At 53.0% G+C, this 88,807-nt stretch carries 62 protein-coding genes and 1 pseudogene (1 of these 63 only partly in view); 9 read left to right on the top strand and 54 right to left on the bottom strand.

Annotated features, from left to right (window positions below):
• Positions 1–636: pseudogene (locus D3P08_RS18530) on the bottom strand (hypothetical protein); the annotation flags it as partial.
• 136 nt (positions 637–772) lie between these two features.
• On the bottom strand, positions 773–1,225 hold the full coding sequence (locus D3P08_RS18525) for a hypothetical protein (protein ID WP_119601248.1): 453 nt from the start codon (positions 1,223–1,225) through the stop codon (positions 773–775).
• Between the two features lie 399 nt (positions 1,226–1,624).
• Here D3P08_RS18525 and D3P08_RS18520 point away from each other — a divergent pair, with 399 nt between their 5' ends.
• The gene (locus D3P08_RS18520) at positions 1,625–3,145 is read left to right on the top strand and encodes an LPXTG cell wall anchor domain-containing protein (RefSeq protein WP_119601246.1); all 1,521 of its coding nucleotides are present in this window, start codon (positions 1,625–1,627) and stop codon (positions 3,143–3,145) included.
• Positions 3,146–3,302: 157 nt separating this feature from the next.
• A complete protein-coding gene (locus D3P08_RS18515) occupies positions 3,303–4,460 on the top strand; it encodes a stalk domain-containing protein (protein WP_119601244.1) in 1,158 nt (385 codons plus the stop codon).
• A gap of 383 nt (positions 4,461–4,843) precedes the next feature.
• Here the strand turns inward: D3P08_RS18515 and D3P08_RS18510 are convergent, their stop codons facing one another.
• The 3 genes from D3P08_RS18510 to D3P08_RS18500 form a co-directional block, all read right to left on the bottom strand.
• The gene (locus D3P08_RS18510; protein ID WP_119601242.1) at positions 4,844–5,572 is read right to left on the bottom strand and encodes a response regulator; all 729 of its coding nucleotides are present in this window, start codon (positions 5,570–5,572) and stop codon (positions 4,844–4,846) included.
• Positions 5,553–6,740, bottom strand: a complete 1,188-nt coding sequence (locus D3P08_RS18505) for a sensor histidine kinase (protein WP_276311168.1) — start codon at positions 6,738–6,740, stop codon at positions 5,553–5,555. Before D3P08_RS18505 ends, D3P08_RS18510 begins: the two co-directional genes overlap by 20 nt.
• Positions 6,741–6,812: 72 nt before the next feature.
• Positions 6,813–9,521, bottom strand: coding sequence for a stalk domain-containing protein (locus tag D3P08_RS18500; RefSeq protein ID WP_119601238.1), 2,709 nt, complete (start codon positions 9,519–9,521; stop codon positions 6,813–6,815).
• A 217-nt stretch (positions 9,522–9,738) separates the two neighbouring features.
• Between D3P08_RS18500 and D3P08_RS18495 the strand changes: the two genes are divergently transcribed.
• Positions 9,739–10,743, top strand: coding sequence for an HD-GYP domain-containing protein (locus D3P08_RS18495; RefSeq protein ID WP_119601236.1), 1,005 nt, complete (start codon positions 9,739–9,741; stop codon positions 10,741–10,743).
• A gap of 71 nt (positions 10,744–10,814) precedes the next feature.
• Here D3P08_RS18495 and D3P08_RS18490 read toward each other — a convergent pair whose 3' ends face one another.
• The 15 genes from D3P08_RS18490 to D3P08_RS18420 form a co-directional block, all read right to left on the bottom strand.
• Complete coding sequence (locus D3P08_RS18490; protein ID WP_119601234.1) at positions 10,815–11,195, bottom strand: YciI family protein; 381 nt, start codon at positions 11,193–11,195, stop codon at positions 10,815–10,817.
• Positions 11,196–11,352: 157 nt separating this feature from the next.
• The gene (locus D3P08_RS18485; protein WP_119601232.1) at positions 11,353–15,789 is read right to left on the bottom strand and encodes an Ig-like domain-containing protein; all 4,437 of its coding nucleotides are present in this window, start codon (positions 15,787–15,789) and stop codon (positions 11,353–11,355) included.
• A 189-nt stretch (positions 15,790–15,978) separates the two neighbouring features.
• Positions 15,979–17,181, bottom strand: coding sequence for a methionine adenosyltransferase (gene metK / locus D3P08_RS18480; RefSeq protein WP_119601230.1), 1,203 nt, complete (start codon positions 17,179–17,181; stop codon positions 15,979–15,981).
• Positions 17,182–17,340: 159 nt separating this feature from the next.
• Positions 17,341–17,622: an alpha/beta-type small acid-soluble spore protein gene (locus tag D3P08_RS18475; protein WP_119601228.1), complete on the bottom strand. Its 282-nt coding sequence runs from the start codon at positions 17,620–17,622 to the stop codon at positions 17,341–17,343.
• A 188-nt stretch (positions 17,623–17,810) separates the two neighbouring features.
• Positions 17,811–18,302, bottom strand: coding sequence for a hypothetical protein (locus D3P08_RS18470; RefSeq protein WP_240647642.1), 492 nt, complete (start codon positions 18,300–18,302; stop codon positions 17,811–17,813).
• 71 nt (positions 18,303–18,373) lie between these two features.
• Positions 18,374–20,851, bottom strand: a complete 2,478-nt coding sequence (locus D3P08_RS18465; protein WP_119601226.1) for a hypothetical protein — start codon at positions 20,849–20,851, stop codon at positions 18,374–18,376.
• A 144-nt stretch (positions 20,852–20,995) separates the two neighbouring features.
• Positions 20,996–23,692: an S-layer homology domain-containing protein gene (locus D3P08_RS18460; RefSeq protein ID WP_119601224.1), complete on the bottom strand. Its 2,697-nt coding sequence runs from the start codon at positions 23,690–23,692 to the stop codon at positions 20,996–20,998.
• 478 nt (positions 23,693–24,170) lie between these two features.
• Positions 24,171–28,394 (bottom strand): S-layer homology domain-containing protein, encoded by a 4,224-nt coding sequence (locus D3P08_RS18455; protein ID WP_119601222.1) that lies wholly within the window; start codon positions 28,392–28,394, stop codon positions 24,171–24,173.
• Positions 28,395–28,793: 399 nt separating this feature from the next.
• Positions 28,794–29,939: a glycosyltransferase family 4 protein gene (locus tag D3P08_RS18450; protein WP_119601285.1), complete on the bottom strand. Its 1,146-nt coding sequence runs from the start codon at positions 29,937–29,939 to the stop codon at positions 28,794–28,796.
• Between the two features lie 215 nt (positions 29,940–30,154).
• The gene (locus D3P08_RS18445; RefSeq protein ID WP_119601220.1) at positions 30,155–30,913 is read right to left on the bottom strand and encodes a WecB/TagA/CpsF family glycosyltransferase; all 759 of its coding nucleotides are present in this window, start codon (positions 30,911–30,913) and stop codon (positions 30,155–30,157) included.
• A gap of 7 nt (positions 30,914–30,920) precedes the next feature.
• The gene (gene csaB / locus D3P08_RS18440; protein ID WP_119601283.1) at positions 30,921–32,069 is read right to left on the bottom strand and encodes a polysaccharide pyruvyl transferase CsaB; all 1,149 of its coding nucleotides are present in this window, start codon (positions 32,067–32,069) and stop codon (positions 30,921–30,923) included.
• Positions 32,027–34,159 carry a DUF5693 family protein gene (locus D3P08_RS18435; protein ID WP_240647641.1) on the bottom strand — a complete coding sequence of 711 codons (2,133 nt, stop codon included), beginning with the start codon at positions 34,157–34,159 and terminating at the stop codon, positions 32,027–32,029. The genes csaB and D3P08_RS18435 overlap by 43 nt, the downstream gene beginning before the upstream one ends.
• Before the next feature lie 24 nt (positions 34,160–34,183).
• On the bottom strand, positions 34,184–35,905 hold the full coding sequence (locus D3P08_RS18430) for a phospho-sugar mutase (protein WP_119601216.1): 1,722 nt from the start codon (positions 35,903–35,905) through the stop codon (positions 34,184–34,186).
• Positions 35,906–35,971: 66 nt separating this feature from the next.
• Positions 35,972–36,403 (bottom strand): 3-hydroxyacyl-ACP dehydratase FabZ, encoded by a 432-nt coding sequence (gene fabZ / locus D3P08_RS18425; RefSeq protein WP_119601214.1) that lies wholly within the window; start codon positions 36,401–36,403, stop codon positions 35,972–35,974.
• Between the two features lie 199 nt (positions 36,404–36,602).
• Entirely contained in the window at positions 36,603–37,151 is a 549-nt protein-coding gene (locus tag D3P08_RS18420; RefSeq protein ID WP_119601212.1) for a CDP-alcohol phosphatidyltransferase family protein, read from the bottom strand.
• A gap of 191 nt (positions 37,152–37,342) precedes the next feature.
• Between D3P08_RS18420 and D3P08_RS18415 the strand changes: the two genes are divergently transcribed.
• Entirely contained in the window at positions 37,343–37,987 is a 645-nt protein-coding gene (locus tag D3P08_RS18415) for a TetR/AcrR family transcriptional regulator (RefSeq protein WP_119601210.1), read from the top strand.
• Positions 37,984–39,453: an MDR family MFS transporter gene (locus D3P08_RS18410; protein ID WP_119601208.1), complete on the top strand. Its 1,470-nt coding sequence runs from the start codon at positions 37,984–37,986 to the stop codon at positions 39,451–39,453. The genes D3P08_RS18415 and D3P08_RS18410 overlap by 4 nt, the downstream gene beginning before the upstream one ends.
• Before the next feature lie 884 nt (positions 39,454–40,337).
• Here D3P08_RS18410 and D3P08_RS18405 read toward each other — a convergent pair.
• The 10 genes from D3P08_RS18405 to D3P08_RS18360 all read right to left on the bottom strand — a co-directional run bounded on the left by D3P08_RS18405 (position 40,338) and on the right by D3P08_RS18360 (position 50,250).
• The gene (locus D3P08_RS18405) at positions 40,338–40,763 is read right to left on the bottom strand and encodes a DNA-directed RNA polymerase subunit beta (protein ID WP_119601207.1); all 426 of its coding nucleotides are present in this window, start codon (positions 40,761–40,763) and stop codon (positions 40,338–40,340) included.
• A 22-nt stretch (positions 40,764–40,785) separates the two neighbouring features.
• Positions 40,786–41,625, bottom strand: a complete 840-nt coding sequence (locus tag D3P08_RS18400) for a flagellar hook-basal body protein (protein WP_119601205.1) — start codon at positions 41,623–41,625, stop codon at positions 40,786–40,788.
• A gap of 51 nt (positions 41,626–41,676) precedes the next feature.
• A complete protein-coding gene (locus D3P08_RS18395) occupies positions 41,677–42,540 on the bottom strand; it encodes a flagellar hook-basal body protein (protein ID WP_119601281.1) in 864 nt (287 codons plus the stop codon).
• A gap of 299 nt (positions 42,541–42,839) precedes the next feature.
• Positions 42,840–43,829, bottom strand: a complete 990-nt coding sequence (mreB, locus tag D3P08_RS18390; protein ID WP_119601203.1) for a rod shape-determining protein MreB — start codon at positions 43,827–43,829, stop codon at positions 42,840–42,842.
• A gap of 160 nt (positions 43,830–43,989) precedes the next feature.
• The gene (gene spoIIID, locus D3P08_RS18385; RefSeq protein WP_119601201.1) at positions 43,990–44,277 is read right to left on the bottom strand and encodes a sporulation transcriptional regulator SpoIIID; all 288 of its coding nucleotides are present in this window, start codon (positions 44,275–44,277) and stop codon (positions 43,990–43,992) included.
• Between the two features lie 232 nt (positions 44,278–44,509).
• Positions 44,510–45,259 (bottom strand): M23 family metallopeptidase, encoded by a 750-nt coding sequence (locus tag D3P08_RS18380; protein WP_119601199.1) that lies wholly within the window; start codon positions 45,257–45,259, stop codon positions 44,510–44,512.
• Positions 45,260–45,323: 64 nt separating this feature from the next.
• Positions 45,324–46,409, bottom strand: coding sequence for a stage II sporulation protein D (spoIID, locus tag D3P08_RS18375; protein ID WP_240647640.1), 1,086 nt, complete (start codon positions 46,407–46,409; stop codon positions 45,324–45,326).
• Between the two features lie 382 nt (positions 46,410–46,791).
• Entirely contained in the window at positions 46,792–47,964 is a 1,173-nt protein-coding gene (locus D3P08_RS18370; RefSeq protein WP_119601197.1) for an ABC transporter permease, read from the bottom strand.
• Entirely contained in the window at positions 47,906–48,664 is a 759-nt protein-coding gene (locus D3P08_RS18365; protein ID WP_119601196.1) for an ABC transporter ATP-binding protein, read from the bottom strand. The genes D3P08_RS18370 and D3P08_RS18365 overlap by 59 nt, the downstream gene beginning before the upstream one ends.
• Positions 48,661–50,250: an efflux RND transporter periplasmic adaptor subunit gene (locus D3P08_RS18360; RefSeq protein ID WP_119601194.1), complete on the bottom strand. Its 1,590-nt coding sequence runs from the start codon at positions 50,248–50,250 to the stop codon at positions 48,661–48,663. The genes D3P08_RS18365 and D3P08_RS18360 overlap by 4 nt, the downstream gene beginning before the upstream one ends.
• Before the next feature lie 187 nt (positions 50,251–50,437).
• Between D3P08_RS18360 and D3P08_RS18355 the strand changes: the two genes are divergently transcribed.
• The 4 genes from D3P08_RS18355 (at position 50,438) to D3P08_RS18340 (ending at position 55,857) form a co-directional block, all read left to right on the top strand.
• Positions 50,438–51,112, top strand: coding sequence for a response regulator transcription factor (locus D3P08_RS18355; RefSeq protein WP_119601192.1), 675 nt, complete (start codon positions 50,438–50,440; stop codon positions 51,110–51,112).
• Positions 51,109–52,503 (top strand): sensor histidine kinase, encoded by a 1,395-nt coding sequence (locus D3P08_RS18350; RefSeq protein WP_119601191.1) that lies wholly within the window; start codon positions 51,109–51,111, stop codon positions 52,501–52,503. Before D3P08_RS18355 ends, D3P08_RS18350 begins: the two co-directional genes overlap by 4 nt.
• A gap of 592 nt (positions 52,504–53,095) precedes the next feature.
• Complete coding sequence (locus D3P08_RS18345; RefSeq protein ID WP_119601277.1) at positions 53,096–54,634, top strand: spore germination protein; 1,539 nt, start codon at positions 53,096–53,098, stop codon at positions 54,632–54,634.
• Positions 54,631–55,857 (top strand): Ger(x)C family spore germination protein, encoded by a 1,227-nt coding sequence (locus tag D3P08_RS18340; RefSeq protein WP_119601189.1) that lies wholly within the window; start codon positions 54,631–54,633, stop codon positions 55,855–55,857. The genes D3P08_RS18345 and D3P08_RS18340 overlap by 4 nt, the downstream gene beginning before the upstream one ends.
• Positions 55,858–55,861: 4 nt before the next feature.
• On the opposite strand, the gene D3P08_RS18335 is transcribed toward D3P08_RS18340, so the two are convergent.
• From D3P08_RS18335 to D3P08_RS18205, 24 genes are all read right to left on the bottom strand, one after another.
• Positions 55,862–56,947, bottom strand: coding sequence for a GerAB/ArcD/ProY family transporter (locus D3P08_RS18335; RefSeq protein WP_162848526.1), 1,086 nt, complete (start codon positions 56,945–56,947; stop codon positions 55,862–55,864).
• 1,785 nt (positions 56,948–58,732) lie between these two features.
• Positions 58,733–60,133: an alpha-amylase family glycosyl hydrolase gene (locus tag D3P08_RS18320; protein WP_206098976.1), complete on the bottom strand. Its 1,401-nt coding sequence runs from the start codon at positions 60,131–60,133 to the stop codon at positions 58,733–58,735.
• A gap of 26 nt (positions 60,134–60,159) precedes the next feature.
• Positions 60,160–62,589 (bottom strand): glycoside hydrolase family 31 protein, encoded by a 2,430-nt coding sequence (locus tag D3P08_RS18315; protein ID WP_119601179.1) that lies wholly within the window; start codon positions 62,587–62,589, stop codon positions 60,160–60,162.
• 25 nt (positions 62,590–62,614) lie between these two features.
• On the bottom strand, positions 62,615–63,499 hold the full coding sequence (locus tag D3P08_RS18310) for a carbohydrate ABC transporter permease (RefSeq protein WP_119601177.1): 885 nt from the start codon (positions 63,497–63,499) through the stop codon (positions 62,615–62,617).
• A gap of 24 nt (positions 63,500–63,523) precedes the next feature.
• A complete protein-coding gene (locus tag D3P08_RS18305; RefSeq protein ID WP_420819045.1) occupies positions 63,524–64,378 on the bottom strand; it encodes an ABC transporter permease in 855 nt (284 codons plus the stop codon).
• A 141-nt stretch (positions 64,379–64,519) separates the two neighbouring features.
• Entirely contained in the window at positions 64,520–66,223 is a 1,704-nt protein-coding gene (locus tag D3P08_RS18300) for an extracellular solute-binding protein (RefSeq protein WP_119601173.1), read from the bottom strand.
• A 201-nt stretch (positions 66,224–66,424) separates the two neighbouring features.
• Positions 66,425–67,780 (bottom strand): response regulator, encoded by a 1,356-nt coding sequence (locus D3P08_RS18295; protein ID WP_119601171.1) that lies wholly within the window; start codon positions 67,778–67,780, stop codon positions 66,425–66,427.
• Entirely contained in the window at positions 67,777–69,537 is a 1,761-nt protein-coding gene (locus tag D3P08_RS18290) for a cache domain-containing sensor histidine kinase (protein WP_119601169.1), read from the bottom strand. Before D3P08_RS18290 ends, D3P08_RS18295 begins: the two co-directional genes overlap by 4 nt.
• 129 nt (positions 69,538–69,666) lie before the next feature.
• The gene (locus D3P08_RS18285) at positions 69,667–70,257 is read right to left on the bottom strand and encodes a GNAT family N-acetyltransferase (RefSeq protein ID WP_119601167.1); all 591 of its coding nucleotides are present in this window, start codon (positions 70,255–70,257) and stop codon (positions 69,667–69,669) included.
• Positions 70,258–70,507: 250 nt separating this feature from the next.
• Positions 70,508–71,887, bottom strand: a complete 1,380-nt coding sequence (gene murA, locus D3P08_RS18280; protein ID WP_119601165.1) for a UDP-N-acetylglucosamine 1-carboxyvinyltransferase — start codon at positions 71,885–71,887, stop codon at positions 70,508–70,510.
• 278 nt (positions 71,888–72,165) lie between these two features.
• Positions 72,166–72,429: a DUF1146 domain-containing protein gene (locus D3P08_RS18275; RefSeq protein ID WP_240647639.1), complete on the bottom strand. Its 264-nt coding sequence runs from the start codon at positions 72,427–72,429 to the stop codon at positions 72,166–72,168.
• A gap of 31 nt (positions 72,430–72,460) precedes the next feature.
• Positions 72,461–75,622, bottom strand: coding sequence for a S8 family serine peptidase (locus D3P08_RS18270; RefSeq protein ID WP_119601163.1), 3,162 nt, complete (start codon positions 75,620–75,622; stop codon positions 72,461–72,463).
• A 1,255-nt stretch (positions 75,623–76,877) separates the two neighbouring features.
• Entirely contained in the window at positions 76,878–78,506 is a 1,629-nt protein-coding gene (locus D3P08_RS18260; RefSeq protein ID WP_119601159.1) for an NADH-quinone oxidoreductase subunit N, read from the bottom strand.
• A gap of 3 nt (positions 78,507–78,509) precedes the next feature.
• Positions 78,510–80,147, bottom strand: a complete 1,638-nt coding sequence (locus tag D3P08_RS18255; RefSeq protein WP_119601157.1) for a complex I subunit 4 family protein — start codon at positions 80,145–80,147, stop codon at positions 78,510–78,512.
• Positions 80,144–82,027 (bottom strand): NADH-quinone oxidoreductase subunit L, encoded by a 1,884-nt coding sequence (nuoL, locus tag D3P08_RS18250; RefSeq protein ID WP_119601155.1) that lies wholly within the window; start codon positions 82,025–82,027, stop codon positions 80,144–80,146. Before nuoL ends, D3P08_RS18255 begins: the two co-directional genes overlap by 4 nt.
• 3 nt (positions 82,028–82,030) lie before the next feature.
• On the bottom strand, positions 82,031–82,333 hold the full coding sequence (nuoK, locus tag D3P08_RS18245; protein WP_119601153.1) for an NADH-quinone oxidoreductase subunit NuoK: 303 nt from the start codon (positions 82,331–82,333) through the stop codon (positions 82,031–82,033).
• Positions 82,334–82,846: an NADH-quinone oxidoreductase subunit J gene (locus D3P08_RS18240; RefSeq protein ID WP_119601151.1), complete on the bottom strand. Its 513-nt coding sequence runs from the start codon at positions 82,844–82,846 to the stop codon at positions 82,334–82,336.
• Positions 82,847–83,296, bottom strand: a complete 450-nt coding sequence (gene nuoI / locus D3P08_RS18235) for an NADH-quinone oxidoreductase subunit NuoI (protein ID WP_119601149.1) — start codon at positions 83,294–83,296, stop codon at positions 82,847–82,849.
• A 22-nt stretch (positions 83,297–83,318) separates the two neighbouring features.
• Positions 83,319–84,332, bottom strand: coding sequence for an NADH-quinone oxidoreductase subunit NuoH (nuoH, locus tag D3P08_RS18230; RefSeq protein WP_119601147.1), 1,014 nt, complete (start codon positions 84,330–84,332; stop codon positions 83,319–83,321).
• Positions 84,332–85,432 carry an NADH-quinone oxidoreductase subunit D gene (locus tag D3P08_RS18225; RefSeq protein ID WP_119601145.1) on the bottom strand — a complete coding sequence of 367 codons (1,101 nt, stop codon included), beginning with the start codon at positions 85,430–85,432 and terminating at the stop codon, positions 84,332–84,334. Before D3P08_RS18225 ends, nuoH begins: the two co-directional genes overlap by 1 nt.
• A 7-nt stretch (positions 85,433–85,439) precedes the next feature.
• Positions 85,440–86,138 carry an NADH-quinone oxidoreductase subunit C gene (locus D3P08_RS18220; RefSeq protein WP_119601143.1) on the bottom strand — a complete coding sequence of 233 codons (699 nt, stop codon included), beginning with the start codon at positions 86,136–86,138 and terminating at the stop codon, positions 85,440–85,442.
• Positions 86,135–86,653, bottom strand: coding sequence for a NuoB/complex I 20 kDa subunit family protein (locus D3P08_RS18215; RefSeq protein WP_119601141.1), 519 nt, complete (start codon positions 86,651–86,653; stop codon positions 86,135–86,137). Before D3P08_RS18215 ends, D3P08_RS18220 begins: the two co-directional genes overlap by 4 nt.
• A complete protein-coding gene (locus D3P08_RS18210; protein ID WP_119601139.1) occupies positions 86,644–87,009 on the bottom strand; it encodes an NADH-quinone oxidoreductase subunit A in 366 nt (121 codons plus the stop codon). The genes D3P08_RS18215 and D3P08_RS18210 overlap by 10 nt, the downstream gene beginning before the upstream one ends.
• A gap of 289 nt (positions 87,010–87,298) precedes the next feature.
• A protein-coding gene (locus tag D3P08_RS18205) for a methyl-accepting chemotaxis protein (protein WP_119601138.1) crosses the window boundary here: on the bottom strand, positions 87,299–88,807 show its 3' portion. It continues 717 nt past the right edge of the window; only the last 1,509 of its 2,226 coding nucleotides appear in the window; its start codon lies off the right edge, out of view; the stop codon is at positions 87,299–87,301.

The raw sequence follows: 88,807 nt of genomic DNA, 5'->3' as shown, positions 1-88,807 counted from the left end.
CCCATGGGCGGCGACCGCTCCGCCGAGGCGCACGCGCCCGAGCAGCGCCGCAAGCTGGACCGCTTCGCGCCAGCTTGCGGCGGCGCCGGGGCCGCCGGCGCCTGCAAGCAGGTCGCGCGCTTCGCCGCTTAGCAGGGCGCGCCCCTGCAGGAGCTCCGCGGCGCGCTCAGCCGCTGCCGCCGCGGCCGCTTCGATGCCCGCATCGCCATGCTCGCGGGCATGCCACAGCTCCGCGCGCGCAAGCAGCGCGCGCGCGTCCCCCGCTTCCGTCCGGCCTGCTCCCGGACGGAGCGCCCCCAGCCACCGGCGCCGCGGCGGGCGCGCGGCGCCGTCACATACGACCCGTACCGCCCGCTCCAGCTCCATTAGGCCATCTACATAGGCGGAATAGGATAAGGCATGCGAAAGGTTTTGAGATCTGTCCCCTTTTCGATCGCGCGCCGCCTTCTCGCCCCACCTCTCCGCCACCTGACAAGCCAACCCAAGCGGCAGCGCCTCCTTCCACAGCCACGCCGCCTCCGCGCTTCTAGAGGCCTGTCCCCCGCCGAACCAGAACGCAAGGTCAACCTTCGGCTCAATCGTCATCCTCGCTTTCCATACGCCGTCGCTCCTAAGCGCATACACATAAGCCTTCATTCGTACGCCCCTCCATTACATCTTGATCCTCCCCGCACCAAAAAAATGACGAAAAAAAAGCACACCCCTTCGCGTCTCAGCGAATCGAGTGTGCTTCACTTCTTGTTATTATGCGGATCTATGATTGCATTATAGGTCAAAACGGCATCTTCGACAAGTCGGAGGGATTCTGCAGATCCACAAGCACGGCGTGCTCCGATTCCGACACAATGCCTTCCGCCTGCAGCATCCACATCATCTGGGCGGCTTTCCGGCCGCCATCCAAGTTCTTGCCGTCATCAGCTCCGTTGTCCGGCAGCTGCGCATGCACGCGGACTTCCTTCCCGCCGCGCCGCCAGCGCTCCACGATCGCCATCGTCTCCTCCGAGGCGCCGCGGTCCACGACCGTCAGGCGAACGTCCTTGCCCATCCAACGGGAGAAGGCGTGCAGCATTCTCAGGTACCATTCCATATTGTTTTGACCGCTGTCTGTAATCAGCACATAATGTTTACTCCTCTGCACACGCCCGCGTCCAAGCCAATGAGCCAGATGCACGAGCAATGCGGCTAGGACATAACAACCGACGACGAGAAGCAACAGCATTAGCATGTCGGCAGCACCTCCAGTTTTTCGTAAGAAAAACAACTCGTAAGTATAAGCTTCGTTCTCCGCAGGAAAACACTTCATAAGCATCAACATGGTTTAGTGAAGCCGAACGCACGGAAACTCGCCCGCTTCGTTCGCTCGGCTTAACGCCTTCGCAATCTTCCTTATGCCACAGTATATGCCAATCCCCGCCCATCGGTTACGGGCATTCGGACAAGTAAAAGCCCTTTCAGTACAGCACAAGAAACAGAAGCTTTTCCACATGCCAAAAATTTCAATCATCGGAATGCGGCGCTGCACATATATACATTTATGATGGCTATTTCCAATGAGAAAGGGTGAGTCGCCTTAAACACTCGTTTAGGGGCAAATAATCATGCAATAGAATAAGGAGAGTGAAGGATGAGAAAACAAACCAAAAAGCCATTCTCTATCGTCATGGCTTTGCTGTTAACCCTAACCCTTACGATGAGCTCCTTCGTCTACGCAGAGGGGCTCGGGGACGAAGAAAAAAAGACCGTCGGACTTCAAGGAGAGCCCGCCGGAGCTTCATTGGCCGGAGAGGCACATGCCGCATCCGATGAGCAGACGGAAGCCTCCTGCACAACGTATTACGGCTTCGCGGATAAGCTGGCCCAGCAGGATCCAACGGTACCGTATATTACGATCAACGGCGACGGCACGGCCACTACCAAATTCAAGACAACCCAGGACTGCGTCCAAGCCAGTTTCTCGGTATACACCTATGGCGAATCGCCTACTCCTTATGAGAATCAGGTGTATTACAGCGGCGAAACGGCTCAGTACGATAAAGCCGGCAACTACGAATTAACGATCAGCATTCCGGTATGCGGGAACAGCCAGATCGATTTGTATGGCGGCCCGATCCAGACCACGCTTGGCCCCGGAGGGCATAAACCGGGTACGTATAGAAGCTACCTCTATATCATAAAAAGCCCATGTCCGACACCTACACCGACTGATCCGCCAACGGAAACGCCTACGACCACTCCTACGGATCCGCCTACCGAAACACCAACGACTACCCCAACTGACCCGCCAACCGAAACACCTACGACAACACCGACTGATCCGCCTACCGAAACGCCTACGACTACGCCTACAGATCCGCCAACAGAAACACCTACAACTACGCCGTCTGATCCGCCAACCGAAACGCCTACGACTACACCAACTGATCCGCCTACCGAAACGCCTACGACTACACCGACTGATCCGCCTACCGAAACGCCTACAACTACGCCGTCTGACCCGCCGACGGAGACACCTACAACTACGCCGACTGACCCGCCAACCGAAACGCCTACAACTACACCGACTGATCCGCCTACCGAAACGCCTACGACTACACCGTCTGACCCGCCGACGGAGACACCTACTACTACACCGTCTGACCCGCCGACGGAGACACCTACTACTACACCGTCTGACCCGCCGACGGAGACGCCTACTACTACGCCTACGCAAACACCTACGTCTACACCGACGCAGACACCGACATCTACACCATCATGGACGCCTACTCCGCCGCCGACTTGGACTTGGACGCCAACTCCTACACCTACACCGACAACCACACCAACGGCAACACCGACATCAACGCCGACGGCTACGCCAACATCAACGCCAACCGATCCGCCGACGGAATCTCCAACTCCAACGCCTACAGACACGCCTACGGAAGCGCCGTCGCCTACTCCAACCGCAACGACAATTATCACTGAAGAGACGCCCCCAGATGACGGCGGAACAGGCGGTGAGACAGATGGCGACGAAGGCAGCATCCCGATCGACAGCCTTCCGCAGACCGGTGACAGCAGTCCGATGCCTTATTATTTGCTCGGCACTTTCATCGCCGTCTCCGGCATCGTGGCGCTAAGGAAACGCCGCCGTCAGCCATAACCATTAACTTAACCGACCGAAACTTGATCACGGGCTTACCGCAGCGTCTGCGTAAGCCCGTTCTTATTTTTGAGAGTAAATTGATATTGTTTGTGAGAGTCATCTTCCTCTACATTAAGACTGCTAAATATATGAAGAAGAGAGGTTAACAGCGCAAATGATCGAAAACAAAAAAGCTCCAATCAAACGTTGGCTGACGGCGCTTAGCATCTTCGCTCTCCTGTTCGGCCTCGTTCCGCTGACGGTCCATTCCGCTGACAAGAAGGTGAACGTGTACTTCAATGATGAACGGATCGCTTTCGATGCCGCGAAGCCCGTCGTAAAGAACGGCCGGACGCTTGTCCCCTTCCGCAAACTGTTCGAAACGCTCGGCTTCACCGTGAAGTGGGAGGAAGCAACACGGAAAGCCATCGGAACAAAAGCCGGCCTAACGATCGAGCTTACGATTAACAGCACCACCGCTAAGGTCAATGGGAAGAGCGTCAAGCTGGACGTCCCCGCCCAAATCTTAAGCAAAAGCACCATGGTTCCTTTGCGTTTCGTATCGGAGAACAGCGGGTATGTCGTTTCCTACAATGACGAAGGAGGCGTTCTGGACATTTGGGTGGACGAAGACGCGGGGCAAGGAGAGCGGCCGCCGGCAAACGCAAATAAAGTCGAGCCTTACGTTGTCAAAGGACGGGTAGTCGACTCGAAGGGCAATCCGGTTGCGGGCGCAGAAGTATTTGCCGACGATCAGCTGCTGTATGACAGCAACTTGGTTACGTACACCGATGCGAATGGCTATTATCGGATCGAACTGACGGACTTCGCCACTACCTGGAATATGGGCGGATCTTACGATTTCGAGGTCGAAGGCGATACGTTCACCGTTCATTTGACTCCTGAAGTCAATCAGCCTTTCGCCGGCAACACAGGAGCCATCCGTAATATGATTGCAGATACGGATTCCGTGACAGGAGAACTCTTTTATTATCTTTGGGTAGACGAATACGATAAAATATATCTGGAAAACAACATCCAACTTACGCTCAAGCCTCTGAACGGAGGCGAAACCATCACTCGGTTCGGCTATAACTTTCCTGGCGGATTCGGATTAAATGACCTGCCGGTTGGCAGCTACGAGGTCTCCGGCCAATATGTAGAAGCTGGCGAGGAGCCAATCCCTCTTTATGTCCGCTTGAGACATACCAAGGAGTACAAGGAATCCACCATATTCAAATTCGAGCCTCTCGTGCCGGGAATCTATCGGGCCGAGCTGGAATTTTGGCTCGACAACTTAAACCCTGGACCTGAACCTGTCCGACCATTTTAACACACGCCTTCACATTGAACATGGTTTCCGCCTTCACGAAACGAACCGGGCAATAAGGACAAAAGCGCACTTATTTTTTGCGGATGAAGCCTTTTGTCCTGAATAGCGCCATATGTGCACTTATTTCTTCATCAAAGCCTGAAAAACCAAGATTAGAAGCAGAATACGTGCACTTTTGTCGCTATTTCATGCCGTGAGGCCAGTTGCGCTCGATATAGGTGTAGTTTTGACCTTATTTCAGACCATACAGCTGGTATGCCAATTGCCCACACCCAGAAACAACACGAACAAAGCCCTTGGAGCAAGCGCAGCTTGCCTCAAGGGCTTTGTTCCCATTAGGAATCAATGGAGATAGGATTGCAAAAACTTCAATACATATTGTTCTACAGCGTAACCCAGCCGAATTTGATGGAGTTAATAACCGCTTGCGTACGGTCGTCCACTTCCATCTTCTGCAGGATGCTGCTGACGTGGTTTTTAACGGTTTTTTCACTGATGAACAAATATTCGCCGATCATCTTGTTGCTCTTGCCTTCCGCCATCAGACGAAGCACCTCCGCCTCGCGGCGCGTGAGCGGGCTTTCTTCCGTCGCAATATATTTAACGCCGGGCTCCTTCGTTGCGGCCGCTCCGGAAGCGACACCCATTTCATCCAGATACGTCATGCGGCGAAGCTGGTTAATGAGCTTGCCCGTCACTTTTGGATGAATGTAGGAATGACCTTGATGAACGGAACGGATGGCGTTAATAAGCGACTCCGCTTCCATATCCTTAAGCAGATATCCCGTTGCGCCTTTGCGCAGCGTCTCGAATACATAGCTTTCGTCGTCGTGGATGGATAGGATAATGACCTTCACATCCGGGAACATCCCTCTCAGTCTTTCGGTCGTCACCACACCGGTCTCGATCGGCATGTTAATGTCCATCAGCACGATTTCAGGCAGCGTGTGATTACAGAACTCAAGCACTTGGATGCCGTCACCGCATTCCCCGATGACCTCAATGTCGCTTTCCATATTCAGAATGCGCTTCAAACCTTCGCGGAACAGCTGGTGATCGTCGGCAAGCAATATTTTGATCTTATTGGATTGGTTAGCCGTTATCTGGTTCATTAGTCTCATTCTCCTTTCTTTGATCGGCACTCATTGGTATTTCTATTACAATTTTCGTACCCTGCCCGGGTTTTGAGTCTATAATCATCCTTCCTTCAATTAGCTCCACGCGCTCTTTCATCCCAACTAGCCCGAAATGGGAATTTCGGCTTGATGGCTGCTCTGCCGCTTCCACCAAAAAGCCTACTCCATTGTCCTGGATCGTTAGTGTAATAAGCTGCGGGGTATAATGAATGTCCAGCGAAACGTGGGAAGCGTTCGCATGTTTGTGCACGTTCGAGAAAGCCTCTTGCACCATACGGTAGATCGCCGCCTCCATCGCGGAAGGCAAGCGAATCTCCCTGCCGGTCATCTCGAACGAGGTGTGCACCTTGGACTTTTCTTCGAAATCTTGCGTAAACTTGCGCAGCGCAGGCACAAGTCCAAGATCATCAAGCGCCATTGGGCGCAGATTGAATATAATTTTTCGAATTTCCTCTAGTCCGCTTCGAACCTGTCCTTTCAAATCGATCAGCTCGTCTTGAACCAATTCGAATTGCTGCTTCATCAGCATCCGTTCCGCAATTTCGGTGCGAAGCACGATGTTGGCTAAGGACTGTGCGGGACCGTCGTGAATTTCTCTTGCAATACGTTTGCGCTCTTCTTCCTGTGCCAAAATAATTTTGAGCCCCAGCAGCTGGCGCGTCTTCGCGGATTCGATAATCCGCGTAACCTGATTCAAGTCCCCCGATAAATATTCCAGCACGACATTAATTTGCGAGCCGACCATCTCCGCGCGCTCGATCGATTTCTCGACATTTCGAACCCGCTTCTGCAGATCGTCCCGGCGAGATTTCAAATACGTTTCCTTCTCGCGGTACATCATGAGGTCGAGCTGAATTTGGGTCGCTTTCTCGTACGCCTGCTTAATGTCCTCTTCCTTATAGCGCACGAAATCGCGGCTGACTTCCGTTAGGCGAACCCGGGCGCGCCGGTAATCCTGCTCCAATTGATCCACCTTATCAATCGTCCGGACCGTCTCTTCAATCACCTGCTCAAGCTCCAGCTCAAGCGATTCAAGCTCCGTACGCGCCGATTCGCATATTTCATAGATTTGATACTTGCTGTCTTCCATGGCATGTATGGCATTCGAGATAACCCGATTTATATCGACTGTCAGGTGGTCCACTACAGTTCGGCACTCCCATCGAAGTAGGATATTCCCTACTATCATACCATACTCTAGCCATGATCCGTCTAGCTATTCTATGGTAATCTTTCTTAATTTGTCCTCATAATTAACAGTGAAGCCGAGCTTCTCCGAGAACAAACGGACCGGAATAAGCGTGCGGCTGTTCTTCGTAAACGGCGCGACATCGGAGGTGTACCGGACGCCGTTCAGCATATAGTCCTTCTGTCCGATCGTCATTTCGAGCATTGTGCCGCCTCGAAGCACCGTAATTCTTCTCGTCTTGTCATCGTACAGCACCTCTGCGCCCATCGACTCCGTCACGAACCGGAGCGGCACGTACGTAGAACCCTTTTGAATAAGCGGCGCCGCCTCGAGCGTAACGGATTTGCCGTTCACCGTCGCTTTCGTCTTATCCGCCGTCATCACGATTTTTGCTCGCGCAGGCTCTTCAACCTTCGCAGCCGTATGCAGCTTAATATTGTCGATTGCGATCGCTCCTGCAGCCGTTTTGTTTTCGCTGCCCGCGTCAACCGTCACTACGTAAACTTTTTTCAGCTTGGCCGGATAAGCGATGCCTGCGGAAGCCAAATCGATTTTCACGTTTTTCCATCCGCTCCAATTCAGCTCTTTGGCGATATCAAGCAGATGCGCTTTGCCGTTCGCGTCCAATACTTCCGCGCGCACCCAGTTCTTGCTGTTGTCGCTGTACAGATCCATTGATAGCGATGTCGGCGAGCCGGACAACGTCAATCCGCTGCTGCCAAATACCGCATAAGACGCTCTCGTACCTGTCCCGCCCGAGAAGTCATACGAAATTTGCAGGCCGCGGCTCGTCTGCTCCGGCAAATCGCCGATTAATTTTACCGTCCCCTTCGTTACATCCGGCGGCGTCACCTGCGAGGTGATCGCATAACGGGACACTTCGAAGTCCTCGATCATCACATCCTGCGTTCCTTCTACAAAAGGAAGCACGGCGCCGTAGCCGTCATAGCGGGCAATCGCGTACCCGACCTTCGTCTTTTTGTCTATGCTTTTCACCGTTACCGCGCCGTTCGCATATTCGCCTTCAAATCCGACAAATTCCCATTTCAAAGCGTCTCCGCTTATCGAGTAGGACTTGCCGTCCTTCAGCTTCACTGTAAGCGGCACGCTCGTAACGGAGCCTTTGGCGAGCATGCCGACTCCGCTATTTATTTTCAACGATGCGATCTGGTCTTGTCCGACAACCTCTACATCGTATTGCGCTTCGACCTCGCCCGATTTGACGGTCAGCTTGGTCTTGCCGATCTTGCTGGCTGTAAACACGTTGCCTTCGAACGTGCCAACCGCTGCCGGAGCAGACCACTTCGTCGTCGCCGCATCAACGGGGATCGGATTGTAATACGTGTCATATCCATTTGCGGTATAAGTTGCTTGTTGGCCGAGCAGGATAACATTAGGTCCGGCTGGAACCAGGCCCTTAAGCGTTCCTTGCGGCGCCGTAGTGAAAACGCCGATGCCGTTTGCGACGGCGCGCTGCGAGCTTTCCTGTGTCGGATGCGCCAGCATCACATAGGATTGACCGAGCGGGCGCTCCGTCATCGTCGTGGAACCGCCGCCGTCCAGGTTCACGCCTTTATAAACGCCAAGCTGCACCATGACCTGCTGCAGCTCCTTCAAGCTGAGCCCCGTGTTGCTGCCTGACTTCTCGGCTGTGATCATATAGACCTTCGTGCCGTCCTTGGAATAGCCGACGCCGGAACGGGACGTATAGGACGATCCGCTGACGCCCGTCACGTCTCTTGAGAACGCGGAAGCCGCGCCGTTATCGACAAGCAGCGTATGGCCCCCGACAAGCATTTGGAAGGATGCCGCGTCTACCGGCTGCTTCGTCGTCTGGGAGACGAGCGAATAATCCGCCGTGACCGCTTGTCCGATCTGCAGGTTTTCCTTAATGAAGGTTGCCGCTTTGCCGTGCGCCCGCAAAATATACCCGTCCTCAGGCACCGCGCCTGGAATCGCCGCATTAACGGAAATTTGCTCAATGATGCCGCCCCGCACGAGCACCTCGGTCGGCTTCGTTGCGGAATTAACCGGCCGCTCCGCCCCGCCCCAAGCGCTCGTATAGATGAACAGATTATCGACATGACTGTAAGGGGAAGCCCCGCCTTCCGGCGAATAGGAGGATTGATTCATCCCTTCGATCGGGAACGTGCTGCCATTCTCCGCCGTTACAGTGCCGGTGAATGTATAGGCGTCAATGACAGGCTTGCGGTCTGCCGTTACCGCAAACGCATACATTCCTTTCAGCTTTGACGGAGTCACCATAAGCGTTCCGTTCGTAATTTGGGCGCCAAGCGGCGCGCCTTCGTTCGACATAACGAAAACATCGGCGTTGATGGCGGCTACCGCCCCGTTTTCTTTGGTCATGTTCAGAATGGTGTTGCGCTGGCCGACGCTGTTATTTTTACCGCTAATCGCGCCCAGGGAGACGTTCGGATTGCTCAGATCGATCTCGATCACATGAACGTCGGTCTGTACGGATTTGTTGTTCCTTGTCGTTTGCCATACATAATCCAGACGCTTCGCGCCGGAAGTAACAATCGAAGACTCCTTCAGCTTCAGAATCGGCGCGGCAGCTGTGGCCGCTTCCGCTTGAGTCGCTCCAATGAATTGCCAGTTGCCCGGCAGAACCAAAGACATCGGCTGCGCCAATAGCGCGCCGCTAATCGCAATCACTACAACTTTTCTACGAATGCCACTCCTCTGCCGTCCTGTGCTGTTCTTTCTCCTGCTCATCTCTCAAGCAACTCTCCCATCTCTATGTAACTACTAACTTAGACTACAAGAGTGCAAGAAAAGTTACGATCATAAAAGACTGCTATCGGTTTTTTTTATCTGAAAAAAAATTCATATAGGTAATCTTGCGAAGATCTGCTGTAGTTTTGTCTAGTACTTTCAATTTGGAAGTTATGGTAGAATATAAAAAGCCTATTAGCATCAGGGGGTATCACTAATGGATGCACTAATTGGAAAAAAAGTGAAGAAAGATATCATTAACCATTATGGCATCACGATTGTACCTGCCCAGACGATTATTAACCATGACGTTGTCCGTTTGCTCATCAACCATCGGATCGAGAAGCAATCGATCAGCACCTACGCCGAAACGCCAGATAAAGTGCGCACAAGCCAATTGATGCGGCAGACGGTTGCCAGGTCAAAGGAGCTTTTCGAATCCATTACAAGCTCTAAAAAGGTTCCCGTCATGGAGCTTCGTAAAGAGGTCCTTCCCGTTATTCAAGAGATTACGAACCATCCCAATGTCTTTGAGATGATTGATATTATTAAAGCCAAGGATGAATATACCTATCAGCACAACATCGGGGTTGGGATCCTATCCACGCTTATTGGTAAATGGATGAATCTATCGGAGACCGAACTGACGATTCTTTCTTTAGCCGCGACCTTGCATGATGTGGGCAAGGTAAACGTCCCGACCGAAATCCTCAACAAGCCGGGCAAGCTAACGAAGGAAGAATATGAAATCATGAAAAAACATACTGTCTACGGGTATGAGCTGCTGAAGGAGGCCATCGGCTTACATCCCAAAGTCGCGCGTGTCGCGCTCCAGCACCATGAACGCGAGGATGGCGGCGGTTATCCTTATGGAATCAAGAAGGATCAAATTGACCTCATGAGCTCCATTGTAGCGGTTGCGGATGTATTCCATGCGATGTCCTCTGAGCGGCCTTATCATTCGCAGCTGCCTTTCCATGAGGTCATGCAGCAGATGGAACGCGGCAAATTCGGCGAATTAAATCCGCAGATCGTATCCCTGTTTATGGAGAACATGATCAAACGCACGCTCGGCAAACAAGTCGTCCTAACGGACGGACGGCTGGGAGAAGTCGTTCTGTTAAATCCGCACCGAATGGAAGCGCCTCTCATCAAAATTGAGGATGACTTCGTGGATTTAAGTCATGTTGAAGGCTTGCGTATTCAAGAAATTGTTGTTTAGTCCATACATAGAAACAAAACCTCGCCGCCGCATTGATCGCGGGAGCGAGGTTTTGCTTTTGGAAGAGCAGCCTATTTCGGTTTCTTCATCTCAAAATAATGGATCGGACGAATTTCAATTCCCCATTCAAATTCTGATCCGGCATCTACTTGCACTGCGGGATGAAGCGAGGCGATTTGGACGGCTTCCTCTAAATGCTCAGCTTCGATAAGAAACGCGCTGCCAATCATCTCTTTTGTTTCCGTGAATGGTCCATCGACAACTCGCACTTTCCCCTCTTCCCGTCTTATTGACTTGAATTCCGATTCAAGACCAGCGTCAAGAAGCACGCGGCCGGTTTTGTACAGCTCCTCGAGATACGGCCGGCACTCGCTCATCACTTTATCAATTTCCTCCTTAGGGCGGGCATCCATCTTCGCCGCATTTAAATAGCCTAAACATAAGAACTTCATCGTCGTAACCTCCTCAAGAATCGGGCTTACGGCCTCTATACCTCCAGCCGCTATATATACAACGAACGGAACGCCTTCATTCTCGACAGCCTTACAAAAAAAGACCCCACTTCCGCGATTCCGCTTGGTGAGGTCTTGCCGCTTCTGCTTTATGTTGTTATTGCGTCAATAATTCCGCCTTCTCCAGAAGTCGCATGATCATAACCGCTCCTTCTGCCCGGGACGCATTCGTCGTCGGACTTAGCGTTGTAGCCGTCTTGCCGTTGATGATGCCGAGATAAATGGCCTGCGCCATATTCGTCTTAGCATACGAGCCTATCTTGCCGCGATCCGTGTATTTGCTCAGGTAGGAGTCAGCCGAGCTAGGGAGGGTGACCGTCTTATCGGCCGCCAGCCATGCCCGCATCATCATCGTTGCCATTTCCTGTCTTGTAATATAGCTGTTCGGCTTGAAGCTGCTGCTGTCCACGCCGTTCACGATTCCCGATGCCGCCGCTGCGCCGATATAGGCGCCCATTGCGGTATTCGCGTTCACGTCCTTGAACTTCGCCGCTGCCGCGCGGTCCCCTGAGAGCCCGAGACCTTTCGCGATGTAGGTCGCGAACTCGCCGCGTGTAATCGGCTTATCCGGCTCATACTTCGTCGTTGTACGGCCCTCAACAATAAACTTCCGAGCCATCATCTGAACTGTATCCGTCGCCCAGTGGCTGCCCATGTCGCTAAAGCTCGATGTGTTCTTCACGAGCGCGTACGCGCTGTTCCCTTTGCGCTTGAATGTGGCGCGGGTTACGCCGTTCGTCGTTGTGAAGGTAGTCGGCACGTATGACAGAGTATTAGTGACCGGATCAAGCCATACGACTGCCGATTGGCTTTCGTTTACACTGGAGGTCGTTTTTAGTGTGCGTGAAATATAGCCCTCGAAATCGTTCAGTTCTTGCTTGGCGTTTCCGTTTACAACCATTACCTCGTAGTTGACCGGTCCAGTAATGACAGTCGCTTTGGAGCTCCTGAGCGCTGTCGTTAAGGACGACGTCTTCGAGGAGCTACCTTGGTCAATTGCAATAAGCACTTGATTGGATAGGCCATTCCCACCGACTGCGCTTGCGAGCTCCGCGAATTTCAGCTCGCGTAGCGGCAGCTCATACGTTGCGTCGCCATGTTGAACAGAGAAAGTGACGTTGCCGCCCTGCTTATACGCCATCTCCAGAGTAATAACGGAAACGGCAACAATAGCCGCTTTCTCATGGTCTGGCACTTTAAAAACGATATGCGGATTTGTCAACCCTGCATTGCGTGAAGTCGTAACGGCAGTAATGAGCTTGTCATTATTTAACGTGTAACGGTTGGCTGACACCCCTGCTGGAGATATATCGGAGGAAACGGTTGCGCCGGAGCTTTTAATAACGACACCATTGCCATCCTCCGTCGCCTCATAATCTCCTGTTAGCGTATCCAGCAGCGTAGTTTGATTCGCGACGTTCACATTCGAGAAATTGTTAACCGCTTGTCCTGTAATCGATTTAAGACCGTTTGTGTTTGTAAAATACGTAATTTGTGCCGCTTCCCCGACATTTGCCGGAGATGCCAGCGTTAAGACGACTGTGCTGCCGCTGATCTGCACGCTGGATACGACTCTAACCATATCCTTCACGCGAACAACAAAGCTGCTTGTAGAAGGAATCGAGTTTGGATCCAGCGCTACGTTAAAGTTCAAGGTCAACCGGGAGCCTTTTAGGATCGCGCCTTGCATCGTAGCTTGACCGCCCGTTCCCGTTCCTGTCCCTGAACCGACCGACATATTGGTGAAGGAAGCGGCTGCGTTGCCATTCAGGTCCGTAACGGTCGTACTTGTTCCGATATAAGAAACGGTCGCCGTCTCTCCCGTCGAAATGGCAGTACCCAGTGTCAAGTATACGGAATCCCCAGCCATGACGACATTGCTGACCGGTCTAACCTGCCCGTTCGCCAATACGCTGTATTGATACGTGCCAGGGACGCTCGATGAGTTTAAGAGTTCATTATATTTGATCGTCACGACCGCGCCTGACGCCGTTATACTTTGTACAACCGGGGCATAACTATCGCTTGCGCTTCCCCCGCTGCCTGTCAAGCTATAGCTGTTAATCGCAGCCACAGTATTGCCAGACGTTCCATAAAGCGGATAGCTGCCCGGTGTGTAAGATACTCTGACGGCTTGTCCGCTCGCGATTGCACTGCTTAATGTCAGTTGTAGAACATTTCCGCTATGCCATATCGAGGTTGGGCTGTAGTTAACACCCCCAACATTAACGGTAAACTGCGTATAAGCGTAGGCGCTTGGTGTCATTAAAGCTTCACTAAAGTTCAGAACTACAGTATTCCCATAAGCCGATCCGCTAGAAATGACAGGATTCGTGCTTGTGAACCCGTTCGAGATCTCCAATTTGGAGAAGCTGGCTGCTTGATTGCCCGAAATATCCTGCACCAGACCGACTGAAGGCTTTGTGTAAGAAAGTTCGACTTTTTGGTTATACAGGACAGCGCTGGACAATGTAAGCAGCACCATGTTGCCTTCAACCTTCACACTTGTAATACTGCGCGGTGCTCCAGCCACGGATACGTAGTAGCTTGCGGCCGATGGCTTTAAGTCTGCGTTCAATGGCTCGTTATAAATCAGCCGAATGACAGCCCCGCTAACTTCCGACTTGGATACCGTAGGCGCCGTTGTGTCACCGCCTCTGGTCAGAAATGTCCATTGGTATTGGTTCAATATCCCGGCGAATGAGTTGCCGACCAAATCCGTGATCGCGCCTTCTTCAATGTTGATGTAATAATTCGTATTTGCATCAAGTGAGGTCGGGAGGTTTGTAGACGTCCTTGGTTCAATGACGACCCGTTTATTATCGGTTGGATCTACATAGAAATTCGCCTGATAGGATGAGCTTCCAGTAGCCGTTGGAATGAACGAAATGGTATTGCTTGTATTAACCGCTACCGGTTTATTAAAGCTCGCATAAAATTTCGAGTCCACCGCTACAGCTGTCGAGCCATTCGCAGGAGAAAGGGTGTTAAGCAGCGGTCTTTCTCCATCTTGCGTGATTGTAAAGGTCCAGCCTGTCGTTCCAGTGATACCTGCAAAATATTTGCCTGCGCCATTCCGAATGGCGTAGCTGTCTATCGTCACGTAGTATCGCGTATTGTTTAAAAAGGCCTTTGCTGCGCCTGCGTTCGTAATAGCGCTTGTCGCATCAATAACCAATTGATTCGTGCCGCCGCCCTTTACGCGCGCCGACGTAATCGGAATGGATCGGAACAATGTATTCCCGACACTTTGTCTAATCTCAATATTCCCGCTATCAGGATATACAGGTTCATTGAATGTCAATATCAAATTGGTATTTGTACCGGCAGCGGTACCATTTGGAGCAGGTGAATAGGTCTGTACAACAGGCGCGCTTGGATTCGAGCCATACCCCGTTGTGAAGTTCCAAGTCGTCGCGCCGGAAATTCCATAAAACAACTCGCTCGGATTACCGGCACTCGAAAATGCGCCCGGTTCGATCCAGACATAATAGGAGGTTGTTGGCGACAATCTCCCCGCCGTATCGATCGTCACTTCAGAACCGCTAACGTTCGCAGCTGTTGCGGCAATACTATGTACAACTCCGTTATCGCTAACTTTACGAATTTCAATCCGTTTGCCCGTAACGGCTTGGACCGGTACATTAAAATCAACAACTAAATCCAAATGAGTCGATGCGCCTGTCGTATCGTATAGCGGTACTAACGTGGCATTATCCGCCGGATAGAAGCTAACGGTTTTAACAAGAGCCGGATTCGTAGTGAACGACCAGTTCGCTCCATTGAACGGATTGCCCGACGCATCTTCGAAGCTGTTGGGTTCAATCGTCAACGTATATTGCGTGCCAGGTAATAATGGTTCATATGTCTTGATCGTAATTTCTGTTGAACCACTGCCGGTAACACTAGACGAAGTAACGGCTATATTTCTTGTGTCCATTGCGGAAACAAGCTTTATATTCCCGCCCGAAGCATATACCGTCTCGTTAAAATTGACTTTGATGATGCTTATAAATGAGCTTTGATCATACGTAAATGGATTAAGAGTAATCAGTCCCGGCCTAGTCGTATCTAGGGTAGTACTGGTTGTCGTGCGGAAATTCCATCTTGTTGCGCTTTGAATACCGGCATAAGGAGCATTGTTAGAAGCATTCAGGAAGAAGCCTCCATCAATTAGGACATGATACTCCGTATTCACGTCGAACCCTGCGGCAGGATCGATAACAGCTTCCCTAGGGCTGGTGAAAGTTACCTTGGGATCATTTGCGTTAATGGTTTCAACTGCTTCATTATTGGACGAACGGTAAATCGTAAAGGTCGTCGTATTAGAGCCTCGTTTGACATCCTCATCGAATACAATGCGTAGATTTGCGCCAAGCGGCACGTTCGACAAATTATCAGCAGGGTAAAAACTCATGGCGACAGGCCCAGCAGGCGCGGCCTCAACAGCCTCAGGAGCAGACCAACCTGGCAAGCCGATCTGCAGGATCATTAGGATTGCGAGAACGACGGACAGCTTGCGGGTACGATTCATTTCATTTCACTCCTCAAAAATAAACACTCGTACCTTATTTTTCGGCTCAAGCGTATGAAAAATTTAGTGCAACAACCCTTTTTGTACCGTTTGACCTATCGGAAACAAAAAAACGCCGCTTCACTCATCAAGATACTTGACGGGTAAAACGACGTTTGTGTTGCGCCATGGGCACTATTATAGGTGATATTACAGTCCAGCGCCAGCTCTTAATACCTCAGCCTTGTCTACGCGCTCCCAAGGAAGGTCGATGTCGGTACGGCCGAAGTGACCGTAAGCGGCAGTTTTGGCGTAGATCGGACGACGAAGGTCGAGCATTTTGATGATGCCGGCAGGACGAAGATCGAAGTTGCTTGTGATCAGCTCAACGAGCTTCTCTTCCGAAACTTTGCCAGTGCCGTAAGTGTCAACGTTAATGGAAACCGGCTTCGCTACGCCGATCGCGTAGGCAAGCTGAATTTCGCACTTGTCTGCCAGACCAGCGGCAACGATGTTTTTCGCAACGTAGCGCGCCGCGTATGCTGCGGAACGGTCGACCTTTGTCGGATCTTTGCCAGAGAATGCGCCGCCGCCATGACGAGCGTAGCCGCCGTATGTGTCGACGATAATTTTACGGCCCGTAAGACCCGCGTCACCTTGCGGTCCGCCGATTACGAAACGGCCAGTCGGGTTGATGAAATATTTCGTTTGCTCATCCAGCCACTCAACAGGAACAACAGGCTTAATGACATACTCCATAATATCATGCTGGATTTGCTCAAGCGTCACTTCTTCCGCATGCTGCGTCGAAACAACGATTGTGTCTACACGTACCGGCTTGCCATCCACGTATTCAATCGTAACCTGCGTTTTACCGTCCGGACGGAGGTAACCAAGCGTATCGTTTTTACGAACCTCGGACAGTCGGCGTGCGATGCGGTGCGACAATGCGATTGGCAGAGGCATAAGCTCAGGCGTCTCGTTCGTCGCGAAGCCGAACATCAAGCCTTGGTCGCCTGCGCCGATGTCTTCGTTCTCTTGCTTCATGTCCTTGCCTTCACGGGACTCGAGCGCTGCGTTAACGCCTTGGGCGATATCTGCGGATTGCTCGTTCAGCGATGTCAGAACTGCGCAAGTGCTATAGTCAAAACCGTACTTCGCGCGCGTGTAACCGATCTCTTTGATCGTACGGCGAGCAATGGAGGAAATATCAATAAAATCCGCGCGGCTGCTGATTTCGCCAATAACAAGCACAAGGCCTGTTGCTACCGAAACTTCACACGCTACACGTGCATTTGGGTCTGCTTCCAAAAATGCATCCAGAACAGCGTCCGAGATCTGGTCACAGATCTTATCCGGGTGTCCTTCCGTTACTGATTCCGATGTGAATAAGTGGCGTCCTTTTACCGACATCCGTATCAACCTCCTACAACCTTAGTATTGAATAATTGCGTCTGTTCTACACAAAAAATGAACCTTTTCCGCGAAGGAAAAGGTTGTCACACAACTCTTCTTCTAAAAAGTTATAATACCTAAAATGTCGCATAGTGTCAATGGACGCCGAATTACGACTTAGAGGGTGAAACCATTGCCCAAGACCGACTCCGCTTGAGCAATCAATCGTTTCGTAATGTTGCCTCCAATATAACCAGCTTGACGCGTCTGTATTTCTGACCAATACACGTGACCTCCGCCACCACTGCCAACAGCGCCCAGCTCACCTGCAAATTCCGTATCCGCACCTGCTGCAGAACCGCCTGTCATCAATCCCAGCTCCGCTGCAAGCTCATACTTCATTTGATTAAGCGCTGCTTTACACTCAGGCACTACAACTTTATTTGAACGACGACTCATGATGAGACACCTCCGAAAGTTATTGAATACAGCTATAGTGTGCATTCTTGTTCACGGCCTCAAGCGTATAATCTTATGTCACTGCGAGCAAAATGTAGCATCCCATCCATTGTTCAACAAGAGTTCTTTTACATGGATAAAAATAAAAGCTGATCCAGCCTTTGAGCCGAATCAGCGTGCTAACATTGTTATTTGATGGTATAACTGCCTTTCACTAATACAGTAAGCGGGACAATTTCATCGGGGTGCCCTTTAATGCCGCGGCCGTCGCGCGGGAACCAAATCAAATGGTTCGTCGGCACATCCTTCCCGCTTTTTATATCGATGCCGCCCGTCAGATCGGAAATACCGTTCGTATCGGAGCTGTATGCGACGGCCTTGCCGACCCGCACAACTACCTCGCCGCCTGCTGATACCATCAGCGTCTTGCCAATCGGTACTTCCACAACTTCCAGACCGGCAGCTTCAGCTGCTCCGTCTGTACTGCCTCCCGTTGTCCCGCCGCCGCTTATTTTGGCAATTTGCTCATCGACGTAGCTTTTTGTGACAACTGGATCCTCGATCGTGCCCGGCGTTACAGCCGAGTCCGCCTCAAGCGGCTTCGCCATCACCATTCCGACCCATACTCCCGCTGTAATCATGACAGCCGCGCCTGCTATTCTCAATGCTTTCCGTTTCACTCTAGCAGTCTCCTCCCCATCTAGTATCCTATTGAATAGGATACTAGATTTGAGAGAGATAGGCTACCCTCTTATGGCTGGGTTACGAAATAGAACAGATCTTTGGAAGCAAGCATCACTTTTTGTTCTTGGACCTGCTTATAAATGTTAACCGTCAGACCTTTGAACTCAAATTTGTTCGCGAAGCTTGGATCTTCAAATCGAACGTATTTCGTTAATTGCGTCCCTTCCACGAGTTCAGCATCGCCATTTGTATTGTCTGTTGTCAATTTGTATTGATATTTCTTCTTGCCGGCGCTATGGTCTACGACTTCAATATACAGATCCTGCGCATCCGCATAGTTGGCGTTATCCGATGTCTTCGTCAGCGAGTATTGGAACGACAAGCTAATACCGCCAGTTACATACGAATCGTTCACAAACAAATCCGCTCTTAAGTACGAAAGATCTAGCGTATAGTTTTTATAGACGATTCCTTTCAAGTCATCGATTTTGCTGCCTGATGCCAGCGCGCTTACTTTTTGATAAACCGGTTTTAGAAGAATTTGCGGCTTATCTTCGCCCAGATTCAAGCTTTCACCGAAATAGAACTTCAGTTCTCGATCTTCAAATTCCGCAGGTAGCTGAGCAAGGCCGGACATCACGATTTTCGAATTCGACAGCAGTCGCTTCGTGGTTGCCGTGAACGTTACTGGGATAATGCCCCCGTCACGATTCTCGACATAACCCGTTAATTGAAGAGGTGCGTTAATTCTACGTTCCTTGTTGGTAATTTCAATCTCCGCATAGAACAGATTTGTACTATCGCTTCCGCTCTTGTATACCGAAGCATTAAGCAGCTTCATTTCGGATTTTTTGCCTTTTTCGTTAATTTTGATCGCCTGGTCTTTTTTGTTTAGCTCGGCTTGTTGTAAATCCTTTTTACCGAAGTTGCCGATCGTGACAAGCGACTCGGCATCGCTTGCGTCAGTAAGCTTCACTTCAAGCTCCGAGAACGTCTGAACATACGGCACTTCGAAGTAGCTGATTACGGTATAAGAACTCTTAGCCGGAACGGTTGTTATTTTGTCGAGTTCTACAACAGCCGTTTTTTCGTTGCTTGTGAAATTGCCGTCAATAATAAATTCGCTTTGAAGCTTAGGCTTAGTCAATGCTTTGCTAGTTGTATTCGTAAGAGTAAAATAAGCAACCAGCATATCGGTTTCTTCCTGCGGCGTACGGTAAACTGCGTCTAACTTGATCTCGTAGCCTTCATAGGAAATTTTTTCGACGGTTGTTGTGCTCGTATCTTCGCTCGTATTTACTTCGAAGCTAACAAGCGTTGCTTTTTCGTCGCTGTCGGCCTTTTGTGAAACCATAATGACCGATCCCTTTTTTAAATCAATCGAGTCAGGTACAATGCCTTTAATTTTGACAGACTTTTTGATTTGCGGCAGTAGCTTGAGATCCGTTTCTTCCATTGTTAATGGATAGAGGTTCCCATTGACCGATTTATAATAGAATAAAATATTCGCAACAGTGACAGGACTGTTCTCTTGGTTAATAAACGTAATAGTGCTGCTTAATGTCTGACCGTCATCGGTTTGGAGAACACCGCTCTTGCTAATCGAAACGCTAATCTTCTTCCCGTTCATATACAGCGAGCCTGCTTTATCAACTTTTAATGCCGGCGTATAAGCTAAGCTTTTAAGCTCGATAAGGCCGACCGGCAGCATTACTTTGCTTGTTTCTTCCTCAAAGCCAATGATTAAACTCTCCGGCTTGACTTTCGATTCATTTGGGATGGCATAGCTGAGGGAAACCAGCTTTTTCGCTTTAGGTGAAATTATTGTTGTTGTCGCATCGGCAAACGTTACATTTTTGTAGCTGCCGCCATTCGTCGTTTGAAGGAAAAACTGCAGCTTCGTTATATCGATAGACGCTTGTGACAAGTTATTGAGTTCCAAATCTAGCGTTAGGTACTGCCTCGAGGCATCCTTATTGAAGTTGTACGATTTAACGCTTACGTTCAATTCCGATTCATTGAACAGGATCGTTCCCGCTTTGGAGTTAGAGGCTAAGCCCTTCGTAGTTGTATGCACGGGAAGCTTGCCCAAAACGACTTCGTAATTGGAAGAGACTTTACTAAAGTCCCACTTTAAAAATTCAATCGCGAGATCCGAACGTTTAACGGAAGTGTCAACATACGCATAATATGTAAGATAAGTGGAACCCTTAGAACGTACGATGTTTTTAGTTTTGTCCGTTTCCTTCGGATAGGACTTAAATTTCTTGCCGGAAGTCGTGACAATCTTAGCCCAGTAATCAATGAGCTTAATATCGCTATTGCTCGTATTTTGAATCTTAATGGTCATGGTAGCGATCTGGCCATTCTCATGGTCAGCTAGCGTGGCGGAATGAAGGGTGACTATTCCTTTGTTATCAAAGGCGATGGACGGTGCTGCAGCGGCGGCCGCATTGGCTGGCGGAATATATACCGCTAACAGTAATAGGGCAAACGCTAAAAACAATAAAGTAGGAGCTTTCAATTTTTGATTCAAGTACTGCATTAAATTTTCCCCCTTTGTCATCATAGTATCACTGGCGTATGAACAGCATATTAACATAGACGCAAGAAAAGGGGATTTTGTTTCACTTCATATAAAAGAAAAACCCGGTGCATAAGCACCGGGCTTCTTGTAAGAAGGTAGTTATTACTTAACTACTTTCTCAACGTTGCCTTCAATTACGTTACCAGCAGCGTCATCAGCAGTTGGAGCTGCAACAGTTGCAACTTTCACGGAGCTGAATACTGGAGCTGTCAGGTTGGCAAAACCGCCAGCAACAGCAGAACCAGTTGCTACTTTGATGTCGCCAGTTGTAAATGTACCGCTGTTATCAACGTCAACATACGTGAAGTTTTGCGTAGTGTCAGCATTAACTTCAAGCAGAGTTTCAACGCGAACCAGGTACTTACCTGCATCAGCACCAGCTGGAATCAGGTCAACTTGGACTTGAGCAGGGTTCAATGCGGAACCGTTGACAGAAACTTTAAGGTCAGTATTTTGCAGACCAGGAGCAGCGTCAAGAGCCTCATCGAAACCGACTGTTAAAGAACCATCGCTGTTCAGAACTGCAGATGTCAGCTTAGCTTTAGTGTTATCAGTTACACCGATAGTACCCACATAGCTGTTCAGAGCAGCGCCGTTCAGGGACAGGATGTTAGAAACAGTTACAACTGCGTTAGCATCAGTTTTTGCGATCGAACCAGCTGGCAATGTGATTGTCGCAACATCCTGAGTGCCGTTCAGTGTGATAATTGTTCCTGCTGGAAGCGGCTTACCAGCGATAGTGTAGTTGTTCAGGTCAGTTGCAGAGTTAGCAACAGCGCCACCTTTTACACCAGCTCCGAAGTTAACTGTAAGAACTTGTTTCACAACTTTAGCGTCAGCATCAAAGCTTGTAGTTACCGTGATAGGGTTAGCTGGCAGGCTGAAAGTTGTCGAACCAGCGCCCAGGTCAAGCGTGTAGTTGAATGCGTCGGATTTGTTTGCAGCTTCAGACGTATCAGTTACAAGGTTAGCCGGGAAGGAGAATGCAAATTGTCCGCTTGCTTTACCTGGAACGTTTGCATTGTAAACAACCTTCTTATCTCCAGCAGTTACGTTAACTGCTGTGAAGCCACCCAGAAGCGAACCAGTTACGTTAACACCGTTGGAGTTAACGATGGAAACTGCGCCAGGCGTACCAGCAGCAAGCGCTTCGCTGAAGTTAACTTCAATTTTAGTAATGTTACCATTACCGTCTTTAACAACTCTGTAACCTGTTGGAGCAGGTTTAACTACGTCTTTCGAAAGAACAACTGCTTGCGTACCTGCAGCAATGGAGTTGCCAAGGGAGTCCTTGATGGATCCTGGGAACGCAACGTTCAGAGTTCTAGTTGCAGTACTTGCAAAAAGTGGTTCGTTAACTTTGATCTCGAACTTCGTGTCGTTAGAACCGTTAACAGCAGTTGGAATCAAAGTTGCAACGTTAGCAAGAACTTCATTCTTAACAGCGTTAGTCAGGCCAGCGATAACAGTAGCGCTATCCATCGGCTTGCTGAATGTTACAACGATTGTTTTGTCGGAAGAAGTGGACAATGTTGCAGTTGGAGCAACTTGGTCAACTACTACCGAGAAAGTTTTTGTGGAAAGAACAGTTACGTTAGGTACAGTCGCTTTGTCAGTCAGGTTAATAAGCTCAATAGTATGAGTCTTGTTAACTTCCAGAGCTACACCAGTGATTTTAGCAGTGTCAGTTCCACCGAAGTTAGCGCTGTAGTACGAACCGTTGATTTTAACAACAGCAGCGTTAATTGGCTCGGAAGCCTTAACTGTTACGGAAGTTGCAACAGTGTTGTTCGTTTTAGCTTCAACGCTTACGAACTCAGGCTTAACTTCATCTTTGTAAGAGAAGATTTGAGTGTACTTAGCTGTAGTTTTGTCAACGTCAGCTGCGGACACGATAGGCTCGATAACAGCAACTGCATTTTGAACTTCAACTTCGCCAGCACCGAATGTCAGCGTTGCTGTCAAACCGTCTGCGCTAAGGGATACAGAATCAGGGTTATTAGTGCCGATCGCATAGTTAGTCACAGTTTCTGCAGCAGTTTTGTCAACAGCTGCAGTGAATTTAACAGCTACTTGAGTAGCGTTAAGAGCATTAATGCTTTGTACTGCAGCAGCTTGTGGAGCTTCTTCTTTAATAAGACCAAGGATTACGCCCAGTTTCTTGCCAGTGCCTGGAACTTCAGTTTCCAGAGCTTTTACGATTGTAGCGTAAGTTTCGCCGCGAGTTGGGATCGCGCTGAAGTCAGTTTCTTCAGTTGCGAAGCCGTACTTCACAGCAAGCTCAGGTACTTCTGCGTAGCCTTCGCCAGTTGTGTCGTGACCGAATGCACGAAGAACGATTGCGTAGAATTCTTGGTTTTTCAATTCAGCATTGAAGCCGAATTTGCCATTTCCTTTACCTTCAACAAGACCTTCTTCAACTGCCCAAGAGATGAAACCGTCGTAGAACGAGTTCGTTACGTCAGTAAACTCATGAGTTGTTTCAGCGTCTTGTGCTTCGTCTTCTTCACCCAGAAGGCGGGACAGAAGAACGATTACGTCTTGACGCTTCCAGCTTTGGTCTTCTTTCAGATCTGTACCATTACCTTGGATAACGCCAAGCTCGTTCAGGTATTCACCTGGATTTTTTGCGTCAGCAGCGTAAGCAGCGCCTGCGAACATGGACACTACCATGGAGCTTGCTACAAACAGGGATAAACTTTTCTTCATAACCTTTTTGTCTCCTCCTCTAAAATGCTTCGGTTGTTGAGAGTTTTGTTTGGATATTTCTAAAGAAAATGAATTGCTCGTTTCCCTCATAGCCGATTCACCCCCTTCCCAGAGTTGAGCATTAATTATATAAAATGATGTCTACGATCATGCCCAACCCTAATGTGTAACATGTCGTAGAAACTTGTAAACCATGAAAGAATAGATGCTAGACTAGCTGCATCACTATAACATTATACAATGGGCATTTGCAACCGTAAAGAGGAACTTGAGAATTCATTCCAATTACTAGCGCCCTTGTAATAACGTCATGTACTTAAACGTTTGTGGTGCGAAAAAGTTGCGATACTTTGAAAAATTTTTTTTCGTCTTCATTTATATCTTTTTTGCTGCTCGTCTCGAGCACGTTGTTAGTATAGCGCGAAATGATGCATCGAGTATATACAAACAATTTTCCAATCTTACACGAATCTAGTACAAGCATAAATCCGCGTCATTACTCGTTTTTTTGAACGATAAGCAAAGAAAGAGACTAGCAATTAAGCTAGTCTCTCTCCTACTTCGACCACTAATTGTAAATCTTCGGCAGCTTCTTCATGTCATTCATAACGCGTGCCATAATAATCGCTGCATCGCTGCGGAGCAATCTTGCTTTCGGATCAAATACCGATCCTTCCTTCGGATTGTCCGGATTAATCAGTTTGCCCTGAATAAAGCCTTTTTTCTCAATCGCAAGGACGGATGGGATCGAGTAAAAATCAAAGCTTCCGGAATCCTTAAAGATTTTGTCCAACGATTTTTTCGCTTTGGTCGAGTCGGTCTCGAGCTTGAGCTGCAATGCGCGAGCAAGAATGACGGACGCTTCTTGACGCGTCAGTTCGACATCTTCGTCAAAGAAGCCTGGACGTTTGCCATTAACAATGCCAGCTCTAGCCGCAGTCTCAATATAACGGTAATCGTATATCGCGTTTGCGTTATTCGCATTTGTAATCGTCTCCGGATAATAGGAGAAGTGAAGCTCGCCTTCATAATTCAATTGAAGGTCCATAGCCCGAACGATCATACGCGTGAACTCGCCGCGCGTCACATAACGATCTCCGCCGAACAAACCGACCGGATCAATTGCGTTCATAATACCTTTGGAGTAGATGGCTTCCATCGCTTCGCGCGCATACGGATGATCTGTAATGTCATTAAATCCGCGCGTCAGCTTAACTGCTACATAATAGCCAAACTTGCTGAACGGAACCGTTACCGTGCGCTTCTTCTCATCGACAACGCCGCCAATGTTCTCCCATGTGCTGTTATACGGGTCAAAACGGAATACCGTGATCGTTGTTCCTGCGCTTTGCACCACGTTCGAATCATAGGTGATAGTCAGGCTGCCTGGCGTACTTGGAATCAACTCGCGGTCAAACTGATTCCATCTGCTTGCGAAGGTGCCCGTCTCCTTGCCTACAATGTTCGGGAACGGGAATGGATCCATCCCTGTTGTAATCGGGTCGTAGGAAGGCGACGTCGGATCCGGGTCATCCGCCATACCACCATCGATCCAGTACAATGGGCTGGCTTTAATAAACTGTCTCGCTTGGTCCTGGAACCGGTAACCAATATGAAGATTGCCCTCAGCCTGGCTATTCGCCGAATAGTTCGGCGGCTGCCCCTCGTACAAATGGCGGTCTACGATGCCGTCATTCGGGTTGGCAATCGCAAACAGCAGATCGTTTCCGCTGTATACTTGCGTCGCATGACCATTTGAGTTGTTATACTGCGGCCGAATCAACTGCGTGTTTTTAGCAAAAGTTAATGTTAGCGTGTTATTGAACAGCTTATGAGACGCCTTCATCGTTTCCATCATCTGAGCGCCGGGAATATTCGTCGGCACGTATTTGACGGTCATCTCTTCGGTGATTTTATCGTCACCGCGCGTAATTTCGAATTTAATTTTTGTATCCTTACCCGCCTTCAAATCTTTCACAACGGCTCGGAATGCATCCGTGTTCGTCGTGCCGTTATCGCCGTACTCAATAAAAGTAATCTTCTCGGCCTGCGTTTTGCCTACTGTAATGGAATCGGCGCCAGGAGACGTGATAATGACTTCTACAAAGTTTTTGTTCGTAATGCGCTCCTCAGGAAGCGGCGATTTAATGCTGTAAGGAATCGAGATCGGGTTAAGCTCCAGCCTGTAAGTCGCTCTAGGACCATTCTCACCGGCGTTAAAGACGGTAATGACATAGACAACCGGGCTTCCATCTTCCGGCATCACTTGATTCTTAATGTTGAAGAAGAAGGATTGGGCCTTCATGTCATAGTAGAACGTAACGTTGGCGTCAGGCGTAACAGGACTCGCGCCCGTGCTGTTCATAATGCGGTCTACCGCAGGATTAGAAGGATCCTTTACAATGCTCCGATCTTCTTTGGCCAGCTTAAATTGCTTAGTCAAATCCCATTTCACATCGGTTTTCCAATTTGGAGAGCTGATGGTAACCAAATAGTTGGTTTTGCTTCCCAAATTATTCAATTGAGTAGCAATACTTGCTTCTGTAGTACCTAAATCAATAAAGTCGAATGTGCCGTGCACATCAAAATTGGCTTCCTTGGTCGTAAATACCGTTCCCTGCTTTGAAAACTTTGGATCATTAGGAAGCGGCGGCCATAAATTGCTTGTGTACGGGTAAACGCCGTCCGAATCCGGAGCCGGAATCAACGGCAGATTCGTAGGGACAACGTTGAATTTGATCGTCGATTCATAGTTATTATTCGTCGAAACAAAGACGAATTTAACCGTATTCTCGCCGGCTTTGTTCAGAATGCTTGCAATCTTATCGTGTTCAGTTGAAAGCGGCCGGAACTTCGTTTTTGTTCCGTTCATCTCTAACTGAATTTCAACATTATTAATGTAGAGAAACACAGACTTACCGGTGCCGCTGTATACAATCTCAGTATCATTGACGACATTGAACAATTGCCCTCTGAAGTTGCCAAGCTTGTTCAACAGATCCGTATTGTTGCCTGCCACCGTATCGAACTTTACATCCATACCGTCTACGATGGTCTCGTATTTCATATACGGTCCGTAAAGAAGTCTTGCGGTTATCGATTTGATTTCAGAAGATGCTTTAGCGTTTGTGCCTGTACCTGTAATAGCCGTATCGAACTCAAATGTAACCGAATTGGTTCCCGATTTTGGCAGCTTTTGCAGCTCAATAAACACTCTTAGGAACGAAACCAATTCTCCGTTCACCGTACGCGTTACGACTTGTGTAACAGGTCTGTTCATGTCGGCGGATTGCATGATCATCTTTGCAGTCAAATTTGAAGATGCAGGCGACGTCGCCACTTTAATGGCATCCGCCAACGGCGCCATATTTGTCAGGTCGGAGCCCAAAAGCCTTTCATAGTTCCCGATTAACAGCTCGACCCCCATTGGTGTGGAGAACACATCGATGCCGCCCGCCGGAATGTCCGTGCTTTGCAATCCGATAATACGGTTATCGTTGTTCGATTTGGAACGCTTCGGATAAGTATCCGCACCGCTCGAATCCACTTGATTCTGCGTCATTGTGCCGTCAAACCCGGTCAAATAATTGACATCATGAATGTAAGCTTTGCTATTATCACGCAGTGTAAAGCTTGTCCACTCCGAATAATTATATTGGGACAGGTTAGGCGCTTTGAAACGCAAATTGTACTTTGTGTCATATACCAAATCGTTAGGCAATGAATAGCTGAAATTCACTGTAATAAATTTGGTGCTAGCGTCAATCGTAGTTGGCAAATAGCTTACGTCTCCTGATTGAGCCGATATATCCGCCTTGCCCGAAATTTGCAGCGCCAACATATTAACTAATGCAGCCTTAAACGTGGTCGGATTCGTGTGATCAACCACAGCGCTTGGGTCCGTTGCGCTGTTCAGATTGCGCAAAGGCAGCGGAATTATTGCGGTACCCGACAGCTTGATTGCCCCAGCCGTAGCAGTCGGGAAATCCATGTTCTGCTCGAGCGGAGCTGTTTTGGAAGCATCAAACAACTTCAAGTTATAGTAGGTCACTTCGCCATTGTAGAACGCGACTTGACGTGTCGTCTCGACAACTTGGCCGCCGTTATACACCTTGAATTTAATATTGTTAATGCCTTTGTCGATCGTTAACTGAGACGTGCCGAAGCGGCTGTTATTATTCGCCGTCGATACGGTGAAGTCATAATTGCGGCCGTTAATATCGATATTAACCTTCGTGGCATTCGGCGCACGGCCGGTAATGACAACTTGGCCTTGGCTTTGTACGGTTGGAGCCGTCGAATACAGCATCGTTGGCTGATTTTCGAGCAGATCGTATTCTTGGTTCTCGAATTGAATCTTGAGGTCGTACAGCATCGGACTGTCTCGATATTCGATATAGATGGACTCCGTAACGGACGATGCGCCAGCTACGCCTTTGAACGTAATTTTATTCATACCCGGGAACAAAATCAGGTTGCTGACCGTAATTTTGTTATCTCCAGTAGTGGAGATGCCCGTCGTAAATTCTTCCGTCGTGTTAAGCACTTCCTCAGCGCCGGAGGACGTGACTTGCTTGACGTTGTAGCTGATGGAGCTGCCGACAACGCCGTTAATGGTACCTTCGAGCGAAATCGTCTTGGTCGATACGATACGGGCGTTCTCCCTTGTAGCTTGTTCGTTAGGAAACAAAAAATAAGACCCGGCTGCGTTTGCTGGCTGTGGAGACAAGGCAGTCGGCAGCAAAGTGATGAGCAGCGCAAAAGCGAGTAACAGCGATAGTGCTCGTTTCAAAATGGTGTTCCTCCTTCAAGTCGTTCTAAATTCTTAGGCAACGGCGAACGTCACCGATGAGACATTGCTTCTGATAGTAGGCCTATAGTCACTAAAAACTGTCCATCCGATGATAACTTGCTTATACTCGTTCCTCCCTTTGCCTTTCAAGTCAGATTATCTCACTTTTATAATAGACGCACTGACTTTGGAAAAGTTCTGTGTATTTGTTTTATCGGCTCAGATAGGCGAGTTGTTTAGACAATAGGACGCATAAATGGAGCAAATAGGCTGATTCTCCTAGATGAGGGGCTGAAGAAGTGAAGGACGTAGTAAGCAAGGAAAGCGGCAATATGCCCTTGACGTAAATAAGCCCCGCATCCAAGTAAGATGCGAGGCTCTACGTGTAGAATAAGTGCGTTATTTACCGCGGGACTGCTGCGTGTCGACTTTGGCGATGCGCAGTAGGCCGATGCGGGCCAGGAAGTTAATGAGCGGGCGGCGCGTCTTGTCGACGATGCCGGTCAGCTCGGCGCCGATCTGCAGGAAGAACATGAGCAAGCAGATAACGGCGAATGTGATCCAGTTCGCCGCGCTGGATTGCACGACGGCGGATTGGACGATCGCAAGGACGCCGAAGATTGCGGCGACGCCCCAGATGATCAGAACCGTACGGCGATGACTGAAGCCGAGGTCGCGCAGACGATGATGCAAGTGCCCTCTGTCCGGCGCAAAGATCGGCTGCTTGTTCACCCAGCGGCGAACGATCGCGAAGAACGTGTCCGACAGCGGCACGCCGATAATGAGCAGCGGCGTTACGAACGATACGATCGCAACCTGCTTGAAGCCCAGCATCGACAGCGTCGCAAGGCTGAAGCCGAGGAACAACGAGCCGGAGTCGCCCATAAAGATCTTCGCCGGGTGGAAGTTGAACACCAGGAATCCGATAATGCCGCCAAGCAGCAGCGTGCTGAGCAGAATGACAGGCTGGAAGCCCATGATCGTCGCCATCGCCACGATCGTTGCGATCGAGATGCCGGACACGCCGGCGGCAAGGCCGTCGAGACCGTCTATCAGGTTGATCGCGTTCGTAACGCCGACAATCCAGAAAATCGTAAGCGGAATGCCGATCCACTCGGCGATCGGCTGCATCGACTCGCCGAACGGAATGTTAACGAGATCGATATGAACGTCGAAGCCGAAAACAACGACGCATGCCGCGGCGATTTGGCCGATCAGCTTAACCTTGGCCGACAACTCGAAGCGGTCATCCAGCGCGCCGATGATAATAATGATCGTTCCGCCGACCAGCAGGGCGTTAATCATGTTCACATCGCGCGGACGCAGGAGTCCGTCCGGTATAAACGGCGATACGGCGAGGAATGCGCCGACAAATGCAATGTAGATCGCAAGCCCCCCGAGACGCGGCATAATCCGCGTATGTACCTTTCGGTGGTTCGGCTTATCGATAGCGCCGATTTTAAAGGCGAATTTTTTAACAAGCGGTGTCATAACAAGCGCAAGCGCAAGTGAAACAATGAATCCAATCATATACAAGAAGCCAATGGACATGCGTACAACTCTCCTTTTCTGAAGACATAAGCAGTTGTCGCCTTAGCGCTGTATCCTCTGCTTATGTTTCACCGGGAAACGTCCGCTTATGCGGTCCCAAAAAGGGCGCAATTTGCATGTAACGTTTAACTCCGAAGTGAATTATACTCCGATCGAAAAAGAAATACCAACTCCGTTTTTACCCAATTTTAAAGTAAAAACCGACAATTTTACGCCTCTGGACGAGGTTTTGTCACGTTTTCTTTGTTCCGAAGCACTTTCACGACGAATTTCGGCAGCGCAAGCATTCTCCGGTAGCGTGAAGGCTCCTGAAGAAGACGGTACAGCCACTCCATCTTCAGCTTCTGGAACAGCTCCGGCGCGCGCTTCAGCTTGCCCGAAATGACATCGAAGCTTCCCCCGACGCCCATAATAAACGGCACGCCAAGACGTTCCTTGTACTTCGCGTTCCAGTCTTCCTTATCCATGCCCCGCGCCACAAACAGCAAATGCGGCTGCAGTTCACGGATTTCTTCCACGATCGCTTCATCTTCATTCGGTCCAAAAAATCCGTTTCGAGTGCCTACGATCCTTACCTGCGGATATTGAAGCTGCAGCTTCTCCGCCGCCGCATCGATAATCTCTTGCGTCGTTCCGAGCAAGTAGACTCTCCAGTGGCGCTTCTCCCCCTGCTCCAGCAGGCGGTGCATCAGGTCAAAGCCCGTAACGCGTTCGGCAACAGGCTCTCCCCCGACCTTCGCAGCCCATACGACTCCCGCACCGTCCGGTACGATGAGATCGGCCTTCTTCAGCACGCGGGCAAACTCCGGGTTGTCCAAGGCCGCCATCACCATAATCGGATTAGCCGTAATGACGTGCGTCAAGCGGCCTTCCTCGATGGCTTCTGTGAGATAACTGACCGTCTCGTCCATGCTCAGTTTCGAGAACGGTATGCCGAAAATCGGCACGGTTGGTATTGGTTTCGACATGAGGAAATCACCTCGATTTATATTGACGCAGGGCGTGTATAATTTGTTGCGCGGGATCTTTGGCCTGGCGCTTCAGCTCATCGATGGCGGGCCCATACCGCGCCCGCCAATCATCCGGCGCGTCCAGCAGGGCGCAGGCCGCGTCCGCGAACGCTTCGGCATCCAGCGACTCGGTGGTGCCGATCGGCGCGAGCCCCAAGCGATTCAGGAACTGATCGATTTTGGGATCATAGGATAAGCCAAGCATCGGCACCTGCTGGTTGGCGGCATAAATGAGCGCGTGGAGGCGCATGCCGAACAGCGCGTCGCAGCGGCTGACCGCAAGGAGCATGGCCTGAGGGTCGTCGCCCGGGTCGGTCAGCTCGGCGGAGCTTCCTTCGCCGAGCCGGCCGCTCAGCCGTTCCATCACCTCTTCCGACGTCACCTTGTCGGACGGGGTGTGGAACGGCAGGAAGCGCAGCCGAACCGGCCTGCGCTTCGACAGCGCGGCTAGCGCCTCGGCGGCGCGGGCCAAGTCGGCGCCGTCCTCGCGCCAGCCGCGCAGCGAGACGCCGATCACCGGCGGCGTCTCAGCGCCTTCACGCGCTGCCGTCGTACCCTCCGGCAGCGGAAGCCCCATCACCGGATCGGGCACAACGTCGATCCGGTCCAGCGGCACGCCGATCCGCCCAAGCAGAGCGGCGGATTCGGCGTCCCGCACAGATACATACTTGCTCCGGCGCATCGCGCTCCGGATCAACGGATACATCGCGCGGCGGTTCACCGGGCCGATGCCTTGCGCATACGCGAAGGTCGGCTTGCCGAGCCACTGGGCCAGCTTTAGGATTCCGGTATAATACGGAATCGTCATGCCGCCCGTCACGTCCTGCAGCAGGCTGCCGCCGCCGCTGATCAGCGCGTCGCAGCTGCGCAGCGTCCGCAGCAGATCGCCAGGCCGCATGCGGTGAGCGGACTCCACGCCGTACATCCGGCTGGTCCATGCCGGATCGGCGCTCAGCACGATCGGCTGAACCGTGACGCCCTGCGCGGCCGCCTCTTCCTCAAGCGCCAGCAGGATCGAGCGGAGCACCGCTTCATCCCCGCTGTTGCTGAAGCCGTAGTAGCCCGATATGGCTATGCGGAATATTTGCTTTTGCTTATCACCGGTGCCAGCCATTTTCGCCATGCTCCCTCCAATACAATCCATGCGAATATCGCAATACCGCCGATGACGATTCCGGCGCCAAGACCGAGCAGCGTGCGGACAATCGAAATATAAAGCGGCGTATGAATATGCGTGAATGTGCTGACCATCGTAAGCTGGCCAAGCGTGCCAATAATAATGAACGCCCATGCCGCGCGGTAACGCAGCGCAAGGAACAAGCCAAGCAATAGAGGCGGATGGCCCAGCATAAATTCCTTAAAGCGCGGACGTACGCCGAACGTCGATTCCAGCCAGTTGCGGATAACCAGCTCCAGCGAGGATACCTCGCCGGCATTGCCTGTGCGGGACAGGTAATAGAAGCCGATACCGCCGACGATAACAGCCGTAATGACCCAAATAACCCGGATCGGCTGACGCAGCAGATACACAGCTCGCTTGATGACGCCGCGGCCGTCGCTTCCTTGGTACAGCACCACATAGACAGCGACAAGGAAGAGCGGCGCCAAATGCAGCACGCTTACGCCTCTAAACTGCTCCAACACAAGGCTGTACGTAATATTATTCAATAGTCCAAAAACAAGCGGTACCGCAGTTAGCGTAATGCACGTCGCCACCACGAACCAATTAATCGCGATGCCAAGGCGGCGGCCGATCGATACGCTAGGGAATACCCACTGCACGCGTTCTTCCTTATTCGGATCTTGAGCGGAACCGGAGCCGCCTACGCTCCAGGCTTCGCCGCCAACCATCCGGCGCTCTCCGATCGTGCGGGAGTAGATCCGGTTCATGACCCAGATCAGCGCCAGCGTCGGTCCGCTTACAGCGGCTCCTAAAGCGAGACCTTGTTCCATGAGGGAGCTGTTCAGCACATACAAGCCCGCGGAGCCGATCAGACCAATCACAAATACCGGAATCGCTACGGCCGGGATAAACGCGCTGATCAGCAGCGTAATGATGGCGATCGCACCGAGCGCCACGATGCCCCGAAGCGGCTTCTCCCAGGAAGCTTTCTCGAACGTGAAGGCCTTCGCGATTCCCGTCGGATAACCCGCCTCTTCCATCTGCGCGATAACGCCGGATTCGCTGCCCATCGCGGCTGCCAGACTATCCACCGATTGCTCGATGATGCCCTTATCCTGGCTGTTTTTTGTCGTTGTATTCAAGAAAAACATGCGGATATTGCGGTCCTTCGCAGCAAGCAGGAATCGGTCCTCAATGCCTGCCTGGGTCATCGAAAGGCTGTCTTCCGGCGACAGGGAATACACCCTTACTACATTATAATTCGTAAGATAGGCCAATTTATTGAGCCCTTGCTGCGGCTTTTTTAAATTTTCAATCGCAGTCAGGCCGATTCCGTATTCGTTCAGCAGCGCGCCTAGGCTGTCCAGGCTGTGAAGAGCGGACTGATCAGCCGCGCCCTTTACGCTCTCGCCATCGAACAAAATGCGTTCCACGCCGTAAGCTTTCAAACGCTCCAGCTGCGAGGCCGTTCTCTCCGCGTCATACGGCACGACACGATCCGAGAAGCGCGGGAGAATGTGAAAGCCCGCGTCGGCAATCGCACCCAGGGTCATCGGGTCGAAGTCCAAAGTTTTCAGCATCGCCGCCGTCAAGGACTCTTCAATAACCAGTCCGTTCCTTCCTTCGTAGGACCAGTCGCGGTAAGCGACGCCCATGCGGTCGTAGGCTTCGCGAACAATCGGTCCCACAGCCGCTTCTTCTTCCGGACCGCTGAAGAGCACATACGTGTAGTTCGTGTCCTCGGATGCCGGTTTGCCTTGCAGCAACGCCACATCCTTCTCGTTGTAATACGTAAGCCGTCCGGCTTGCGCAAGCTCCTTCAGCGAGCTCTCGTAGACGGCCATCGTCGTGATGCCCGCATCCTTAAGAACCGCAAGCTTGTCCTCCAAAAATTGCTGAGGGCGCGGCTGAGACTCCGCGACCTCTACAATATCCCGATAATCAAAAACATATTCGACCGTATCCGATGATCCTTCCATCGCCATTCTCGATGCGCCGAGCGGCAATGCCGCCACCACGCCGATTAGCGTGATGATCCATAGCAACACCTTCGCCTGACGATTCCAACGCTGCCAACGCATAAGCACTTTAATCTCCGTCCTTTTCTATACCGCGCCGTCCACTCGGGACATCACGGTTTCTCTCAAGGCTTGCAGCGCCGATGCCGAAGCATCCGCCGACTCCTTCTTCACGCCAAAATAAATTTTAATCTTCGGCTCCGTGCCCGAGGGCCTCAGGCAGAACCACGAACCGTCCTCGAGCGCGTACTTCAGCACGTTCTCCGGACGAAGACCGTCCAGTCCCGCGCTGTAATCCATCACAGCGGTTACTTTGACTCCGCCGATGTCCGACGGCGGATTGCCGCGCCAGTCATCCATGATCGCGCCGATTTTCTGCACGCCGTCAAGACCTTTCAAGGTGCGGGTCTCCAATCCTTCCAAGTAATAGCCGAAGGTGCCGTACAGCTCCTCCAGCACGTCGTATAGCGTCTTGCCTTTACTGCTATAGTAAGCTGCCGCTTCACAGATAAGCATCGCCGCTACAATGGCGTCCTTGTCTCTGGCATACGTGCCGGTCAAGTAACCGTAGCTTTCTTCATATCCAAATAGGAAGGAACGCTCGCCGCTTCTGTCATAGCCCGTCATTTTTTCCCCGATATATTTGAAGCCCGTTAACGTGTTCTCCACTTCCGCTCCGTAAGCGCGGGCAATATCCGCCCCCATCTCGCTTGTGACGATCGTCTTAATAACGACCCCGTTGTCCGGAAGCAGTCCGCGCTCCTTCAGCACGCTAAGCTTATAATGCACCATCAGCGCGCCCGATTGGTTGCCCGTCAGCACCACATATTCGCCGCTCTTGTCTTTCACAACGGCGCCCATCCGGTCCGCATCCGGGTCAGTACCGATAATGATATCCGCGTCCACTTGTTTGGCCAGCTTGATCGCCAGCTCGAATGCGTCGCGCTCCTCCGGATTCGGCGATTTCACCGTGCTGAAGTAGCCGTCCGGCTGCTCCTGCTCCTTTACGATATGTACGTTCCGGAAACCGATACCGGCCAAAGCCCCGCGAACCGGGATATTGCCTGTGCCGTGCAGCGGCGTAAAGACGACCGAGAAACGTTCGCCCAGCTCGCCCCTTAGCAGCTCAGCGTTCAAGCTCTCGCCCACAACGGTATCGATGAACGCTTGGTCCTCGTCTTCGCCTAGCCATACAAGCAGTCCTTGCGATTCCGCCTCTTCTTGCGTGAGCCGCTTAATCGCGTCGAAACCGCCGACCGCTCCGATTGCCGCAATGACCTGCTCCGCATCCTCGGGAATAAGCTGGCAGCCGTCAGGACCGTACGCCTTATACCCGTTATACTCCGGCGGGTTATGGCTGGCCGTAATCACGATGCCTGCCGAAGCGCCCAGCCTGCGGACCGAGAACGACAGCTGCGGCGTTGGACGCAAGCCGCGGAACAGATAGGTTCGAATGCCGTTGCCCGCAAGCACAAGCGCCGAATCCAAAGCAAATTCCGGCGAGTTGTTGCGCGAATCATGCGCAATCACCACTGCGGGCGCTTCACCGTCTCCGCGGGCGAGCAGCCAGTTCGCCAGCCCTTGCGTCGCCTTGCCTACCGTATAGGCATTCATGCGGTTCGTACCGGCGCCCATCACGCCGCGGAGTCCGCCTGTTCCGAATTCCAAATCCCGATAAAACCGGTCCGTGATTTCCTTCTCCTCTCCCGCAATGCCGCGCAGCTCCGCCTTCGTCGCTTCGTCAATCAGCGGGTCGTTCAGCCACGCTTCATAGCGTGCTTGTATGCTTTCATTCGTTACTTGACTCATTGGGACATCCCCTTTTCCTTCATGAGTTTTGAAAGAGCCATCGACACTTACAATGTGTATGCGGTATTACGACCGGTCAGACAGCGCGAACATGAGCTCGCCTTCGGCCACAACCTTGTCTCCTACCTTCGCCGTTGCTTGGCCTTTGCCGATCGGTCCTTTTAGACGCGTAATCTGCACCTCTAGAATAAGCGTGTCGCCCGGCTTCACCTGATCGCGGAAACGGAAGCCGTCAATGCCCGCAAAGAAGCCCAGCTTGCCTCGGTTGGCTTCCACCATCAGCATAGCGACGGAACCGACTTGAGCGAGCGCCTCGACGATCAGCACGCCCGGCATAACCGGGTACCCTGGGAAATGTCCGACAAAAAACGGTTCGTTCATCGTTACATTTTTAAGACCGACGGCCCGCACTCCCGGTTCAACCTCGAGAATGCGGTCTATCAGCAGAAACGGCGGCCTGTGCGGAATAATTTCTTGAATTTGGTTAATGTCCATCATTGTGATGAAGCTCCCTTCAACAAAGTTTTTGTGTTCGTTTGTTCATAAAGTCCAGTTCAATTTTCCAGTTTTCAGCTTAAGCGATTTTTTTGTATAAAATTCGGTGTTCTAAGCGACACTATACTTATCCTTCGTAAAACTGCAGTTTATGAAGGTTAAGATAAGGGGGCTTGACTTACGGACCTGAAGCGTCCATAGGTCAAGCCTCTTTCTGTTCTCCTATTTGTCCTTGCTGCGTTTCGATCTTGCCGTTTATGGCTTTGTAAGACAATAGATACACAAAAGACGTGACGAACGAAAACGCAATAACAGCCCATAGGTACGGCTGCGCAAACGGAGCTTCGAAGAAAATAAACATAATCGCGGCGTAAAACAAAACGGTTGTAAGCTTGCCCATCCAGTTGGCCGGCACGCTCTTCTTCCCGCGGAAATGGGCAAAAAGCCCGCCCGCTATCATGCCAAGATCGCGAAGGAACATCGCCCCCGCGGCCCACCATGAAATATAACCGGCAAACAGGAGAGATAAGATGACGGTAATCAGCATCAGCTTATCGGCGAGCGGGTCCAGCATTTCGCCAGTCGCCGTGATCTGGCCGAACCTGCGGGCTATGTAACCGTCGAGCACGTCCGTAACGCCTGCCGCAACCACAACAAGAAACGCCGGGATCATGTGACCGCTGGCGAATATACCGATATATACGGGAATCAATAGAAATCGCAAAGAGGTTAATAAATTAGGCAGATTCAATCGTTCACACTCCTCCGGGTCCTGCGGAATGTTCCACCATGGTTCCCAACTATTATAAACTACCTCCTCCAAAATGAAAACAAACCCAGGACAAGGGCTATAAATGTGATATTGCGCACATTATGGGGATCGTGTTAGAATACTGACTGAACGTTCAGTATGGTTAAAATTTTCCAGAAGGGAGTGAACCCTTGAATTTTAAACAGAAGCAAACCGAAATCACCAAAGCCCGTCTGTTAGCCACCGCCTTTGCCATTTTCTCGCAAAGAGGCTATCACGCTGCTTCCATAGAGGATATTGCGGCTGAGGCCGGCATCAGCAAGGCGAACATCTATTACCATTTCAAAAGCAAGGAAGGCTTGTTTCTCGCCCTTCTGGATCAGCATGAAGTGGAATGGAAAAAATTATGGGAAGAAAAGCGGAAGAGCTGCGATACCGTCGGCGAAATGCTCGGGCAAATGATTGAAGCCAGCTTGACGCGCGGCTGCCATCACCCTTTAAGCCGCGCGGCCAGTGAATTTACGGTCGAAGCCTGGTGTAACAGCGAAGAAGGAAAGCTTCGCATCGCCGAAAAAACGGAAGAACAGCGCCGTTTATTTAATGACCTTATCCAAACGGGCATTCAAAGCGGCGAGTTTGATCCCAGAATCAACTCGGTGCAAGTGAGCTTCGTGCTCGAAAGTCTTCTTCGAGGGATGAGCGAAATGGTAAGGCAGATGGAGATTCAGGAAGCGTTAACGCTCTACCGTTCCGCTTTAGACGTGTTCCTGCATGGCATTACTCAAAAAAACAAACAAAAAGAAACATCGTTGGATATGGAGGATAAAAAAATATGAATACTTCTGCAGCCGCCGCCGGAGCGGCGCCGCGCGATCTAGGCGACGTAAAGCGTCTGCCGATCCTGATCTCGCTCATTATTGGCGCATTTTTTTCAATTTTAAATGAAACGCTGCTTAACATCGCACTTCCCGATCTTGTGATCGAGCTGGGCGTCTCTTACAACACCATCCAATGGCTATCGACAAGTTATATGCTTACAGTCGGTATCCTTATTCCGGTGTCGGCCTTGCTCGTGCAATGGTTTACAACTCGGCAAATGTTCCTCGGCGCAATGACGCTGTTCGCAGCGGGAACATTGGTCTGCGCGCTTGCTCCTGAATTTTATACACTGCTCATCGGCCGAGTCATTCAAGCGCTGGGTACCGGTCTTATGCTGCCGGTTATGATGAATACGATCCTTGTTCTGTACCCGCCGGAGAAACGCGGCGCCGCTATGGGCAGTATCGGTCTCGTCATCATGTTCGCACCGGCGATCGGCCCGACTCTGTCCGGTCTGATTTTGGAAACCTTACACGAATGGCGCTGGTTGTTCTACTTGGTGCTTCCATTTGCCATTTTTGCCATCGCGTTTGCCGCAGTCTACCTGAAAAATGTATCCGAGGTTACGAAGCCAAAAGTCGATATCTTGGCGATCATTCTTTCCACAATCGCTTTCGGCGGCATCGTATTCGGCTTCAGCAGCTTAGGCGAAAGCGAAGGCGGCTGGTCCGAACCGCGGGTGTATGCATCCGTTATCGCAGGCGTAATCGGCTTGATCCTCTTTGTCTGGAGACAGCTGACATCGAAGGAGCCTATGCTGGATTTGCGCGCGTTTAAAGCTCCGATGTTCTCGTTCAGCACCATACTGATCATTATTGTCATGATGTCTCTGTTCTCCACGCTGATGCTTCTGCCGATTCTGATGCAGCAAGGCATGCTGATGACGGCGTTCGCAGCCGGTCTCGTTCTAATGCCTGGCGGTATCGTGAACGGCTTCCTGTCGCCGATTACCGGCAAGCTGTTCGATAAGCTCGGTCCCCGCGCCCTCGTTATTCCGGGAGCCGCTATTCTGGTTGTGGTAATGTACTTCTTTACGCAGATTGATCTGGAAACGAGCAAAGGCACGATCATTTTGCTGCACTGCGTCATGAGCCTTGCGATGTCGATGATTATGATGCCTGCGCAGACAAACGGCCTGAACCAGCTGTCGCCGAAGTATTACCCGCATGGCTCCGCCATTATGAACACGGTGAACCAGGTTGCCGGCGCGCTCGGCATTGCCTTCTTCATCAGCATCATGACTTCCGGATCCAAAAATTACTTCACGGATAAAGGTTTAACCGATCCGGCGGCAATGGCGGCTGAAGCGCCTAACGCGCTCGCTGCCGGCGTCCAAAACGCCTTCCAGCTCGGTCTAGGTTTCGCAGTCGTCGCGCTCATTCTTTCCTTCTTCATCAAGCGCGCGACTAAACCGACTGAATAACATGTAAACAGCTGTCAGCAGCCCCGGTCGACGGTAACGTCAGCCGGGGCTGTTTCTAGCTCTTCGCCTCCCCCGCTCTCCCTAACGGACAAAAACACCTTTACAAACCGCTTGCACCTCTTCCGTTCGCTCCAACGGCTAAATACACCTCTACAGACCGCTCTGCGCCTACTCCATGCTCTCCAACGGCAAAAAACACCTTTACAGCTCACTACACGCCTATTCCCTGCACTCTAACGCTCAAAACCACCATTACAGAACGCAATGCGCCTACTCCATGCTCTCCAACGGCTAAAAACACCTTTACAGCTCGCTACACAACCTATCCCCTGCACTCCAACGGTAAAAAACACCATTACAGCTCACTGTGCGCCTACTCCATGCTCTCCAATGGCCAAAAACACCACTATAGCTCACTACACGCCTATCCCCTGCACTCTAACGCTCAAAACCACCATTACAGCTCACTACACGCCTATTCCCTTCTCTCCAATGGTCAAAAACACCATTACAGACCGTTATGCGCCTACTCCATGCTCTCCAATGGCGAAAAACACCATTACAGCTCACTACACGCCTATCCCCTGCACTCCAACGTCCCAAACCACCTTTACAGACCGCTCTGCGCCTACTCCATGCTCTCCAACGGCTAAAAACACCTTTACAGCTCACAACACGCCTATTCCCTGCACTCCAACGGCGAAAAACACCATTACAGCTCACTACACGCCTACTCCCTGCACTCTAACGGTCAAAAACACCATTGCAGCTCACTCTGATCAACTTCCGGACACTCCAACGGCCAAAAGCACCATTGCAGACCGCGTGCGACTGCTCAACCCCAAACAAAAAACCGCCCCTCTCGGGACGGTCTTACGATCCTATTAAGATTCCGCAAATATAAGGTCATAAAGATGCCGCCAGGTTTCCCATTTGAATACATCGCCTTTTGGGCCATCGCCCAGGTAGACGTATCCGCCGTACAAACCAATAATCAGCATAACTACCATTATAATAGGTACAATGCTCTTACGAAGCAGCCATAATGTTACTCTTGCCCATCTCGGTAGACGGTTGTCGTCCTCTTCCTCATCGTCATGCTCTTCAGAGACGGCTTTCCGTTCCGAATCCTTCTTGCTTAGGTCAACCACTCTCGTTACCGACGGCCGGGCGCTTCCGCCTAGCCTTTGCGAACGGGAATACTGTTCGCTTATAGAGCCGTTGCTGGTTGGTACGTCCTCTGTATAACTTCTTCTCTGAGGTCCGCCCTCATAATCATTACGGCCCGAGCCGATTCGATCGTCAGCCATACCTATCACCTACATTCTATACCTATGAGCGCATCGTGTTCGCAAGACCCAGCATCGTGTCACTGGACGACAATGCTCTAGCAGCCAGCTGATACGCGCGCTGCACGCTGATCAGCTCGGTCATTTCATCGGTCAGCTCAACATTGGACTGCTCCAAATAGCCTTGGCGCAAAGCGATCCGATTATCCAAGCTAGGAACGATCTGCTGCACAACGTCGTCTACATTAATGCCTTCCGCTATCGTGAACAGATTATCCGCCACAGCTGTCAAGCCTGCCGGCCGCGAAGCCTGAAGCAGCTTGATGCTCCCTAGGTTAATTGTTCCGTCCGACGAGATGCCCTGCACAGTGCCGTCAGCATTCACGCGGAGGGTGTAGCCTTCCGGGATGACAAGGTTGCCTTCCACGATGTTGCCGTCCGCATCCGGCACGTTCGCGACAACAGGGTAGCCTTCATCCGTTGCCAAAATCGTATCACCGTTTGCGTTAAGCGTCAACTGAAACGACCCGTTGCGCGTATAGGCCCGGGTGCCCGCATCGTCCACCACCACTTCGAACAAGGCATTGCCTTCAATCGCCAAGTCCGTCGCCAGATCCGTCGCCTTCATAGGTCCTTGGGCCAAGTTCGGCTGAACCATCGTCATCCGAGCGCCCCAGCCCTGGTTGAAGTTGAGCGGCGAAAGTCTGCCGGGTAAATTGAACGCTTCGGGCTGCCTTTTCACGTTGTTAAGCAGGTCTTCGAAGGTCGCTTCTTTTTTCTTATAGCCTACTGTATTCACATTCGCGATATTGTCCGAGATCAGGTCCAGCTTCTGCTGGAGCGCGTTCATCGAGACCATCGCGTTAATCATAGATGCGTTCATGCCGCAGAACCCTCTCCTTTACTGATACGCCTAATTCCTAGCTAACATTCGTTAAATGCGGCCAATGTCGTTTGCAGCTTTCTGCAAGCTTTGATCATAAAACTGTATGACCTTCTGATTCGCTTCATAAGCCCGCAGAGCCGACATAAGATCTACCGCCGCCTGAGCGGAATCGACGTTGGAGCGTTCCACGTAGCCCTGCCTTACTTCAATTCGTTCCCCGGCCTCAATCGGACGGGCTTCGCCTTCGCCATCTACGAATCGGAAGTTACCGTTGCCCTCCCGAACAAGCTCATTCGGATTATCGATGCGAGTGATAAGCAGCTGAGCCCCGATCTCCTGCCCTTCGCTGTCAACGAAACGTTGATCATCCGTCAACTTAAGCGTGTCGAGGCCGATGCCGACGGGCAGTTGAATCGGCGCCCCGTCCGTGCCAAGCACGTTCGAGCCATCGCTGGTCAACAGGAAGCCATCGCCGTTTACCGTAAATTTGCCGCCGCGCGTATAACGGACTTCGCCGTTAGCGTCCTGCACGGTAAAGAAAGCTTGCGGCTGGAATACGACCTCGCCATCGTCCGAGATTGCTTTGCCCGACTCATCAAAAGCTAGGCCTTCAACCTCAATGTTGGAGATCAACGCAAAGTCAGAAGCCTGATTCGTCTGCATCAGGTCGCCTTGCAAATGAATAGACAATGCTTCCTCCGCCATGACCCCGCTTGTCCAGCGGCCGATTTGTGTATGTTTGGCGCCTTCGACTCCCGTCATCGATAGAAGCATTTCAGGGAAAGAGCGCGTAACCGCGTTTGTCTGTTTATAACCCGGCGTATTGATATTGGAAATGTTATTCGTAACGGTATCGTGCCTGCGCTGCTGGGCAATCATGCCCGACGCTGCAGTATAAAGCCCTCTTAGCATGAATTCGTCCTCCTCAAAGTTTGCGAAGCAAACTTGCTTCATAAGCATACGCTTGTTTGTGAAGCAAACTTGTTTCGTAAGCTTGCGCATAACGTTCGCGAAGCATATGCTTCTTGTCTGCGGCGCAAACTAGCATCGAAAGCATTCATCGCCGCTTCGTTCGTGCTGTCTCTCTTTTTTATCGGTTGTTTGCCATGATGTCTGAATAGCACAAACGTGCGACCTAAGACTTAAGTTCCGCCTCGGCGCGCCCCCCTTTTGGCGCCCTACCCGCGAAAGCTTAGGCTTGTCCGCCGCCGTTACTTTTTAAGCTTGTCGAGGTGGTCAAGCAGAATACCGGTCCCTTTGACGACGCAGTGCATCGGATCCTCCGCGACCAGCACCGGCACTTTAAGCTCGTCCGCCAGCAAGGCGTCAAGTCCGCCCAGCAGCGCGCCGCCGCCGGTCAAAATAACGCCGCGGTCAATAATGTCAGCCGACAGCTCCGGAGGCGTCTGCTCGAGCACATATTTCGCTGCGGCCACGATGGACATGACCGGATCCCATAGCGCTTCCCGCACTTCGTTCGATCGAATCGTGACCGTAAGCGGAAGCCCGGTAACCATGTCGCGCCCGCGAATATCGATCTCTTCCTGGCGGCCGTCCTCGTATACCGTTCCGATCTTTATTTTGATATCTTCGCTTGTCCGTTCGCCGATGAGCAGCTTGTACTTATTTTTGATATACTTCATGATCGCGTCATCGAACTTGTTTCCGGCCACTTTAATGGAGGAAGACGTGACGACGTCCCCCATCGAGAGCACGGCTACATCGGTCGTACCGCCGCCGATGTCTACAACCATGTTGCCGCTTGGCTGGAAAATATCCATACCCGCGCCGATCGCGGCAGCCTTCGGCTCTTCTTCGAGATAAACCTCCTTCGCTCCGCTGCGCTCGGCAGCCTCGCGAATCGCCTTCTGCTCAACCGAAGTAATATTCGTCGGGGCGCAGATGAGGATGCGCGGACGGCTGAACCACTTGCGGCCGTCCACGCGGTCAATGAACGCTTTCAACATAATTTCCGTGATCTCGAAATCGGCGATGACGCCGTCCCGAAGCGGTCTGATCGCCACGATGTTGCCTGGCGTCCGGCCAACCATCCGGTGCGCGTCCTCGCCGACCGCGAGCACCTTCTTTGTATCGCTTTCAATAGCGACAACAGAAGGTTCGTCAAGCACAACGCCTCTACCTCTCACGTGAATAGAGACATTGGCTGTCCCAAGATCAATTCCGATATCCTTGCTCAGCATAAGGCTTAAGTCCCCCAACGAATAAATGTTAACGTTATCGTTCCAATTTGTTCCTCCCGTAAAAGGAGCAACCCCCTAACGAACATTATTCGCCAAATCCGACAAAAATCCTCCACGCTTTTGTAAAAAATAATCGAAAAGACAAGGTGTTTGCGGAACGCTAAACTTTGCCGGCCGCAAGCACTTCGCGCTTCTTGCCGCTCGTCTTCTTATACTTGATCTTGGTCGCTTCTCCTCCCCTAAGATGCCTGATGGATTTGTGGTACTCGAGAATGTGCTTCACCTGGTCCGCCAGGTCGGGGTTTATCTCCGGCAACCGCTCGGTTAAGTCCTTATGCACCGTGCTTTTGGACACGCCAAACTCTTTAGCGATCGTTCGCACCGTATGCTTCGTCTCCACGATGCATCGGCCTATTTTAATGGTTCGCTCTTTGATGTAGTCGTGCACGTTCCCGCCTCCCTACTCGAGATAGTTTGGTACATTATATGAGTGGAGCGGTTATATATTCTTTATGTCCAAGCGTGACAAGCCCGGAAAGACAAGAATTTTTGATCGAACACCGATTTAAAGCGGGAAAAGCCTTTTGGGAACAGGTCTGCCGGCCTAGAAAAAAAATAAAAAAAGAGCGGGAAAATTTCTCCCGCTCCCGCCGCTTTGCCCTCTGGACAAGCCGCTGTGCTTATTCCGTAATGTATTTGCTTGGATTAACCGTCTCGCCGTCAAGGCGTGTTTCGAAGTGAAGGTGTACGCCCATGTCTTTCTCCAGGTCGCTTCGGCCCGCTTTCGCGATCACATCGCCTTGGCTGACTTCGTCGCCTTCCGCCACTTGAATATCCGCCAAGCTTTGGTAGACCGTGACTAGGCCGTTGCCGTGGTCGATTTCGACGATGTTGCCGTTCGTTGGATGAGCTTCGATATGGGATACCTTGCCGTCAAGCGCCGCCAGAACATCGAATGGCTGGCCGTTCGGATCCGCGAAGTCGATTCCCGTATGCGGCGAGTACGTGTTGTTAACTTGAATGAGAGCCGCTTCCTTATCCGCTTCGCTTGCGCTGCTGTCATAGAACTTTGTTTCCATTTGCAGAGCTTCCAGGCTGGCAACCGGCCACTTCATATTTTCGGCGATCGCGACAACCTCTTCCTCATCAACTGCTGCTTCCTCATTCGTGCTGCCTTGCGTTTGCTCGTCCCCTTGCGTCACTTCAGTGGTATCTTCCGGCGCCGTTGTTTGTTGTGCCGGATCCGAACCCTGATAGATCCACATTAAGGTTACGATAATTGCTGCCGCAGCCATGAAGATTGCTGGAGAAACCCAACGCTTTGCGAATAGTTTCTTCAAACCGCTGCTAGAGTTCGCGGCAGACGCGCCTCCCAGTACGTTTTTGGGAGTTTCCTCTGGTCTTTGCTTTTGCTTGTTTTGATCATTCATTGATATCACCTCACTAGCCATTGTTGCCACATCTGCTAGGTTTATACGTGAGGGATATCAAAATTTAAGAGTTTGTCCGCTTTGGAAGCTTTGAAGCTTGCTCTAAGCTTGCGCCTGTATAATAGTGCTCCAAAATTTCCTCCGCCGTCTTCCCGTCCTGCGCCATTCCGTTGGCCCCCCATTGGCTCATGCCGACGCCATGTCCGAGGCCATAGGTCGTGATCGTTATGCTGTCTTTCCCTATCTTCCAGCTGAAGTGCGAGGAAGCAAGTCCTAATCTCTCTCTTACTTCTCTCCCGCTGAAAGCTTTGCCGTTGATCTCTACTTCCTTAATACGCTTGCCGTCAGTCCATTCCGTTACTTTAATAGCCGGCTTGCCCTTGGCCGCCTTCCCGGAAAGTCCCATCGCGCGGTAAAAGCTGGAGAGCTTCAAGGTCTGATCGGCCTCATAGCGGGGCGACAGCTCCTTATCCCACGGGCTCGCGACGCTGCGGAGATAAGGAAGCGGCTGCTCCCAGTAATCCTCCGAGTTTTCGGTATAACCATTGCTGGTAGAGAAGAACGCCGCTTCGATCGGCTCGCCCTCATACGTCATGACGAGTCCCCGCGTCTCTTCCACCGCCTGCTTCAGCTTTGCGAGGTTGTCCCGCTTCGCTTTGCCCTTCCACCGCGAAGCCAGCTCGTCCTTGGAAAAATAGACTTGATGCTGCACCGTGTCCAGCACATCGGCTTCGCCGCTCCTGGCGCCGGAAGAAAGTCTTCGGACGATATAGGTGCGGGCGGCTACAGCCTGGGCTTTGAGCGCTTCAAGATGGAAGTCGATCGGCATCTCCGCGGCCAATACGCCCATCACATACGTTTCGAGAGGAACGGTCTCTATCCTCTTCTTGTCGGTTAAATAGACGCGAACCTTCTCGCCGTCAAGCGCGGTTTTGGCAGGAATTTTTATCGTGCCCGCGCTCTCATTTTTCTTGTCGTCTCCGCTTATATTCTTGCTATCCTCGTTGTTCGCAGATTCTGTCTCTACCGCCGCTTCTTTGGCGGGAACATCCGGCTCGTACACGGTTTGGGCCGGGATACGTGCTGCTTGTACCGATTGTACGGACTTCGCCTGCTCCGGAATGGATACCTCTACCGCGCCATCCCACAAGGCCTGTAGATCCTCCTGAACGGATGCCTTTTGTGCAGATTGCGGAGGCGTCCGATCTTTCAATAAAACTTTCATTCCGAATACAGCGGAGCCCAATAATAGGCCAACTCCGAAAACAACCCACCAGTCACGCCGTTTCGCCAATTCTCCTACGCTTGTCCGTATTCTAGCAAGCCTATCCATCATGCTTACAAAAACCGCCCCCTTCGAAGAACCTGCCGCTGCCAGACGAATACCGATGGCTGCGGCGCCGGACGAGCGAGGGTATCTCTCTCACTACCCTCGTCCGGATAGTTCATTCTATGAGGCGGTTTGCTAGGATAGACTTAAATTAGAAAACCTTTACGATTCGAATCTTCTCTTTCAATCTCGTTAATGGAGCCTAGTCATGCCGCAGAGCGTCTACCGGCTTCAGGCGGGATGCCTTGTTGGCCGGGAACAGTCCAAACACAACGCCGACAAAAGCCGAGAAAGCAAATGCGATGATTACGGTAGTGAAAGGAACCGACGTATCCGTTCCGTCTGCTATACCGATGATATAGGAACCCAAGTAGCCGGTCCCGATGCCGAGCGCTCCGCCCATCCCGCTGATGACGACCGCCTCGACGAGGAACTGGAACATGATATCCCGCCGCTTCGCGCCCAGCGACTTGCGAATCCCGATCTCGCGCGTCCGCTCGGTGACCGACACAAGCATAATGTTCATGACGCCGATTCCGCCGACGAGCAGCGTAATCGCCGCCACGTAGAGCAGCATTGTATTCATCGTTTCGTTGACGGCGTTCAGCGTCTCGACCGCATCCTCCTGATTGAATACCCGGTAGCTGCTGTCGTCTCCCCGAAATGTCTCAAGAAGGCTGGCTTCCAAAGCCGAGACCGTCGCGTCCATCCGGTCCATATCCTCCACCTTAATATTAATGCTGCGGACGCCGACGCTGTCGAACATTTTTTGCGCGGTTGTGATCGGGATCAAGATCTTCTCGTCGTTAGAGCCGGTCAGCGTGCTTCCTTTCGCCTCCAGCAAACCGACGATTGTGAACCGGCTGCCGTTCACGAGAATGACCTCGCCGACCGGATCCTCGTTCCCGAACAGCTCTTCCGCCGTGTCCACGCCGATCAGCGCCACCTTCTGCGTATTCCGGACATCGATCGGTGCGATGTAACGGCCGGACTGTACACTGAAATCGTTGACGACCTCATAATGTCCCGTAATGCCTTCAACCGTAACGTCCGTGCTCGTCTTCTCGTATTTGACCGTCGCGCTGCCGCTTACCGTCGGCGATACCGCTTCTATATTTGTAATCTCGGCAAGCGCAAGCGCGTCTTCCAATGATAGCGAGGTTGTCGTTCCGCGTCCCGAAATGGTGACCGATAAAGAGTTGGTCCCCAGGCTGGCGACTTGGTCCTCCACTTCCTTCTGCGAGCCTTGGCCCATGCCGACCAGAGCGATGACGGTCGCAACGCCGATCAGAATACCCAGCATGGAAAGCGCGGTTCTAAGCTTGTTCGACCAGACGCTCTTGAACGCCATCCTGAACCCTTGGCTCAGCTTCATGCCCGTACCTCCTCTCCTCCGTCAGCACGCCGTCCCGCATAACAACCGTTCTTTTGGCCCGCTTCGCTACATCCATATCATGCGTAATAAGCACGATCGTATGGCCTTGGCGGTTCAGTTCCTCCATAAGACCGAGCACCTCCTGGCCCGTCTTCATATCCAGCGCGCCGGTCGGTTCATCCGCAAGCAGAATCGGCGGATTCGTCGCGAGCGCGCGGGCGATCGCCACCCGCTGCTGCTGGCCGCCGGACAGCTCGCTGGGCCTGTGATGGACGCGTTCTCCGAGGCCGACCTGTTCCAGCGCGGTCAACGCGAGCTCTCTGCGCTGTTTGGCAGGCAAGCCGCGATAGATGAGCGGCAGCTCGCAATTCTCAAGCGCGGTCAGCTTAGGCAGCAGATGAAAGCCTTGGAAGATGAACCCGATCTTCTTGTTGCGGATATCCGCCAGCTTATCGTCGCTAAGCCCTCTCACCTCGGTGCCATCGAGCTTGTAGCTGCCTTCCGTCGGCGTATCCAAGCAGCCGATTACGTTCATCATTGTCGATTTGCCCGAGCCGGACGGCCCTACAATCGCCACAAAATCGCCTGGGTATACATGAAGCGATACGCCCTTCAGCACGGTTACGGTCTCTTTGCCCATCACGTATTGCTTGACGAGATTGCTGATTTCGATGAGGGCGTCCTGCTTCGCGCCCGTCATCGCGCGCCGCCTCCCATGCTGCCTGTACGCTGGGCGCCGCCGCCCATTCCTCCGCCGAAGCCGCCGCCTCCACCGCCGAAGCCGCCCATGCTGCCGCCCGGGAACATGCCGCCCGGCATCATTTGGACCCCTTCCTCTTCCGAATCCGTGCCCATGCCGACCGTACCCTGCGGAACCGGGATAAGAACCGCATCCCCTTCCTCAAGGCCCGAAACGATCTCGACATACGTTTCGTCGCTTAGTCCCGTCTCAACGGCAACGAGCCGTCCTTCCATACCGGCCATCGCTCCCATCCCTGCGCCGCGCCCGGCCGCTCCCTGTCTTCCGCCCTGCGCCTCTTGCCCTTGCGGGAAACTCGGCGTTTGACCTTGGCCACGGCCTTCGCCCGCTGCCTGATCCGCCCCCTCGGAGTTTGGCGCTGCCGCTCTGCCTCCGGTTGCCGGAACTCCGCCCGCTGGCGTTTGGCCTGCCGGCGCGCCGCCTGCCGGCGTTCCGTCTGATGCCGCTTCACTCGCCGGTGCGCCGCTGTCCGAAGCGCCGCCTACCGGCGCATCACCTGCCGGCACTTCGCCCGCCGTTGTCCCTCCCTCGGCTCCTGTTCCTTCTGCTCCGCCGCTCGGGCTGCCGGCAGAGGCGCCTGTCTGCGACCCGCCGTCGTCCGGCACGCGGACGAATGTGCGATTGCCCATCTCCATCACCGCGTCAACCGGCACGACCACTACATTTTCTCTCGACTCGAGCACGATATCCGCTTCTCCTGACATGCCCACTTTGACGCCCTCGATTTCTTTCATTAGCAGGCTGACTTCATAAGCGGAGACGCCCCCCGACGAAGTGCCCTCGCGCGCAATGCTCGAGACGGTGCCCTCGAACGTCTGATCCGAGAGTGCGTTCAAATAGATTTGCGCAATCTGGCCTTCTTGGACGGAAGGGATGTCCAGCTCATCCACCGATACGACAAACTCCAGCTGATCGTAATTGACGATTTCGGCAATGACGGTATTCGGGCTGACTTCGTCGCCTATACTCACATCGCTTGCCGTTACTTCGCCATCGATCGTCGCGACAACTTCCGGCACACTCGCTTGCTCCTCGTACAGGTCGTTTATATCTTCCTCCGCTTGCCGGATCTCCAGCTTCAGGCTTTCGATCGAGAGGGAAATTTTCCGCTTCGTTTCTTCCTCGTTCTCCGTGCCTGTCGCCTCTTTATATTGCGTCTGATAATCCTCAAGCTGCAGCTGCTTGCTCTCAATGCTCGTCTGCAAACTCGTTATTTCTTTTTCATAGTCCTTCTCCGGCTCAAAGGTCGCAAGCACCTGACCCGCTTTGACCTTGTCGCCGACTTTTACGTTCAGCGTCTCGATCGTCCCGGTGGCGCCTGCCGTAACCGTCTCGCGCGAATCGGCTACGACGCTTCCCGTCGCGCTTATTTTCAGCTCCAAATTGCTTCTGGTCGCCTGTACGGTTACGGATGCGGACTCCTCCGCCGCTGCTGTCTGATCCGGTTTCAAATAATAATAAGCGCCGCCAGAGCCTGCTGCTATGATGATTACTGCAAGACCAAGCCATAGCTTCCATCGTTTCATTGGCTGTATTCCACCCTCCACAGTGTTTGTGCGATCGAGTATAGCAAACGATAATGAACGCAAAATGAACGAGCATATCCGATGTTTTTTTGCGCAAATTCAGCTTTCTTTCACAGTCATTTCAGTTTCATTTCAGCTTCGCGATGTACGCTTTCTAATAGATAAGTTCATGGGGAAGGGGATTCGTATGCCAAAAATCGTAGTGGTAGACGATGACGCAAATATTCGGGAGCTCGTCTCCTTGTTTCTCAAAAGGGATGGGCATCAGGTTGTTGAGGCGGTGGACGGGGTTGACGCGCTGGACAAGCTCGAGGCGGTTCGGCCGGATCTCGCCATCATTGACGTGATGATGCCAAGAATGGACGGGTGGGCGCTATGCTCCGCGCTTGGCGGCAGTTACGATTTTCCGAAGCTGATGCTCACCGCCAAGGGAGAGACCGCCCATAAAGTCAGAGGACTTGAGCTTGGGGCGGACGATTATATGGTCAAGCCGTTCGATCCGCCGGAGTTAATCGCAAGAGTCAAAGCGCTGCTGCGGCGGTTCCGGATTGCGGCTTCGCAGCGGATCGAGTTCGGCTCCGTTGTGATGGACATGTCGGATTTTCGGATTACGGCTGACGGCGAAGCGATAACATTGCCGCCCCGAGAATTCGAATTGCTGTTCAAGCTCGCCAGTTATCCTGGCAAAACCTTTGCCCGCGAAGAGCTCATCGAGCAGCTGTGGGGCGTTAATTACGAGGGCGACGAACGGACGGTCGACGTACATATTAAGCGGCTCAGGGACCGCTTCCCGGAAGAAAGCTGCGGCTTCCGCATTGCCACGGTCAGAGGACTGGGTTACCGCTTGGAGATACTGAAATGATCCGATCCTTGTATGTCCGCATCACGGCAACTTTTTTAATTGTCGTTGTCGCGAGCATCGCCCTCTCCTTCTTGCTGAACAGTTTATTGTTCAAGCAGCAGTCCAGAGGCTCCTTAATGGAGGAGCTGGACAATGAATTCGGCCGGATCCAGCAGCTGCATGACGTGTCGGCCCCGGTCTCTCTCGAGCCTTTCCTGCAGGAATTGAGCGCGATTCATAAGCTCTCCATTGTCGCCGTCGGCCCGGATGAAGAGGTGATAGCCGTAGGCAAACGAGGCTCTGCTTTACGGGACCGGGTCCTGCATTCCCGAGAGCTCGATACGGTGCTTGACGGCGGGGCTGCCCGGACGATGGTGCCGGACGGGGAACGGAGCAACGGCTATCCGCCGCCGCCCGCCTTTGGCAGACTGGTCGAGCTGAATGGCGAGAAATGGGCGTTGTTTCTGCTGCCGGAGCGTTATCCGCAGACGAGCAATTTTATCGCCACGGCGGTCACGCTGCTCTTGTCGCTGCTCGTCATCGGCTCCATTCTTATCGTGATTGCGGCCAGATACTTGGTAAAGCCGATTAAACAAATGAACGATGCGGCGGTTACGATGGCGGAAGGCAATTTCTCGATTCGGCTGCCGGATAGCCGCGGCGACGAGCTGGGGCAGCTTGCCAAAAGCATGAATACGATGGCCCGGAGCTTGTCACAGCTGGAGACGATGCGGCAAGATTTTGTGGCGAACGTCTCGCATGAGCTGCAATCGCCGCTTACGTCGATTCATGGGTATGCCGAAGCCTTGCGGAGCCGCGATGTGACCGATGCGGAACGGGAGCGCTACGTCGGCATTATCCAGCAGGAGAGCGGCAGGCTGTCCAAGCTGAGCGAGAACCTGCTGAAGCTCTCGTCGCTGGATTCCCAGCATCACCCGTTTCATCCTGCCCCGATTCGTCTCGATAAGCAGCTGCGCCAGCTCGTCCTAGCTTTTGAACCTGCATGGCGGAATAAAGGTCTCCATATTGAGCTGGATGTTGAGCCGCTCGGCGTACATGGGGACGAGGACCTGCTCAGCGGCGTATGGAGCAATCTGCTGACCAACAGCATCAAGTTTACGCCGGCAGGCGGCACCATTGCGATTTCACTTACGCAGCAGGAGGATTCCGCCGTCGTCGAGTTTGCGGATTCCGGCATCGGCGTTGCCGAGGAGGACCGGGAGCGTATATTCGAGCGCTTCTACAAAGCGGACACCTCCCGCAACCGCAATGCGGGCGGCAGCGGCCTCGGCCTGTCCATCGCCCGCAAAATTGTCGACCTGCACGGCGGCACCATCCGCCTGGAAAGCACGCCGCCCGGACGCTCCGGCGCACGCTTCGTTGTCATGCTCCCGCTTGGGCAGGGACGCTGATCCCAACTGGGCAGCCGCAGCTACGGCTGCCCACCTGAGCCCCGGCTCCTTTAAGCTCGCCTCACGCAACTATTCCGCCCGACTACCCCCTCCTAGCCCATTTAGACTCGCCTCGCGCCACTATCCCACTCACCCACCCTCTCCAGACACTTTTAAGCTCGCCTCACGCTGCTACTCTGCTCACTCGCCCTCTCCAGACACTTTAGGCTCGCCTCACGCTGCTATTCTGCTCACTCGCCCTCTCCCAGGCACAATTAAGCTCGCCGCACGCAACTATTCCGCCTACCTACACCCTCCAAGCAACATTAGTCTCGCCACACGCAACTATTCCGCCCACACGCCCTCTCCAGGCACAATTAAGCTCGCCTCACGCAACTATTCCGCCTGCCTACACCCTCCAAGCCCATTTAGTCTCGCCTCACGTAACTATTCCACTCACCCGCCCTCCCTAGCGCATTCGACTTTTGTTAATATGGGACTATTTGGATATACTACTCAAAAAAAAGCATGCCTTACATCAACGGAGGAGGAAACGGATTTGCGGTGGTTCAAACATCAAAAACATTCGCACCCCGGCTATACCGCTAACCGGATGAAATCGACCGAGCTCCCTCTTCCCGAACAACAACCTATAGCTCTAAGCGCCGAGCTTTCAATGAACGAAAGCCTGCTCAAAGAGACTTTCCAAGGCTGCTCCGATATCGTATTTCGTGTGATAGAAAGCAGCCCCAAAGTGCTTTTGGTTTACGCGGACGGTTTAATTGATACAAAAACGTTGGACAGAACGGTGCTGACGCCGATCCTCTATTACGGCAAGCCGGACGGATTGAACGAGGCGCCTATTACCGGTCAGATCATCCAGGAGCAACTGGTCGCCGCCGCGCAGCTGCAGACCGTTTCTACAATTAACGATGTCATTGATGGGGTTCTAAAGGCCAACGTTTCCCTTCTTGTCGATGGAGAGAACAAATCCGTCATCGCGGACCTCAAAGGTTTCGAGAGACGCTCTGTCGAAGAACCGGCTGCGGAAGTTTCCGTCCGAGGCCCCCGGGACGGATTTACGGAAACGCTGCGCATCAATACGAGCTTAATTCGAAGAAGAATTCGCACTCCGAAGCTGAAAATGGAATCGATGACGATCGGCCAAGTTTCTCGTACAGATATCGTCATCGTCTATATTGACGGGATTGTTTCAAATACGATCTTAGAGGAGGTTCGCAATCGGATCGGCCGTATCCAAATGGACGGAGTATTGGAATCGGGCTTCATTGAGGAATTTATTGAAGATACCACTTGGTCTCCGTTCCCTCAAATTCAAAATACGGAGCGCCCCGATATCGTATGCGCCAGTCTGCTAGAAGGCAAAGTCACAATCATCGTCGATAACACCCCCTTTGCGCTGATCGTGCCGATGACGTTCTGGACAGGCTTGCAGGCGGTCGAGGATTATTACGAACGGTCCATCTACACGACTTTCGTTCGGTTTATTCGGTATTCTTTATTTAATATCGCCCTATTGCTCCCGTCCTTGTACGTGGCGCTCTCTACCTTCCATCAGCAGCTTATCCCGATGAACCTGCTTATCAGCATCGCGAATTCGAGAGAAGGAGTTCCGTTCCCGACGTTTGTCGAGACGATGCTAATGGAGTTTATGTTCGAGGGACTGCGGGAGGCGGGCATTCGTCTTCCAAAAGCGGTCGGTTCGGCCGTCAGCATTGTGGGAGCGCTTGTCATTGGTCAAGCCGCCGTGCAGGCAGGCATCGTATCCGCCCCTGTCGTCATTATTGTTGCTACGACCGGGATCGCTTCGTTTGCCATCCCCCGCTATAATTTCGGGACCGCCTACCGGCTTCTGCGTTTCCCGATGCTGATATTGTCGGGGCTTCTAGGTCTATACGGAATCATAGGCGGCATATTCGTGCTCATTATCCATCTTGTTGGCCTGCGTTCATTTGGCGTCCCGTATATGAGCCCGGTTGTTCCGCAAATTTCACAAAGCTTAAAAGACGTATTCATACGCGCGCCTAGGTGGAGTATGACCGATCGGCCTGCAAACTTCTCCGGGGACAATAAGAAACGTATCCTGGAAGGGCAGCAGCCAAATCCGACGCAAGGAGGAGCAGGCAAATGAATAGAACGCGGGGGCGCCTTTGTCTGGCCCTCTCTCTCTTAATCGTCATAACCGGCTGCTGGGACAGCACGGAAGTCAATGATTTAGCGATTGAGCTTGCCTGGGGAATCGACAAAGCCCCGAACCAAAAATTGATGATCAGTACCCAGGCCATTATTCCGGCCAAAATAAGCGGCGGACAGGGAGGAGGCGGCACCGAAGAAGGCGGAGCAAGCGCCGGAAAACCTTATTTTGTCGTCGCGAGCGACGGGATGAACACGCTTGACGCGGTTCAGCGCATTCAAAGCAAGCTTTCCCGACAAGTATACCGCGGCCACCGGCGGGTCATTGTGATCGGGGAAGCTATGGCTAGACAGGGGATTAAGGACATTCTGGACACGTACACTCGGGATCCGAACCTGAAGCTGCGAACCGATATTTTTGTTGTCAAAGGAAACAGCGCCAAAAATTTTTTAAACGTATCCTATCCGTTAGAGAATATTCCCGCACTCGGGGTATTAGGAGAATATAACCAGCTAGGGACGCTCATGGAGTTGGGACTCATGAGCTTTTTGCTCGCCGCAACTAGCGAAGGAACATCTCCAACCGTACCCGCCGTCGCAATCGGCATGAGCCCTCCCTCGAAAAAGGAGGACAAAGGGCGGTCCCCTGCTGACGAAGAAGGGTTCCGTATCGCAGGAACCGCGCTTTTTAATAAAGATTTGAAACTGGTCGGATTTTTAAATGTAGAGGAAGGCAGAGCCATGCGATGGGTTTCCGGCAGATTAAAGAAGATAACGGTACCGGCGGCGGTCCCGCAAGAAAAAGGCAACGTCAGTATGGACCTATACAAAATAGACCGAAAGATCGAACCTGTTGTTCAAGGGGACAATATTAAATTTCTAGTCACGCTAACAGGGGGAGGAGCGATTCGTGAAAACAATACGCGACTGGACCTCACGCAGACGGAGAATATCGCTCTTCTGGAGGACGCGCTGAACAAACAAGTAGAGGAAACCGTACTTCGAACAATTACAAAGGTGCAAAAAAAGTACGGGACGGACGTGTTCGGGTTCGGAGAAACTATCCACAGAAAGGATCCGCCTCTATGGAATTCCGTGAAAAACAACTGGGAATCGGCTTTTCGGGAAGCCGAGATTTCCGTAACCGCGAAATTGAAGGTTAGACGGATCGGAGTCACGGGACCATCCTTACAATTGAAGCCTAATGAGATCAAGAAATGATGCATCATTTCTTCAAATGCCTTAGCCAAGCGACAAGGAGAAGGATGGCGGGCAAGACCAGCAGCAAAGGCACCCACACATAAGGCACTAGAATTTCAAAATGGTGACGGTAAACATGCTCGGCTATATTTTGGGACATGGTCAAGCCTAAAAGCAGCACGATGGCGCAAGCCGGGATGACAAGCTTGCGATGACTTTTCATATTCGTCAGCTTCTGAATTCCTCTTAATGCCGAGAGCATATGAATGGCGCTTTTTAAAAGCGCCATCATCAAAAAGTAGAGGACGCCGAACATTTGTAAATTTTCTATAAAATTACCGATACTGATCAAACTTAATAACGTGTAAAGAGGGTACAAAAAACTCGAAAACATCCCTCCAAAAATTAAAATGGCCAAAAGGTCGAAGCAGGTAATCATCATTCCGGACATCAGCGTGGTGAGAACCGTGACCTTCATCACTTTATCGGAACGCTTCGTCTCCGGCCAGAACATAGCAAGCACAATCGATTCTCCATAGGACTGGGTGATGCCGGAAGGGAATACAACCTCCCCTATCGGCCCCCACCCTTTCTCCAGAATAGGGAGCGCATTATTGAGATGCAGCACGTTAGAGCTTAAGAGAAAAATGACCTCCAACACAAACATGATAATAATGATGGGAAAAAACATTTCGGCCATCCGGGCCACGATCTCGAGACCGCCGTATACGCAGTAAGCAACGATGATGACAAATACACCCGAAATCACAATAAGCGGCGTTTCCGGCAGTACGGCTGTTGAAACCATATCCCGGATATCAGCAACGATCCGCCCAACAAGATACAGTGACATAAGAGGGTATAAAAACGCGATAGGCGTTCCGATCCAGCGCCCGAATTGCGCAGGAAACCACTCGACAAGGGTTAGGCCTGGATTTAGTTTCATTAAGGAGAGGTAGATCAGAACGACAAGCACGCCTATAGCGCAGGATACCAGCTGGCTAATCCAAGCATCACGTCCGGCCGTACCCCCGAATCCGAATATGACGGTTGTGCCTAACTGGAATATGAACGTGATCGCAAATAATTGATAGACGGATATTTTATTCATCGTGTCCCCTCCTCCCGAAGCAATCTGATCCGCAACTGATATTATTGACATTGGGAAGAAGAGGTAACCATTTTACGGTTATTTTTCACACATAAACACCCATTCCGGGCTTCCTGTTTCGTACAAACCCCCGCCGCTCACCACGTTCACGCTCCCCTTTGTACGATTTTTCGTACAAATCCCCGCCATGCGCCACCTTCTCGCCCTCTTTTGTACGATTTTTCGTACAAAACCCCACCATGCGCCACCTTCTCGCCCCCTTTTGTACGATTTTTCGTACAAATCTCCGCCGTTCAACACGTTCTCGCTCTCATTTGTACGATTTTTCGTACAAATCTCCGCCGTTCAACACGTTCCCGCCCTCTTTTGTACGATTTTTCGTACAAATCCCCGCCATGCGCCACCTTCTCGCCCCCTTTTATACGACTTTTCGTACAAACCTCCGCCATGCATCCCGTCCTCGCTCCCTTTTGTACGATTTTTCGTACAAATCTCCGCCATGCACCCCGTCCACGCGCCCCTTTGTACGATTTTTCGTACAAACCTCCGCCGCTCACCACGTTCTCGCTCCCTTTTGTACGATTTTTCGTACAAATCCCCGCCATGCGCCACGTCCTCGCCCCCTTTTGTACGATTTTTCGTACAAACCTCCGCCGCTCACCTCGTTCACGCTCCCTTTTGTACGACTTTTCGTACAAATCTCCGCCATGCACCCCGTCCACGCGCCCCTTTGTACGATTTTTCGTACAAACCTCCGCCGCTCACCACGTTCTCGCTCCCTTTTGTACGATTTTTCGTACAAATCTCCGCCATGCACCGCGTCCACGCGCCTCTTTGTACGATTTTTCGTACAAATCTCCGCCGCTCACCACGTTCACGCTCCCTTTTGTACGACTTTTCGTACAAATCTCCGCCATGCACCGCGTCCTCGCCCCCTTTTGTACGATTTTTCGTACAAATCTCCGCCGCTCACCCCTTTCACGCTCCCTTTTGTACGACTTTTCGTACAAATCTCCGCCATGCACCGCGTCCTCGCCCCCTTTTGTACGATTTTTCGTACAAATCTCCGCCATGCACCACTCGTTCGCCCTCTTTTGTACGATTTTTCGTACAAAACTCCCCCGCGCACCACTCGTTCGCTCTCTTTTGTACGATTTTTCGTACAAATCTCCGCCGCTCACCACGTTCTCGCCCCCTTTTGTACGATTTTTCGTACAAATCTCCGCCGCTCACCACGTTCTCGCTCCCTTTTGTACGATTTTTCGTACAAACCTCCGCCGCTCACCACGTTCTCGCTCCCCTTTGTACGATTTTTCGTACAAACCTCCGCCGCGCGCCACTCGTTCGCTCTCTTCTGTACGATTTTTCGTTCAAACCTCCGACGCGCGCCACTCGTTCGCTCTTTTTTGTACGATCTTTCGTTCAAACCTCCGCCATTCACCACTCGTTCGCTCTCTTTTGTACGATTTTTCGTTCAAACCTCCGCCATGCACCGCGTCCTCGCACCCTTTTGTACGATTTTTCGTACAAACCTCCGCCGCTCACCACGTTCTCGCCCCCTTTTATACGATTTTTCGTACAAACCTCCGCCGCTCACCACGTTCTCGCTCCCTTTTGTACGATTTTTCGTACAAATCTCCGCCATGCACCGCGTCCACGCGCCCCTTTGTACGATTTTTCGTACAAAACTCCGCCACGTCACTCCTAAAACACAAACAAGCCTGCGCGAAAGCGCAAGCTTGTTATCCAAGTCATGGGCAAAACAGTCAAACACGTCGAGCCATATCACTGCTTCACGTAGATCTCGTAAGCCCATGGGGCGAGGTCTACGGCATGCTCGGCAGCCAGCTCCGCCAAGGAGCCGTCGCTAAACGCGCGGTACCCGCCTGCCAGATCGTTAAGCGCGACGGTACCGGACACCTGCTCAGCCGACAGGTTCATGATAACCACAACCGTGCTGTCGCCCTTCGTCCGCTCGAACGCCAGGAGCCGCCCGTCACCGGCTTCGAGCGAGCGGTAAGGCCCGCCCGCATTGCCGTTCCAAAGCGCCGCATTGTCGTGCTTCAGCTTCACCAGCCGCTGATAGAACGTCTGCATCGACAAGTCGTCCCACGCGATCTCGTCCTTCTCGAAAAACTGCAGCCGCTTATTCAATCCCGCTTCCTGACCCGAATAAATGAGCGGCATGCCCGGCAGCGTGAAGCTAAGCGCCGCCATCGTCTGCACGGCGTCTCCCAAACGTTCGAACTCCGTTCCCGTCCAGGAGTTCTCGTCATGGTTGGATGTGAAGTTCAGCGGATAGGTGCCGGCCGGGAAGCTGTTTTCGAGCCGTTCTGCGTAAAGCCGCACTTGTTCCGCGCCAGTCTGGCCTTTGGCCACCCGGTTCATCAGGTTGTAAAGCGGCCAGCCATAGTTGGAATTAAACGCATGGCTGAGCAGCGAAATTTGCTGATCGTCCTCCGCCAGCATATAGACCGGCTTCACCTTCTCCAGCTCGACGCGCGCCTTCTCCCAAAACGATTTCGGCACGCCGCCGGCGTAATCGGCGCGATACCCGTCGATATCGAACTCCGACACCCAATATTTCATCGCGTCGAGCATCGCGTCCTGCATGTCCTCGTTCTCGTAATTCAAATCCGCGACATCGGCCCAGTTCGTGTTCGGCGGCATCACAATGTTGCCCGCCTCGTCCGTCGTATACCAGCCCGGATTCGCCGTCCACGCATGATCCCAGCCGGTATGATTCGCGACCAAATCGAGCAGCACCTTAAAGCCCAGCTCATGCGCCTTGTCGACCAGCGCCTTGAAATCCTCCTCCGTGCCAAATTCCGGATTTACCGCTTTATAATCATCCACCGCATAATAGGAGCCCAGCGTGCCGTTCCGGTTCGTCCGCGAAATCGGATGAATCGGCATAAACCATAGGATGTCGACGCCAAGCTCCTTCAGGCGAGGCAAATGAGCTTCGAACGCCTTGAAGGTGCCCTCTTTCGTATACTGCCGCACATTCACCTCGTACATGACGGCTTTGTCCGACCATTCCGGCACCGGCGTACCCTGCTGCTGCTGAACAGCCTTCGGGCTCGGCTCCGGCTTCTGCTCCTCATTCCCCGAAGAACAGGCGGATAACCCAATCATAGAAGCAACTAGAGGAAGCGCAATCATCCATTTCACTCTCCTTTGCATCGTATCCCCCTCACCTTCCGTTCCATTTACGAGCGAATAACCAGCTTCATTCCCGCGATCGGCCGGGCAAGCTCAATCGTAAGCTCCTTCGACTGCTCGTCATAACGCCACTCAGCGAGTCCTTCCACCGCGCGGGGGGCAAAAGAAAGCTGCTTCAGCGCCAAACGCCATGTACCGGCATAACGCTCATGGCCGGAATGCAGCGCCTCAACGTTAAGCTCGACTTTGCCCGCTTCCTCCGACACCGAAAACCTCGTCAGGTTATAGGCTCCCTTTTTATATCCGGTGGTCAGCCCGTCGTCCTCATAAAACTCAAAAGCGGTAGCCGCGCCACCGGAGCAATAAATATCAAAAGATAACTCGCCCGCATCTGTTGCCAATTCCGCCGACCATTCCGCCGTCGATTGAGCAACCGCCGTATGCGGAATGACCGCGCCCGCCTTCACGTATAGCGGCATCTTCTCGAGCGGCGCATGCGCCAAGACATGGCGTCCGCCCTCCAGCTTCTCGCCCGTCCAGTAGTCGTACCACACGCCTTCCGGCAAGTAGACGGAACGGTGATCCGTTCCCGGTCTGTAGATCGGCGCCGCCAGCAGCTGGCTGCCGAGCAGGAACTGGTCGCACAGGTTCGCGACATTCGGATCGTCCGGATATTCGAGCACGAGCGGACGGATAACCGGCAGTCCCGATACCGACGATTCCCGGAACACGGAGTAGATCAGAGGCATTAACCGGTAGCGCAGCCCAATGTACTCGCGGCAGATCGCTTCGACCTCCGGTCCGAAGCTCCACGGCTCCTGCCGGATCGAGCGCAGCTCGCTATGATTGCGGCAATAAGGAAACAGCGCGCCCATCTGCGTCCATCTCGCCAGCAGCTCGCCGCTGCAATGGTGCGCGAAGCCGCCGATATCCGGACCGGCAAAAGCAACACCCGATAAGCCAAGATTCAGCACCATCGGCATAGCCATCGCCATATGCTCCCAGAAGCTGCGGTTATCGCCCGTCCATACCGCCGCGTACCGCTGAATGCCCGCATAGCCCGCGCGGGTCAGCACGAACGGCCGGTTGCCCTCGAGATGCCGGCCTAGGCCCTCGTACGTCGCCTTGGACATGAGCAAGCCGTACAGGTTGTGAATCTCCCCATGCGTAACCGGGCTTCCGTTGTTGCCGTGAACCGTGTCCGTATCCATCGTTTTGGTCTCGTTGAATACAGCAGGCTCGTTCATGTCATTCCATGCGCCTTCAATGCCCATCTCGGTATAGAAGCGATGCAAATCGCCCCACCATTCGGCAACGCGGTCTTCCGTGAAGTCCGGGAAGACGCTTTGGCCCGGCCACACCGGACCGACGAACGGCTCGCCGTCCTGCTTCCGGCAGAAGTAGCCCTTCGCAGCGCCTTCCTTGAACACCTCATCGTTCAGGTCCAGCTTCACGCCGGGATCGACGATCGGCACGATGCGGATGCCCATCCTCTTCAGCTCGGCGATCATCGCTTTCGGGTCAGGGAACCGTTCGGGATCGAACGTGAACACCCGATACCCTTCCATATAATGAATATCCAAATAAATGACGTCGCAAGGAATCCGCTTCTCCCGGAACGTGCGGGCCAGCTCCAGCACCTCGTCCTGCGACATGTAGCTGTAACGAGACTGATGATAGCCGAGCGCCCATTGCGGCGGCAGCTCCATCCGTCCCGTCAACGCTGTATAGCCGGTTACGACGTCTTTCAGCCTGGGGCCGTAAATGAAGTAATAATCAAAGCTGCCCGTCTCGGACTGGATCACATAGCCGTCAGACTCGCTGCGCATGTCGAAGAACGTGCGCCCCGGATTGTCCAGGAACAGCCCATACGCCGCGCCGGGTTCATGCGCCACGAGCACCGGGATGGACTGGTACAGCGCTTCGATCTCCGGCACATGCGGCGCGTATACGTCGCTGTTCCACATCTCGTAGCGCTCGCCCCGCTTGTCGAGGCTGCCTGTTTTTTCGCCTAACCCATAGTAATGAACCTGCGATGACGCCGCGAACAATCCTGTCACTGCCTTATTCTCATTCCATAACAGCCCGCGCTGATGAGCGACCAGACCGCCGGATAAATCCGCAAACCGTACGGAGCAGTCCTTCTTCTCCACCACAACGCGAACCAAGTCCGTCTCCAAAACGTAGGTCGTTCCATCCTCGCTGACCGCAAACGACGGTACTGCGCCGGCCGCATCCTCCACAACTGCCACCGTTGAAGACAGATCTAGCGTCTCTCCGCCGGCCTCGCCAATAAAAAGCTTCACTCTTACCGTTCCGTTCCGAACCAGCCGGACAGCCAAGCTTCCATTCTCCGCTAGAACGGTCATGCCCCGCTCATCCTTTAACAAGCCCGTCGCGCCGCCCAGCGTATGGGATCCATATGACCTGGCGTTTTCCTGCACTTTATCCGGGCTGATCGCCTCGCTCGTTAACATCGATAAACTCCTCCCAGCTTGCCGCTTAGCCTTTTACCGAGCCAAGCGTAATCCCTTTAACGAAATATTTTTGAAGAAACGGATAGATGACGAGCAGCGGCAGCATGGAAATAAAGATTTTGGCCGCGTTCAGCGTCTGGTTCGACAGCTCCGACATCCGTTTCACTTGTTCCTCATCCATCTTGGTCGGGTCGATGACGACCGCCACCTGCTTAATATAAGATTGAAGCGGATATTTCTCCGCATCGTTCATCAAGACAAGCGCCTGGAAAAACTCGTTCCAATGATACACGATCGTAAACACCAGAATCGTAGCGAGCACCGGCACGGACAGCGGCAAGATGACGCTGAACAAAATGCGCCAAGGCCCCGCTCCGTCGATCATCGCCGACTCTTCCATTTCCTTCGGCATATTGCGCAAGTAGTTCATGACGAGGATGACGTTGAAGACGGGCAAGCCGCCGCCGAGCACCAAGCCCCAAATGTTGTTGATCATGCCGAGCGATTTCATCGTCAGGAACCAAGGCACCAGACCGCCGTTAAACAGCATGACGAAAATAAGCGCCCACATAATGATATTTCTCGGCTTGAATTCCTTCGATGTCTTCGACAGCGGATACGCCATCAGCAGAATGACGAAGAAAGCGATCGCCGCGCCGTAAACAACCCTTTGTACCGAAATAAAAAACGAGGTGAAAAACTGCGTGTCCTTCATAATGGTCATATAAGAGCCCAACGTGAGACCCTTCGGCCATAAAAATACTTGCCCCGCGGCTGCGGCCGCCTTATCGCTTAGCGAAATGGATAAGGTGTACCAGACCGGAAGGAGGCACAACAGCATAATGACAATTAGCAGTATGAGATTCAGACTGTTGAACAATCTGGAAGCTACCGAACGTTCGGCTATCATGTCTATCCGCTCCTGTCTCTTTTTCTAGAAAATCCGATAATTGGCGAACCGGTAAGCGAGCACATACGAAATGGTAATCAGCACGAGTCCGACAACCGATTTCAGCAAGCCGACGGCCGAAGCGAGTCCGTATTGGAAATCGATTAACCCGGCCCGGTATACCCAAGTGTCCACAATATCGCCTGTCGAGTAGACCGACGGATTGTACATCGTAAAGATCTGATCAAAGCCCGCGTTCAAAATATTGCCGAGACTTAAAGTGGCAAGCAGCGCCGCCACCGGGAGGATGCTCGGAATCGTAATTTTCGTCAGCCGCTTCCACTGGGAAGCGCCGTCGATCGCCGCCGCTTCATACATTTCAGGGTTAATCGACGTCAGGGCGGCGAAGTATATAATCGCGTTAAAGCCAAACTCCTTCCAGATGTCGCTGCCTACAACGAGAGCCGGAAACGCGTTTTCATTCGCGAAGAAAAGGACCGGTTCAACGCCTAAGCTTTCCAGCACTTGGTTCACGGGGCCCGAATACGAGAAAATATCCAGCATCATGCCCCCGACGATTACCCATGACAAGAAATGCGGCAAATACACAACCGTTTGGACCGTACGCGTGAACAAGCGGTTTTTCACTTCATTCAGCATAAGCGCAAAAACTAGCGGAACGATCAGATTGCCAATCATCTTGGCGAATGCGATAACGACCGTGTTCCGGAAGATGATCTTGCTGTCATCCAGTTCGAACATATACTTGAAGTTTTCGAGTCCGACCCATGGAGATTTCCATAGCCCGACCCCCGGGTTAAATTCCTTAAATGCCGTAATGACTCCATACATGGGATAGAGATTAAAGAAGATTAACCATAGGAGTCCGGGAATCAGCATGATGTAAAAGTGTTTGGCGAAGCTTCTGTGTATCACTCTCTCTCCACATCCCCTTTTTTTAGAAGTAAGTTCAAAAAGCCCGTTTTTGATCACCAATTAGAGAGCAAGACGAGCGACCAGCGCCCGTCTTGTTCCGAAAGCCTATTCTAATTCGCTGACTTCCTTCGTAATCGTGTCGCCGCCTTGATCCTTCCACTTCGCGACAAATTCATCGAATGCGCTGAGATCTTCGCTGCCCATAATGATTTTGAGGAACGTCTCGTCTTCAAGCTTCTTGAGGTTGGTCCATCTGGACTCCATCGTTTTCGTCTGCGCGGTCGCGATGCTTCGTACCCAGTTGATATCCGCGTCGACGAACGTGGAGCCGCCGTTCAGGTGCGCATAGATGTGCGTGAAGAAGCCGGGATCCGATTGCTGATCAAAGTATTGAATATCGTAGTTGTCGAACGGCTCTTTCTTAATCGCTTGAACATGCGTAGCCATCTCATAAGCCCAGCCGTAATTGATCTGGTCGACGTCTTCAACCTTGATCTTGCCCGTCAGCACGTCGCGAAGCGCGTTAACCGCATACTCCAATTGATCGCCTGCGCCCAGAATCAAGAACAGAGGCACCTCTTGCGATGTCATTTCTTTGCCTGCCGTCAGCGTCTTGTACTCTTCATCCTTGCCCCACTTGTGGAGCGTCGTCATTTTGATGACCGCTTCCGGATGCTCCGCATTTTTGCTTACAACGATGTAGCTGCTGCCTGTCGCTTGGTTCGAGTTGAACTGGCCGGCTGCGTTCAGAGGAGCCGCGTAGGGTCTCCAGTTCGCGTTCGGGTCGTTCGCCATCGAGTCCGCCAGGTTGTATGCGGACCACCAAGGACCGAAGAAAATGCCCGTTTGACCGCTTGCCACAACCTCAGCCGTCGATTTGCGAATGCCGAGCTCTTTATCCAAAATACCGTTTGCGTACCAGTCTCTCATCATCGACAGCGCGTTTTTGGTCTCTTCCGTAATGGAGCCGTATACCGCATTGCCGTCCTTGTCTTTCACCCAAATGCCAGGGTATGCGTCGTTCGCGAAGAACAGCGGCGAGAAGTTGTACCAATGATCCGTCGAGTTCAGGAAGTTAGCCGACAGCGAACCGCCTTGCTGCGTGCCGACAATACCGACCGTCGCGTCTCCGCCCATTTTGTTGTCGATGAACGCTTGCGCGATGTTTTTCAGATCCTCCAACGATTTCGGCGGCTGAAGGCCAAGCTTGTCGAGCCAGTCCTTGCGGATCCACGTAAGCGGAGCGGATGGCAGCGTCGTCTCTGGAAGAGCGTACAGCTTGCCGTCGAACGTAACGCTGTCCAGCAAACCAGGATTCGAGTCATATACCGCTTTGAGCTCTGGGCTTGCGTATTTCTCGTATACTTCCGACAAATCCGCGAGCTGTCCCGCCTTCACCATCTGGCGAAGCTGCGTTTCGTTAACGACCAGCGCGTCGGGCAGATCGTTGCTGGAGATCGCAAGGCTCACCTTTTGCTGATAGTCGTTGCCGGTAGCCGCTTCCCAAGCATGCTTCACGACAATGTTGTATTTGTCCTTGAGCCAGCGCGTATAGACGTTATCTTCCGCCGTGTCCGTGCCGTCGTACTTGTAGTTCGGATCAATGCCGCGGCCGATGGACAGCTCGACCGGCTCGTCGAATTTCGCAAACGGATCAACGACTTCTTCTACGGCCGGTGTATGGTTTGATCCGGCATTGCCGCTTGGCTCGGACGAAGCGCCGCTATTCGCGTTGTTGTTGCCGCTGCATGCGGCCAAGCTTGCCGAGACGAGCAGAACAGCCAGCGTCGTAAAAATGCCCTTCTTCATGTGTATCCCCCTTAAAAATATCGTTGTCATTTCGACAATTTCACTATAGCACGGGCCTTGAACATCCCGAGATAGAGAGCGCAACGGAACCTGGTTAGAGAATTCACCGCAAAAAAAGAAGCGTGCGAAAAATGTCTACCCCATTTCCGCACGCTTTCTACCCTAAGGTTCTTCTAACTCCATCCATCGTTAAAGCAGATGTCAGTCGGCCGTCTGCCGGTATTCGCTAGGGAGCATGCCCACATGCTCCCGGAACAATCGGCTGAAATACTTCTCATCGCTGTAGCCGATCTGCTCCGCAATCCACTGGATCGTCTTGCTCGTGCCGCGCAAATATTCCTTCGCCCGCTCCATCCGAATATCCCGTACGTAATCGGTGTAGGTTTGCCCGACATATTGCTTAAAGCATTGGCTGAAGTAGCTGCCGCTCATATTGACCATCTGCGCGATTTCCGAGGAGGTCATCGGCTCGCTAATATTTTGCTGGACGAGGCTCATCGCCTTTACGATGCTGCTTTGAATTTCTGGCGAGAACAGCGGTTTCGTATTCGCAAGCCTAATCCGCTCCCGCACCTCCTGCAGCCATTCCTCGAACCGGTGCCAGCTGGGGAAAAAGTCTTCGATCGCGATCGGTTCGTTCAATATCGCTTGGTACAGCCGGTTCCACTCGTCGGACAAGGAGAAAAAGATGCGGGCGAGCCGCACCGGCGGCATCCGAAGCTCCCTCAGCTCGCGAAGCTGCTCCCGGAACAGGTCATCCTCATAGATCCAATTCGCGGCCGACCATTTCTCCTTCAGCTTATCCATCGGAATGGCGCCGCCGTCCTTGTCCCGATCCGCAAGCTCTCCGGCCTGGATGCGGATTTCCGGCTTCTCCGGATGATAATCATAAAACAGATGCTTTTTGCCATAGGTTCGAATGAGCTGCATCACAGACTTGCCGTCCATGTCTTCCAAGCCGCTGAACCGGATCAACGCCACGTTCGAATCCGCAGCGGCAGCAGATGCGGACGGCGGCTCCGCCGTGTACCAAATGCCGGGCTCCGCCTCCGTCACAATTGCGGGGACAGAGGTCACGTTCCGCAAGTCTTCCGTATACAGCGAATAGTAGACGTACAGCTCGCTGGCCTTTGCCGGGCTCTTCTCTTGCTGCTCTCCCGCTCCCCTCGCGCCGTCCTTCCGCTCCATCAGCTTGACGATCCGGCCGAGCACTTCCTCGAACTGCTCCTGCTCCAGCTGAATCTTCGCGATGTAATCAATCGCGCCCAGCCGCAGCGCCTCCTGCACATATTCGAAGTCCTGATGCAGCGACAGCACGACGATCTGCACCTGCGGATATTTCTCGCGGACAATCCGCATCAGCTCGATCCCGGACATGACCGGCATCGACAAGTCTGTAATGAGGAGATCGATAGGGTTCGTCTCCATAAATTTAAGCGCGTTCTCGCCGTTATTCGCTTCACCCGTAATCTCCATGCCGAATGCCTTCCATGGCATCGCGGAGATGAGACCCTTGCGCACGAGCTTGTCGTCATCAACGATAAGTACACGGATCATTCTTTTGGTTCCCCCTCGGATGTGATCGGAAGCGCGGCAGCCGGTGGCGAGACGGGCAGCCGTAATGAAACGACCGTTCCTTTTCCGACTTCGCTTCGAATATGCAGCCTCGCTTCCTCGCCGTAGTTCGCCTTCAGGATGCGCTTCACGTACTTCATGCCGATGCCCATCCCGACCTTATGGCTTTCTTCCGTATTCTCGTCAAGCAGCTGAGCGATCATTTCCTTCGACATGCCCGCCCCGTTGTCTTGGATTGTAATTTGCAGGCCGTCCTCCTGCAGCGCTACGCCGACATAAATATAGCCGTCGTCGCTTACGCCATGATACAGGGCGTTCTCCACCATCGGCTGAAGCAGAAACCGGGGGCTCGGCAGCCCAAGGCTCTGCTCGTCCACATCGATATCTACGTCGAACTGGAAGTCGTAGCGGATCTGCTGCAGCTGGAGGTACTCCTTCAGCGCTTCAATCTCGTCGCCGATCGTCGACGTCTCGCCCATCTTGCCCAGATTATAATAAAGCAGCTTGTTCAAGCTGAGCACCAGCTTGTCGATTTCCTTCTGTCCATTCATCAGAGCGAGCCAGTGGACCGTATCAAGCGTATTCATCAGGAAATGCGGATTAATCTGGTACAGGAGCTTCTCCACTTCCAGATCGGCTCTCCGCTTCTCCTTCTGTTCGATTTCCTCGTACAGTCCCCATATTTTGCGTTTCATGCTGCGGGTCTGATAGAGCAAATAGTCGAACTCCGGAATATGCGTCATTTCCGTATGCTCCCGCTCCTCGGAATGAATAAGCGACTTGATCTCCCGGTGGAACTTGTCGAGCGGCCGGTATACCATCTTCCAGAGCAGCCATGCGATCAGCAGCACAACGACGATGAACAGCAGGAAGATCCCCAAGATTTGTATAAGCCAGCGGTTCCGCTCCTTATTCAGCTCCCCCTCCGGCACAACGGACACGATGCTCCAGCCTTGATTGCTTACCTCTTTATTCCAAAAATAACCTTTCGAGTAACCCGACTGCGTTTTCGGGTTCGCTTCGGGGAACATGCCGTTCTCCGCAAACGCTTCCGAAACTTCACTGAATGTAATTTTGCCCGTGTCGTCGAGCAGCAGCAACCGGCGAGAGCTTTCCTTCCGGTTCTGAGGGGCGAAAAGGGATGTAATCGCATTGCGGCCGGACTCAATGTAAAGGTACAGGTCCTGATCCGGCATATTAACCTTCCGCATAATACTGAACACGTATTGGTTAATCGAGCCGTTATAGCTGAGATGCGGCCCGTAGTAGGTAATCTCCGGGTAATGCGCCAGCACGGGCAGCCGCTCCGGCTGGAAGTCGCCGCGGACGGCAAAATTTTCGAAGGAGTACTCGCGCGTCTCCGGCGCATAGTACATGAGCAGTCCGATGTTCGGGTTCGAAAACGTAATATTGTTCAGCTCGGCTTTAATTTCACCCAGGAGGCGAAGCTGCTCATATTTCTCCTGCTCCGCCGCAAGCTGCTCGATCAGCTTTATCGTCCCGCCGCCGTAAGCAAGCTGCTGGGACACATGATTCATGTTGTTCAGCGCGTTCTCCAGCGTCAGCAAGTCCTGCTTCAGATTGCTTTGCAGCGCGCCTTCCACCTTATTGCCGATAATCGAATCAATCGTATAGAAGGAAAGAAAGCCGAGACAAATAAAGGGGGTCAAGCTGCTGATTAGAAAAATAACGATAATTCTATTTTTAAAGGTAACGTTGTTCAGTCGAATGGTTGGCATGATCGCAGGCGGTTCAGCCCTTTCCTCGTTGTGATAACCGGATATCGAGGGCGGTATAGACCCGCCCCATTCAATCATAACTCGAAAAAGGGTTTGCCGCGTGCGAAAATTTGATGAAATGAGGGGGATTTATTTTAGCATGGATTGCAGCTTCGTCTTTACCTGCGGCCATTCGCTGTCCAATATGCTGAAGAAGACGTTGTCATGAACGGCCCCGCTATCCGTCAGATCGACTCGGTGCCTGCGAAGCACGCCTTCTTTTACGGCTCCGATTTTTTCGAGGGCCCTCTGCGAGCGTTCGTTCTTCCCGCTGGCCGAGAACTGAACGCGAATAACCCCGAGCTGTTCAAAACAGTACTCCAGCAGAAGCAGCTTGCATGCCGCATTCAGCCCAGTGCCCCAAAAAGCAGGCGAAAGCCACGTCCAGCCGATCTCGACGCTGCGGTTAAGAAGATCCGTATCGCCAAGCCGGGTCGTCCCCGCCAGCAGCCCGGTTCTCCGGTCTTCAATCGCGAAAGGCAGCTGCAAGCCAGACTCCTTGCTGCGAATCGCCGTCTCAAGAGCCAGCTTTACTTCCGCCGCCGTCATTCTTTTTCTCCAGGTATATTCCCAAATGCGAGGGTCGCATAGCAAATCCGCTAACGGTTCCACATGCTGCGATTGCAGATGTACGAGCTTCACGCGTTGGTTCTCAAGCGTAAGGTTTGGATGAAATTCCATATCGCAACTCTCCTTTGCCATTAGGATAACAAGCCGTCCTTCATGAACGGAATGGAGAGGTTCGCCTAATGTTTGTACCCATACACCTTTTGAAGCCGGTTATGGATACTTGGGTAATTGACAAATACGAACAAATGTTCTAGTCTATAGGTATTACAAAATAAAAAAGCAAGAGACTCTCTTCCATCCGCCAAAGCTCGCTAAAGCTCTGATGGTTGCAAGAAAGTCTCCCGCTTGATTGGTGAGGAAGTTAAGCCCAGGTCGGCTGAACCTTCAGCACGGCCACTTCTTTGTCCCTCTTGTATGTCGTTGGAGCAGCTTCGCTAACCGAAGCGCTTTTAACTGCATTCACGGCTGCAGCTGTCTCCGCCTCTTCCTCCACGCGCCAAATCTGTGCGCCCAGCGAAGCAAGCTTGCCCGTAATATTCACGTAACCGCGGTCAATATGATGCAGACCCGTTACTTCCGTCTCGCCTTCGGCGCGAAGCGCCGCGCAGATCAATGCTGCTCCGGCACGGAGGTCGGTCGCGCATACCTTCGCCCCTGTAAGCGGCACTCCGCCTGTCACAATTGCGCTGCGGCCGTCCACGCGAATATTGGCGTTCATTTTCTGGAACTGCTCGACATGCATGAAGCGATTCTCAAACACGGTTTCGGTGACGACGCTTGTTCCTTCCGAAACGAGCAGCAGCGCCATCATCTGAGACTGCATATCGGTTGGGAAGCCGGGATGCGGAAGCGTCTTAACGTCTACCGCTTTCAGCTGGGAGGCGGCGCGAACTCGAATGCCGTTATCGCTTTCGATGATGTCAACGCCCATCTCCTGAAGCTTGGAGATAACCGGTGTCAGATGATCCGCGATCGCGCCTTCGACGAAGACGTCGCCGCCCGTAATAGCGGCCGCAATCATGTAAGTTCCCGCTTCAACACGATCCGGAATGACATTGTGCTTAGCGCCATGCAGACGCTCCACGCCTTCGATACGAATCATGCCGGTTCCGGCGCCGCGCACCTTGCCGCCCATCGCGTTAATATAGTTGGCGAGATCGACGATCTCCGGCTCTTTCGCCGCGTTCTCAATCGTGGTTGTGCCGTTCGCAAGAGCGGCCGCCATCATAATATTCTCCGTTGCGCCTACGCTTGCAACGTCGAGATAAATTTTGGCGCCTTTCAGGCGAGTAGGCGTTGACGCTTCGATGAAGCCCTGGCCGAGCGTAATCTCGGCTCCCATAGCTTCAAAGCCCTTCAAATGCTGGTCAATCGGACGGGTGCCGATCGCGCAGCCGCCAGGGAGAGAAATACGCACCTTGCCGATTCGGGCCAAGAGAGGGCCCATGACAAGAAAAGAAGCTCTCATTTTCCGAATAAGCTCATAAGGAGCTTCAAAGGATGTAATAATTGGCGCGGATACCCGCATCGTTTCATTGTTATACGTGATTTGCGCTCCAAGTGAAGCGAGCACGTTCTGAATCGTCATAACGTCGTCGAGGAGGGGAACGTCACAGATGACGCTGTCTCCTTCCGTCGCTAATAATGAGGCAGCAAGAATGGGGAGCACTGCATTTTTGGCGCCGCTGACGCGGACCGTGCCCGTAAGACGCTGGCCTCCGCGGACGATAATTTTAGTCATCTTGTGTTCCCTCCGCGAATAGCAATTTCTATTTCTGCTGTAAAATAAGGTTTAAAAATACGACATTTGACAGGTTTCGACCGATTACCCAAAGTCCATCTTACCATCATGCTGTGATAACCGACAAGAGAGAAGTTCTTTCCATCTTATACATTTCATTTCCTGTCCGTACCGGCCCGGTAAAACTTCCTTTGTTGGCAATGTCTAACACATATATCGACTAGTCATGTCGAAATATGAAGGTCCTTATTACCCATTGTTAACATGTTTCGACTTCCTTATTCGATAAAGCTCTTGAGCATCGTTGTATAATTCCAGTACTGCAGGATAAACTGGGCAAATAAATGCCCGAGAGCAACGGCAAGCAGCAGTTGAAGCATTCTTGCTTTCGGGCTTTGGGGGAAACGGAAGAACGTCTCCCACTTCACCTCCCGCATGAGCATCCATACAAGCAGAATGCTTAAAATTTCAACGGTAATGGAGAATACTCCGGTTAATCCCGTCATGGTTAACATCTGATCCATCGGGTCGTTTGTTCCCATAGCGCCTCCTTATGTTCGGCTCAACGTATGATCATTCCGCATAATAACGATATAGCAGCGACGTAAACTCCGCCCGGCTAGCCTGCTCTTCCGGCAGGAACCGGTTATTCTTTACGCCCTTGAGCTTACCTTCCGCTTTCATGGCCGACAGCATCGGAGAGTACCAGTCGTATGGAGACACATCGTCAAAAGGACGGGTCGATGCCTTGCGAGGAGCAATGCCCTCCGCGTAGCCGATCAAAACGGCCATCTCCGCCCGCGTGACGGGCTCATCCGGTCTGAAGCTGCCGTCAGGGAAGCCTTGCGCCCATCCCTGCTTTACCGCTTTGCGAATCGCATCATTGGCCCAATGGTCTGCGCTTACATCACGGAATGATTTGGCGATCGCGGAGCCGCCAATCGGCTTATAGGCATTCACGATCATAGTAACCGCTTCGGCACGTGTAATTTGCCGTTCCGGCATAAAACGGTAGCTGCCGATCCCGCTCACGATCCCTTGCTTCGATAGGCTTTCGATTTCTTTTTGCGCCCAATGCCCTTTAATATCGCGGAAGCCGGCGACAAGCGTCTCCGCTTTCAGGTTTAACCGATAGTACTGCGAGTTGAAGGCTTTATTGGCCGTCAGCTTCACGTAATAGACACCGGGGCTAAGCGCCTGCTCCGTCGTCTGCAGCTTGCCCGCCGCATCCGTCTGCTTGGAGAAGACGCGGACCATCCGTTTATCGTAGCCTTCCAATTTCAAAGTGGTGTTTGCGGGCACGCCTGCAACGTTCAAGCTGACGATACTTTCACTCGTCAGCCTGAATTGGAACCAGTCCGTATCGGCTGCGGTATGCATAACGCCTTTATATTCCGTGCCGGCATTCATCATGAGCGCTTCATAAGACTTATCGTTCGGCTCATTCGGATCCGTTAAATCCGGGGTGAAATCCAGCTTTAGCTCGTAAGTGCCGATCGTCGGGCTGGATTCCAGTGCAATCGCGTTATGGACCCGGATATAGTACGTGCCAGGCGTCACGGATAGCAGCGGCGATTGTTCGGAAACGCCCTCCCCATTCTCGTCATACAACGATAGCGCTTGATCCTCCCTTTGCACGGACAGACCCGGATCGATTCTTGCCGTATTGGCATCAAGCGTTACGCGGAGCTTGCCGTCCTGCTTGAAGGTGACGACGAACCAGTCGCGGTCGGCCGTCTTATGGAAGGTGCCGGTCACGGTACCGGATTTCGGCTCCAGCTTCGCCGCTTTCCCGATCAAATCATTCGGCTCATAAGCATCCGGCGCCATCGTAAACGATGAGGTCAACACATACGGTACGGCCGATTTCATCTGGGTATTGACCGGCATCACTTGTACGAGCTGCTTTCCTTTTTTGACATCCAGCTCAATGGTATCGGAGGAGAGCTTCGTCTCTTCGCTGCTCTGCAGCTTGCCGCCGGTATAATGCGAGAAGCGGACAACAGGCGCCGCGGCGCCCGAAGGAAGCTTCGCATTGTAACGAAGGGTGAGCTTGCCGTCATAAGGAACGTTTATTTCGTACCAGTCCTGGTCCGTTCCATTTTCCAGCTCAGCCGACTCTTGGTTTATAAGCGGGAACGCTTTGGCCTCCCCGGCGCTGTTGTTCGGTTCGAACGCGTCCTTCTTCAGCGCGGCGGTGACCGCCCGGTCGATCTGCAGCAGACCGTAGCCCGATGAGTCGTCTACGCCGGCTGTCCCGATATCCTTCGCCGTCTGACGAAGCAAATCCCGCACCTGATAAGGCTTGAAATCCGGATGCCGCGCAAGAATCATCGCGGCGGCGGCGGCGGCTTGAGGCGCAGCCATCGAGGTGCCCTCCTCTTTCTTGTAAGTGCCTCCTACGGCGGTCGTATACACATGCCATGGCGCAATTAAATCCAGCTCAGGGCCGCCATTCGAACGTTCATCCGGAGAACCGCCGCTCTTCGCGCCGCCGACCGCAAGCACCGTCGGATAAGCGGCCGGGTATTTAACGGCCGCTTTGCTGCCCATGGTGACGCCGTCATTGCCGGACGCGGCTATGAGCAGCACGCCTTGGTTTTCAGCGTAGTTCACGATGTCCTGCATATAAGGGGAAGAACGGTGAAGGCCGACGGATAAGACGATCACCTTCGCGCCGTTTTTCACCGCGTACATAATGCCTTCTCCCAAGTCCTGCTCCGTTCCGTCTCCCCATTCGTCCAGCGCTTTAACCGGCATCAGCTTCGCGTTCCACAGGATGCCCGAGACCCCGATCCCGTTATTGCCTTTGGCGGCGATGACGCCGGCTACGCTGGTGCCGTGACCGTTGTCGTCATCCGGCGATTTTTTCGGATCGACGAGATTGACGCCGGGAACCAGATTGTCTTTCAGATCCGGATGGTCCAGATCAATGCCCGTATCGACTAGCGCAATAATGATGTCCTTCTGCTCGCGCACCGTCTCCCATGCCCTATGCGCTCCGATCTGGGTCAAATATTGCTGCTTGGAAAGCTCCGGGTCATTAGGCTTCGTTACTGTTGCGGAATTGACCTTTAGGGCTGCGTCAGCAGCACCTTCGTTGCCGACCTCGCTGTTCGCTGCGGCCGCCGCCGATGACTTGACTTCGCCGGATGGCGCTGCGGACGTCTGCGCCGATTTGCCGACGCTCGGCAGCGCAAGAATACGCGCCGCGCCATTCTCTTGCACATACTGCACGCCCGGCTCGCTTCGCAGCCGGCGCAGCCAAGCGTCCACGTCCTCGCCCGCATCCGCGGCGGGACGCACCACATCCACCGCCGCTTCGCTTTGGCGGTGAATGACTTGGGTCCCGCGCAGCTCATGCGCCAGCGCGGGGTCCCCCCATTTGAGCAGCCAGCTTCGCGGCTGCTCGCTGGCGGCGCCTTCGGCGCCAGGCGCCCCGCCGCCCGCATATGCGGCGGGGGCTGCTGCGGGAGCGGGCGAGGGGGAGGGGGCTTTTGCTGCGAATGCAGCGCCCCCTGCTCCGAGCGCTACGCTCCCGATCAGCAGCGCAATCCCCGCGCGGCGGAGCCATGCGCGCGGGGATTGCGCAGAACGGCCAGCGCCTCTTCGGGTGACGAGGCGCTGCGCGAGCCGGCCCCGGCGCGGGGTGTCCGCGCCGGCGGCCGTATGGTGCTGAACGGGCTTGCTCCGCTCAGCGGATATGTATAGGTTAGCTTTCAGTTCATTTTTCATTATATTCTGCCCTTGAAACGTATTTCATTAATATTTCGTTTAACGAATACGTTTTCCCTTTTTCTCTTTTGTGAGAAATCCTTAATCGAGGTCTTCCCGGAGGAGCGACCTGCGAGTTTTACGGAGCAAACCCGCCCTTATGCGCCGATATAGGATTTATCGCTGTAAAAACTTTTTGTTCTCCGTACCTCAAGAACTTAAAATTTTTACGTGTGAAAAAAGAAGGCTGCTTCGGATCATCTCCAAGTGATATCGCGTAGTAGAGCTATTACAAGACATTTCGGCACTTCAACGCTTAAGCGTCATGCCTGGGACAAAATGTCTATGCTTATAGCTTTCGCAGCCCATTCTCTTTTTGCGTCCGTCGAACCTAAAAGAAATAAAGAAATAGTTAGTTAGTTCATAGACTCGCCATACGCAACTACTACCTCCAAACCGCCTCTGCTCCCTCATTTAGTCGCGCCACACGCAACTATTGCCTCCAAACTACCTCATCTCCCACATTTAGTCGCGCCACACACAACTATTGCTGCCAGACCGTCACTTCCTCCCCATTTAGTCACGCCACGCGCAACTACTACCTCCAAACCGCCTCTGCTCCCCCATTTAGTCGCGCCACACGGGCTTATTTCATCGTATCCCACCACATTAGCCCTATTAATATCGCCACGCGCAACTATTGCTGCCAGATTGCCACTTCCTCCCCATTTAGTCGCGCCACACGAGCTTATTTCACCGTATCCCACCACATCAGCCCTATTAATATCGCCACGCGCAATTATTTCCTCCAAACTACCTCAGCTCCCACATTTAGTCGCGCCACACGAGCTTATATCACCGTATCCCACCACATTAGCCCTATTAATATCGCCACACGCAACTATTGCCTCCAAACTACCTTAGCTCCCACATTTAGTCGCGCCACACGCAACTATTTCCTCCAAACTACCTTTGCTCCCTCATTTAGTCACGCCACGCGCAACTCTTGCCTCCAAACTACCTTAGCTCCCCATTTAGTCACGCCACACGCACTTCTTTCATCCCGATCATTTCGCCCAGCAAACCATGCCAGCCGCTCATTCTATATCCTTAAACGCCGCAGCGGTTGTCCAAGTTTCCCTAAAAGTAAAATTACCGCACATTACCAGAACCGAGCCTGCCGAATACGCCGCAAACAAAAAAACCGCGTTCGCCCGCTTCGTTCACGCCTTGGCGTGCTCGAAAACAGGAACGCGGTTTACCTCGCAGTGAACCGTTATCCCAGTATATCTCCCGATATCGAAAAGACATTGTCGAGGATATTGACGACCAAGCCCGGGAATATCCCGAGCGCAAACGTCAGACTCGCGCAGAACCAAATGACGATGCCGGTCGTCAGAGGCACGCGAATGGTCCCGTCCGGCCTGTCGTCCGGCTTCTCGTCTGACGACACCTCTTGTTCGGCTGCGCTGTCTTCCCCTTGACCCGCTTCGATCAGCCCGTTGCTGCTGCGCATGAACATTTGACGGATGATGCCAAAGTAGAAGTAATAAGAGATCACGCTGCTCAGCACCATAATGGCGGCGATCCAATAAGCTTTGGCATTCGCCGCGCCCAGCAGGATGAACAGCTTGCCGAAGAAGCCCGCCGAAACGGGAAGGCCGGCCAGCGACAGGAGGAACATCACCATCGCAATCGCCGTCCATGGCGAGCGGTAATACATGCCCGCAAAGCCTCTCAGCTCGTCATGTCCGACCGAACGGCTGACCACGGTCTGTACCGCAAAAGCGCCCATCGTCATCAGCAGGTAAGCGACGAGATAGAAGAGCAGCTCCGTCCCGTTGTTGCTATGGGTCGCTGTCACGCCAAGTCCGATCGGTACCAGCAAATAACCCGCGTTGGCGACGCCCGATAAGGCCAGCAGCCGCTTGGCGTTTTTCTGCCGCAGGGCAGCCAGCGTGCCGGCCAGCATCGAAATCGCGGCCAGCAGCAGCACCGTGAAGAAGAGATCGTCCTTCACGCTTCCGCCTGTAGTCGAACCGTTCCCCGTAAAGAGCCCTAGCGAGAAGATGACGCGCAAAATCATCGCAAACGTCGCGCCTTTGGAAACAACCGCAAGGAACGCGGCAATCGGCGTCGGCGAGCCCTGATACACGTCCAGCGACCACGCATGGAAAGGAGCTGCCGCCACCTTAATCGCAAAACCAGCGATCATACAGCCGAAGCCGACGTAGACGAGCGCCTCATAGCTCCCCACCGCAGCCGGCAGCGCCTCTCGAATCGCACTGAGCTCTACGGAGCCCGTCACGCCGTAAAGATAGGACATGCCGAATAGAATAAACGCGGATGACACGCCGCCCGTCACCACATATTTGAACGCCGCTTCCGCCGATAACGAGGATTTGCGTCTAAGCCCGACAAGCACATAACTTGTAATCGTAAGCAGCTCCAGCCCAATATACAGCGTGATCAAGTTTCCCGAAGAAGCCATCATCATCGCGCCGATCGCGGCAGGCAGCAGCAGATAAAAAAATTCTCCCTTATCGGTAATCGAGCGATCCCGGCTCACCGTGCTTAAGCCTAATAAGGTGACGATCGCCGTTCCCGCCAAAACGAGCAGCTTCATCAAGCTGCCGAAATCATCAACACGGTAGCTGTCGCCGAGAAGCGAGATCGCTTCCGTCCCGTCGCCGCTGTTCATATCCAGCATACGCAGCAGCACAAGGACGAACGCGCCCGCGAACCCAACCAGCGTCAGCCAGCCGATCCAATTCCGGCTTACCGGCTTCGGGAGCAGCAGCTCTACAACGACAAGCAGCACGAACCATACGCCAAGGACCAGCTCGGGAGCCATAACCCCAATATCCGACCACTGCAACGGCTTAAATATCGTTTCCCCCGGCATCGCTTACCCTCCTGACCTTGTCGCAAGTAATAACTTCATAAATCCGTCGACGCTAAAGTCTACGGTGTCAGTCAATGCGGACGGGTAGCACCCCAGCAGCACAATAAAAGCCAGCAGCACAATCATCGGTAGCGCCTCGATAAACCGCGCGTCCTTCAGCGCCGCGAACGTTTCCTTCTGCGGTCCGAATGTCATTTTTAGCACGCTTCTAAGCACATAGACCGCCGTCAAAATAATGCCCAGCACCGCGACCGCCGTCACCCATCTCATCGACTCGAACAGTCCGAGCAGGCTTAAGAATTCCCCGACGAAACCGGATAGCCCCGGTAAGCCCAGCGAAGCAAGGCCTGCAGCAAGCAGCACGCCGCTCATGAACGGCATCGACCGCGCCAACCCTCCGAGCTCCGTCAGCTCCGTCGTTCCCGTCCGTTCATACAAGCTGCCCACAATCAGGAACAGCAAAGCGGAGATGAGCCCATGGGAAACGAGCTGGAAGATCGCGCCCTGCAAGCCGATTTCATTGAATGCGGCAAGACCGATGAGCACAATGCCCATATGGCTGATGGAGGAGTAGGCCAGCACAAGCTTGAACTCGTTTTGCCGGAAGGCTAATATTGCGCCGTACAGCAAATTGACTACCCCGAGAACGGCCAATACCCCGGCCCACTCGCGCGCCTGCTCCGGGAATAGGAATAAGCCGAATCGAATAAGTCCGTATGCGCCCATCTTCAGCAGGACTCCGGAGTGAATCATGACGACGGACGGCGGCGCCTCCTGATGGACCTTCAGCATCCACGTATGGAACGGGAAGATCGGCAGCTTAATGCCGAATGCGACAAGCAGCAGGATAAAGACCGTCCACATCATGCCGTCGCTCATTTGGAACGGATTTACGCCTCCCGTCGCCTCCGCCGGCAGATTGACGAACGCGTTCGGATCCGCCATATTGGCCGCAATGTCCGCGTAGCTTCCGCTGTAAATGTATTGATAGGCTCCCGCTGCAGTTTCCTCGATCCGGAAGCCGGCCGTATTCACAAGCATTACAAATGCGATCAGCATAATGGCGGAGCCGAGCCCGTTGTAGATCAGGAACCGGTTAGCCGCCTTTTCTTTGTTGTAATAGCCCCATATGCCGATCAAGAAATAAGTTGCAACGAGCGTAATCTCAAAGAAAATAAAAAACAAGAACACGTCACGCGCCAGGAAGACGCCCAGCATGCCGAACTCCAGCAGCAGAAACCAGCTGAAGAACGCCTTCCATCGCTTCTTCACATGGAATGCCGCGAGCGCCGCCATGGCGGTCACAATCCCTGTCAGAAGCAGAAGAGGCAGCGACAGCCCGTCAAGACCAAGGGCGTATTGGAAGGAGAAGACCATCTCCGTATCCGCGTTCGTCGCCGTCTCCTTGTTAATCGGAATTTGCAGCCAAGCCGCCGACTCGTCATACCCTTCCCCGCCGTGCTTATTATCGTAATCGGCATACAGCCACAAGCTGAGCGCGAGCGGAATAAGAGTCGTTATGACAGCAGCCGTCTTGAGCCAGCCCGCCCGATGCTTCGGAAGACATAAGATGACGATGAACCCAAGCAGCGGCACGAGCAATAGAATCGATAAAATCGGAATGTCCTGCAGGAAGCTCATGACAGCATCCTCCTTCCGATAATGGCGATCACGATGACGACAATGCCAAGCACCGCCGCCAAGCTATAGGTCTGCACTTGGCCGTTCTGCAGCCGAAGCGCCAGCTTGCCCGCCGCGTTCGCGCATACGCCCGCAAGCTTCACAGCGCCGCCGATCACGTACTTGTCAAAAGCCGCTAAAGCCGTGCCTAAACCGCGGAGCCCCTTAACGAATACCGCTTCGTACCCCTCATCGATGTAATATTTGTTCTCCGCCAGCTTGACGAGCCCCGGCATCCGCTCTGCAAACCCAGCGCCGCTTCTCTCTCGCCTCTTGCCGAACAGCAGCCACCCTGACACAATCCCGAGCATGCCGGCCGCGATGGACAACACAATGGCCAGCGCGCTGCCGTGTGAGGCCCCCGCTTCATCGCTGAGCCACGAAGCGAACCAGCCGTTCCATGGCGTTTCCACAAATCCGGCGATGACAGCCAGCGCAGCAAGCGCAATAAGAGGCGCCGTCATGACCGCAGGCGATTCTTTCGCGCCAGCGATAGACGCTTTAGCCGCTTTCGGCTTGCCGAGGAAGACCAGCACAAACAATCTTGTCATATAGAGCGCCGTGCAGAATGCCGCCGCAAGCCCGACGACGAACAGCAGTGGATTTTGCTCCAGTGCGACCGTCAGAATTGCATCCTTGGACCAGAAGCCCGACAGCGGCGGAATGCCTGAAAGGGCGAGAGCGCCGATCGCGAAGGTCCATGCCGTTACCCGCATGCTTTTCCCAAGTCCGCCCATCTCCTGAATGTTCTGCGTATGTACGGCATGAATGACGCTTCCCGCTCCCAAGAACAGAAGCGCTTTGAAAAAAGCGTGGGTGAACAGGTGGAAAATACCGGCTGTCCATGAGCCTAGTCCAAGCGCGAGCATCATAAAGCCAAGCTGGCTGATCGTGGAGTAAGCCAGAATCCGCTTCATATCGTTCTGCGCCAACGCAATCGTGGCGGCAAATATCGCCGTAAACGCCCCGACATAGGCGACGGTTGTCATCGCGGCTTCCGACGCCTGGAAGATGTCGAAGGTGCGCGCGACGAGGAACACGCCTGCCGCAACCATCGTTGCCGCATGAATCAGCGCGCTGATCGGCGTCGGGCCCTCCATCGCGTCCGGCAGCCACACATGCAGCGGGAACTGGCCGGACTTGCCGACAGCGCCCAGGAAGATCAGCAGCGCGATCAGCGTCGTAATGCCGGCCGTAATCGTCCCGCCTTGATGATCAAAAACGCTTTCGATCATCGTGAAGCTCAGCGAATGCTCCGGCATGTACCAGAACAGAAGCAGAATCGCGAGGAATAGTCCGGCGTCGCCGATTCGGGTGACGATAAACGCTTTTTTGGCCGCCGCGCGGGCAGCCGGCCTCGCGTACCAGAAGCCGACCAGCAGGAACGAGCAGACGCCGACAAGCTCCCAGAACAAATAGAACGACAGCATATTATCGGACAGAACCAGTCCCAGCATGGAGAAGGAAAACAACGAGACATAACCGTAGAAGACCGTGATCCTCTCGTCGTCCTTCATATAACCGGCCGAATACACATTCACCAGGAAACCGACCAGCGTAACCACAACAAGCATGAGCGCCGTCAAATTGGTCACTTCAAAGCCGATCGTCAGCGTATAATCTCCGATTCGGATCCAATCGAAGCCATTGTTGTAATCGACCGCGTTCGGCTTCAGCCTCTCGATCAAGACGAGCAGCGACAGCACGAACGACGCGAGCGACAAGGCCGAGCCAACCCATACGCTGGCTGCGCGAAAGCCTCTGCCGAGCGCGGTAATGACCAGGAAGCCGGCGAGCGGGAGGAGCGGGATGACCCAAGCTATATTGGTGTACGTATCCATCGGTTACCTCCTCATCCGATCGAATGCTTCCACGTCAACCGTTCCCCGCGACCGGAACAGCGCAATCAGAATCGCGACCGCTACGGCCGCCTCGGCAGCCGCTACCGTTATCGTGAAGATCGAGAAGATTTGCCCCGTCAGAGCGGGGACGACGCCATATTTCGAGAAGGCGACTAAATTCAAGTTCACCGCATTCAGCATGAGCTCGAGCGATAGCAGCACGATAATCGCGTTGCGCTTCGCCAGCGCTCCGTACAAACCGATGCAGAATAGAATAGCCGCCATAGTGAGATAGGATGGTAGCATTTACTCCGCCTCCTTCTTCGCGAGCGCGATCGCGCCGATGAACGCCACCGTCAGCAGAACCGACAGCAGCTCGAACGGCACGATATAGCCGGAGAACAGCAGCTCGCCGATGGCCATCGTATTGTCCTCGGCCGGCGCCGCCGCAGCCGCGTCCGGGAAGTCTGTCGTGCGGATGGCATAGAAGAACAGTCCGAACAGGCTGAGCGCGCCGACGGCCACCAGCGCTTCATGCAGCGGCCGGACAGGTTCGCTCTCGCCGCTGTGCTTCGTCATCATAATGCCGAAGATCATCAGAATCGAGACAGCTCCCGCATAGATCAGCACTTGCACGAAAGCGACAAACTCCGCATCCAGCAGCACGTACATGCCGCCGAGCCCCAGAAATACAGCCGCCATGGAGATCACCATATGCACGACCTTCTCCAGGCTTATCATCAGGACCGCCCCGCCAATCATAATCGCCGCGAACGCGAAGAACGCGATAAACTCTCCCGTTATGTCGACGTTAAACAATTATTTGGCGCCCCCTTTGCCCGGTGCTCCGATGTTGTTATTGTCCTGCCGGACAAGCGTATTGTTGTCCGTCAGCCATTGCGCGTCCTTGTACAGCTCATCCCGGCTATAGGCGGCGAGTTCAAAATGATTCGTCATGACGATCGCCTCTGTCGGACACACCTCCGTACAAAGATCGCACAAAATACAGATTTCAAAATTGATATCGAACGTATCGATAACTTTGCCCTTTTTTGCCGGGTCCGGATTCGGTTTGCCCGTCAGCGTAATACAATCCGTCGGACAGATGCGGGCGCATTGATTGCACACGATGCACAGTTCCGGTATAAAATGCTGGATCCCTCGGAAGCGCTCCGGCATCGGGAACGGCTCGTCGGGATAGGAGGTCGTCACTTTCGGCGCGGTTAACGATTTTAACGTAACGCCAAGCCCTTTTACTAATCCGTTCATGGGTTTTCTCCCTTCAAAAGCCTTATTTGACGAACAGCTCCAGATAAAGCGCCGTTAGGAACACGTTCAGCAGCGCCACGGGCAGCAGCACCTTCCAGCCTAAGCTCATCAGCTGGTCGACCCGGACGCGCGGGAAGGACGCTCTGATCCAGAACAAGGAAAAGACCACAAACGCGAACTTCAGCAGAAACCATAAGATGCCCGGCACCACATCGAGGAACGGCGCTGGCGCATGCCACCCTCCAAGGAACAGCACCGTGGTCAGCGCCGCGATGGCATACACGTATACGTATTCCGCCAGCATGAAGAAAGCGAACCGGAACCCGCTGTACTCGACATGATAGCCCGCAACCAGCTCCGATTCCGCCTCCGGCAGGTCGAACGGCGTCCGGTTCAGCTCCGATACCGCGGCAATGATGAACACGACAAAGCCGATGATCTGCGGGAACAAGTTCCAATTCCAGAACCAACCGCCGTCTTGAGCCGCCACAATATCGCGAAGGTTCAAGCTTCCGCTAAGCAGGATGACGCCTGTCACCGAAATAACAAGCGGCACTTCGTAGCTGATCATTTGCGCCGCGGAGCGCATGCCTCCGAGCAGAGCGTATTTATTATTCGAAGCCCAGCCGCCCAGCACGATCGCCAAGGTTGTAATGCCCGATAAGGCAACGTAATAAAGCAGCCCGACATTCAAATCGGCAAAATACAGCTTCTCCGTATACGGAATAACGGCGAGCACGGAAAAGGCGGGGATAAAAGCCAGCGCAGGCGCGATGACGAAGAGAAGGCGGTCTGCCTTGCGCGGAATGGTGTCTTCTTTGATCAGCAGCTTAAAAATGTCCGCGACGGTCTGCAGCAGCCCGAACGGCCCTACCCGGTTCGGCCCGACCCGCAGCTGCATCCAGCCGATGACCTTCCGCTCGTAATAGATCGCGTACGTAACGAAGCCCAGCACGATGAGCAGGAACAGGACGGCCCAAAGAAATACGGCCAGCGCGTCTCCCCAGGTCAGAGGTTCATCAAGCCAAGCGCCCATTAGCAATCCACCTCCCCGACTACGATATCAATGCCGCCCAGTATCGTAATTAAGTTGGTCATCGTCTCGCCGACAAGCAGCTTGGGCAATATTTGCAGGTTGACGAACGACGGTCTTCTGAATTTGAGCCGGTACGGCTCCGCTTTCCCTTTGGATACAATATGGCAGCCAATTTCCCCGCGCGGCGACTCGATGCGCACGTAGGTCTCCCCGGCAGGGGGACGAATGACCCGCGGCACCTTGCCCATTGTTTCTCCGCCTTCCGGGAACTGCTCCACCGCTTGCCCCAGAATACGCAGACTTTGCCTGATTTCTTCCAGCCGGACGCGGTAGCGGTCGTAGCAGTCGCCGTTTTGCCCTACCGGCACATCGAACTCGAACCGGTCGTATAAGCTGTACGGCTCATCCTTGCGCAAATCCCATTTTATGCCCGTACACCTAAGGTTGGCTCCTGACAAGCCATAGTCGACGGCGGTTGCCGCGTCGTATCGGCCTACCCCTCGGATACGCGCCAGGAAGATCTCGTTGCCCGATACCAGGTTGTCGTACTCCTGCAGCTTTTTCTCCATATACGGAATGAAATCACGGACCATATCGATCCACCCCGGCGGAGCATCCCACTTCACCCCGCCGACCCGCATGTAGTTATAGGTGAGCCTTGCGCCGCAAAGCTCGTTGAACAGATTGACGATCGTCTCTCGATCCCGGAACGCATACAGGAATGGGCTCATTGCTCCGATATCCAGCAAGTAGGTGCCCCACCAGACAAGATGGCTCGCAATCCGCTGCAGCTCCATCACAATTAGCCTTAGAAACTCCGCTCGGATCGGCACCTCAAGTCCCATCATCGTCTCGACCGCATGGACGAGCACATAGTTGTTCGTCATGGCCGATACATAGTCCATTCGGTCCGTATACGGGATGATTTGCGTAAAATTTAAGCTTTCCGCGATTTTTTCCGTGCCTCTGTGCAAATAGCCCATTACAGGCGTCGCCTCGGTAATGACTTCCCCGTCAAGCTTTACGATAATCCGAAAGACGCCGTGCGTGCTGGGATGCTGCGGCCCTACGTTGAGAAGCAGTTCTTCAGTGCGTATCACCGGCTGCTTACACCTCCGAGTCAAGCGGTTCGTAATCTTTGCGGAGCGGATGACCCACCCAGTCGTCAGGCATCATAATGCGTCTCAAATCGGGATGGCCCGGAAAGGTAATGCCGAGCAGGTCGTAAATTTCGCGTTCGTTCCAGTTTGCCGTCTGCCAAGTCGGCGTCGCCGACGGGATCGACGCTTCCTCGCGGTCCGTCCGAAGCTTAATGGCGACATCGGCTTTGCTCGCCATCGACAACAGGTGGTAGACCACCTCCAGATGCGTCTCGTAATCAACCCCGGACACATTGCGCAAGTAGGTAAAACCGAGCTCTTCGTGATCGCGAAGAATTGGAGCCGCCTTTGGCCAGCTCGCCTTATCGAGCACGATCACCGGCATATCGCCGTTCAGCTCGTTAAGCCCAGCCTCTTGAATCGCCTCAGCGCCTAGCGCTTCACTCAAAACCCGCACCACGCGGTCCAGATCCGGCTGCCGCTTCGACGGCTCCTTCGGCGCCTCCGGCTCAGCGGCTTCCGCAGCCTGCGCCGCTTCCGCCTCCGCCTTTGCTTTCGCCGCAGCTCTCGCCGCTCTAGCTTCTGCCGCCGCCTTCAGCTTCGCCTCGCGCTCCGGATCAACCGCAGGCTTAGGCGCTTCCGCTTCCCGCTCCGTTTCAGCCGCGGGCGGCTGTTCCTCGCTCCGCTTATTCTCCTCCTCGCTCATCGGCCGGTCACCCGCTTCCCGGTTTTCGCTTCGTAGCGAATTTTCTCCTGAAGCTTGTTGATGCCATAGATCAGCGCCGCCGGATTAGGCGGGCAGCCCGGGATATACACGTCAACCGGCACGATTTGGTCGACGCCTTTGATAACCGCATAGGACTTCACGTATGGGCCTCCCGCCGTTGCGCAGGATCCCATCGCGATAACCCATTTCGGCTCGGGCATTTGGTCGTACAGCCTGCGGAGCAAAGGGCCCATCTTCTTCGTCACGGTGCCCGATACGATCATCACGTCCGATTGTCTCGGCGACGTTCGGAACATGACGCCGAACCGGTCCAGATCATAATGAGACGCGCCCGTCCCCATCATCTCGATGGCGCAGCAGGCGAGACCGAAGGTGAGCGGCCACAGCGAGTTGCTCCTCGCCCATGCCTTCAGCTGCTCCAGCGTGCCCATAAATACATTGCGTTCCAGTTCTTTGCGCTCTTCAAGTGTGATAGACTCCAGACTCAGATCCATTTCAGCACCCTCTTCTTCCATGCGTATAGAAGTCCAATGAGCAGCATTCCCGCAAAAATGATCATTTCAACCAGAACAAAAAGGCCGAGCTTATTGTACGCAACGGCCCACGGGTATAAGAAAACGGTTTCCACATCAAAGATGACAAACATCAAGGCAAACAAATAGTACCGGATGTTGAATTTAACTTGACCTTCGCCTACAGGTTCGTTGCCGCTTTCATACGTGCTTTGTTTCGGATCGGTCGGCTTATGCGGCCTGAGCAGCCTTCCGACTGTCAATGCGACGACCGGAAGCAAGATCCCCAGCACAATGAAAATGGCGACGACCACGTAGTGGTTGACATAGTGATCCACACAATCGCCTCCGTTACAGGATGATATGCAGGATGTCTCTCATGGTCAATTTTTCCTCACAATTATAACAAAACCTGTCATAACCGTCTATGACGGACTTCCCCGCTTGCCCTCCTCTGCCTGACGCTTTGCCATTGATAATCCTGCCCCTATATGTAAGATATATATTCGTATTGCCCCTCTTTCATGCGGCAAAGCCCCATGCTGCCGGAACGGCGAGGCATGGGGCCTTGAGCTTGTCTTTTAATCCGCTTACCTCTTCGCTAACTTTTGCTGCCAACCTTGCTCCTTAACGGATCCGGGTTTCTGTCAGCTTGAACTGTCCCACCATCTGCTGCATAAGCGTTGTAATCCATTCCACATCGCGGGAGGTCTGCTGCACGTATGCCGTTTCCTCAAGCAGCTCCTTCATTCGGCCCTCTACCTCTCCGGAAACCTTGCGGTTCTCTTGGCTGACCATCGCAATATTTTCAAGCAGCCGCACGACTTCCTCCACGACCTCCGTTTTTCTTGCATCTTGGGTATACGCGTCGTTCAGGGTCGCCCTGGCCGCCGCCACGTACTGATTTCCTTCCTCTACGACGCGCGTACCTTCGTCCATGGAGGTGAATGCGCGTTCTGCTTCCCGGTAAATTTTTTGCGTGATGGCGTGCACTTCTTCCGTCGATTCCCTTGTGCTGTTCGCCAGCTTGCGGATCTCGCTCGCGACAACGGCGAAGCCTTTGCCCTGCTCGCCTACCCGGGCCGCTTCAATGGATGCGTTAAGCGCCAGCAGATTGGTTTGAGAGGAGATCTGCTCGATCACCTGCAAGACGTTTTGAATGTCCTGCACGGTCTCCATAAATGTCCGGATCGTCGCATTCGTTTCTCCGACCTTTGCCGAGATATGCTGCATTTTATCGCCGATCCGCTCCACTTCGCTCTGAGCCATCACAATTTGCTCCGCCGCCTTCTTCTCGAGACCTTGCAGCGTCTCCCGCATCGTGTCCGCCGCTTCTTTGGCCAGTTGAATGTCCCCCAGCTGCTGACGGATGCTCTCGATCATTTCAGACAGATGGCTGCTGACTTGGCCTGTGGATTGCGATGTAGCGGCTGCAGATTCATTCATAGCCTTTTGACTGGCCGTTACATCGGAGGCTGCCGTTTTCACCTGCAGCATGATCCCTTCCAAGGAATCCATCATATTGTTCAACCACTTCGCCATATCCTTCACTTCGTCGTTATCGAACTCGCCAAGCGAAAGACGTTTGGTCAAGTCCCCTTTCCCTTCCGCATTCAAGCGGATAAATCGCGTCACGTCCCGCATATGTTTGACGATCCGTTCATCCTCTTTCCTTTTGAAAAATCCGATGACCCCTAATCCGAACAAAAGATTAAAGCCGCCAGCCGCTACCGCAAGCACCCACATCGGGGCGTTCATGGATAGGGCTGCAACCAGCGCAGCCAACAGAATACTTGCAATGACAGTCGTTACCGCATGGAGCCTCCGCTGACGGTAACGCAGACTGCGTATTCGGTACACTTCCTCCAGATCGCCTTCGCACATCATCCCCCATTTGTCCGGGCAATGGGGGAGCTGAAAGGTAACGCCTTTCCCAATAACCGGTATGTGACGATAATCCGAATAGCCCGGGAACTCGACGAAGCAATTGCTTCCATTCCGTATCGTGCCCGCAACGCCGGGATGGAGCTCTCCCGTCGCCGGATCCGTGAAGAGCAGCTCCAGTTCCGTATGCTCCTTCACCGTTACAATACCGTAGTCCGTCCTAACGCCGTCCTTCAAATTGTCGCCATGCGT

Origin of the sequence: Paenibacillus nanensis (assembly GCF_003583765.1) — a bacterium.
In the GTDB taxonomy this organism is placed as follows: domain Bacteria; phylum Bacillota; class Bacilli; order Paenibacillales; family Paenibacillaceae; genus Pristimantibacillus; species Pristimantibacillus nanensis.
Note: the sequence above shows the minus strand (reverse complement) of the source record. Positions and strands in the feature narration are given on the sequence as shown.

Bases quoted from the DNA above. Each gene is read 5' to 3' on its own strand.
- D3P08_RS18285 (WP_119601167.1), bottom strand. From the start codon at position 70,257: ATGGAATTTCATCCAAACCTTACGCTTGAGAACCAACGCGTGAAGCTC.
- D3P08_RS18475 (WP_119601228.1), bottom strand. From the start codon at position 17,622: ATGAGTCGTCGTTCAAATAAAGTTGTAGTGCCTGAGTGTAAAGCAGCG.
- D3P08_RS18320 (WP_206098976.1), bottom strand. From the start codon at position 60,133: ATGCAAAGGAGAGTGAAATGGATGATTGCGCTTCCTCTAGTTGCTTCT.
- fabZ (WP_119601214.1), bottom strand. From the start codon at position 36,403: ATGATGGACATTAACCAAATTCAAGAAATTATTCCGCACAGGCCGCCG.
- nuoH (WP_119601147.1), bottom strand. From the start codon at position 84,332: ATGGGCGCTTGGCTTGATGAACCTCTGACCTGGGGAGACGCGCTGGCC.
- D3P08_RS18520 (WP_119601246.1), top strand. From the start codon at position 1,625: ATGAGAAAACAAACCAAAAAGCCATTCTCTATCGTCATGGCTTTGCTG.
- D3P08_RS18275 (WP_240647639.1), bottom strand. From the start codon at position 72,429: ATGGGAACAAACGACCCGATGGATCAGATGTTAACCATGACGGGATTA.
- nuoI (WP_119601149.1), bottom strand. From the start codon at position 83,296: ATGAACGGATTAGTAAAAGGGCTTGGCGTTACGTTAAAATCGTTAACC.
- D3P08_RS18395 (WP_119601281.1), bottom strand. From the start codon at position 42,540: ATGCTAAGAGGGCTTTATACTGCAGCGTCGGGCATGATTGCCCAGCAG.
- D3P08_RS18290 (WP_119601169.1), bottom strand. From the start codon at position 69,537: ATGCCAACCATTCGACTGAACAACGTTACCTTTAAAAATAGAATTATC.
- mreB (WP_119601203.1), bottom strand. From the start codon at position 43,829: ATGCTGAGCAAGGATATCGGAATTGATCTTGGGACAGCCAATGTCTCT.
- D3P08_RS18400 (WP_119601205.1), bottom strand. From the start codon at position 41,625: ATGAACGCATCTATGATTAACGCGATGGTCTCGATGAACGCGCTCCAG.
- D3P08_RS18220 (WP_119601143.1), bottom strand. From the start codon at position 86,138: ATGAGCGAGGAGGAGAATAAGCGGAGCGAGGAACAGCCGCCCGCGGCT.
- D3P08_RS18410 (WP_119601208.1), top strand. From the start codon at position 37,984: ATGAATACTTCTGCAGCCGCCGCCGGAGCGGCGCCGCGCGATCTAGGC.
- D3P08_RS18515 (WP_119601244.1), top strand. From the start codon at position 3,303: ATGATCGAAAACAAAAAAGCTCCAATCAAACGTTGGCTGACGGCGCTT.
- D3P08_RS18465 (WP_119601226.1), bottom strand. From the start codon at position 20,851: ATGCAGTACTTGAATCAAAAATTGAAAGCTCCTACTTTATTGTTTTTA.
- csaB (WP_119601283.1), bottom strand. From the start codon at position 32,069: ATGGCTGGCACCGGTGATAAGCAAAAGCAAATATTCCGCATAGCCATA.
- D3P08_RS18260 (WP_119601159.1), bottom strand. From the start codon at position 78,506: ATGCCGGGGGAAACGATATTTAAGCCGTTGCAGTGGTCGGATATTGGG.
- D3P08_RS18510 (WP_119601242.1), bottom strand. From the start codon at position 5,572: ATGAACCAGATAACGGCTAACCAATCCAATAAGATCAAAATATTGCTT.
- D3P08_RS18340 (WP_119601189.1), top strand. From the start codon at position 54,631: ATGAATAGAACGCGGGGGCGCCTTTGTCTGGCCCTCTCTCTCTTAATC.
- D3P08_RS18305 (WP_420819045.1), bottom strand. From the start codon at position 64,378: ATGCTGATTCCCGGACTCCTATGGTTAATCTTCTTTAATCTCTATCCC.
- D3P08_RS18345 (WP_119601277.1), top strand. From the start codon at position 53,096: ATGAAATCGACCGAGCTCCCTCTTCCCGAACAACAACCTATAGCTCTA.
- nuoL (WP_119601155.1), bottom strand. From the start codon at position 82,027: ATGGATACGTACACCAATATAGCTTGGGTCATCCCGCTCCTCCCGCTC.
- D3P08_RS18460 (WP_119601224.1), bottom strand. From the start codon at position 23,692: ATGAGGGAAACGAGCAATTCATTTTCTTTAGAAATATCCAAACAAAAC.
- D3P08_RS18300 (WP_119601173.1), bottom strand. From the start codon at position 66,223: ATGAAGAAGGGCATTTTTACGACGCTGGCTGTTCTGCTCGTCTCGGCA.
- D3P08_RS18490 (WP_119601234.1), bottom strand. From the start codon at position 11,195: ATGAAGTTCTTATGTTTAGGCTATTTAAATGCGGCGAAGATGGATGCC.
- nuoK (WP_119601153.1), bottom strand. From the start codon at position 82,333: ATGCTACCATCCTATCTCACTATGGCGGCTATTCTATTCTGCATCGGT.
- murA (WP_119601165.1), bottom strand. From the start codon at position 71,887: ATGACTAAAATTATCGTCCGCGGAGGCCAGCGTCTTACGGGCACGGTC.
- D3P08_RS18315 (WP_119601179.1), bottom strand. From the start codon at position 62,589: ATGTTAACGAGCGAGGCGATCAGCCCGGATAAAGTGCAGGAAAACGCC.
- D3P08_RS18295 (WP_119601171.1), bottom strand. From the start codon at position 67,780: ATGATCCGTGTACTTATCGTTGATGACGACAAGCTCGTGCGCAAGGGT.
- D3P08_RS18355 (WP_119601192.1), top strand. From the start codon at position 50,438: ATGCCAAAAATCGTAGTGGTAGACGATGACGCAAATATTCGGGAGCTC.
- D3P08_RS18405 (WP_119601207.1), bottom strand. From the start codon at position 40,763: ATGGCTGACGATCGAATCGGCTCGGGCCGTAATGATTATGAGGGCGGA.
- D3P08_RS18495 (WP_119601236.1), top strand. From the start codon at position 9,739: ATGGATGCACTAATTGGAAAAAAAGTGAAGAAAGATATCATTAACCAT.
- D3P08_RS18350 (WP_119601191.1), top strand. From the start codon at position 51,109: ATGATCCGATCCTTGTATGTCCGCATCACGGCAACTTTTTTAATTGTC.
- D3P08_RS18500 (WP_119601238.1), bottom strand. From the start codon at position 9,521: ATGAGCAGGAGAAAGAACAGCACAGGACGGCAGAGGAGTGGCATTCGT.
- metK (WP_119601230.1), bottom strand. From the start codon at position 17,181: ATGTCGGTAAAAGGACGCCACTTATTCACATCGGAATCAGTAACGGAA.
- D3P08_RS18430 (WP_119601216.1), bottom strand. From the start codon at position 35,905: ATGAGTCAAGTAACGAATGAAAGCATACAAGCACGCTATGAAGCGTGG.
- D3P08_RS18215 (WP_119601141.1), bottom strand. From the start codon at position 86,653: ATGGATCTGAGTCTGGAGTCTATCACACTTGAAGAGCGCAAAGAACTG.
- D3P08_RS18360 (WP_119601194.1), bottom strand. From the start codon at position 50,250: ATGAAACGATGGAAGCTATGGCTTGGTCTTGCAGTAATCATCATAGCA.
- D3P08_RS18310 (WP_119601177.1), bottom strand. From the start codon at position 63,499: ATGATAGCCGAACGTTCGGTAGCTTCCAGATTGTTCAACAGTCTGAAT.
- D3P08_RS18435 (WP_240647641.1), bottom strand. From the start codon at position 34,159: ATGCGTTGGCAGCGTTGGAATCGTCAGGCGAAGGTGTTGCTATGGATC.
- D3P08_RS18380 (WP_119601199.1), bottom strand. From the start codon at position 45,259: ATGAATGATCAAAACAAGCAAAAGCAAAGACCAGAGGAAACTCCCAAA.
- D3P08_RS18445 (WP_119601220.1), bottom strand. From the start codon at position 30,913: ATGTCGAAACCAATACCAACCGTGCCGATTTTCGGCATACCGTTCTCG.
- D3P08_RS18270 (WP_119601163.1), bottom strand. From the start codon at position 75,622: ATGAAAAATGAACTGAAAGCTAACCTATACATATCCGCTGAGCGGAGC.
- D3P08_RS18255 (WP_119601157.1), bottom strand. From the start codon at position 80,147: ATGAGCTTCCTGCAGGACATTCCGATTTTATCGATTCTATTGCTCGTG.
- D3P08_RS18335 (WP_162848526.1), bottom strand. From the start codon at position 56,947: ATGAATAAAATATCCGTCTATCAATTATTTGCGATCACGTTCATATTC.
- D3P08_RS18370 (WP_119601197.1), bottom strand. From the start codon at position 47,964: ATGAAGCTGAGCCAAGGGTTCAGGATGGCGTTCAAGAGCGTCTGGTCG.
- D3P08_RS18485 (WP_119601232.1), bottom strand. From the start codon at position 15,789: ATGAATCGTACCCGCAAGCTGTCCGTCGTTCTCGCAATCCTAATGATC.
- D3P08_RS18365 (WP_119601196.1), bottom strand. From the start codon at position 48,664: ATGACGGGCGCGAAGCAGGACGCCCTCATCGAAATCAGCAATCTCGTC.
- D3P08_RS18525 (WP_119601248.1), bottom strand. From the start codon at position 1,225: ATGCTAATGCTGTTGCTTCTCGTCGTCGGTTGTTATGTCCTAGCCGCA.